The organism is Parasphingomonas caseinilytica (assembly GCF_036663755.1).
In the GTDB taxonomy this organism is placed as follows: domain Bacteria; phylum Pseudomonadota; class Alphaproteobacteria; order Sphingomonadales; family Sphingomonadaceae; genus Sphingomonas.
Genome location: NZ_JAXOJL010000010.1, coordinates 1 through 115,343, shown reverse-complemented (window position 1 = coordinate 115,343; position 115,343 = coordinate 1). Strand labels below are relative to the sequence as shown.

Sequence of the window (115,343 nt, the reverse complement as noted above, 5' to 3'; positions counted from 1 at the left end):
AGCCACACGCATTTCTCGGGCGCGGGGCATTCCGATCTCGGCGATTTCCTCGTCATGCCGGTGTCGGGCGATGCGGTGCCGATCGAACCGGGCGATCCCGCAAAGCCGGGATCGGGTTATCGCTCGCGCTTCTCGCATGATGGCGAGGTTGCGCGGCCGGGTTATTACGCCGTCACGCTGACCGATGCCGGCGTGCGGGCGGAGATGACCGCCGGCACGCGCGTGGGTGTTCATCGCTATGCGTTTGCGCCCGGCAAGGCGGCGCATCTCGTGATCGACCTGCGATCGTCGTTGTATAACTATCCCGGCAAGATCCTGTGGTCGTCGCTGCGCCTGCTGCCGGACGGGACGATCATCGGCGCGCGCGAAACGCGGGGCTGGGCACCCGATCGCAAGCTGTATTTCGCGATGCGCTTTTCGGCACCGCTCAGGACGCATGCCTTTCTCAGCACCGAGAAAGACGTGCCGTACAAGGGCTTTCAGGGGCCGGGGCGCGGCACCGATGATGTCGCCGAGCGCGCCGGGCGAGCGCTGGTCGCGCGGCTGGATTTCGGGGTGCTGGCCAAGCCGCTGGAGGTGAAGGTCGCGATCTCGTCGGTCGACGAGGCTGGCGCGCTCAACAATCTGGCGAGCGCGCCGGGCGATTTCGCTGCGGTCCGCGCGAAGACCAGGGCCGCTTGGGACAAGGCGCTCGGCGCGCTGACGATCGAAGCGTCTGCGGCCATGAAGACCAATGTGATGACCGCGCTGTATCACAGCCTGCTCGCGCCGTCGGTCGCTGGCGATGCCGACGGGCGCTATCGCGGGCCGGACAATCAGGTGCATGTGGCGAAGGATTACACCTTCCGCTCGACCTTCTCGCTCTGGGATACGTTCCGCGCCGAGCATCCGCTGCTGACCCTCGTGCAGCCGGCGAAGACGACCAGTGACATAGTCCGGTCGTTGATCGACAGCCAGCGCGACAGTCCGTTCGGTATCCTGCCGGTGTGGCAGTTTCAGGGGCGCGAAACCTGGACGATGATCGGCTACCATGCCGTGCCGGTGATCGCGGACGCCTATCTGAAGGGCGTTCGCGGCTTCGACGCCAATGCCGCTCTGGAGGCGATGGTCGCGAGCGCGACCTATGCGCCCTATGGCGGGTTGGGCGAGTATATGAAGCTCGGCTACGCCCCGATCGACAAGGAGCCGGAAGCCGCCTCAAAGACGGTCGAATATGCCTATGACGACTGGACCATCGCCCGCATGGCGCGCGCGATGGGGCGGCTGGATGTCGCCGCGACATTCGACAAGCGCGCGGGCAATTGGCGCAACACGTTGGATGCGAAGACCGGCTTCGTCCGCGCGCGCAAGAGCGACGGGTCGTTCCGCGTGCCGTTCGATCCGACCGCGATCAATTACGGATCGGATTATACGGAAGGGAACGCCTGGCAATATAGCTGGTTCGTGCCGCAGGATCAGGCCGCGCTGATCGCCGCGATGGGCGGCGATGCGGCGACCGTCGCCAAGCTGGACGCGATGTTCGATTACGACAATTCCAAGCTCGATTATTCCCATGCCGAGGATATCGCCGGGCTGATCGGGCAATACATCCATGGGAACGAGCCCAGCCATCACGTCGCGTATCTGTATAACTATGCCGGCGCGCCGTGGCGCACGCAGGCGCGGCTGACGCAGATCGTGGGCAGCCAATACAAGCCGACGCCGGATGGCCTCTCGGGCAATGACGATCTCGGGCAGATGTCGGCCTGGCTGGTGTTCACGTCGCTCGGTTTCTATCCGGTCACGCCGGGCAGCCTGGAATATGTCATCGGTCGGCCATTCGTATCGCGCGCGACGCTGGCACTGGCGGGCGGCAAGCGCTTCACGATCGTGGCGGACGGGCTGGACGATGCGCGCCCCTATGTCGGCAAGGTTGCGCTGAACGGAAAGCCGCTTACGCGCGGCTATATTCGGCATGCTGAGATCATGGCCGGTGGCGAATTGCACTTCACGATGCAGGCCGCGCCGAACAAGGATTGGGCGACGCAACCGGCCGACCGGCCTTATTCGATGAGCACCGCACGCCGATGACCGATCCGCTTCACGCAGAGGGTACCGATGCGGCGGGCGCGGTGCCGGGGAATGTGCGGCATCCGCCGTGGTTGCTGATCTCGATCGGCGCGCTCGGGCTTGCCGTGTTGCTGGTGGCGGGGATCGGAACGCTGATCGATCGCGGCGCGCAGTTCCGCTTCGATGCCGCGATCATGTTGTGGACGCGGCACGGCACGATGCACGGTGTGCCGATCGGTCCCCCCTGGGTGCGGGCGGCGATGGTCGATATCACCGCGCTGGGCGGCGTGACGGTGCTGACCCTAGTGACGATCATCGTGGCCGGATTCCTCGGTCTGAAGCGCTTGTGGCTCACGCTGATGCTGGTGCTGGCGGGGACGATCAGCGGGGCGATCGCGGTGGCGGTGGCCAAGGCGATCGTCGCGCGGCCACGGCCCGCTCTGGTCGATCATCTGGTGCAGGTGTCGTCCGCCAGCTTCCCGAGCGGCCATGCGACGAGCAGCGCGATCGTCTATCTCACGATCGCGGCGCTCGTGATGCAGATCGTGCGCGGGCGACCGTTGCGGATCTACATCCTGGGCACGGCGATCGTGCTGGTGACGCTGATCGGCTGCAGCCGAGTCTATCTCGGCGTGCACTGGCCGAGCGACGTGCTGACCGGCTGGGGCTTCGGGTCGCTCTGGGCGCTGATGTGGTGGGGGATCGGCGCATCGATCCGGTTGCGGCGTGCCGGGCGATCAGTCCGCGACGCCGGCGAGTAAGGCGCGCGCCGATTTCAGGTGCGGCGCGTCGACCATCTTGCCGTCGAGCGCGAGTGCGCCCGCTTTGGGATTCGCGGCGAACAAAGCGACCACCGCGCGGGCATGCGCGATCTCCGATTCGGACGGACTGAAGGCGGCGTTGATCACCGCGACCTGACTGGGGTGGATCGCCATCATGCCGGTGAAGCCGTCGCGCCGTCCACGCGCGGCATAAGCGGCGAGACCGTCGAGATCGCGGAAATCGGGATAGACGGTCTCGATCGCCGGCACGCCGGCGGCATGCGCGCCGAACAAAGTGAGCGAGCGGGCGAGCTGATACGGCGCGGTGTAGCTGCCGTCGGGCTCGCGCGAGGTGGTCGCGCCGATCGCGGCGGGCAGATCCTCCGCCCCCCAGGTAAGACCGGCGAGGCGCGGGGTGACGCCGCCATAGCTGCCCATCGCGAAGATCGCCGCCGCCGTCTCGCTGGCGATCGGCAGGATCATCGTGTCACCACTAAGCTTCGCATCCAGCGTGGCGAGCGAGGCGCCGCCTTCGGCCTTGGGCAGCATGATGCCGTCGGGCCGGGCGGGCAGCACCGCCGCGAGATCGTCGTCGCTCAGCCCCGAATCGAGCGGGTTGATCCGCACGAACAATGTCGCCCGCCGCTCGGTACGCAGGAATGCCGCAATCATCTCGCGCGCCGCCGGTTTCGCGGACGGCGCAACGGCATCTTCAAGATCGAGGATCAGCGCATCGGCACCGAGCGCCAGCCCCTTCTCCATCCGGTCGGGCCGATCGCCGGGAACGAACAAAAGCGATCTCAGGCGCGGCATCGGGGTCTCCGTTCATCTCGGGTGCAGGACAACCCTAGCTATGGCCGAGGCGCTCGGGAAGCGCGATGAGCTGTCTTGTGACTTTGTATCATATCATCTATCGCGCCGCACAACGAAACCAAAAGGGCCGTACATGATTCGCCATTCCCTGCTCGCCGGCACTGCCTTCCTCATCGCCCAGCCCGCCGTTGCGCAGACCGCCCCCACCGCCCCGTCGCCCGCCGAGATCATCGTCACCGCGCCGATCCGCCAGAGCGAAACCGACGTGTTGCAGGGCACATCGATCCTGACGGGCGAGGAACTGACCCGCGAACTTCGCCCGACGATCGGCGAGACGCTGGCGCGCCAGCCGGGTGTGTCGGCCTCGTCCTTCGGTCCCAACGCCTCGCGCCCGATCCTGCGCGGTTTCCAGGGCGAGCGGATTCGCGTCTTGACCGACGGGATCGGTTCGATCGACGTTTCGAACACCTCCGCCGACCATGCGGTGATCATCGATCCGCTGCTGGCCGAGCGGATCGAGGTGCTGCGCGGCCCATCCGCCTTGCTGTTCGGATCGTCGGCGGTGGGTGGCGTGGTCAATGTGGTCGACACGCGCATTCCGCGCAGCGTGCCGGAGAAGGGCTATCGCCTGAACGGCATCGCCAATTACGGCAGCGCCGCGAACGAGCGGTCGGGCGGTATGGCGGGCGATGTCGCGGTCGGCGAGCATCTCGTGCTGCACGCCGATGGATCGTATCTGAAGAGCGACGATCTGCGCATCGGCAAGGGGTATCTGCTGTCCGATACGGCGCGCGCCGCCGCTCTGTCGCAGGTCGGCCTGCCGCAGGATCCCAATGCCGAGCCGATCGACTTCGCCGCCTCGGCCGCGTTGCGCAAGAAACTGCCCAATTCCGCGTCGGAGACCTGGACGGCGGGTGCGGGCGCATCGATCATCACCGACGCCGGCAGTCTCGGCGTGTCGTACAGCCATTATGACAGCCTGTACGGTGTGCCGATCCGCTTCGCGACGGCGGTCGGGCAGGGGCAGGAAGCGCCGCGGCTCGACGTGGTGCAGAACCGGGTCGATCTGCGCGCCGAGATCAATACCGGTGGCGACTTCCTCGATAAGATCCGCCTCCGCGCGGGCCAGGCGAGCTATCGCCATTTCGAACTCGATCCGGATGGCGCGGTCGGCACCGCGTTTTTCAACAAGGGCCTCGAAGGACGGCTGGAGCTGGTGCAGAAGAATCGTGGCGGCTGGCAGGGGGCGAGCGGCGTGCAGTTCTTCAATCGCATCTTCGACGTGAAGGGCGACGAGGCGTTCCTGCCCAAGAACGAGACCAACCAGACCGGCCTGTTCACGCTGCAACAATATAGCAGCGGCGCATTCAAGGCCGAGGGCGGCTTGCGCTACGAATTCACCGATGCCGCCGCCCGCACGCCGGCCGACGATCTGCGCTTCTTCCGGGGCGAGCGCCATTTCCAGGCACTGTCGGGTTCGCTCGGCGGATCGTACGGCGTGACCGATGCGGTGCGCCTCGGCATCAACGTCTCGCGCACCGAGCGTGCGCCGTCGGCCGAGGAATTGTTCGCCAATGGCGGCCATGCCGGCACGCAGGCCTACGAACTCGGCAATCCGGACTTCAAGCTGGAGAAGAGCTGGGGCGTGGAGGGCACGATGCACGCGCATGGCGACGGCTTCAGCTTCGACGCTTCGGTCTATTACACGCGCTTCTCGAACTACATTTCGGAAAATCAGGTCGCGCAGGGCATTTGCGAGACGGCCGCCGCACCGTCGGGCCGCGATGTCGATCTGCCGTGCTTCCAGTATCAGCAGGCCGATGCGCGTTATTACGGTGCGGAGGCCGATGCCTCGATCCGGCTGGCGCGGATCGGCGGCTATACGATCAATGCCGATCTGCTGGGCGATTACGTGCGCGCCAATGTGATCGATCAGGGGCCGATCCCGCGCATCCCGCCCGCGCGCGTGCTCGGCGGGCTGGAAGCGCAGGGCGACAAGCTGCAGGGCCGAATCGAGGCGGAACATGTGTTCGACCAGAACCGCATCGCCACGTTCGAAACGCCGACCAAAGGCTATACGATGGTCAACGCCTCGATCGGTTTCTCGCCGTTAGGCAAGGCGAGCAAGACCAGCCTGCTGATCAGCGCGAACAATATCTTCGATGTCGAGGCGCGACGCTCGGCAAGCTTCCTGAAGGATTTCGCGCCGCTGGCGGGCCGGGATATCCGCGCGACGTTGCGCTTCGGGCTGTAAAACCTTCCCGTTGAACACGAGGGACCGGCGATCGCCCTGAAACATGTACGTTCACTGTTCCCCCGCGAAAGCGGGGGTCCAGGGCCACAAACCGTATCATTTGCGACCCTGGACTCCCGCTTTCGCGGGAGAACACGTTCGTAGATGGCCGATCGGTATAACTCCCGAACACATCCGGGGTCACGGTTTTAGCGGGAAAACCCTCTCGGAGCCGGCCGAAAAACCGAATGTCGATCAGCCCTGGGCTCCGCACACCTTAATTCTAGAATATCCGGCGATTTCAACACCGTCGCAGCTCCAAAGTCCGACACGATAAATTACAAAACCAATTAAAGTCCAATTTCGTCGTTCTGTCATATATTTCCGGTATCTGCCCGCCCATCGAATAAGCGGGGAAGACAGCGTGAATACGAACTTGTTGATGCGATCGGTGGCAAGCACCGTCGCTATTATCGGCTGCATGCATGTAAATCCTGTTCTTTCACAGGTGGTTGAGCAATCGACTGACGACACGCGTCGCGAATCCGACATCGTCGTCAACGGCAATCGCAAGCGGACCCCGATCGTCCTGGAGCGCGAGGCAACCGGCACGATCGACGTCGTGGCCACCGGCGACATTGCACTCCAATCGCAGACCAATATCGCCGATCTGGCCAAGCAATTGCCCGGCGTGTCGGTCAGCCGCGATCAGGGGCGCAACCAGAGCGCGACCGGCGAGGCGCAATATGTCGCGATCCGCGGCTTCGACACCAGCTACAATGCCTATACGCTGGATGGCATGCGGCTGCCTCAGACGGCGGGATCGTCGCGCGCCATTTCGCTCAACCTGTTCTCGCCCTTCGCGATCGGCGGGATCATTACCGACAAGACGCCGGGCGCGACCAAGGATGCCGATGCCATCGCCGGCATCGTCGATCTGCGCACGCCGACCGCGTTCGATTTCGCCGAGCCGCTGATCCGCGCCCGCGTGCTGACGCAAGCGGCCGATCTCGCGCTGAAGACCAACCAGGCGGCCTGGGGTGGCGCGGTCGGCTTGGATGCCGCGCGCCGGTTCGGATCGGACAAGCAGTTCGGCATCTATGTCGCGGGCTATTACGAGGAGCGCAGCAACGCCGCCGAATCCACGTCCACGCAGGGCGAGTACCGGACGACGAATGCCATCACCGCCCCCGCCACGGTCCGTACCGCGGCGGCAAGCGGTGCGCCGCTGTCGGCGGACGGCATTCAGTGGAATTTCTTCAACAACAGAATCAAGCGCTACGGTGGCAGCGCATCTTTCGACTATCGCACCGATGCGCTCGATCTGTACGCGCACACCAATTACGCGGTGCTCGAGAACACCAACACGATGAACCAGACCGGGTTGCGCAGCGAACTGACCAGCGGCCAGAGCAACCCGAATCCCTCGACCAATCCCGGTGGCAACCAATATAATTCGGCCGGGGTCTACACCCCCTACGGCATCAACCCGGCCAGCTACTTCCGCGTCGAGGACGTGCATCAGGATCTGTGGTCGAACCAGATCGGCATCAAGCTGTATAGCGGTGGATTCACCCTGTCGCTGGAGGGCGGCTATGCCGATGGCGCGTTCAATTCGCCGAACCGGATCGAGGCGGCGTTCCGTGGCGTCGCCTATAACGGCACCGCGACCAATACCGGGGTTGCGACCGAAGGGCTGAAGATCGATCTGTCCAATCCCTCCTCGCCGCGCCCGATCCTGTCGTCCGCCGCGACCGCCTATATTTCCAGCCTCGATCGCCCGACCCAGCTCTATGTCCAGAAGGGCTACGACTATCTGCGCGAGAAGAAGAAGACGGTGAAGGGCAGCGTCGGCTGGAACGGCGAGGGCGTTCTGGCCGGCTTCACGGTCGGCGGCCTGTACGAGGATTCCGATCGCCAGGGCCGCACGCTGACCGGCGATCCGACGCGCTACCGCTTCCTCACCCCGTTGCAGAGCGGCACGGTGCAGGGTGCGACGGTCGCCGCCTATCCGGGCGAGATCGTCAACAGCTTCCTCGATTATTACCCGCCCCGCGCGATCAAGCTGCTCGATCGTGCCGCGGTCGAGGCGCAGGCGGCGTTATATGTGCCGACCATCGCCGTTTCGCAGACGACGCTGAACCAGGGCCTGACCAGCGGCAACGAAACCCGCAAGGCAGCTTTCGCCAGCGCGGTCGTGAAGCTGGGCACCGTCGAGCTGGTGCCCGGCATCCGTTACGAGAAGAACCATTTCGATGGGCGCTTCTACCAGACGCAGGATGGCGGACGGACGTACAATTTCGTCTCGGCCGGGCGCGATTACGATCATGTCGATCCCAGCCTGCTCGCCACATGGCGGCCGACCGATCGCCTCGTCGTCCGCGCCGCTGCCCGATCGAGCTACAGTCGGCCGGCATTCGACCAATTGGCCGGGCCGACGACGATCAGCGCCGATGGTTTGACGATCACCCAGACCAACCCCAACCTCAAGCCGGTCGAGGCGTGGAGCTATGATCTGGGGCTGGAATATTACGCCGCTTCGGGGCGGTATTTCCAGGTCGCGGCCTATCACAAGGATCTCAAAAATATCATCGTGCCGACCGGCACGCGCAACGAACGCCTCACCGGTGCGGGCGTCACCACGATCCAGCCGGTCAATGGTCTGACCGGCAAGGCGACCGGCGTGGAAGCGTCGGGCCGCTTCATGCTCGGCGATCTGGTCGGTGGGGGATTCCTCGGCGGCTTCGGGCTCGACGGCAACGTCACGTACCAGAAGACGCAAGCCAATTACCGCATCTCCGCCACCGATCTGCGCCGCACCAGCCTGCCCCAGGCACCGGACCTGATCTACAACGCCTCGCTCGTCTATGACGCGAAGCCGATACGCGCGAGCCTGTGGTACAATCACACCGGCCGCCGCCTGGTGTCGGTGCAGGACAGCCAGCCGGACATCTATCTCCAGTCGGTCAGCGAACTGAATCTGGGCCTCGCCTGGGCGATCAACTCGCATCTCGAACTGGGCGCATCGTTGCGCAACCTGCTCGATACGCCGACCTATTGGGCGACCGTCGGCAAGGAAAAGACCTATATCTCGAACGACCGCAACGGCGGCTATATCGAGACCGGCCGGGTCTATCAGCTCAGCCTGACGATGACGATGTGACGCGAAGGGTGGGAGCGACCTGCATGTCGAGCATGAAGATGCGATTGGCATTGTGGGTCGCGCTCGTCCTTTCCGTTGCGCTGCCCGGCGCGGCGGCGGCGGAGTTGCCGCGGGCACCGGATGTGACGTTGCAGGGCGAATTGCACGGTGCGGACCGCGCGAGCGTCCGCGATCTGCCGTTCGACGTGCCGCCGGACACCGCGCAGGTGCATGTCGCGTTCGATTATGACGGCCGGGACCGGGGCGTGACGGTGACGCTGGGCGTGTGGGACACGACGCGCTTCCGGGGCTGGGGCGGCGGCGTGAAGCGCACCTTCTCGATCGCCGAAGGTTTCGCCACGCCGTCCTTCCTGCCCGGGCCGATCCCCGCCGGAAAATGGCGCATCGTGATGACCGTGCCGAGCATCCGCGACGGCGACGCGGCGGCCTGGCGCGCGCGCATCTGGTTGTCGAAGCGCACCGATCTCGGCGAAATCGCCTTCGCGACCGCCCCGCTAAACCCCGCCCCCGGCTGGTATCGCGGCGACCTGCACAGCCACAGCGGCCACAGCGACGCCCGCTGCCGCAGCCTCGCCGGCCGAGAAACCAGCTGCCCCATCGTCTTCACCCTACAGCAGGCAACAGCGCACGGGCTCGATTTTCTTGCGCTTACCGATCACAACGTCACCTCGCACTTCGCCGAACTGGGCGCGCTGCAACCCTATTTCGATACGCTGTTGCTGCTGCCCGGACGCGAGATCACCACGCGGTTCGGCCATGCCAATCTGGTGGGGCCGATGGGGCCGCTGGAAACCGAACTCTCCCGCCCCGGCGCGGAGACGATGAACGCGCTGCTCGCCAATGCCCATGCCACGGGCGGGTTCCTGACGATCAATCACCCCGCGCGCTCGACCGGCGAGGATTGCCTGGGTTGTGGCTGGAGCGCGCCGGATACCAATTATACGCAGGTCGATGCGATCGAGGCGGTCAATGGCGGCAGCACGCTGGAAATGCCGGGCGGGCGCGATGCTGCGATCCGGCGGCAGGTCGATTGGTGGCAGGCGCTGCTCGACAAAGGCTATCGTCTCGTGGGGATCGGCGGAAGCGACAATCACGACGCTTTGCAGGCGCGGGGGACTTCGCCGATCGGCCCGCAAGCGCCGGTCGGGCGTCCGGCGACCGTGGTCTATGCTGCGTCGCTGTCGCAGGGCGATGTGCTTGCCGGCCTGCGCAGCGGGCGCGTGTTCATCGACCTTGGCGAGGGGCGGGGCCGCGTGCTCGATATTACCGCGCGGATCGGGACGGGGCAGGCAGTTATGGGCGGGACACTGCCCAAGCCGACACAAAGGCGTGCGATCACCGGATCGGTCCATATCGTCGATGTGGCCGGCGGCACGGTGGACCTGATCGTCGACGGCAAGATCGTGCCGCTGCCGCATGCGGCGATCCTCGGCACGGACCGGCAGATCGCCTTCGCACTGCCGGATGCGCGGAAGGTGCGCTGGCTGCGCGCCGATGTGCGTACCGCCGATGGCCGGTTATGGCTGGTCGGCAATCCGATTTACATCCGATAGCGAGACCCGATCGATGACCAATACCCTGCGCCGAACGATCGCCGTCCTGGCCGCCGCTTTGTTGTTCCCGGGCGTTGCGATGGCCGAAGCGCAAGCGCCGCGCGTGATCCTGGTGGTGATCGACGGGGTACGCTGGCAGGAGCTTTTCCGCGGTGCCGATCCGGTGATCGCGGCGGACAAGGAGCGGACGAGCAAGGCCGAGGAGATCGCCCGTACGTTCGTCGCGCCAGCCGATCGCGCCACCGCGCTGACGCCGTTCCTGCACAGCCTGCCCGCCAAAGGCGGCATCCTGATCGGCGACAGGGATCATGGCGGCTGCATGCGCGTGGCCAATCCGTTCTGGTTTTCCTATCCCGGCTATAACGAATTGCTCACCGGGCGGGTCGATCCGCGCATCGCTTCCAACGATCCGGTGCCCAATGCCAACGTCACCGTGCTGGAATGGCTGAACCGTCGCCCGGATTTCGCCGGACGGGTCCGCGCGTTCGGCACGTGGAAGACATTCCACGCGATCTTCAACGACCAGCGCAGCGGCATTCCCGTCAATGCCGGGTTGGAGCCGCTCGGCGGCAGCGCGCCCGACGTGGCGCTGATCGACAAACTTCAAAACGACACGCCGCATCCGTGGAGCGAAGATGAGCGCTTCGACGCCTTCACCCATGCCTATGCGCTGCGTTCGCTGCGCGTGGATCAACCGCGCATGCTGTATGTCGGCTATGGCGAGCCGGACTCTCACGCCCATGCCGGCACGTATGACGAATATCTGCTGGCGATCCATCGCGCCGATCGCTTCGTGAAAGAGCTGTGGGACGCAGCGCAGGGCGACCCCGCCTGGGCGGGGCGTACGACGCTGATCGTCACCACAGATCACGGTCGCGGTGCCGGCACGACCTATCCCGATCGCTGGACCGATCACGGTAGCGGGCTGGATCGTAATGGGGTTGCCCATCCGAACCGGAAAGCGGCCGGATCGCAGGCTGTCTGGGCTGCGATCATCGGCCCCGCGCCGTTGCGCTACGTTCCGAAGGCGCCCTGCGCGACGGCCGGGCAGATCGCCGCGACCGTCGTCGGGGCGCTAGATCTCGACTGGCGCGATTTCGACCGCACGGCCCCGTCACCGCTGATCGAATGACTTCATTGATTCAGTGAAACCATGTCCGGGAAGGTCAGGGTAAAGCTCGCGCCGCCGGATGCGCCATTGGCGGCGGTCACCGCGACGCGCATGGCGTCGGCGAAGCCCTTGACGATGGCCAGCCCCATGCCGCTGCCGCCGTTGCGGTCGCTGCCCTCGCCGCGCGCAAACAGTTCGAACAGGTCCCGTCCGGTGTCCGGCAGGCCGGGGCCGTCGTCGCTTATGTCCAGCGTGACGGTATCGCCAGCGCGCGCGCCGATGATCGTGATCCGGCCGGCGGCGGCATGTTGCGCGGCGTTGTTGAGCAGGTTGACGAGGATGTGGTGCAACAGGGTGGGATCGGCCCGAACCAGGGGTAGGTCGGGCGGAACCTGAAGATCGATCTGCCGGTCGTGCAGCAGATCGCGCGAGGCATCGATCGCGCCATTCACCGCGTCGGTCAGGTCGATCGGTTCGAGCGAAAGTTGCACCGCGCCGCTATCGAGCCGGACCATTGCGACGAGATTGTCGAGGAAGCGCCGCAGCCGTTGCATCTCGCTGCGCGCGACGGGGATGGCGGGCGCGTCCGGATAGTCGGCGGCGAGCGTGTCGATCGCGCCCGAGGCGGCGGCGAGCGGCGTGCGCAGGTCGTGGCCGATCGAGGACAGCAATGCCGCGCGCAGCCGGTCGCGCTCCTTGAGCAGCGACAATTCCCGCATTTCGCCATCAAGCCGTAGCCGTTCCTGTGCCAGCGACGCCTGGCCGACCAGGGTAGAGAGCAACACCGCGCGATCCGCCGGCACCGGCTCGCCACCGTCGTTGCGCGAAACGCCGAGCAAGGCGAGGACGCCGAGCGACGTCTTGAGCGGATGGAATTGCCAGTCCGCGCCGTTCAGCGTCGTGGTGCCGTAGCCGGTGGTTTCGCCGCGCCGGAACGCCCATTCGGCAGCGGCAAGATCGATCGGGGTGAGCGCGGCCTCGGGCGGCGTGGCGGCGACGATCGTCGCGCTGCCATCGCGCTCGCCGAGCAGGACCGCGTTGACGTCGAGCAGGGCGGCGACCTCGGCGCAGATCGTTTCCGCCGTGCTTTGCGCATCCGAAACGCGGGTCAGCGACTGGGCGAACGCAGCCAGCGCGGCATTCTCGCGCGCGCCGCGCACCCCGATCGTGGCGCGCGACCGCATGTTTCCGGTCAGGCGGCTGATCAGCACCGCGACGCCGAGCAGGATGACGAAAGTCAGCACGCTCTGCGGATCGGCGATCGTCAAAGTGTGGATCGGCGGCAGGAAGAAGAAGTTGAACGCCAGCGCGGCGAGCACGCCGGCCAGCACACCGGGGCGCAGGCCGAACCGGCTCGCCGCGCCGATGACGGGCAACAGATAGATCAGATCGAGCGCGCCGGTGCCGATCAAAGGCTCCACGAAATACGCCAGGACCGTGGTCGCGGCGACCAGCAACGTCGCCCAGAGATAGGGTAATAGCGGATCGTCGAAACGCCGCCGCGTTCGCGGCACCTCGTCGCCCGATGGGATAACGTGGACGGCCAAACCGGTCGAGTCGCGCAGGATCGTGTCCACGACCGAGCCGTGGCGCATCTCGAACCACCAACTGCGGCGCGACTTCCCGATCACCAATTGCGTCGCACGCATCGTGGCGATCTGCGCCTGCAGCCCGGCGATGACGTTTTCGGCCGGTACGGTAACGATCGTCGCGCCGAGGCTGGCGGCGAGGCGGAGCGTGGCGGCGACGCGCGCTTTCTGTTCGGGAGAGAACGCTTCGGCACGCGCGGTTTCGATGAACACGGCCGTCCACGGCGCTTTCAGCGCATCGGCGAGGCGCTTGGCGGTGCGGACCAAGGCATCGACGCCGGGCAGATCACCGACCGCGACCAGCACGCGCTCTCCGGCGGCGAAGGTGCCGGTCGCGGCGCTGGCGTCGAGATGTTCGAGCATCTGGCGATCGACATTCTCGGCCGCGCGCCGGAGCGCCATTTCGCGCAGCGCAGAGAGGTTGGCCTTGGAGAAGAAGTGGCCCAGCGCGCGCGTCGCCTCGGCGGGGATATACACCTTGCCCTGTTGCAGCCGCTCGATCAGTTCGTCGGGCGGGATATCCACCACCTCGATCTCGGCATCCTCCAGCACGTGATCGGGCACGGTTTCGCGCACGCGGACGCGGGTGAAACTGGCGACGAGATCGTTGAGACTCTCGACATGCTGGATGTTGAGCGTGGTGTAGACGTCTATGCCGGCATCGCGCAGTTCGGCGATGTCCTGCCAACGCTTGGGATGGCGGCTGCCCGGTGCATTGGTATGGGCGAGTTCGTCGACCAGAGCGAGTTGCGGCGCGCGGGCGAGGACGGCATCGAGATCCATCTCGGTGAGCGGCTGGCCGCGATGGTCGATCCGGCGGCGCGGGATGAGGTCCAGCGGGGAGACGAGAGCCTCGGTCTCGGCGCGGCCATGCGTTTCGACGATCGCGAGGACGACGTCCAGGCCGGCGGCGGCGCGTGCGGCGCCTTCGCCAAGCATCTCGAACGTCTTGCCGACGCCGGGGGCGGCACCGAGGAAAATCTTCAGCTTGCCGCGCTGTTCGCGCTGCGCCGCTTTCAGGAGCGCGTCGGGGGAGGGCCGGGGGGTGTTCATGCGCTCCTCGCCACCCCCGTCACCCCGGACTCGATCCGGGGTCCAACGTGCCGCGTATCCACCGGCCGATTGGTTTGCGGCACGTTGGATCCCGGATCGAGTCCGGGATGACGGTGGGAGGCAGGGAGTGTAAAAATCACTCCTGCCGTATGGCGCGGGCCGGCGGCCAACACCACGCCGGACCCGCAATCTTTATGCGATCTTTACGCGAACGCACCGCATTCGCCCGCGCATCTTAACGCCGCTCCGCCCTAGATGCACCGCCGACCCCGGCGAACCTGCTGGGCGTGGAGGCATTCCATGACCGATATCCTGTGGCTCGGCGCGCTCGCCGGGCTGGTCGCGTTGACGCTCGCTTATGTTCGCTTGTGCGACGAAACCGGCAACGGGGCCTGACGCCATGAGCCTCAACCTCACGCTGGCCGCGATCACCGCCGCCGCTTTGCTCCTCTATCTCGTGGCCGTGCTTCTGCGGCCCGAGCGTTTCTGAATCGAGCCACGCCATGACGCTTCAGGGCTGGGGGCTGATCGCCCTTTTCATCATCATTCTATGGGCGCTGGCCAAGCCGGTGGGCATGTGGCTGTTCGCGCTGTACGAAGGGCGGCGCACGCCGCTGCACCTCGTGCTCGGGCCGGTCGAAACCGGCTTCTACAAGCTGGGCGGGATCGATCCGCAGGCCGAGCAGGGGTGGCGCCGATATGCGGTGCATATGCTGCTGTTCAATCTGGCGCTGTTGATCCTTACCTATTTCGTGCTGCGCTTCCAGAATCTGCTGCCGATGAACCCGCGCGGTTATGCCGGGATCTCGCCGGATGGCGCATGGAACGCGGCGATCAGCTTCACGACCAATACCAACTGGCAATGGTATTCGGGCGAGGCGGCGATGTCGAACTTCTCGCAGATGTTCGGCCTGACGATCCATATGTTTGCGTCCGCGGCCACCGGCATCGCGCTGGCGTTCGCGCTATTCCGCGGTTTCGCGCGACGCGAAGCGAAATCGATCGGCAATTTCTGGGCCGATATGACGCGCGTCACGCTCTACCTGCTGCTGCCGATCTCGATCGTCTATGCGGTGTATCTGATCGCCAGCGGCGTACCGCAGACCTTGGCGCAATCGGTCGATGTGACGACGCTGGAAGGCGCCAAGCAGACGATCGCGCTGGGCCCGGTCGCGTCGATGGAAGCGATCAAGATGCTCGGCACCAACGGTGGCGGCTTCTTCAACGCCAACAGCGCGCATCCGTTCGAAAACCCGACCGCGCTGACCAACCTCGTACAGATGCTGTCGATCTTCCTGATCGGCTTCGGCCTGACCTGGTGCTTCGGCAAGGCGGTCGGCAATACGAAGCAGGGCTGGGCGATCCTGGCGGCGATGACTTTGCTGTTTCTCGCTGGCACCTCGGTTGCCTATTGGCAGGAAGCGGCGGGCAACCCGGTGCTGCACCATATCGGCATTGCCGGCGGCAATATGGAGGGCAAGGAGGTGCGCTTCGGCATCGCCGCGTCCTCTCTGTTCTCGGTCGTCACCACGGCGGCCTCGTGCGGCGCGGTGAATGCGATGCACGACAGCTTCACGGCGCTGGGCGGCATGATCCCGCTGATCAACATGCAATTGGGCGAAGTGGTCGTCGGCGGCGTGGGCGCGGGCATCTATGGCTTCCTGCTGTTCGCGCTGCTCGCGGTGTTCGTCGCCGGGCTGATGGTCGGGCGGACGCCGGAATATGTTGGCAAGAAGATCGAAGGGCGCGAAGTGAAGTTCGCGGTGCTGGCGATCGCAGTGCTGCCGTTGATGATCCTTGGCGGCACGGCGCTGGCGGCGGTGCTGCCGGGCGGGCTGGCCGGGCCGCTGAACAAGGGGCCGCACGGCTTCTCCGAAATTCTCTATGCGCTGACCAGCGCGGTCGGGAATAACGGGTCGGCCTTTGCCGGGCTGACCGCGGGTACGCCGTTCTACAACGGGCTGCTCGGGGTGGCGATGTGGGTCGGGCGGTTCTTCGTGATCGTGCCGATGCTGGCCATCGCCGGTTCGCTCGCCGCGAAGAAGTACACGCCGCCGTCCTCGGGATCGTTCCCGACGACCGGACCCCTTTGGGTCGGCCTGCTGGTCGGGATCATCCTGATCCTCGGCGGCCTGACGTTCCTGCCCAGCCTCGCGCTTGGCCCCATCGCCGATCATCTCGCGATGATCAGCGGCACACTCTCCTGAGGACGACGGATATGTCCGCACCCACTTCCATCTTCACCATGAGCCTGATCGGGCCGGCGATCGGAGACAGCTTCAAGAAGCTCGATCCGCGCCAGTTGATCAAGAACCCGGTGATGTTCACCACCGCGATCGTTGCGACCCTGCTGACCGTGCTGCTGATCCTCGGCGGCGAGCCGCTCGGCGTCGGGTTCCAGATCCAGCTCATCGTCTGGCTGTGGCTGACGGTGCTGTTCGGCACCTTTGCCGAGGCACTGGCCGAGGGGCGGGGGCGAGCGCAGGCCGCGTCGCTGCGCGCGACCAAGGCGGATCTGAAGGCCAAGATGCTGATCGGCGTGGCCGATGCCTGGGAACTGGTTTCCGCCGCGCGGCTCAACAAGGGTGATGTGGTGCTGGTCGAGACCGGTGACCTCATTCCGGCGGATGGCGAAGTCATCGAGGGCGTGGCGAGCGTCAACGAAGCCGCGATCACCGGCGAGAGCGCACCGGTGATCCGCGAGGCGGGCGGTGATCGCTCCGCCGTGACGGCCGGCACGCGGGTGCTGTCCGACACAATCAAGGTCCGCGTAACGGCGGAGCCGGGGCAGGGCTTTCTCGATCGGATGATCGCGCTCGTCGAGGGCGCGGAGCGGCAGAAGACGCCGAACGAGATCGCGCTGACGATCCTGCTCGTCGGGCTGACGATCATCTTCCTGATCGCGGTCGGCACGATCCCCGCCTTCGCGCATTATGCCGGTGGCGCGGTGCCGGTGTCGATCCTCGCCGCTTTGCTCATCACGCTGATCCCGACGACGATCGCGGCCCTGCTGTCGGCGATCGGCATCGCGGGGATGGACCGGCTGGTGCGCTTCAACGTGCTGGCGAAATCGGGTCGCGCGGTCGAGGCGGCGGGCGATATCGACGTGTTGCTGCTCGACAAGACCGGCACGATCACGATCGGCGACCGTCAGGCGAGCGAATTCCGCGCCGTGGGCGGCGTGAGCGTCGAGACGCTGGCCGAGGCGGCATTGCTGGCGAGCTTCGCCGACGAGACGCCCGAGGGCCGCTCGATCGTGGTGCTGGCGCGCGAGAAATACGGGCAGCATCTCGATGCGTTGCCGGCCAGTGCCGAGATCATCGCCTTTACCGCGCAGACCCGTGTGTCGGGCGTGCGCGTCGGCGACAGCGTGATCCGCAAGGGTGCGGTGGATTCGATCCTGCGCGCCGATCCGGGCCTCGGCGAGACGCCGGCGGCGGTGGAGCTGCGCAAGATCACCGAGCAGATCGCGCGCGGCGGGATGACGCCGTTGGCGGTGTCGCGCGACGGGCGGTTGCTGGGTGCGATCGCACTGAAGGATGTGGTGAAGGCCGGGATCCGAGAACGCTTCGGGGAATTGCGCGCAATGGGCATCCGCACGGTGATGATCACCGGCGACAACCCGCTGACTGCCGCAGCAATCGCCGCCGAGGCTGGCGTGGACGATTTCCTGTCGGAAGCGACGCCGGAGGACAAGCTGGCGCTGATCCGCAAGGAACAACAAGGCGGGCGGCTGGTCGCGATGTGCGGCGACGGCACCAACGATGCGCCGGCGCTGGCGCAGGCGGATGTCGGCGTGGCGATGAACACCGGCACGCAGGCGGCGCGCGAGGCGGGCAACATGGTCGATCTCGATAGCGATCCGACCAAGCTGATCGAGGTCGTGGGGCTGGGCAAGCAATTGCTGATGACGCGTGGCGCGCTGACCACCTTTTCGGTCGCGAACGATGTGGCGAAATATTTCGCGATCATCCCGGCGATGTTTGTCGTGCTCTATCCGGGGCTGGGCGTGCTCAACGTAATGGGCCTCGCGACGCCGCAATCGGCGATCCTGAGTGCGATCATCTTCAACGCGCTGATCATCCCGCTGCTGGTGCCGCTGGCGCTGAAGGGTGTGGCGTATCGGCCGATGCCGGCCGGGCCGCTGCTGGCGCGCAACCTTGCCGTGTACGGTTTGGGCGGGCTGCTCGCGCCGTTCGTGGGGATCAAGCTGATCGATCTCGCCGTGACCGGGATCGGGCTGGCGTGAGGCCACCGGTTTTAAGAGGAATTCCAAGATGCTGACCGATTTCAAGACCGCCCTCCGCCCCGCACTCGCGCTGACGCTCGCGTTCGCCTTGCTGCTAGGCCTGGCTTACCCGCTCGCGCTAACCGGTATCGGGCAGGTGATCTTCCCCGCACAGGCGAATGGCAGCCTGATCGTACGCGATGGCAAGACGATCGGCTCCAGCCTGATCGGACAGGGTTTCGCGGGCGCACGCTATTTCCATGGCCGTCCGTCCGCCGCCGGCAGCGCGGGCTATGATGCCAGCGCCTCCTCCGGCTCCAATCTCGCCCCGACCTCGAAGGTGCTCGCCGACCGCGTCACCGCCGATGTCGCTGCGGCGCACAAGGCTTCACCGGGCATTTCGGTCCCCGCCGATCTGGTGACGACCTCCGCCTCGGGGCTCGACCCCCATATCAGCCCCGAGGCGGCTTTTTATCAAATCGCGCGCGTCGCCCGCGCCCGCGGTGTCGCGGCGGCCACGGTGACCGCTTTGGTCGAGCAGCAGACGGAGCGTCCGTTGCTAGGCCTGCTCGGCGAACCGCGCGTCAACGTGCTGGAACTCAACCTGGCGCTCGACCGGCTGGCGACGAAGCCGTAACGATGGCGGCGATGCCGCCTTCTCCCAAACTTCTCGTCGTCGAAGACGACACGCATATCCGCCGCCTGTTGCGCGTTGCGGCGGAGCGGGCGGGGTACCGGGTGGGCGAGGCGGCGACGGCGCGCGAGGGGCTGTCGCTGCTGGATATCGACAAGCCCGATCTGGTGCTGCTCGATCTCGGCCTGCCCGACCGCGACGGGATCGAGCTGATCCAGCTGTTCAAGGCGAAAGGGGCGACGGTCATCGTCGTATCCGCGCGTGCCGATACCGAAGAGAAGGTCGCCGCGCTGGATCTGGGCGCGGACGATTACCTGACCAAGCCATTCGACACAGAGGAACTGCTCGCCCGCATCCGCACCGCGCTGCGCCACCGCATCACCGATCAGGGCACACAAACGGTGATCGTCGCGGGCGATATCGCGATCGACCTCGACCAGCGCCGGGTGTCGCGCGGCGGGGTAGAGGTGCATCTGTCGCCGAAGGAATATGGCGTGATCGCGGAACTCGCGCGGCATCCGGGACGGATCGTCGGCCATGCGCAATTGCTGCGCGACGTGTGGGGCCCGGCGCAGGCGGACCGGCTGGAATATCTGCGCATCGTTATCCGCAATTTGCGCCAGAAACTGGAGGCAGACCCGTCGCGGCCGCAGCGCATCCAGAACGAACTGGGCGTCGGATACCGGCTGGCGGTGGACCGGTAAGGGGTCTGCCACGTCGAGGGCGCAGTGACTGATTCCGCTACGAGTACGGCGATCACGACAGTGCGGGAACGAACATCTCCTGCCGCCGTTTCATACCCCGACCCGGCAACTTAGCGTTCGCCGCAATCAGCACTTTGGATGTCTGGCTGGTCGTGAGACGAGTGTTCCATGCCCCTGCTGACCATTTCCCACATGACGACCTATACCTATCGCCAGCCGGTGCGCTTCGGCGAGCATCGCGTGATGGTGCGCCCGCGCGAGAGTTTCGATCAGCATCTGATCGCGGCGACGCTGACGATCGATCCCGATCCGGTCGAAATCCGTTGGCTGCAGGATGTGTTCGGCAATGCCGTGGCGATCGCGACGTTCGACAAGCCATCGAAACGTTTGGTGCTCAACAGCGAGGTACGCGTCGATCACCGGCCGACCGAATTGCAGCATGTCGACATCGAGGATTACGCCCGGCTCTATCCCTTCACCTATTCGTCGGAGGAGATGCCGGACCTGTTGCGCTCGATCGAGCGGCAGCATGTCGATCCGCAGCGTCAGATCGACAGCTGGGCGCGGCGTTTCGTGAAGAGCGGCGCGGAAACCGATACGCTCGGCATGCTCAGCGACATGACGGCGGCGATCAAGCGCGACTTCACCTATGTCGGGCGGCCCGAAAAAGGCACGCAGACGCCGATCGAGACGCTCGCCAAGCGCAAGGGCACATGCCGCGATTATGCGATGCTGATGATCGAGGCGGTACGCGCCCTGGGCTTCGCGGCGCGCTTCGTTTCGGGGTACGTCTACAGCCCGTCGCAGCATGACCGGCATCTGGGCGGTGGCAATACGCATGCCTGGGTGCGGGTGTATCTGCCCGGTTCGGGCTGGGTCGAGTTCGATCCGACCAATGGCATCGTCGGCAGCCGCGGGCTGATCCGCGTGGCGGTGGCGCGCGATATCTATCAGGCCGTTCCGATCTCCGGCACGTGGAGCGGATTTCCCGGCAGTTTTCTCGACATGCAGGTCTCGGTCGACATCGCCGTCGATCGCGGCGCGGAAGCACCAATCGATGCCCCCTTACTCAGAAAGTCCGTATGATGCTGATCCGCGCCGGGTACGAGATACGCTACGAAACCGACGTGCCCACGCCGCTGATGGCGATGCTCAGCGTGCATCCGTCGCGGCACAAGGATCTCGTCACCACGCACCGCATCGTCGCGTCGCCCGACGTGCCGATGTACGATTATCTCGATGCGTTCGGGAACGTCTGCACGCGCGTGACGGTGCCGGCCGGCGGACTGACCTTGTCGTGCGACTTCACGGTTGAGGATGACGGCCTGCCCGATCGCCTGTCGCCCGATGCCGTGCAGCACGCGGTGGAGGATCTGCCCGACGAGGTGCTCGTATACCTGCTCGGCAGCCGCTATTGCGAGACGGACCGGCTGTCCGACACCGCCTGGTCGCTGTTCGGGCATATCGCGCCGGGCTGGGCTCGGGTGCAGGCGATCGTCGCCTTCACGCATGAGCATATCGAGTTCGGCTATCACTTCGCGCGGCCGACCAAGACGGCATGGGATTCGTATCAGGAGCGACAGGGCGTGTGCCGTGATTACGCGCATCTGGCGGTGGCGTTGTGCCGCTGCATGAACATTCCGGCGCGCTATTGCACCGGCTATCTCGGCGATATCGGCATGCCGCCACCTTATGCAGCGGGCGATTTCTCGGCATGGTTCGACGTGTATCTGAGCGGCGAGTGGCATACGTTCGATGCGCGCCACAACATGCCGCGCATCGGCCGCATTCTGATGGCGCGGGGCCGCGACGCGACCGATACCGCGCTGACGACGACCTTCGGCCCGGCACAACTGGTCGGCTTCAACGTGATCACCGACGAGGTTACGGTCTGACGCGCCCTTGGGCGAACCGGTCCAGATCGTCGGCATGATTGAAATTCGCGATCTCTTCGCCGGCATCGAACGCGGTCGCCCCGATATCGATGGCCCAGCGGCGCACAGCTCGATCGCCGTCCTGCGCCAAGTGTCGGGCGAGATCATCGGCCAGGCTCGCTGGCCAATATCCGATGATTGGTGTCTGGCGGACGAAGCTGGCGCTGCCGCTATTCATTAGCCGATCGAGCAGTCCGGCCGGCAGCATCGGCGTGTCGCAGCCGATCGTCAGCACGGCGTCGAAATCCTGCGCCACAGCATGGCGCAGCGCACCGCATAGTCCGCCGAGCGGCCCAAGATCGGCACTCGGCCAATCTGGGATCGTCTCCATGTCCTCCGGCGCAACGTCACGCCCGCACACCACGATCTTCGAAACTATGTCCTGCAAGACATCGGCGGAATGCAAAATCAGCGGCCGGCCATCGAGCACGGCCAGCGCCTTGTCGCTGCCGAAGCGCGTCGCCCGCCCGCCGGCCAGGATCGCGCCGAGCAGCCTCACGATGGCACGGCCAGAATCGCATCGTTCCGCGCGAGCATGACGAGACGCAGTCCGCAGGATTTCGCACGAGCGATCGCAAGGTCGGTCGCGGCGGAGATCGTGACCAGCAACGGGCAGTCCGCCAGCGCGGCCTTTTCGACCAGCTCATAGGAACAGCGCGACGACAGCAACGCGAACCCGCCGTCCCAGCCACGATCCTCGCGCGCCATCGCGCCGATCAGCTTGTCGAACGCATTGTGCCGCCCGACATCCTCGCGCACCAGCAGCACCTCGCCTGTCGCCGAACAGAGCGCGGCGGCATGAACCGCGCCGGTTTCGCGATTGAGCGGCTGGCGCGCGCGCAGATCGCCCAGCGCGCGAAACAGCGCTGCATGGTCAGCCGCGCTTTGCGCAGTCACGGTAGGCAGCGGGCGAAGCGCCTGTTCGAGATTCTCAATCCCGCACAGGCCGCACGACGATTCCGATACCCGGTGCCGCACGCGGTCGAGCAGCCCGCCCGCACATTCCGGTGCCAGCGTCACGCGCAGGACATCGCCTTCGGGCCGCGCATGTGTCGCGATCTCCAGCACGGACGTGGCATCCGCGATCAGCCGCTCGCTGAGCGCAAATCCGATAGCGAAGTCCTCAAGGTCGGACGGCGTCGCCATCATCACGGCATAACCGATCCCGTTGAACTCGATCGCGATCGGCCGCTCGACCGCGATTGCGCGCGTGATCGCTTCGACGTCGCCGCCGTTCGCGCGGATGCGATCGAACAGGTGCGGCACGGATTCATCGCTCATGTCGCCGTCCTAAAGCAATTCCGGTCCGCGCCAACCGCTTGGCTTCGCCTATTTGCGCGACCTTTCTGCGTTACGATGCGTTATCGCGACCGAACCCTTCCGGCAGGATCCACCCGATGACCAAGCAGAAGTCCGACAAGCCCGAGATCACACCGTTCAAGGGCCCGGCGGGCGGCTGGGGATCGGTGCGGTCGCTGGCGGAAATCTTCCCGCGCGAACGGGTGCCGGCGGAAACGCTGCGTGAGATGGTGCGCCAGAACAAACCCGACGGCTTCCAGTGCGTTAGCTGCGCCTGGCCCAAGCCGAAGCATGTCCATCCGGTGGAATTCTGCGAAGAGGGCGCGAAGGCGACCGCGTGGGAATTGACCACGTATCGCACCACCCCCGAATTCTTCGCGCAGCACACGCTCACCGAATTGCGCACGTGGCGCGATTACGATCTCGAACAGAATGGCCGCCTGACACACCCGTTGCGTTACGATGCCGCGACCGACAAATATGTCGCCTGTTCGTGGGACGAGGCGTTCGACGAGATCGGCGCGACGCTGCGGCCGATGGCGCCCAAATCGGTGGTCTTCTATTCCTCCGGCCGCACCAGTCTGGAGGCGTCGTACATGTACGGGCTGATGGCGCGCATGTACGGCAATCAAAACCTGCCCGACAGTTCGAACATGTGCCACGAATCCACTTCGGTCGGCCTGAAGGCGGCGATCGGCGTGCCGGTCGGCACCACTCGGCTCGAGGATTTCGAGCATTGCGACATGATCCTGTTCTTCGGCCAGAATGTCGGATCGAACGCGCCGCGCATGTTGCACGATCTGCGCAGCGCGCGGAAACGCGGGGCGGAGATCGCGACGTTCAATCCTCTGAAGGAACGCGGGCTGGAGCGCTTCACCGATCCGCAGAACCCGTTCGAGATGGCGACGCTCAAAGAGACGAACATCTCCACGCAATATCATCAGGTGAAGGCGGGCGGAGACATTGCGGCGATGATGGGCATCGCTAAGTTCCTGGTCGAATGGCACGATGCCGCGATCGCCAAAGGCGAGCCGGCGGTACTCGATACCGCGTTCATCGAAGCGCACACCAACGGCTTCGAACCGTTCGTCGTGAGCGTGCGCGGAACGGCTTGGGACGATATCGAGCATGAGAGCGGCCTGCCCAAGGTTGCACTGGAGGAAACCGCGCGGGCTTATGCCAAGGCCAAGGCGGTGATGGCGATCTACGGCATGGGCCTGACCCAGCATGTGAAGGGCGTCGAGAATGTCCGCATGGTCGTCAACCTGCTGTTGCTGCGCGGTAATATCGGCAAGCCCGGCGCGGGGCCGACGCCGGTGCGCGGCCATTCCAACGTGCAGGGCCAGCGTACCGTCGGCATCACCGAGAAGACCGAGTTGGTGCCGGTGGAGCGGTTGGAAGCGCAATACGGCTTCACCGCACCGCGCGAAAAGGGGTTGGATACCGTCGAAAGCTGTCGCGGCGTGATCGACGGATCGGTGAAGGCGTTCATCGCGTTAGGCGGCAATTTCCTGCGCGCGGTGCCGGAAACCGGGCCGATGGAGGCGGCATGGCCGAACCTCGACTTGTCGGTGCAGATCGCGACCAAGCTCAATCGCAATCACCTTTTTCCCGGCAAGGTGACGTATCTGCTGCCGTGTCTCGGCCGGATCGAGACCGACGTGCAGACAAGTGGGCCGCAGATCGTGACGGTCGAGGATTCGAGCAGTTGCATCCATGCCTCGCGCGGCAAGGCGACTCCGGCGAGCGAACATCTGCTGTCCGAACCGGCGATCGTCGCGGGGCTTGCCAAGCGCATCCTGCCGCACAATCCGAAGGTCGATTGGGATTCGTGGGTGGCGGACTATGCCACGATCCGCGACGCGATCGAGGAGACCTATCCGCAGGTCTTTCCCGATTTCAACAACACCTTGTTCGAAGCCGGCGGCCATTGGAAAGGCAACAAGGCCAGCGAGCGCATCTGGCTGACGGAGAGTGGCAAGGCGGAATTCCTGACGCCGACCGGCCTGTCGGCGACCGGTTTTGCGGAGGCCGAAGGACGCTTCCGGTTGATGACGCTGCGCTCGAACGATCAGTTCAATACGACGATCTACGGCTATCACGATCGCTTTCGCGGCGTGAAGGGCACGCGCGACGTGCTGTTCATGCATGAAGCGGACATCGCCGCCGCCGGCATGACCGAGAATCAGATCGTCGCTTTGGAAAGCGACGCCGAGGACGGGGTCGTGCGCCGCCGCGATGGGCTGATCGTGACGCCCTACGACATTCCGCGTGGTTGCCTCGGGGCCTATTATCCCGAGTGCAACGTGCTGATGCCGGTCGAGCATCATGCCGAGCAGAGCCATGTGCCGGCGGCGAAGTCGGTGCCCGTGCGAATCGTTGCGACTTGAAACCGGCAATCGTCTGCCAGCGATAGCAATCCTCTCAACCGCAATTTTCACTGAGCCATATCAAGAGGTGGAACGATGCCATCGCTGTCCTGTTCAGGGCAGCGAGATCAGGAGAATTTTTCATGGCCGATACCCCGCGCAACCCCGGCAACGGCGGCGAGACCCATCAGCAAGCGGACGGCGACACCGCCGTCCTGACGACCAATCACGGCGTACCGATCAGCGACAATCAGAACAGCCTGAAGAGTGGCGCGCGCGGGCCGACGTTGCTCGAGGATTTCGTGCTGCGCGAGAAGATCTTCCACTTCGATCACGAGCGTATCCCGGAGCGGATCGTCCATGCGCGCGGCTCCGGCGCGCACGGCTATTTCGAGGCAACGGACGATATTTCTGATCTGTCCAAGGCCGCCGTGTTCACCAAGGGCGAGAAGACCGAAGTGTTCGTGCGCTTCTCAACCGTCGCCGGCGGGGCCGGGTCGGTCGATACGCCGCGCGACGTGCGCGGTTTCGCGGTGAAATTCTATTCGCGCGAGGGCAATTGGGATCTTGTCGGCAACAACATCCCGGTGTTCTTCATCCAGGATGCGATCAAATTCCCCGATCTCGTCCACGCGGTGAAGATGGAGGCGAATAGCGGCTATCCCCAGGCGGGCAGCGCACACGATACGTTCTGGGACTGGGCGTCGCTGATGCCGGAGACCACGCACATGCTGATGTGGGCGATGTCCGATCGGACGCTGCCGCGCAGCCTGCGGATGATGGAGGGCTTCGGCGTCCACACCTTCCAGCTGGTCAATGCCGAGGGCAAGGTCAGTTTCGTGAAGTTCCACTGGAAGCCGAAGCTCGGCCTGCAATCGACGATTTGGGACGAGGCGCTGAAGCTGCAGGCCGCCGACAACGATTATCATCGCCGCGATCTGTTCGAGGCGATCGACAGCGGCGCGTTTCCGGAATGGGAACTTGGCATCCAAGTGTTCGACCAGAAATTCGCCGATGCGCAACCGTACGACGTGCTCGACGCGACCAAGCTGATACCCGAGGACGATGTTCCGGTGCGGATCATCGGGCGGATGGTGCTCGACCGGAACGTCGATAATTTCTTCGCTGAAACCGAGCAGGTGGCGTTCCTGCCGACCAACGTGCCGCCGGGCATCGGTTTCTCGAACGATCCGCTGCTGCAGGGGCGGCTGTTCAGCTATCTCGACACGCAGAAGTCACGTCTGGGCACGACCAACTTTCACCAGATTCCGATCAACGCGCCGCGCTGCCCGTTCGGCAATTTCCAGCGCGACGGTATGATGCAGACGATGGTGCCCAAGGGCCGCGCGAATTACGAACCCAACAGCTTGGCCGAGCATGGTGAGGAAGCGGGGCCTCGCGAAACACCGAAGGGCTTCGCAACGGTCAACGCCGCGACCGGCGCGGATGAGACCGGCGACAAGTTGCGCGTGCGCGCCGAGACCTTTGCCGATCACTTCAGCCAGGCGCGCTTGTTCTACCGTTCGCAGACCGAGAACGAGCAGGCGCATATCGCCTCTTCGTTCGTGTTCGAACTGTCCAAGGTCGGGCAGCTCGATCAGGTGCCGCCGCGCATGGTGGCGAATCTGCGCAACGTGGATGAGGATCTGGCCAAGCGCGTCGCAGACGGCCTGGGCATCGAGCTGCCCAAAAAGGCGAAGGCGGCGAAGGAGCCGGTGGACATGGCACAGTCCGACGCGCTGTCGATCCACAAGAACATGAAGGAGACGCTGGAAGGCCGCGCGGTCGGCATCCTGATCGCGGACGGCACCGATGTCGGCGCGCTGAAGGCGGTGGTCGATGCGGTGACGACGGCCAAGGGCAAGGCGGTGATCGTCGCGCCCAAGGTCGGCGGCGCAAAGCTGTCCGACGGCAAGGTGCAGAAGGCCGATGGGCAACTTGCCGGCAGCCCGTCGCAGATATTCGATGCTGTGGCGATCATCCTGTCCGACGAGGGGTGCGCGGCGTTGCAGAAGGAAGGTGCGGCCGTGCAATGGGCGATGGACGCGTTCGGGCATCTCAAGGCGATCGGCGCGAGCCATGCCGCCAAGCCGCTGCTCGACAAGGCCGGGGTGGAGCCGGATGACGGCGTGACCGATCTCGGCCAGGCGTTCATCGGGGCTGCGGCGAAGCGATTCTACGCCCGCGAACCCGGCGTTAGGACGCTGGCATGAGCGGGCATTCGCGTTCCGCGACGCTCGATCCGTTTTCCTATTGGGAACGGATGTTCGCCAGCTGGCGGATGATGGCGGCCACGGGCGACCGCGCGGTGCAGACCGCGCAGGCGTCCGGCGCGGTCATCGCCTCGCGCGGCGAGACGATGCGCGAGGCGGTCAACGCACCATGGTCCGGCGATTATGCCGAATTGTCGCGCATGGTGCCGGAAAAGGTCGCGGCTTTTTCGTCGTCGGGCATGGTGATGATGCAGGCGTGCGTCGATGCCCAGGCGGCATGGTGGGATCAGGCGCAATCGCTGAGTACGATGATGCTACGCGGACGTCCAGCGACGCCGGTCGAGTTGATGGCGTTCGGTTCGACCGCTGCGGCGAGCGGGCTGAAGGCGATCGAGGCGGCGGCGCGAACAGGCCGCGATACTCTAGCGCCGATCCATAAGGCTGCGACTGGAAACGCGCGGCGGCTGAAGCGCAGGAGTTAAGGCGCGATCGAGCGATTTTGCCCGGGGAGGTCGGGAAATGGAAAGATCGGGGCGGTGCAGTGGCGCCGCCCCGATGTCGTTTCAGGCGGGTTCAACCGCAGTTTCAGCCCGTGCGTTGATCTTCGACTTGGCCATGGCGGTCAGCTTATCGTCGGTGGCATATTCCTCGTCGAGCGTTTCCTGCAGGATCGCGGCGATGTCGCTGCGGCCAAGCTGCTCGGCCCAGGTGACGAGTGTGCCGTAACGCGTGATCTCGTAATGCTCGACAGCCTGAGCTGAGGCGATCAACGCCGCGTCGAGCACCGCCGGATCGGCGATGTCACCGGCGACTTCGTTCGCTTCCTTGATGATCCCGTCGATCGCCGGGCAGGTAACCGCCTTGGGCTTTTCGCCGAGCAGGTCGAACACCTGCTCCAGCCGCCGGATCTGGCCTTCGGTTTCCTGGAGATGCGTCTGGAATCCGGCCTTCAGCCCGCCATCGGTGGCCTTTTCGACCATCTTCGGCAGCGCCTTGGTGATCTGGTTTTCGGCATAATAGACATCCTGCAACTGATGCAGGAACAGATCATCGAACGTCGCGATATCCTTGGTGAACAAGCCCATGTGACACTCCTCGGTTGAAGGTGCGCCCGACGCGAAATGGAGGCGCGTCGGGCGTAGGGCGTCAACCGGCAGCGAGGTCGGGAAGTTGCTAATGGGGGACGATTTAATAGGCTGATCTGGCTCAAGTTCGCGGCCCGAACCTTGATGAGATTAGTCTATCGGTCTCGATTTCGGAAAATGGTGCACCCGACTGGATTCGAACCAGTGGCCTCTGCCTTCGGAGGGCAGCGCTCTATCCAGCTGAGCTACGGGTGCCGATGCGGGGGCTTGCCTAGCAAAGGTGCGCGGTGGGCGCTAGCCGTTTAACGTTTGGGCGTCTTCACCAGCGTCACCGGCTGGAACTGGCCGAGACCGCAACTGGCGCCGCGGCTCACCGGCGGGTTTTCGATCACGGTGATTATGTCGACCGAGCAGAGCTGGCTGAGCGAGGTTTCGTAGGCGAAGGCTTCGCGGAAACCGAGGCCCGGGCAGGAGTTGGGCAGGGTGTTGCGATAGACCTTGCCGCCCGTCGTCTCGAAATCGATCACGCGGTCGCCGTGCACATGCGTGGCGCGGATGCGGGGGATCGATAGGCAGCTTTCGGGCTTGCCGGCGGGCACGGCCTCTGGGACCTGGCTGCGGTCGCGCGCCATGCCGGGGGCGGTGAGGGCGATCGCGGCGAGCACAAGAATGGATTTACGCATCTTCTCTCTCCTGACCCGTCCCCTTCGGCGCGGGCGTCTTGGGTTTGAACGCACAGAGATCGCCGACGATGCATCGCCAGCATTCCGGGCGCCTGGCCTTGCAGACATAGCGGCCATGCAGGATCAGCCAGTGATGCGCGTGCATACGGAAAGGCTGGGGCGTGGCCTTGTCCAGCTTCAGTTCCACCGCTAGCGGCGTCTTGCCGCGCGCCAGACCGGTGCGGTTGCCGACGCGAAAGATGTGCGTGTCGACCGCGAACGTCTCCTGCCCGAAGGCGACGTTGAGCACGACATTGGCGGTCTTGCGTCCGACGCCGGGCAGGCGCTCCAGCGCGTCGCGGTCGTTCGGCACCACGCTGCCGAAATCGTCGATCAGCATCTGCGACAGGGCGATGACGTTCTTCGCCTTGGTGTTGAACAGGCCTATCGTCTTGATGTGCTGTTTCAGGCCCGCTTCACCCAGGGCCAGCATCTTTTCCGGTGTATCGACCTCGGCGAACAAGGCGCGGGTGGCCTTGTTCACGCCCACGTCGGTCGACTGCGCGGACAAGGCGACGGCGACGACAAGTTGATACGGATTGCCGTATTCGAGTTCGGTTTCGGGGTGCGGATCGTGTTCGGCGAGGCGGCGATAGAATTCGAACGCCTCAGCTTTCTTCACAGCCCGAGCACCTGCCCCATCGTATAGCGCCCGGCCGGCTGGCCCGAGAGCCAGATCGCGGCGGTGATCGCACCCTTGGCGAAGATCGCGCGATCCTCCGCTCGGTGGCCGATCTCGATCCGCTCACCGGTGCCAGCGAAGATCACCTGATGATCGCCGGCGACCGATCCGCCACGTAGCGAGGCGAAGCCGATCGTGCCCTCGCTGCGCGCGCCGGTGAGCCCCGCGCGATCCGCGACGCGCGTCTCGGACAAGGTCGTGCCGCGTCCCGCCGCCGCCGCTTCGCCGAGCAGCAGCGCGGTGCCCGAAGGGGCATCGACCTTGTGGCGGTGGTGCATTTCGAGAATCTCGATGTCCCAGTCGGGCCCAAGCCGTTCCGCGGCTTCGCGGACCAGTTTGGCGAGCAGTGTGACGCCGAGTGAGACGTTGCCGGTCTGCAAAACGGCGATGTCCTGCGCGGCGGCGTCGATCAGGGCGTGGTGCGTCGGCGACAGGCCGGTGGTGCCGATCAGGATCGGGGTACGCGTGGTTCGCGCGGCGGCGAGCGTCGCTTCGAGCGCAGAGGGTGCGGAGAAATCGACCAGCACATCGGCGTCACGCGCGAGCAGCATCGCATCGCCACCCGCGTCGATCCCGCCGATCAGCGTACCGCCGAGATCGGGCACCACCGCCGCCAGCGCCTGACCCATGCGCCCTGCGCTGCCGATGATGCCGATCTTCGTCATGCCCGCCCTGCTGCCACACGGGGCGGGGGGCGAACAGCCCTTTATGGTCGCGAGTGGATGATTTCGACACGGTTGGCGCACGGCGCTGGGCCGGGTTAAAGTAGCGCATGAGGGACATTCGCAACATCGTCGTGCTGACCGGCGCAGGTATATCGGCGGAGAGCGGCATCGCGACGTTTCGTGGGCCGGGCGGCCTGTGGGAAGGGCACCGGGTCGAGGATGTGTGCACGCCCGAGGCATTGGCGGCCGACCGGGATTTGGTGCATCGTTTCTATGATGCGCGGCGGGCGGCGCTGGCGACGGTCGCGCCCAATGCGGCGCATGACGCGCTGGCGCGGCTCGATGCCGAATGGCCGGGCGAGTTGCTGATCGTGACTCAGAACGTGGACGATCTGCACGAACGCGCCGGGGCGCGGCGGATGTTGCACATGCATGGCGAGTTGAAATCGGCCTTGTGCGCGGCATGCGGAGAGCGCGAGGCGTGGGCGGACGATCTGCCGCCGGGATCGGTGTGCGGCGCGTGCGGGGCGGGGGCGCTGAGGCCGGACATCGTGTTCTTCGGCGAAATGCCGTACGACATGGAGCGGATCGAGGCGGCGCTGGCGACCTGCGATCTGTTCGTTTCGATCGGCACGTCGGGCGCGGTGTATCCGGCCGCCGGGTTCGTGCAGACGGCGCGCTATTACGGGGCGGAGACGCTGGAGTTGAACCTCGATCCTTCGGCCGGGAGCGTATTCTTTGCCGAGGCGCGGATGGGTGCGGCGGGGGTGTTGGTACCGCAATGGGTGGGGGAGGTTTTTGGGTTAGAGGCTCCCAAATCGGTTGCGCCACCCTTTCCCCGTTCGCCCTGAGCCTGTCGAAGGGCCGTTCTTTCTATCTGCCCGGCGACTAAGAAGAACGGTGCTTCGACAGGCTCAGCACGAACGGAAGGGGCGTCGCGCTCGAGTAAACGCCGGTCAATCCACCCAGTCCAGCCCCATTTCGCGGTACGAATCGCGATCCTCGTCCCAGCCGGGCTTGACCTTAACGTGCAGGTACAAATGCACCGGGCGGCCCATGATGTTCGAAAGTTCCGCCCGCGCGCGCGCGCCGATTTCCTTGATCCGCACGCCGCCCTTGCCCAGCACGATCGCGCGCTGCGTGGGGCGTTCGACCAGGATCTGCTGGTGGATCTCGACCGATCCGTCCTCGCGCTCCTTATACTGTTCGGTCTCGATCGCGCTGGCATAAGGCAGTTCGGCGTGGAGCTGCAGATAGAGCTGCTCGCGCGTCACTTCCGACGCCAGGCTGCGTTCGGTCGCGTCGGACACCTGATCCTCGGGATAATGCCACGGCCCCTCGGGCATCGCCTTGGCGAGATGCGCCTTCAGGTCGGCGAGGCCATCGCCGGTCGTCGCGCTGACGAAGAAGGTCTCGGCGAATTCCACCGCGGCGTTCAATTTCTCGGCATGGACCAGCAGCTTGGCCTTGTCGGCGAGATCGACCTTGTTGAGAATCAGGTATTTCGGCTCCGGCCGCCCGGCGATGCTCTCGGCGATATCGGTCACCTTCTTGCCGAGCCCGCCTTTGGCATCGACCACCAGCGCGAGGATATCGGCACCTTCCGCCCCGCCCCACGCGGCCTGCACCATCGCCCGATCGAGCCGACGCTTGGGTTCGAAGATGCCGGGCGTATCGACCAGCAGCAATTGCGTGTCGCCCTCAATCGCGACACCCATCAACCGCACGCGCGTAGTCTGCGCCTTGGGACTGACGATCGCGACCTTCTGCCCGACCAGCGCGTTGACGAGCGTGGACTTGCCGGCATTCGGCGCGCCGAGCACGGCGATGAGGCCGCAGGATTGGGTGGTATCAGTCATGATCGTCGGGTTGGCGCATGGAAAGCGTCTCGGCAAGAGGCACGTCCCTCTTCCCCGTTCGTCCTGAGCTTGTCGAAGGACTGCAATTTCTCTCGGCGGTGGAAAGAAGGGCGGTCCTTCGACAAGCTCAACATGGACGAATAAGAATGGTCCGCTTCACCCCAATTTCGCCAGCAGCGCTATCGCCGCTGCCTTCTCCGCCTCCTGCTTCGAACTGCCCTCCGCCGACGCATCGGCAAAGGTGCCCAACGCGACCTTCACCGTGAAGCGCGGCGCATGATCCGGTCCGGAGCGGTCGATCACCTCATAAGCCGGGGGCTTGCGCTTATGCGCCGCGGCCCATTCGAGAAGTTCGGACTTGGGATGCTGCGGTGCCTTGATCTGGCCGGTCGTGCGCGCCCCCCACGCGTTGCGGATCGCGGCGCGCGCCGGGGCCAGGCCGGCGTCGAGATACAGCGCGCCGATCAGCGCCTCCATCACGTCGCCCAGCACGTTGTCGCTGTCGCTGGCGCCCGCATCGCGCGCCTGTTTACCGAGCCGCAGATGCAGCGGTACACCGAGATCGCGCGCGACATCGGCGCAGGTCACGCCCGAGACGAGCATGTGCTGTCGTTTCGAGAGCGCCCCTTCCGCCTCGCCGGGGAACAATTCGCACAGCCATTCGGCCATCACCAAGCCGAGCACGCGATCGCCCAGAAACTCCAGCCGCTCGTAATTCTCCGCCGCCTGGCTGCCATGAGTCAGCGCGCGCTGATAGGCCGCAAGATCCGCCGGGCGGTGGCCGAGCGTCGTCTCGATCCAGTCGCTCAAGGCACCGTTCAAAAGCCTATCGTTCAAAAACCTTCCCCGATGCGGCTCCACCGGGCGGCGGAGAACCACGTCCAAGGCAGCAGCCACGAAGCGCTGCCATCGGTCGAGAAGAAGCCGACCACGGCCTTGCCTTGAATCCGGTCCATCGGCACATAGCCCATGCCGACGGGCTCGCCCGGCATCGCATCCGCCGGCGCGGGGAAGCGGCTGTCGGCGCTGTTGTCGCGATTGTCGCCCATCACGAACACCGATCCGGCGGGAACGGTATAGACGCCGGTATTGTCCGCTGGCGTATTGGCGGCATCCAGTACGTCGTAGCTGCGCCCGCCGGGCAGGGTTTCGCGGAAGCGCGAATAGCGGCAGATCTGCTTGTTCTCGACGACGCCGAGATGCGCGGCGTCGCACTTGCCGTTCACGTCGTCGCTGGCGGGATAATTGGGGCTGATCGGCAGGATGAAGTCGGCGATGCGCTCCTTGGGCACCGCCACGCCGTTCAGGATCAACTGGCCATTCCGCATCTGGATCGTATCGCCGGGCAGGCCGATGACCCGCTTGATCACGTCGACATCGTCGCCGGGAGGGCCACGGAACACCACCACGTCGCCGCGCGCCGGGTCGCGCGCCAAAATCCGCCCCGGAATCAGCGGCACGCCGAACGGCAGCGACCAGCGCGAATAGCCATAATTCCATTTCGAGATGAACAGATAATCGCCGATCAACAGGCGCGGCAGCATCGATTCGCTCGGGATGCTGAACGGCGAGAAGACGAAGCTGCGAAAGATCAGCACGATCAATGCGAGCTTCAGCAGAAACGTCAGCGTTTCGCGGGTTTCGGATTTCGGTTTGGCCGCGGCGGCGGGCACAGCGGTCTTCCCGGAGGTGGTGGTATCGGACATGGCGGCGGTTTGGGGGGATGCGCGGTGTGCGTCAAGCTGGCGGTTGAAACCGGCCTATACTAGGGCAATCTACGGTCCGACCCACAGAAGCGAGATGACGATGCCAAATGCCGACTGGAGCGCGATTCAGGCGCTGCCTGCCAAGACGTTGATCGAGCTGTTCGCCGAGGATGCGGGGCGGCTGGCGAAGCTGTCCGTCGACGTCGCGGGATTGCATTTCGACTGGTCGAAGACCCACCTGACCGAGGATGCGGTGACGGCGTTTGCGGCGCTGGCCAAGGCGCAGGGGTTGGCGGCGAAGCGCGAGGCGCTGTTCGGTGGCGAGATCGTCAACCTAACCGAAGGCCGCGCGGTCGAGCATACCGCCGAGCGGGGCGAGGGCAAGGCGGACAGCGTGGCCAAGGCGCGCGCGCTGCACGCCCGCATGCGCGGCCTGATCGACGCGATCGAGGGCGAGGCGCTGGGGCCGATCCGTCACATCCTGCATGTCGGCATCGGCGGATCGGCGCTGGGGCCGGACCTGCTGGTCAATGCGCTGGGCCGCGATGAGGATCGCTACGACGTGGCGATCGTCGCCAATGTCGATGGCGTGGCACTTGAGGATGCGTTCGCGCGCTTCGACCCCACCGCGACATTGCTGGTGATCGCATCAAAGACGTTCACCACCACCGAGACGATGCTGAATGCGCAGAGCGTGCTGCAATGGATGACCGAACACGGCGTGTCGGACGTCTACGGCAAGGTCGTGGCCCTCACCGCCGATCCGGACAAGGCGCTGGAATGGGGCGTGGACGAGACGCGCATCCTGCCGTTCGCGGAGAGCATCGGTGGGCGTTATTCGCTATGGTCGTCGATCGGGTTTCCGGCGGCGTTGGCATTGGGCTGGGATTGTTTCGAGGAACTGCTCGAAGGCGCGGCCGAGATGGACCGGCATTTCCGCCTGACCGCTTTGCACGAGAATGCCCCGACGCTCGCGGCGTTTGCCGACCTCTATTACACGCAGGTGCGGCACGCCGAGACGCGCGCGACCTTCGCCTATGATCAGCGGCTGAAACTGTTGCCGCCCTATCTCCAGCAGCTGGAAATGGAATCGAACGGCAAGAGCGTGACGGCCGAGGGTGAGCCACTTGGCCGCCCGAGTGCGGCGATCACCTGGGGCGGGGTGGGCACCGAGGCGCAGCATGCGGTGTTCCAGTTGCTCCACCAGGGCACGCACCTCGTGCCGGTCGAATTCGTCGCGGCGATCGAGCCGGGCGATACGCTGTCGGAGGAGCATCACCGCCAGTTGCTGATGAACGCCTTCGCGCAGGGTGCCGCGCTGATGAAGGGCAAGCATAACGACGATGGCGCGCGCAGCTATCCGGGCGATCGGCCGTCCTCGACGATTTTGCTCGACGATCTCGACGCGCGCTCGCTGGGCGCGCTGATCGCGTTCTACGAACACCGCGTGTTCGTGAACGGCGTGCTGCTGGGGATCAATTCGTTCGACCAGTTCGGCGTGGAACTGGGCAAGGAAATGGCCAAGGCGGCGGTGGAAGGCGGGCAGAGTTTCGACGCCTCGACCGACGACCTGATCAAGCGGGCGTTCGGCTGAACGTCGCCCACCGCATCCTGTTGTGCACCACCTATCCCCGTTCGCCCTGAGCCTGTCGAAGGGCCGTCCTTCTTCTCCACCGTCGAAAAAAGAACGGTGCTTCGACAGGCTCAGCACGAACGGTATTTCTTGAGGCATTGAGATGACTGACCCCCAATACGATTACGACCTCTTCGTCATCGGTGCAGGCTCCGGCGGCGTGCGCGCTGCGCGCGTAGCCGCCGCGCACGGCGCGAAGGTCGCCGTCGCCGAGGAATATCGCATCGGCGGCACCTGCGTGATCCGGGGCTGCGTGCCCAAGAAGCTGCTGATCTACGGCGCGCATTTCGCCGAGGATCTCAAGGATGCCAAGCGTTTCGGCTGGGACGTGCCCGACCAGTGCGATTTCGACTGGAAGGTGCTGCGCGACAATGTGCTGGAGGAGGTCGACCGGATCAGCGGCGCGTACACGACCACGCTGGAGAGCCATTACGTCGAGATGATCGCCGAACGCGCGACGATCACCGGGCCGCATGATGTGAAGCTGGCCGGCGGGCGCGAGGTGACGGCGAAGACGATCCTGATCGCCACCGGCGCGACGCCGTCGGTGCCGAAATGCCCGGGCCACGAACATGGCATCACCTCGAACGAGGCGTTCCATCTCGATGCCATTCCGAAGCGTATCCTGATCGCGGGTGCGGGCTATATCGCCAACGAATTCGCCGGCATCTTCTACCAGTTCGGCGCGCACGTGACTTTGATCAACCGCAGCGACGTGATCCTGCGCGGTTATGACGAATCGATCCGCGACCGACTGCTGCAGATTTCGATGATGAAGGGGATCGAATTCCGCTTCCACGCTGATTTCCAGGGCATCGAAAAGGGCGAGGACGGGTGCCTGACGGTCAAGATGTCCGGCCATGAGCCGGTGACGGTGGATTGCGTGATGTTCGCCACCGGGCGCGAGCCGAACACCGCCGGGCTGGGACTGGAAGCCGCTGGCGTCGAACTGGACGACAAGGGCGCGGTGAAGGTGGACGAGGACAATCGCTCGACCTGCCCGAGCATTTATGCGGTGGGCGACGTGACCAATCGCGTGCAGCTAACCCCGGTTGCGATCCGCGAGGGGCAGGCGTTCGCGGATAGCGTGTTCGGCGGCAAGCCGACGCGGGTCGATTACGAGAACATCCCCGCCGCCGTGTTCAGCCACCCGCCGATGGCCGGTGTCGGCATGACGGAGGCGCAGGCCAAGACCAAGCTCGGATCGTGCAAGGTCTACACCTCGGATTTCCGCCCGATGAAGAACGTGCTGGCCGGCCGCAACGAACGCGCGCTGTACAAGATGATCTGCGACTCCGACACGAACAAGGTGATCGGCCTGCACATGATCGGCCCCGACGCGCCGGAAATCCTGCAGGCCGCGGCGATCGCGGTAAAGGCCGGGCTGACCAAGGACGCCTTCGACCAGACAGTGGCGCTGCATCCCTCGATGGCCGAGGAACTCGTACTGATGCGGTGAGGCGCGGGCGTATCCTACACACCCGTCCGTCCTGAGCTTGTCGAAGGACTGCCCTTACTCTCGATGGTGAGAGCAAGGCATTGCTTCGACAGATTCAGCGCAGACGGGGGAAGGGCCACCGGCCTCCTGCTCAAGACAAGAAAAAGGCCGCCGTCCCGAATGGGGCGGCGGCCTTTTCTGTAACGATGGCAGGTGGTTTTAGAAGCCGACCTGCAGCGTTGCGGTAATCGAGCGCGGGGTGCCGATGACGGCGTTGCCGATCGAGTAGCGGTTGGGCAGGCCAACAAAGCCGCTCGAGCCGCTAAGGCCGCCGATATAGACCTTGTCGAACAGGTTGCTGACATTGACCTGGAGGAACGTCTTGTCGCTGTTGAGCAGCTTGCCGATGTTGAAGCGCAGGTCGAGATCGACGAGCACGTAGGACGAGATCCGCGCGCCGTAGATCTTGTTCTGCGATGCGTCGGGGCAGATGCCGCCGGTTGCAGTGGTCGATACCAGGCAGGTGTAGACCGGCAGGTTCTCGTCGTTGACGAAGCGGGCACCGGTATACTTCCCCTGAACGCCCAGATCGAACAGGCCGATCGTGCCTTGTGCACGGCCACCGAACATCCACTTCGGCGATCCGCCCTCGGCTTTGCCTGCGGTCTGGAAGAAGGTCGTGGCGTTGGTCGTCGGGATACGACCGGCTTCGACGTTGGTCTTGATCTCCGAGTGCAGATACGAACCGAACACGTAGAGCAGCAGCTCGCGCACGGGACGATATGCCAGCGAGGCATCGGCGCCGTATTTATTCACCGTACCCAGGTTGCGGAAGATGCTGGTATCGCTCTCAATATCATACACGGACACGGTGCGGTTCTGGAACTTGGTGAACCAGCCCGCGATCGACGCCTGGACCTTGCTGGTGTTGTAGCGCAGGCCGACATCGTAGCTGTCGGTCGTTTCGGGCTTAGGCGTCGCCTGGGGCGAGCCGACCGCATAGTAGAACGAGTTATATAGGTTGTCCGTGCTCGGCACCGACAGGCCCTTGGCATAGCTGGCGTAGATGCTGGCTTCGGACGTGAAGTTGTACGTCAAGCCACCGCTCGGCAAGACGCGGTTGTAGTTGAGCACGCGCTGCTGCGGCGGGGCGAAACCGACGACGCAGGCCGATGTCGTGACGGCACATGACGTGCCCGTCGTCGTCGGGCGTGTCACCGAACCCACGGTCGTCACGCCGGGCGCGAAGTACGTATAAGGGTTCGCCGCGGCATAAGCGGCCGTTCCGCTCGGCGTCACACAGCTTACGTTGCCGTTTGCCGACACGGTGAAGCAGTTCTGGTTCAGTTCGCGGCGGAAGAACGGGGCACGCACACCGATCTCGACGTTCAATGCGTTATCGAAGAACTTGCCGCGATACTGCGCCGAAACCTGGTTCAGGATCGCGTAGGAAAGGCGATCGCGCTTTTGCAGAACCGCGCCGCTGGCATCCGTGAGGCCGCCATTAACCGGGAAAACATCCATCGGCTCGCCGTTCGCCTGCAGCAGGCCGACTTCGCCGGTCTGGCGGTGACGACCATAATCGAGCGAGTAGGTCAGACGGATACGGTTGTTCTCGTCGAGTTCGTAGGCGAGGCCAGCGACCGCGCCATAACGCCGAGTGGCGGTCTGGCTTGGCGAGATCCCAAGAACCGTATCGAGCCGGTCGCCGTCACCGTTCAGATCGCGACCGACATAATAGCCGAAGCCGGCCGGCGCGGCGTTACCGGTGTTCGGACCGGAATTGATCACGCCGGTGAGCGTTTCGACGGCAGTGGTCTGCGACAGATTGGCCGTGCCTTCGAGCAGGTTTACCGTGCCGCCGCCATTGGCCTTCACGGTTTGATAGCTTGCGTCCAGCGTGAACACCAGCTTGTCGCTTAGCGTGAAGCGCGAACCTAAGCGGATGTTGCCGGTGTTAGACGGGTTGTAGCGACGGTCGAACTCCGCACCGCAGCTTGCGCCAGCGCTGGGCTGTGCCGGTGCTGCTGCAATGCCGTCGGCGACGCCCGGCCGGGCTACGCCGTTGACCAGGCACGGATAGTTGATCGAGTAGAAACGCTCGGCTGCAGTCAGCGGGGCGCGGTTTGCCGTGTTCGGACCTGGAATACGAGGAATGATGGTGGTCACGCCGCCAATCGTTACAGCTTGCGTCTGATCGCTACGCAGCGGAACCGAACCCAGGAAGTTGTTGCGGTTCTCGTTCCACTGGCCGGCGATCGAGATGAAATCGCCCTTGTCGCCCAGCGGCTTGTAGAGGCGCGCATTATACTGCTGCTTGCGCAGCTTGCCGTAATTGTTGAACGGATTGAACGCTTCGATCTTCGAACCCGAGAAGAAACCGCGCACGCCGGTATGAGCGATATCGCCGGTGTCGACCATGCCAAAGATGCGCAGGATGTCGCGGTTTCGCGGATCACCTTCACCCGCATATTGGCCGTAAGTGCCGCTCATCATCACGCCGAAATTCTGCGAAGGAACGCGCGTACGGATGTTGACGGTGCCGCCGACCGCCGATGCCGTCGGGCTGTCGACGTCGGTCGTGCCGAGGTTGACGGTCACCGATTCGAGCGTCTCGGGATCCTGCTGCTGGTTCGAGAAGATTGCGTAGTTGCCGGTGTCGTTCAGCGGAATGCCGTCCAGCGTCTGCGAAATGCGCGTGCTGTCGAAGCCGCGGATCGTGAACGTGCCGCCGGCCGCGCCGGTCGCATCGTTGTTCTGGAAGCTGACGCCCGGGACCAGGTTGATGATGTCGTTGACCGTCTGGCCGGGGCGCTGGCGCGAGATCAATTCCGACGTGATGGTCGAACGCGACTTCGGAACGTCGGGAAGCTGGACGCCACCAATACCCTTGGTGGTCCGTGCCGTAACCACGACTTCTTCGCCGCCATTATCGAAATCCGTCGAGCCAGTCGACTGGGCATATGCCGCGCCCGGAATGATCAGCGCAGCAAATGCAACGCCTGCAAAAAATTTCGTCCGCATCATATTTCCCCTTGGCAGGCTCGTGGCCCGATACGTCCGGCGTCCCACGCCACCGGATGCGCCATTGCGCGCTGTTCATGACGGATAAATGACAGCGCCGGACTTGTGTAGGGGGGTGAGTCAGTGTTTCATGTTGCGTTGCAAAAAAGCATCACCTGAATAATCCGTTAATTTCTAGCGCGCGGCGGAGACGATCGCGGTCCAGCCCGCCTCGTCGATCACCTCGATGCCGAGGTCCTTGGCTTTCTTTTCCTTCGATCCCGCGCCGGGGCCGGCGACGACCAGATCGGTCTTGGCCGATACCGATCCCGACACGCGGGCCCCCAGCGATTCGGCCTGAGCCTTGGCCTCGTCGCGGCTCAGCGTTTCGAGGCTGCCGGTGAAGACCACCGTCTTGCCCTTGACCGGCGAGTCGCGCGTTTCGACGATGAAGTCCGGCGGCGTCACTTCGGCGAGCAGATCGTCCCAGACGGTCTGGTTATGCGGCTCGTGAAAGAAATCGGCCAGCGCGTGGCCGACTGCGGCGCCGATATTCTCGACCCCGATATGGTCGGCGATCGCCTTGTCGAGGCGATTGCCGTGCTTCTGGTCGCTTTCGCCGAGCGCCATTGGAGTCGCATCGCGCAGTGCGATGATTTCTTCGGCGAGCAGGCGGACGCCGGACAGCGTCACGTAACGCTTGAGCAGATCGCGCGCGCTGATCGCGCCGACATGGCGGATGCCGAGCCCGAACAGCAATCGCGCGGCATCGGGCGCGCGCTTCGCCTCGATCGCGGCGCGCAGCGAATCGACCGACGTTTCTTTCCAGCCCTTCATGGTGAGCAGCTCGTCGCGATGCGTTCCGAGCCGGAAGATATCCGCCGGTTCGGCAATCCAGCCGAGATCGAGGAACAGGTTCAGCCGTTCTTCGCCCAGAGACCCGATGTCGAGCGCGGCGCGGCTGACGAAATGCTTCAGCCGTTCGAGCCGTTGCGCCGGGCAGATCAGTCCGCCGGTGCAGCGCACATCGACCTCGCCGTCCGCCGCGACGGCCTCGGATCCGCAGCGCGGGCAATGATCGGGGAAGATCCAGTCCGGAGCTTCGCGCTCCGGCGTCAAATTCTCGACGATCTGCGGGATGACGTCCCCGGCGCGCTGCAGGCGAACGCGGTCGCCCGGGCGCACGCCCAGCCGGGCGATCTCGTCCGCATTATGCAAGGTCGCATTGCGCACCACGACGCCGCCGACCGTCACCGGTTCCAGTTTCGCGACCGGGGTCAGCTTTCCGGTGCGGCCGACCTGAATCTCGATGTCGTTGAGCGTGGTTTCGGCGCGTTCTGCGGGGAATTTGTGCGCGATCGCCCACCGCGGTGCCTTCGCCACCGCGCCCAGCCGCGCCTGCCAGTCGAGCCGATCGACCTTGTAGACCACGCCGTCGATATCGAACGGCAGGTCCGCGCGCGCAGCCTCGATCGCGCGATATACGTCGAGCGCGGCTTCGGCGGTTTCGACGCGGGCGAAACCGTCGGCGACGGGGATGTGCCAGCCGCGGATCGCCGCCACCATTTCCGCCTGCGTTTCGCCCGGCACCGCGCTCGCCTCGCCCCAGCCATGGGCGAGGAAGCGTAACGGGCGCGATTCGGTGACGGCGGCATCCTTCTGGCGCAGCGACCCGGCGGCGGCGTTGCGCGGGTTGGCGAACTGGCGCGCGTCCTTGCCAGTGTCCTCGGCCTCGGCGAGCAGGCGGGCGTTGAGATCGGCGAAATCGGCCTTGGCCATATACACTTCGCCGCGCACCTCGAACACGTCCGGAGCGCCGTCGGGCAAGGTCTGCGGGATGTCGCCGATCGTGCGGACGTTGGCGGTGACGTCCTCACCGACCTGCCCGTCGCCGCGCGTGAGGGCCTGGACCAAGATGCCGCCTTCGTAGCGCAGCGAGCAGGACAGGCCGTCGATCTTCGGTTCGGCGGTAAGCGCGACCTGTTCGCTTTCGGGGAGCTTCAGGTAGCGGCGGACGCGCGCGACGAACTCGACCACCTCCTCATCGCTGAAGGCATTATCGAGACTCATCATCGCCCGGGCATGCGGCACCTTGGCGAGATGCGCGGCGGGCGCGGCACCCACCTTTACGCTGGGCGAATCGGTGCGGATCAGATGCGGGAAAGCGCGCTCGATCGCGGCGTTGCGGCGGGTGAGCGCGTCATAGGCGGCGTCGGAAATCTCCGGCGCGTCGTTGGTGTGATACAGCGTGTTGTGGCGCGCGATCTCGGCGGCGAGGGTCGCCAGCTCGGCGGCGGCGGAATCGTCTGTATCGGGAAGGGAGGTGTCGGACAGTGGCGCGGTCATCGGGCCGGGCTAAACCCGGCGCGGCCGCGATACAACCGTCTCACTCTCCACCGTTCGTGCTGAGCTTGTCGAAGCACGTGCCCCGAACGCGCCCTTCGACAGGCTCAGGACGAACGGGAGAACCTAGGGGATCGCTGAGCTAATCCTCTTCGCCTGCCATCGCCTTGGCTTCTTCGTTGACGGAGCGGCGCTCGGCGGTCTTTTCGGCGCGGGTCGCCATTTCGTCCCAAGCCTTGGCGGCGCGGGCCCAGCGATCGCGGACATTGTCCAGCACGGCGGAATCGGCGTCGGCTTCCGCTTGGCGGGCACGATCGCGATAGAACATGGCGGTGGTATTCATGAACGCTCTCCGTACTGGAATGAGAGCGCGGGCGACGGAGGATTCCGCCGCCCGCGCAGATCATTCACGCGGAAGCGAGGTTGACCGCAGACATCTTGCCGCGACGGTCCTGCTCCAGCTCGTAGGAAACGCGCTGTTCCTTATCGAGCGTACGCATGCCGGCTGCTTCGACGGCGCTGATGTGAACGAAGGCGTCGTTGCCGCCATCTTCGGGCGCAATGAAGCCATAGCCCTTGTCAGCGTTGAAAAACTTTACGGTGCCGATCGGCATAGGTATTTCCTTGGGTAGACGGAGCCGGAAAGAAAGACCGAGAGCGCCGCCCGGCTCCAGCCGGTGCGCCTCGAAACGGATCGTGCGATGCACGACACGGATGGGATGAAAGAGGGTCGGCGAGGGGGCTGAGAATGGCTCCGGGGCTTACAACAAGCGGGAGCGCGTGGGTCTCTCAGCCGTGCGATGCTTGGGGGCAATCTCGCGCGATGGACTCGGTGTAGCAGATCGCCCAGCGATTGTCGCGATGTTTACGCGTGCGCCATAATCCCGCCGCATCGCTGCATGATGATCCGTGCGGTCTGCGGGAGAAAGCGCGCGATGACGGCGGTTCTGATGCTCGTGCTGCAAGCCTTGCCCGTCGCCGTATCGGACCCTCCGGCGGGTGCGACGACGGTGATGATCCCGCAGCGAAGGCGCGCACCGTGCGAAACCTCGCCCGCGCCGGATGAGGTCGTCGTCTGCGGCAAGGCCCATGACGATCGGTTTCGCCTCAAGCCGATCCCCCGACCTGCCGGCATGAAGGCTCCTGTCGATGGGCCGGGCGTGGATTTCGATATCGGTAATGTGCATGGCAATCTGTATGCGATTCAGGTGGGGCGGCCGGACGGCCTGCCCGACAAGCGCATCATGGTGACGCTGACCATGCCTTTTTAGGATAAATCGTACGTTGCCGGGCATTTCGGACGGCGTCCTTTATAACTTCCCCGGCGAAGGCCGGGGCCCAGTCGTGAAACATGAAGTGTTGGGCGCTGCGCAACGTAATATCGACCTTCGCGACTGGGCCCCGGCCTTCGCCGGGGAAGCGGTGCTTCGTGATCGCGCGGACGGTGGAGCCTCAAGCCGTCTCCAGCAAGCGCACCGCCTGCGCGCGCGCTTCGTCCGTCACGGTCGCGCCGGACAGCATGCGCGCGATTTCTTCGCGCCGTTCGGCCTCGTCCAGGCCGCGCACGCCGGTGCGGGTGACGGTGCCGTCATGGCTCTTGGCGATCAGCAGGTGATGCGCCCCGCGCGCCGCGACCTGCGGGCTGTGCGTCACCACCAGCAATTGGGTGCGATCGGCCAGCCGGGCCAACCGTTCGCCGATCGCGCTGGCCACCGCGCCGCCGACGCCGCGATCGATCTCGTCAAAGATCATCGTCGCCGCGCCGCCCTCCTCGGCCAGCGCCACCTTCAGCGCCAGGATGAAGCGCGACAGTTCGCCGCCCGACGCGATCTTGGTTAGCGGGGCGAACGGCGCGCCGGGGTTGGTCGAGATCTCGAATTCCACCCGGTCCTTGCCCGCCGCACCCCAAGAGTCTTCGGCCAGCGGCACGAGTGCGGTGCGGAACCGTGCGGCATCCAGCTTGAGCGGCGCGAGTTCGCCCTTCACCGCCGCGTCGAGCCGGATTGCCGCGTCGCTACGCTGCGCGGTCAGCGCATCCGCCTCCACCGCATAGGCCTTCGCCGCCGCCGCCAAAGCGCGTTCCAGCCTGGCGAGGCCAGCGCCGCCGCTGTCGAGCCGTTCAAGCCGATCCGATAATTCCTGCGTCAGTCGAGCGAGATCGTCCGGCTGCACGCGGTGCTTGCGGGCCAGCGCGCGCAGATCGAACAGGCGAGTCTCGTCCGCCTCCAGTTGCGCCGGATCGAACGCCAGGGCCGCGGCGGCCTCATCGACCTTGTCCTGCACCTCCGCGCTTTCGATGATCGCGCGGTCGATCGCCGCCAGTGCCTCGCCCAGCGCCTCGTGATCCTCGCCGACCCGTTCCAGCACGCGTGCCGCCTGGCGCAATTTGGCGAGGCCTCCGTCCGATCCCTCGAGCAGATCGGCGATCGCGCGCAGATCGTCGGCGATCTTCTCGCCACGCTGCATGCCGGCGCGCCGCGTGGCGAGGATTTCCTCCTCGCCTTCTTCGGGCGCGAAACCGGTCAGTTCGCCGACGGCATGTTCGAGCCATTCGCGGTCGCGCGCCTCGGTTTCCAGTTCGCCCTGTGCGGTCGCCAGCGCCTCGGCCGCCGCGCGCCACGCGCGATAGGCGGTCGCGGCGGGGCCGGTATCGACGCCGGCGAAACTGTCGAGCAGCGCGCGATGGCCGCGCGCGTTCAGCAGCCCGCGATCGTCGTGCTGGCCGTGTATCTCGACCAGCTGCGCGCCCAGTTCGCGCAACAACCCGGCCGACGCAGGCTGGTCGTTGACGAAGGCGCGGCTGCCGCCATCGGCCTTGACGATGCGGCGGACGATCAATGGCTCGCCCGGATCCATCTCAAGGCCGTTCTCGGCGAGCAAGGCGGCGGCTGAGGCGGGGGCATCGAAGCTGGCCGTCACCACGGCCTGCGCGGTGCCGTGCCGTACCAGCGCGCTATCGCCGCGCGCGCCGAGCGCGAGGCCCAGCGCATCGAGCAGGATCGACTTGCCCGCGCCGGTCTCGCCGGTCAGCACGCCGAGGCCGCCGGAAAAATCCAGGTCGAGGGCCTCGATCAGGACGACGTCCCGGATGGAAAGCGCGGTCAGCATATCGGGCCGGCCCTTACCGCATTTCCGCGTGTTCTGGAATTGTTCTTTATGAAGCGCTTACGTGCCGTTGGGATTACCCGGTGTCGGCGATGCGGAGCGATCGTCCTTTGGCGCGATCGCCGCGCTGCCGGGGCGGGTCGGCGTGCTGGGTGCGGTTTGCACCGGCACGATCGGCTGGCCTTGCGGGACCGCCGCCAGTGCGATCGCCGGATGCTCCTGCACCAGCTTGAAGGCGCGCCCGTACCATTCCGAGCCGGGATAGTTCGCGCCCAGCACCGCAGCGGACTTCTTCGCCTCGTCCGGCACGCCGAGCGCCAGATAGGTTTCGGTCAGCCGCATCAGCGCCTCGGGCGTATGCGTCGTGGTCTGGAATTCGTCCACCACCTTGCGGAAACGCATCGTCGCGGCGAGCCAAAGCCCGCGCTTCTCGTAGAAGCGCCCGATCTCCATCTCCTTGCCGGCCAGGTGATCGCGCACGAGATCGATCTTCAGCCGCGCGTCGGAGGCATAACGCGTATTGGGATAGCGCCGCGTCAGTTCGCCCAGCGCGTCGAGTGCCTGCTGCGTGATCTTCTGGTCGCGCGTCACGTCGCTGATCTGCTCGTAATAGCCAAGCGCGATCAGGTAATAAGCGTAAGGCGCGTCGCGGTTGCCGGGATGGACCTGCAGGAAGCGCTGCGCCGACTGGATCGAATTGGTGTAATCGCGGCCGAGATAATTGGCATAGGCGCTCATCAACTGCGCGCGGCGCGCCCATACGGAATAGGGATGCTGGCGCTCGACCTCGTCGAACAATGCCGCCGCTTCCTTGTAGCGTCCCTGATCGAGCCGGTGCTTGGCCGCGCCGTACAACGTGCCGACGTCGCGCGCGACATAGGGCAGATCGTTCTTTCCGGTTTTGCGCGCGCAACCCGCGGTGGTGGATAAAGCGAGTGCGACGATGGCAAGCGCGATCGGGCGGGACAGGGAGGTACGCATGGCCTGACGCCATAGCCCAGCCGCGCCGCCACGAACAATGTTTTTTCCGCAGGTTTCCGCTTGTCTGCGCCGGAGCGAGTGCCCACTCTGTGCGTTGCAGCGCAATATGCCGATCAAGAGGAAACCCAAGCCATGACCGCGACCTTGCTCACCACGCGCCGGGTGGAAAAGCCGTGGGGCCGCCACACACTGTGGCCCGGTTTTCCCGACCCCGCAGCCGATGCCCCGCCGATCGGCGAAATCTGGTTTCAGACGTTCGGACCCGAACAGCCGGACCTGCTGATCAAATATCTGTTCCCCGGCGAAAAGCTGTCGGTGCAGGTCCATCCGAACGACGAACAGGCGCACGAACGCGGCCTGCCGCGCGGCAAGGACGAATGCTGGGTGGTGCTGGCCGCCGAACCGGGTGCGACGATCGCGATCGGTACGCTGGCACCGATGAGCAAGGATGAGTTGCGTGCGTCCTCGCTCGACGGGTCGATCGAACACAAGCTCGACTGGAAGCCGGTCAAGGCCGGGGACTTCTATTACGCGCCGAGCGACACGATCCATGCGATCGGCGGCGGCATCACCGTGATCGAGATCCAGCAGAATTCGGACACGACCTATCGCCTGTACGATTATGGTAGCGACCGCGAACTGCATCTCGACGACGGCGTCGCGGTGGCCGATCCCACCCCTTATGTCGCGCCCGCCGCGCCGGGGCGCGTGGCGGACGATCGTATCCTGCTGGTCGAGGGGCCGAAATTCGTCCTCGAACGATGGCCGGGTGGCGAGCGCACGATCACTTTGCCGGAGGGCAAGCCCGGCTGGTTCGTACCGGCGGTGGGCGAGGGCGTGGTCGATGGCGTGGCGTGGAAGGCGGGCGAATGCCTGTTGATCGAGGGTACGGCGCATATCAGTGCCTCGGTCGGCAGCGACCTGCTGTTCGCCTATCCGGGCGACACGCGGATTTGATGGCGCTTGCTTGTTGTTGTTGATCGCTTCCCCGGCGAAGGCCGGGGCCCAGTCGATAAACGGAAGTAATCGGGCATTGCGGATCGTAACCTCAACCTTCGCTGCTGGGCCCTGGCCTTCGCCGGGGAGGCGTAAACCTTGCTGAGACAATCGCTAGAAACATAAAATTACAGCCGAATTTGCCGCGACCTTAACTTTCGCCGGTCTATTCACCGCACGTCATGCTGCGCGTCCTGACCCTCTCCACGCTGTTCCCCGACGCTACGCGCCCGAATTTCGGCGTGTTTGTCGGGCGGCAGACCCTGGGGCTTGCCGCGCATCCGGATGTCGATCTGCGAGTCGTGGCACCGATCGGTATGCCGCCGTCTCCGTTCGCGCGCCTGCCGCATTACGCCTCGCGCGCGGCTTTGCCCGAACGCGAGACGTGGTACGGCGTGGAGATCTGGCGTCCGCGCTTCACGATCCTGCCCGGCACCGGCGGGCGCTTCCATGTCGGTTCACTCGTCCGTCGGCTGAAACCGCTGCTGGCCGACATCCGGCGCGATTTTGCCTTCGACGTGATCGATGCCGAATTCTTCTTCCCCGATGGCCCGGCGGCGATCGCGCTCGGGCAGCATTTCGGGGTGCCGGTGTCGATCAAGGCGCGCGGTGCCGATATTCATCATTGGGGCCGGACGACCGGCACCGCCGCGCAAGTGCGGCGCGCGGGGCGGCAGGCGGACGGGCTGCTCGCCGTATCGCATGCGATGCGCGACGACATGATCGCGCTCGGAATGCACGCCGATGCGATCCGCGTGCATCACACCGGCGTCGATCTCGATCGCTTCGCGCTCGCGGATCGTGCGGCGGCCAAGGCGGCGCTCGGCATCGCCGGGCCGTTGGTGGTGTCGCTCGGCGCGTTGATTCCGCGCAAGGGGCATGAGGTGGTGATCCGCGCGGTCGCCGCGTTGCCTGGCGTGACGTTACTGATCGCGGGGGAAGGGCCGGACCGCCCGATACTGGAGGCGGAGATCGCGGCGCACGGGGTGGACGAGCGCCTCCGCCTGCTCGGCGCGGTGCCGCATGGCGAATTGCAGACCCTTCTCGCCGCCGCCGACGTCATGGCCCTGTGTTCGGAGTCGGAGGGGCTGGCCAATGCCTGGGTCGAATCGCTCGCCTGCGGCACGCCGATCGTCGTCACGGCGGCGGGCGGCGCGGCGGAGATCGTCGACCGGCCCTGTATCGGGCGGATCGTGCCGCGCGACGTGATGGCGTTTGCGGGGGCGATCGCCGAGCTGATCGCGGATCCGCCACCCCGCGCCGAAACGCGGGCGGCGGCGGAGCGCTTCACCTGGGAGGCGAACAGCGCCGGGTTGTACGATCATCTGGCGGCTTTGGTGACAGGGCGGGCCTGACGGCCGATTTTTCTTCCTCGTCATCCCCGCGAAGGCGGGGATCCCGCTGCCTTGCCCCGCACTTGGAAGAAGAAGCGGGATCCTCGCCTTCGCGAGGATGACGGCAATGTGTTTGTTCGAACCCGAACGAATTCAACCGATCGGGTACAACGCCGCCGCAATCCAGCGCCCCTCGCCACGCAGCACGGCCCACGCCCGCGCCACGGCGCGGCTGTCCATCGCCTCGATCCCGAATCCCTTCGCCTCGATCGCGCGCATCAGCGCCGGGGCCGGCCGCACGAGGCTCGCCCCGGTGCCGAGCAGCAGGAATTCCGGCGGCGGATCGAGCGCGAGCAGCGGGGCGAGATCGGCCTCGGTCAACTCGGCCAGCGGTGGCGGCGACCAGCCGTCGGCGCGCACCGGCGTGATCAGCAGCGCGTGATACACGCCTTCGTCGACCTTGAACCCGCCGCTCGAAAAGCCGGCGATGATCGGGCCGTCGGTCTGCGGCTTGTCCATCTTCATCCCGGCCGAACCCTTAAACGCAGGTGGGTGAAAGGATCACCCGCCGCGCGGGCCGACGCGCTCGGCATTGCTGGCCGCCACCGGCGCGTCCGCCGCATTCGGATCGGCGCGCAGACCCAGCGTGATGAGCAGCGACGACGACACGTAGATCGACGAATAGGTGCCGACGAAGATGCCGAGGATCATCGCCGAGGTGAAGCCACGCAGCACATGCCCGCCGAACAGCAGCAATGCGCCAAGCGCCAGCAGGATCGTCAACGACGTCATCACGGTGCGCGGCAGCGTCTCGTTGACCGAGAGATCGACGATGCCGGCCATGTCCATCTTGCGATAGCGGCGCATATTCTCGCGGATACGGTCGTCGATCACGATCTTGTCGTTGATCGAATAACCGATGATCGTCAGCACGGCGGCGACGATGTTCAGGTCGAACTCGTACCGCGTCAGCGCGAAGAAACCGAGCGTCATCAACAGATCGTGGACGATCGCGACGACGGTCGAGACGCCGAACTGCCATTCGAAGCGCAGCACCGCGAACAGGCCGATGCCGACCACGGCCAGCGCCACGGCCAGCATGCCGCGCCAGATCAGTTCGTTCGACACCTTGCCGGACACCGCATCCTGCTTGGAGAATTTCGCGTCCGGGAAGTCCTTGTTCACCGCGGCCTGCACCTGCTGAACGGTGCGGGCGACCGCGCCTTCGTCCATGCTGTCGGGTGGCGGCAATTTGATCGAGATTGTCTTGCCGTCGCTACCCACCGTCTGCAAGCGCACTTCGCCCAGCTTCAGCGCATCGACCGAGGTGCGCAATTTGTCGAGCGATGGTGGGGTTTCGAACTTTTCCTCGATCATCAGGCCGCCGACGAAATCGACGCCCAGGTTCAGCCCGCGCGTGAACACCAGCGCCAGCGCCGCGAGCGACAGGATCAGGGTCAGCCCGAACGCCCATTTCCGCAAGGAAACGAACGGCAGGTTGGTGTTGTCGGGTACGAGTTTCAGCAGGCGCATGGGATTTCGCCGATCAAATGTTGATGTCGGTGGGGCGGTTCTTGCGCAACCACAAGGCGACCATCATCCGGGTGAAGACGACGGCGGTGAACACCGAGGTGCAGATACCGATCAGCAGCACGACCGCGAAGCCCTTCACCGGGCCGGAACCCAGCAGCAGCATGATCACGCCCGAAATCGCATGCGTCACGTTCGCCTCGAAGATCGTCCGGCTCGCTTCCTTGTAGCCGAGTTCGACCGCCTGCACGACCTTGCGGCCACGGCGGCGCTCCTCGCGGATGCGTTCGTTGATCAGCACGTTGGCGTCCACCGCGGTGCCGATCGTCAGCACGAAACCGGCGATGCCCGGCAGCGTCAGCGTGCCGTTCAGCACCGCCAGCACGCCGACGATGATGATCACGTTGATGACCACGGCGATGTTCGCATAGACGCCGAAGCGCCCGTAGGTGACGAGCATGAAGATGATCACGGCGACGACCGCGATGACCGAGGCGAGGATGCCGGCATGGACCGAATCCGCGCCGAGATCCGGACCGACGGTGCGTTCCTCGATCACCTTCAGCGCGACCGGCAGCTTGCCCGAACTGAGCGAGATGGCGAGGTTGTTGGCCGAGGCAATGGTGAAGCTGCCCTCGATATAGCCCGCCCCACCCAGGATCGCGGTGTTGATGCGCGGCGCGGAGATCACCTGTCCGTCGACCACCACGGCGAAGCGCTTGCCGATATTCTCCTGCGTGATGCGGGCGAAGATCTTGCCGCCGGCGCTGTCGAACGCGAAGTTGACGATCGGCTGATTGTCTTCCTGCTTGAATCCCTGGCTCGCGCTGACCAATTGATCGCCGGTCAGGATCGCGCGGCGCTTGACCAGGATCTTACCCTGCGGCCCGCCATCGGTATAGTTCAGCAACTGGCTGCCGACGGGGACGGCGTTGGTGGTCGGATCTACCCGCGTCTCGTCGACCATCTTGAATTCCAGCTTGGCGGTCTTGCCCAGCAATTCCTTCAGCGCGGTCGGATCGTTCAGGCCCGGCACCTGCACGACGATACGGTCGGCACCCTGGCCGATGATCGTCGGTTCGCGCGTGCCGAGCTTGTCGATGCGCGTGCGTACGACGTCTGTCGCGGTGCTCATCGCTGCCTTGACGGCCTGGTCGAAGCCGGCCTTGGTCGGCGTCATCACGACGCGCGCCGAATCGACGACGCTCAGATCCCAGTCGCGCTGCCCGGTCATGCCCGCGCCGGCGGTCAGCTTGTTCAGCCGTTCGCGCGCTGCATCCAGCTGCGTCACGTCGCGCAGCAGGAAGCTCAATTTCGTGCCGTCGCTGGCGATGTCGCCGATCTGGATCGCCGGCGCGCTCTTCATAGCATCGGCGATGTTGTTGCGCATGTTGTCCAGCCGCGTGCGCGCCAGTTCGGTCGTGTCGGCTTCCAGCAGCAGGTACGAACCGCCGGCCAGATCGAGACCGAAATTGATCGTCGGATGGGGGAATTTGCCCCATTTGCTGGTGACGGTTTCGGGCAGGAAGCTGGGCACGGCGAGCAGCATCAGCGCAGCCAGCAGGCCCAGGATCGACAGCACTTTCCAACGCGGGAAATCGAGCATGATGCGGTCAGTCGTTCGCGGGCTTGGCGGTGCCGGCACCGGTCACGTCGCTCAGCGTCGCCTTGACGACCTTCACCTTCACGGTCGGTGCGATCTCGATCTCGACGAACCGCTCCTCCACCTTGGTCACCTTGCCCAGGATGCCGCCGGCGGTGACGACCGAGTCGCCCTTCTTCACCGCGTCGATCGCTGCGGCCTGCGCCTTAACGCGCTTCTGCTGCGGACGGATCATCAGGAAATAGAACACGACGAACACGAGCAGCAACGGCGCGATGCTCGCGAACATGCCGAGGGCACCGCCATTGGCGGCCGCGCCGGTCGCGGTCTGGGCATAGGCTTGGGGGATCAACATGCGTGTACCTGAATGGACGGGCCAAAGACAAAGGCGCGGGGCTGAGACACCCCACGCGACAAGCGCCGCGCGCTATCATCATCGCCCCGGTGGCGCAACAATCGCGTGTTCGCGGGGCGGCGGCCGTGCGACTCCGCTTGCATACGCACGAACCTCCGCATAAACGCACCCCCTCGGTCGGGGCGTAGCGCAGCCTGGTAGCGCATCACACTGGGGGTGTGAGGGTCGCAGGTTCGAATCCTGTCGCTCCGACCAAGATTTTCTAACATTAGCATGCGCTTACGCAGTCGTTGGCAGTTGCTCGCCCAAGTGAGCATTCGATTCATAAGCAGATCGTAAGCTGCGGGTTCCTATCACTTGTTCAACGATGCGACAGGCGTGCTAATGACCGCACGATTTGGCGCTAGCCATTATAACGAACAAACTCTCGCGGCCATTGATATTGAGTCTGGGCTCACTATTTCTATCTAAATAAGTGAAATGGAGAGTTTGTCATGAAGAACGGTCTGTACGCTGTCGCATTTGCGGTGGGCGGGAGCATGGGTAATGGCGTAATCACACTTCAGGACGGACGCGCTTCAGGCGGGGATAGCGGATTTGCCTTTGTAGGCAATATCGATCAGAGCGGTGAAGACGTCACTGGCTCTTTCCACGTCTTCCAACATTCTGTTGGCATGGAAAACGTCTTTGCGGGTCTGACGGATTTTGTTTTAGATGTACAAGGACGCGAAACCGCTAACAGTTCGGCTTCCTTGCATGGCACTACATCATCAGCCCCCGGAGCTCAGTTGCAGGTTTCGATGCGCTTTTTACAGGAAGTTTAATTCACAAAGGGCGGCACATCTAGCGAGCATGTGCTTGTGCCCATGTGCCGTCCGTTTCCCAGCCGCGCAGGATGGCGACCAGATCGAAAATGTCACTCTTTCTCCATGCTGCTGTTGTCCCAAGTGGGCTGGAACATGACCGCCACGAAGTTATGCGAGGCCGCAGATCACGGGGTGATGTCTCATCATAGGGGCAACCCAAGTCCGTTCCAACGTCGGTTAGTGCTTACCGCGCCATCTCTTCACCCGCGAAAGCCGGTCATAAAGACATACGCTACAGCAACCTCCGTTCGCCTTGAGCTTGTCGAAAGGCTGCCTTTCTTCGTGCCGAAATATGTGCCCAGCGAAGAGAAGGGCAGTGCTTCGACAAGCTCAGCACGAACGGTAGTTGAAAGCACAACTGGAGTTTGTGGAAAGCGGGTCTAAGCCCCAACCCGCGCCACCAGCTTCTCGAACGCCTCCACCACCACCGGGATCAGCGCATCGGGCATGTTGTGCCCCATGCCCGGCACCTCCACCAAAGTCGCGCCGGGGATCGTCTTCGCGGTGTCGCGGCCGGCGGCGATTGGCACCAGCGGGTCGTCCGTGCCGTGCAGCACCAGAGTCGGCGCGGTGATCTTGGCCAATGCCGCGCGCCGGTCGCCGCTGGCGACGATCGCAGCCATCTGCCGCGCGAAGCCCGCCGGGCTCATCGACCGGGTCACGTCGCGCGTCACGTTGGCGCGCACCACGGCGTCGTCCACCGGATAGCCCGGGCTGCCGATCGTCTGTTCCGCGCGCACTCCGAAGGAGATGATCGCATCGATATCCGTCGTCTTCGGTCGCTTGGTCAGCACCGCCATCGCCTCGCGATTGGCCGATGGCAGTGCGGGATTGCCGGTCGAGGACATGATCGACATCAGCGACAGCGTGCGCGCCGGATAAGCGGCGGCGAACATCTGCGCGATCATCCCGCCCATCGACGCGCCGATGATATGCGCGCGGTCTATCCCCAGCGCATCGAGCAGCCCGGCCGCATCCGCCGCCATGTCTCCAAGCAGATACGGCACGCGCGGGCGATAGCGGAAGAAGCGCGCGACCAGCAACCCGGCGATGCTGGGCGTGCCCGCCGCGTCCAGTTTCTGGGACAGGCCGATATCGCGATTGTCGTAACGGATCACGCGGTATCCCCGCGCCACCAGCGCCTCGACGAACGGCATCGGCCAGCGCGTCAATTGCGCGCCCAACCCCATGATCAGCAGCACCGCCGGCGCGGCATCGTCGCCATAGCTTTCATATTCGAGTTCGATGCCGTTTGCCTTGGCCTTCACGCGCGCACTCCCTGCCACCGACTTGCCGTCACCCCGGGCTTGATCCGGAGCCCCGCTTCTTTTCTTCAACGATTGAAAGGAGAAGCGGGGCTCCGGGTCAAGCCCGGGGTGACGATGTTGCAAATCGATCTTTCCTACAGAAAACCAGATAGGTTATTATGTTCAAGCCGTCTCATAAGGATTCGGTTAGAGCGGGATTAACACCATGAGCATCATCGCAGGTATCATCGGCCCGATCGCCGGGCTGATCGACAAGATCATCCCCGATCCCAAGGCGCGCGACGCGGCCAAGCTGGAATTGCTGAAACTCCAGGGCAGCCAGGAAATGGAGCAGGTCCGCACGCAACTCTCGGCGATCGTCGCCGAGGCGCAATCGACCGATCCTTGGACCAGCCGCGCCCGCCCGAGCTTCCTGTACGTCATGTATGCGCTGTTGCTGTGGGCGATCCCGATGGGGCTGATCGCTGCCGTGCAGCCGGAGATGGCGAAGCATATCGCCAGCGGGATGAACGCCTATCTCGCCGGCATCCCGGAGCCGCTCTACGCACTCTTCGGCACCGGTTACCTCGGCTACACCGTCGCACGCAGCTGGGGTAAGGCGAAGGGCGTCGATAGATAGCGATAGTGTGACCCTAGTGTGACCTTAAGGGTAGCTCCGGCCGGGATGTGACGCCCGTGCCGGGGTGCCGAGGGGGGCGGGAGATTGAACCGCTCCGATCTCTCACCCATATGCCGGCCATGAGCGATAACATGACGTGGCACGGCACGACGATTCTCTCCGTGCGCCGGAACGGCAAGGTGGTCGTCGCGGGCGACGGCCAGGTGTCGATGGGACAGACGGTGATGAAGCCCAACGCGCGCAAGGTGCGGCGTCTGGGTGACGGCAGCGTGATCGGCGGGTTCGCCGGCGCGACCGCCGATGCGTTCACTTTGTTTGAGCGGCTGGAGCGCAAGCTGGAAACGCATCACGGCCAGTTGCTGCGCGCCGCGGTCGAACTCGCCAAGGACTGGCGGACGGACAAATATCTCCGAAATCTGGAGGCGATGATGATCGTCGCCGACAAGCATGTCACGCTGATCCTCACCGGCAACGGCGACGTGCTGGAACCGGAGAACGGCGTCGCGGCGATCGGATCGGGCGGCAATTACGCGCTGTCCGCCGCCCGCGCCTTGGTCGATTACGAACAGGATGCCGAGACGATCTGCCGCAAGGCGATGGCGATCGCGGCGGAGGTCTGCGTGTACACCAACGACCGGCTGACGATCGAAACGCTGGACGCGGTGTCCTAACCACAACCGTCACCCCAGCGAAGGCTGGGGTCTCATTGAGGCGCGCTCGACGCCAGCCCCACAAAGATCCCAGCCTCCGCTGGGATGACGATTTTTGAGAAGCGATGACATGAACGACGCACTCACCCCTAAAGCTATCGTCCGCGCGCTCGACGAACATATCATCGGCCAGACCGACGCCAAGAAGGCCGTCGCCGTCGCGCTGCGCAACCGCTGGCGTCGCCAGCGCCTCGGCGCGGACCTGCGCGACGAGGTATCCCCGAAGAACATCCTGATGATCGGGCCTACGGGGTGCGGCAAGACCGAGATCAGCCGGCGTCTGGCGAAGCTCGCCGACGCGCCGTTCATCAAGGTCGAGGCGACCAAGTTCACCGAGGTCGGCTATGTCGGCCGCGACGTGGAACAGATCGCGCGCGATCTGGTCGAGGAAGCGGTGCGGCTCGAAAAGGAACGCCGCCGCATCGCGGTCAAGGACAAGGCCGAGGAAGCGGCACTGATCCGCCTGCTAGATGCGCTGACCGGCAAGGGCGCGAGCGAGGCGACCCGCGCTGCCTTCACGCAGCGCATGCGCGACGGCCATCTCGACCAGACCGAGATCGAGATCGAACTGGAAGCCGCGCCGACCACGCCGTTCGAAATTCCCGGCGGCGCACCGCAGATGATCAATCTGAGCGAGATGATGGGCAAGGCGTTCGGCGGCCCGCAGCTCAAGCGCCGCAAGCTCACCGTCCCCGCCGCATGGGAGAAACTGGTCGAGGAGGAAGCCGACAAGCGCCTCGACCAGGAAGAGGTCGGCCGCGCCGCTTTGGCCGATGCGGAGGCGAACGGCATCGTCTTCCTCGACGAGATCGACAAGATCGCGATGTCCGAACATCGCGGTGGCGGATCGGTCAGCCGCGAAGGCGTGCAGCGCGATCTGCTGCCGCTGATCGAGGGCACCACGGTCGCGACCAAATACGGGCCGATGAAGACCGACCATATCCTGTTCATCGCATCCGGCGCGTTCCACGTCGCCAAGCCCAGCGATCTGCTGCCCGAACTGCAGGGCCGCCTGCCGATCCGCGTCGAACTGAAGGCGCTGACCGAGGCGGATTTCGTCGCGATCCTCAGCGACACCAAAGCCTCGCTGCCCGCGCAATACAAGGCGCTGATCGGCACCGAGGGCGTGACGGTGAACTTCACCGAAGACGGCATCGCGGCGGTGGCGCGCATCGCCGCGGAAGTGAATGGCGAGATCGAGAATATCGGCGCGCGCCGCCTGCAGACGGTGATGGAAAAGCTGCTTGAGGAGGTGAGCTTCGATGCCGAGGATCGCGGTGGTGAGACCGTGACGGTGGATGCGGCCTATGTGGAAAGCCAGCTGGCGAGCATCGCGCGGAATACCGACCTGTCGCGGTTTGTTTTGTAGTCACCCCACCCCCACGCACTCCCGTCATCCTGAACTCGTTTCAGGATCCATCGTGCCGCACGCCCTGCGCTCGAGCTTCTAGCCGCGGACCAAGCCGCTTGATGGATCCTGAAACAAGTTCAGGATGACGGGAGTGCGTGGGGTGCAGGATGCCACTTCCCCACGCCCGCGGCCCGCGCTAGCTTCCCGCCAAAATCACCGGGGGAATTATCCGTGAAGTACCTGATCGCCGCCAGCCTGATCGCCGCCGTCGCCATACCGGCCGTCGCGCAAGAAACGCCCAAGCCCCCGGTTGCGGCGAAGAAACCGTTCCTCGTCAAATCCCCCAACGGCGCGCGTGAAGACGATTATTACTGGCTGCGCGACGACACCCGCAAGAACCCGGAGATGCTCGCTAATCTGAAGGCTGAGAATGCCTATGCCGACGCGGTCCTCGCCCCGACCAAGCTGTTGCAGGACCGGCTCTACAAGGAAGTCGTCGGCCGCATCAAACAGGACGACAGCTCGGTCCCGTACCTTAAACGCGGCTATTATTATTACACGCGCTTCGAAACCGGCGCGGACTATCCTGTCACTGCGCGCCGCAAGGGCGCGATGAGTGCGCCCGAGGAGATCATGCTCGATCAGCCGAAGATGGCGGCGGGCAAGGGCTTCTTCGCCATCGGCAGCACCGCCGTCAGCCCGAACAACGCATTGCTCGCCTTCGCCGAGGATACGGTCGGCCGCCGGCAATACATCCTCCGGGTGAAGGACATCGCGACCGGCAAGCTGCTCGCGGACGAAATTCCCAATGTCGAACCCGGCGCGGTCTGGGCCGACGACAACAAGACGATCCTGTATGTCGAAAAGGATCCCGTCACCCTGCTCAGCAAGCGCGTGAAGGCGCACGTCCTCGGCACGCCGGCCTCTGCCGATACGCTTGTCTATGAGGAGAAGGACGACAGCTTCTACATGGGCCTCGGCCGCACCACGGACGATAAGTACATCTGCATCGGCGTGCAGAGCACGGTCAGCGCCGAACAACGCTGTGCCCCCGCCGCCGCACCCGCGACGTTCAAGATCGTCGCCCCGCGCGAACGCGACGTGCTCTACGACGCCGACCACCTCGGCGGCCGCTGGATCTTCAAGACCAACTGGAAAGCGCCGAACTATCGCCTGATGACGGTCGCCGATGCCAAGGCGAACGGCACGCGCACGGCGTGGAGCGATCTGGTACCGGTGAAGCCCGACGTGTTCATCGAAGGCTTCAAGCCGTTCGACGGTTTCCTCGCGATCGAGGAGCGCTCCGGCGGCAACAAGCGGCTGCGCACGCTGACCAACGCGGGCAAAAGCAGCTTCGTATCCTCGGACGAACCCGCTTATGCGATGGGCCTGTCGGTCAACGAGGAACCGGCGACGCCTTGGCTTCGCTACACCTACGGCTCGCTGACCACGCCGACGACGACGTACGAGGTCAACACGAAGACCGGTGAGCGCCGTACATTGAAGGTCCAGCCGGTGCCCGGCTACGACGCGACGCAGTATGTGACGGAGCGGGTTTGGGTACCGGCGCGCGACGGCACGAAGGTACCGGTCAGCATCGTCTACAAGAAGGGCTTCAAAAAGGACGGCAGCGCGGCGATGCTGCAATATGGCTATGGCAGCTACGGCGCGTCGATGGATCCGGCCTTCTCGGCGCAGACCGTCAGCCTGCTCGATCGCGGCATGGTCTATGCGCTGGCGCACATTCGCGGCGGGCAGGAAATGGGCCGCAAATGGTATGACGACGGCCATCTGTTCAACAAGAAGAACAGCTTCAACGATTTCATCGACGTCACCCGCTGGCTGGTCGCCAACAAATATGCCGCGAAGGATCGTGTGGCGGCGCTGGGCGGCAGTGCTGGCGGCCTGTTGATGGGCGGCATCGCGAACATGGCACCGAAGGATTACAAGGTGATCATCGCGCAGGTGCCGTTCGTCGATGTCGTGACGACGATGCTCGACGCGAGCATTCCGCTGACCACCAATGAATATGACGAATGGGGCAATCCCGGCACCAGCAAGGCGTCGTACGATTATATGCTGAGCTACTCGCCCTACGACAATGTCAGTGCGCAGGCCTATCCGGCGCTGTTCGTCGGCACGGGACTGTGGGATTCGCAGGTGCAATATTACGAGCCGGCCAAATGGGTGGCAAAACTGCGCGGCGTGAAGACTGACACCAATCCGCTGGTCTTCCGCACAAACATGGAGGCCGGACATGGCGGCAAGTCCGGCAGGTTCCAGCGCTACAAGGACGGCGCGGAATATACGGCTTTCATGCTGACGCAATTGGGGGTGGAGAAGTAAGCGCTGCCCACGGATCAGCGCTTCGGCTTGTCCCAGGGCGTGAAGCTGCCCAATCGGCACGGCGCGCCGGGAATCGACCCCGGCGTGACCGGCGTGAAACGGTCGTTACGGCACAGCTCGCCGCCGAACATCTCCACGACCGGCACGGCGTTGAAGCGCAGGCCCGTACAGGGTTCGGTCAATGTATTGACCCACAACCGCCCGTTGCCCCGGCGATAGATCAACGTCTGCGTACCGACGACCTGCGGGCCGTCGGCCAGCCGCGGGTCGATACACTTCACCGGAGCTCCGGCGACGCGCCCGGCCAGCGCGCGGGTGAGATCGGTCTTGTCGTTCCGGCTGTCGGCGGTCGCGGCGCCGGTGGCGATCAGCAAGGGGAGGACGAGCAGGAGACGCATGAAAGAATCCGATCCGCTATCGATGAAGCTTGAACGCGTTCAGCCGGCAAAACTATCCTTGCCGGCACGCCGCGCGGCCAGTTGTTCGGCCGAAGCGGCGCGCAGGAACGGGTTGGTCGCCAGTTCCGCCGCGATCGACGTCGGCACGGTCGGCTCGCCCGCTGCGCGTTGCGCCGTCACTTCGGCCAGTCGCGCAGCCGTGGCGGCGTTCTCCGGTTCGGCCGTGACGGCGTACCGGGCATTGGCGGCGGTATATTCGTGGGCGCAGTAGACGATCGTCTCCGGCGGCAGTTGCGCCAGCCGCTGCATGTTGGCGAACATCTGCGTCGCATCGCCCTCGAACAGCCGGCCACAGCCCATCGCGAACAGCGTATCGCCGGTGAAGATCAGCGCGTCCCCGGGCAGATGGAACACGATATGCCCGGCGGTGTGGCCCGGCGTCTCGATCACCGCCGCAACATGATCGCCCAGCTTCACCGTATCGCCCTCTGCCAGCAGCACGTCCAGCGTCGGGATGCGCGCCGCCTCCGCCGCCGGGCCGCTGACGATCGCTCCGTGCGCCGCCTTGATCTCGGCATTGCCGGCGGTGTGATCGGGGTGCCAATGCGTGTTCCAGATCTGCCCGATCGTCCAGCCGCGCTGCTCCGCCTCGGCCAGCACCGGTGCTGCCTCGGACGGATCGACCACCATCGTCTCGCCCGACACCGCATCATGGACTAGCCAGATATAATTGTCGCTCAGCGCCGGAATGCGCACGATTTCCAAGTCGGTCATGATCGAGTTCCTTGCAGTGCTGCTTCGCCGAGGCGGCGGGTGATGATCTCGGCGGGTTCGGCGCGGGCGAGCGCCACGCTCTGTCCGGCCCAGAGCGGCGAATAATCGCCACGACCGTCCGCCTCGGCCCGGGCACGCAAGGGCGCGAGCGCGGCGCTGGCATAGGGGAAAGGTGGCGCGGTATCGCTGACCGCGCCGAGCGTCTCGATCAGCCGGTTGCGCAATCCGCGCGCCAAGCCGCCCGAGAACAGGTTGGTGAAGACGCTGTCGTCCGCACTCGCCTCCGTCAGCCGAGCGCGGTGGGCGGCGCTGGTCGTGGTTTCGGGGGCGAGGAGATAGGCGGTGCCGACCTGCACGGCCGAGGCCCCGAGCGCCATTGCCGCCGCCACGCCGCGCGCATCGCCGATCCCGCCGGCGGCGATCACCGGCACATTCACGGCATCGACGATTGCCGGAATAAGCGAAAACAGGCCAACGGGCTGATGGCCGACGAGGAAATGACCGGCATGGCCGCCCGCCTCGAACCCCTGCGCGACGATCGCGTCGCACCCGCGCGCGGCGAGCGCCTGCGCCTCGTCCACGTTGGTCGCATTCCCTAACACTTTGGCACCCGTCGCCTTGACGCGGTCGAGCAACGCATCGTTGGGCAGGCCGAAATGAAAACTGACGATCTCCGGCCGTACCGCCCCCACCGCATCCGCCATCGCCGCATCGAACGGACGGCGCAGCGGCGAAGCATCGATCGGAGGGGCGATCCCTTCGATCGCATAGAATGGCGCCAAGACGTTCCGCCACGCAATTTCGTCCGGCGCGGGACCGAGCGTGTGACAGAAGAAATTGAAGTTCAGCGGCCCATGCGCTTTCGCACGGATCGCCTCGGCTTCCGCCACTACCGTCGCCGCATCCAGCGTCGCGCAAGCCAGCGATCCGACGCCACCGGCGCGGATCGCCACGATGGCCAGCGCGGCACCTCCGAACCCGGCCATCGGGGCCTGCACGATCGGCAGCCGCGCGCCCGTCAGTTCGAGGAACGCGGCGACCGTCATTTCACCATTCGCCAGCGTTCGGCATTGATGCCCAAGGCTCGGCTGGGTCGAGCACCCCGTCCTGCAGGATTTCGATCGAGATGTTGTCCGGGCTGCGCACGAACGCCATGTGGCCGTCGCGTGGCGGGCGGTTGATCGTCACGCCGCCGTCCATCAGCCGCTGGCACGTCTCGTAGATGTTCTCGACCCGATAGGCGAGGTGCCCGAAATTGCGCCCGCCGGTATAGACTTCCGCCGCGCCGTCTTCCGGCGGCCAATTGTAAGTCAGTTCGACCTCGGCCTGGGCGCGCTCGCCGGGTGCGTTCATGTCTTCCGGCGTGGCGAGGAAGATCAGGGTGAAGCGGCCCTTCTCGCTCTCCATGCGCCGCACTTCTTTAAGGCCGAGCAGTTCGAAGAAGCGGATCGTCGCGTCCGGATCGGTCACGCGGATCATGGTGTGGAGGTATTTCATCAGGGCAGGCTCCGGTTGCGTCGTCCTGATCCAGATAGGGCGCGCCACCGCCGGCCGCCAGCTTTTAGGGCGTGGACGGGGCGGTAAACTGCGCCAGCGCCGTGCGCGCGCTTCTGCCCGCCGGCGCATCGGGCGCGATCGCCACGGCGCGCTTCCACGCCGTCTTCGCGCCCGCTTCGTCGCCGTCCAGCGCGGCGATATTGCCCGCCTCCAATTGTACCGAGGCATCGTCGCCGGACCGGCGCAGCGCCTCGGCGATGTCCTTTCTGGCGCGAGGCAGATCGTCCATCCGTCGCGCCAGTGTTGCCGACAACAGCCAGGCGAGCGGATCGGCCGAGGCGGTTTCCATCGCGAGATCGAGATCGCCGCGCGCTGCCTCCAGTTCCTTGCTCGCCACTTGAGCGCGCGCATGATCGAGATAGACCTCGCCCAGTTCGAGCCCGGTCAACGAGCCCGCGGCGAGTGCGGCATCCAGCGCGGCGCGCGCCTTGGTCGCGTCCTGCGCCGCCAGCCAGGCATTGCCGGCCTGTGCCCAATAGGCGGCGGCGCGACTGTCCTTGGCCAGTTCCGCCGCGCGCGCCGCGGCTTCGAATTCGGTCGCCGCCGCGTTCAGCTGGTTGGCATTGGCATAGGATACGCCGAGGCATTGCCGTGCCAGCACGCCGCCGCCCGACAGCCGCCAACGCGATCCTTCCTCGATCCCCGCTGCCGGATCTTTCGTCGCCAGATCCATGCAATGTGCGTAACGATCGGTCGGCGGGGGCGGGCCGGCTTGCGCGGGGCTGGTCTGGGCGGTGGCGAGGAGCAGCAAGGGCAGGATCATAAGCGGGCTATCACATCCTCGACCGCACGGACGATCGCCGCGATATCCGCATCGCGCGACAGGCGGTGATCGCCGTCCTTGACCAACACTGTCTGCACATCGGCTGAACGCAGCAACTCGGCCAGGCGCGCGGTGCGCGTCCATGGCACGTCGCGGTCGAGCTGCCCCTGGATCAGCCGCACCGGCACGTCGATCGCGATCTGCCCGAACATCAGCCGGTTGGCCTCGCCCGAAGTCCAGAAAGCGTTGGTGTAGAGTGTCGGCTCCGGTCCGTAGGGTGACGCACGCGTGACGCGGCCTTCGCCGAGGATCTTCAATTTCTCGTCGGTGGTGAAACCCCAGTCGGTGAAATCCGGCGCGGGCGCCACACCGACCAGTCCGGCGACCAGATCGGGCCGGTCGCGCGCGACCAGCAGCATCAGCCACCCGCCGAGCGACGATCCCACCAGCACCGCCGGGCCTTTGGCGAGCCGTTCGAGCATCGTCACGATGTCGTCGCGCCAACCGGTGAGCGTCTGGTCCTCGAACCTGCCCTCGCTCTGCCCGCAGCCGCCATAATCGAAGCGCAGGAAGGCGCGGCCGTTCTGCTTGGCCCAGGCTTCCAGCGCGAGCGCCTTGGTCCCGGTCATGTCGCTGGCATAGCCGGGCAGGAAGACGATCGTCGGGCCGGTGCCTTCGGTAAGGTGGTAGGCGAGGGCGGGGCGGGGTGCGGGGGCGTCGGTCATGGCGGCGCATCTAGGCGTGCCGGGGCAGGATTTACAGCCCCGGCACGTTCGGATGCGCGTCGAACTACCGTCCGTCGGCAAAGTCCTTCAGTGCGGCGGCGAAGGCGGCGGGCTGGTCGAGCATCACGAAATGCGCGGCATCGCCGATATCGACGAAGCGGATATTCGGCACCTTGGCATAGACGCCGCGATAGAGCGCCTCGGCGTGCGGCTTGGCCGTGGCGCTGGGCCAGGGATAGACGATGGTCAGCGGCGTGGTGAGCGTCGCCATGTCCGGGCGCAGATCGGTGGTCAGATCCTCGTACAGCGCCAGACCGCTGACGCGCGGGTCGGTCGCCAGGAATCAGGCCTTCGCCTTGGCGCGCGACTCCGGCTTGAGCGCCAGGCCGTTCGCGGTGCCCTCCGCCGCCGCTGCGTTCGCGGGCTTGCCGTAGCTGGCCGCCATCGCGTCGCGCATCGCCTTGGCCTGCGGCTCCATCATCGCCACGGTCGCGCCGGGCACAAAGATTTCGCCGACATAGGGCAGGCTGTCGACGATCATCGCCGCCGCAACATGATCGGGATGCGCGTGTGCGAATTTCAGCGTGACCAGCCCGCCCATCGAATGGCCGACCAGTTTGGCGTTCCTGATCTTGTTCCTGACGATGAAGCCGTCGAGATCGGCGACGATCCCGTCAAGCAGGCCGGGTTCGAGATTCTTGCCCGGCGCGTCACCGCCGAAGCCGTTGACCTGCACCAGATAGACGCGGTGCGTCTTCGCCAGTGCTGGCGCAACCCCATCCCAGACGGCGCGTGGCGAGGACAGTCCGGGGATCAGGACGATCGCCGGGCCCTTGCCCATCGTGGTGATCGAGATGTGGTCGAGCTGCGTCGCCGCAGGATCGGTTTTGGTGGCAGGTGCCGCCGCCTGCGCATGGCCCGCTCCGGGATGCAGGACGACCAGCAACGTTATTGCGGTAGCGGCGATGCGGGCTTTCAGGTGCGAGATCATTGGTCTGGTCCTTTCGATGGGCTGGTGAAGATGGCTTCGATCGGCAGGTCGAACAGTTCGGCAATGCGGAAGGCGAGGGGGAGCGAAGGATCGTAACGCCCGGTCTCGATCGCGTTGACGCTCTGGCGGGAGACCTCCAGCCGCTCGGCGAGATCGCCCTGGCTCCAGTCGCGTTCGGCGCGCAACACTTTCAGGCGGTTCTTCATGCGTGTTCCGCCCGTTCGGCCAGCGCGTTGTAGCAGCCGCCGATGGCAAGCCCGCCGAACCACAACACCGCGACATAATATGTGTCGATATGTGGCACGAGTTTGAAGCTCTCCAAAAAGCCCCAGATCGTCGCTGCGCTGAATGCTAGGCCGCTGGCGATCAGCGCCTGGCGCGCCGTCTTCATGCGGACATATTCGTCTTGCTCCTCGACCAGATAGCGCCCGATCGCGATGAAGATGCCGACGATCGGCAGTGCGGGCAGGATCGCCGCGACATAGGCCAGCGGCCCGGCGATCAGGTGATGCTGGAAGGCGTAAACTGCGCCAATCAACAGGATGGAATAAACCAGGCTGAGCATCACCACGGTCTTGTTGTAGCGCCACATTGCACGGCTCTGTTTCTGCCTCATGCGTAAAGCTCCCTTTCGAATCAGTAATGTCAGCTTTACATATTTACTGATTTTAATGTCAAGCGTGCTTGGCATAAAGGCGTGTTTGGTTGACAAATCACGGTCTGCCCCGCTCCCGGTTGCTCTCGCTAACGTACGCCGCGGCGCCTATATACGCGTCATGAAAATCCTGATCCCGGCGCTGTGCCTGCTCCTTGCCGCTTGCTCGCAGAGCGTAGGGATAGGCAATGACGACGATGCGCTGCTCAATGTCGGCGGCGAGCCGATGATGCCCGGGACGCGGCCGGTGCGGATCGGGGAGGGCGGGCCGGCCTTTGCCGCCTGTCCCAATGTCGCGCGTGTGGTGAACATCTCGGCCGAGGGCGAGACGTATCTGCCGGTGCGCGCCGCGCCGTTCCTGGAGGCGAGCGAGATGTTGCGCCTGCCCAACGATGCCCGCCTGCTGGTCTGTACCCGATCGATCGATCAGCGCTGGCAGGGCGTGGTGGTGCCCCCGGCGAGCGCGCCGGAGACAGATTGCGGCGTCGGCGCGCCGGTCGCGTCGCCGCGAGCCTATGCCGGACCGTGCGTCAGCGGCTGGGTGGCGAGCGCGTTCGTGCGGGCGGTGGCGAACTGAGGGCCGGTCGACGCGCGGCTAGCGCGCAAACGCCTCCAGCGACTGGAACAGCGACGGCACTTCCGCATCCCAGCTGTGGCGCGGGCCGATCGTCATGCCGCCGTCGATGGTGATGTGCGTGCCGGTGACGAAGCTGGCATCTTTACTTGCGAGATAGGCGACTGCGGCGGCGATGTCCTCCGCGCGACCGGCGCGCTGCAGCGGCTGGGCCTTGGCGGCGATATGGTTGATCGCGCCATTGGCTTGGGCACGCTTGTCGCCCTCGATACCCAGGGCCGAGGTGAAGATGTTGGTGGTGATGAAGCCGGGGCACACCGCGTTGACCCGGATATCGTAGCGCGACAGGTCGGCCGCGGCCATCTTGGTCAAATGCAGCACGCCGGCCTTGGCGACCGAATAAGCGGTGGGCGCGGCACCGGTCTGCAACGCTGCGATCGAGGCGGTGTTGACGATCGCACCCCCGGCACCACGTGCGATCATCAGCGGGGCGGCATAGCGGATGCCCAATGCGACCGAGCGCAGCAGTAGCGCTTGGGTGCGATCCCAATCGTCCGGGCTGATCTGGTCGATCGGATCGCGCGATCCGCCGGCACCGGCATTGTTGAACACGACGTCAAGGCCGCCGGTCGCGTCCGCCGCGTGCATGATTGCCTCGATGTCTCCCGCCTGCATCACATCGGTGCGCAGGAAATGGATCTTGCCGTTCGACATATTGGCGATCTCGCGCCCTCCGGCCTCGTCGATATCGCCGATCCAGACCTGGGCGCCTTCCTCCGCGAGCCGTAGTGCGGTGGCCTTGCCGATGCCCGAGGCACCTCCGGTTACCACGGCGTTCTTGCCGGTGAAGCGCATTTCATTCTCCCGCGGGGATTATCGGATATGTGGTTTTGCACAGCATAGTATGGGGTTTCGCGCGGTCAACGCGCGGTTTTGGAATTTCGGGTAGGTTGCAGGCTTGCCGTGGCCAGCCCCTCGGACTAACCGTCGGATTAAGCTTGTTGCGTTGGTTGCCGGATCGAGCCCGGTATGACGGAGAGAGAGGAAACCATGGCACTCGACCCTGAAACCTTCGATGCGCTGATCGATATGGTGCGCCGTTTCGTCGCCGAACGGCTGCGACCGCTGGAAGGCGCGGTCGAGGAGGCGGACGCGATTCCGGCCGAGATCGTGCAGGAAATGCGCGACATGGGCCTGTTCGGGCTGTCGATCGCCGAGGAATATGGCGGCCTGGGCCTGACCATGTCGGAAGAGGCGCGCGTCGCGATCGAACTCGGGCGGACGACGCCGGCATTCCGATCGACCTTCGGCACCAATGTCGGGATCGGATCGCAAGGCCTCGTCATGGCGGGCAATGCCGAGCAGAAGGCCGCGTGGCTGCCCAAGATCGCCAGTGGCGAGATCATCACCAGCTTCGCGCTGACCGAGCCGGACGTGGGTAGCGATTCGGGCGCGGTGAAGACGCGCGCTACGTTCGACGGGCAGGCGTACCGGCTGAGCGGGACCAAGCGTTACATCACCAATGCCGACAAGGCCGACCTGTTCACCGTGATGGCGCGGACGAGCGAGGAGCCGGGCGCGCGCGGTGTTTCGGCGTTTCTGGTGCCGCGTGATCTGGCCGGCGTGTCGATCGGCGAGCCGGAGAAGAAGATGGGGCAGAAGGGTGCCAAGGTCGCCGACGTCAATTTCGACGATGTGATCGTGCCGGCGGAGAACCGGCTGGGCGCAGAGGGCGAGGGGTTCAAGATCGCAATGCGCGTCCTGGATCGCGGGCGGCTGCATATCAGCGCGGTGTGCGTCGGCGTGGCGGAACGGCTGATCGCCGATTGCGTGGCCTACGCGACCGAGCGCAAGCAGTTCGGCAAGCCGATTTCCGAGCATCAGCTGATTCAGGGCATGATCGCGGATTCCAAGACCGAGGCGTTGGTGGCGCGCGCGATGGTGCTGGAGACGGCGGCGGCGAAGGATGCCGGCCAGGACGTGGTGATGGAAAGCGCGGCGGCGAAGTATTTCGCGTCCGAAATGGTCGGCAGGGTTGCGGATCGCGCCGTGCAGATTTTCGGCGGGGCGGGCTATATCGCCGATTACGGGATCGAACGGCTCTATCGCGATGTGCGCTTGTTCCGCATTTACGAGGGCACGAGCCAGATCCAGCAGATCATTATTGCGCGCGAGACGATCAAGCGCGGCGGTTGAAATCAGGAGAGAATGCAGATGGACACGACCAACCTCTTTCGCCTCGACGGGCGCACCGCGCTCGTCACCGGCGGCTCGCGCGGTATTGGCAAGATGATCGCAGCGGGATTTATTGCGCAGGGGGCGACGGTGTATATCTCTGCGCGCAAGGCCGATGTGTGCTTCGAAACGGCCAGGGAACTGGGCGAGAAGTGCATCGCGCTGCCGCAGGACGTATCGACCGTCGCCGGCTGCAAGGCGCTGGCCGCGCAACTGGCCGAACATACCGATAGCCTGGACATCCTGGTCAACAATGCTGGCGCGGCGTGGGGCGAGCCGTTCGAGGACTTCCCGGAAAAAGGCTGGGACAAGGTGATGGACCTGAACGTCAAATCGCCTTTCTTCCTGACCCAGGCGCTGCACGCGGCGCTGAAGGCGGCGGCGCGGCCGGACAAGCCGTCCAAGGTGATCAACATCACGTCGATCGACGGTCAGCGGCTGAACCCGTGGGAGACGTACAGCTACCACGCGTCGAAATCGGCGCTGATCTACCTCACCAAGCGGATGGCCGCGCGGCTGGTGCAGGATTCGATCAACGTCACCTCGATCGCGCCGGGCGCGTTCGCCAGCGAGATGAACAAGGCGGCGCGCGATCACGGATCGGAGATCGCCAAGGGCATTCCGGCGAAGCGTATCGGTGTCGATGAAGATATGGCGGGAACGGCGATCTATCTGGCGAGCCGCGCGGGAGATTATGTGATTGGCGATACGATCACGGTCGATGGCGGGCTGGTGCACGCCGCGCTGGGTACATCGATCGACGCGTAATCAGGTGGTAGGATCCTGCGGGTGGTGCGGCACGAGGATCAGCGTGTCGCCTTCCACCCGCCAGGATTTGAGCCGCGACAGGAAGTTCATGCCGACAACGCTCATGTCGCCGAACGCGGGTGACACGACGACCGGCACGTCGCGTGCGACGACGTTGCCGACATGCAGTTCGGGGATCGTGGCGGTGCGGGCGCGAATCGATCCATTGGCGGTCTGCAGCATGACGGGTACGGACGGGTTCTCCGTTCTGAGGCCGGCGGCAGCGGCGGCGCGCTCCGACAAAGCGGTAATCGTCGCGCCGCTGTCGATCAGCATGCGCTGGCTGCGGTCGCCGATGCGCACATCGACCCAGAAATGCCCGTCCGCCGCCATCGGCACGCGCAACTCGCCGCCGACCGCCTGTTGCGCGCGCGTGTCGCGGCCGAACAGGTCGCCCAAGCGGGCAAGGCGCGGATCGTAGCGCGCGCGCTCCTTGATCACCGGGATCAGGATTGCCAGTGCAACCCCGGCGAGCGCGAGGGTGAGCAGATTGCCGAACACGCGGAACCGCCGCGCCGCGATCAGCACCATAACGCCGGCGGCGATGACAACGTAGAACGGCACGTTGCCGTCGAACAGGTTGGCGAGCAGATCGTTCACAAGGGGGAACATAGTATCGACCGGGGCTTCGTCCATAGCGGTGCTGCCAGACCGGTCTTGCCCAGCGCGAAAATAACGCTATGACGCGGCTCCCCACGGGGGCGATTAGCTCAGTTGGTAGAGCGTCTCGTTTACACCGAGAATGTCGGCGGTTCGAGCCCGTCATCGCCCACCATCCCCTTATTTCAGCCAGTTCCAGCTGATCTCATTCGCTTGTATTTCTCAAAGATTTGCGCCGATATACTGTTTCAGAGCGTCTCACGGCGCGTCATCCCATCCCCGTGCGGCCGGGGGCACTATGGGGGCACTCAATCTGGAAATGGGGGCATCGTGGCATTGAGCGATAGGGCGGTGTTTAACGCCAAGGCCAAGGAAAAGGCTTATAAACTGGCTGACTCGGGGGGCCTTTATCTCTTCGTTACGCCAAAGGGCTTCAAGTCGTGGCGGCTTAAATACCGTTTTGCCGACAAAGAGAAGCGGCTGGTCTTCGGCGCCTATCCTGGCGTGACACTTTTACAAGCCCGGGATGCGAGGGATCACGCGCGGCGTCTCCTCCGCGAGAACCGAGATCCAGCGGTTGAGGCCCGCAAGAGTAAGATACTGGCACACGCGGCCGCTGGCATGACCTTCGAAATTGTCGCGCGGCGGTGGCACGAGGATCAGCGCTCGCGGTGGTCGCCCCTGCAAAGCACAAAGGTCCGTCAGGCTTTCGAACGCGACGTGTATCCTCAGATCGGAAAGCTGCCGCTGATCGCCATTGATCCACCAATCGTCCTCGCCATGCTGCGGAAGGTGGAGAAGCGGGGTGCGATCGATACAGCGAAGCGGATACGCCAGCACGTATCCGCGGTCTTCGGTTAGGATGCGTTGACGTAGATCGGAAACCGTGGTCCCCAATCTCCATTGGTCGCCTTCGGGCGGACGCGTGGAACTCGCCATCGATGTGCACGCCCACCGGCTCGGCAAGCCCGTGGGAAAGGGTGGAGTGGACCATTGGGCGGCATTGTGCCCCCTGCGGCCGACCTGGGGGTCGTAACCGGCGGGACGAGAGCCACGATCTTTATATAGCCAGGAGGACCCGCCTCCGTTCCCTTCAAACCCGCAAATAAGCCGCGCGCTGCGCGGCCGGGAGGCTCTGTGGCTGACAAAGATTTTGACGATTTCGATCTGGACGGGATCGACAGTGATGCAAAAGGCTATCGACGGCCAGAGCGGCCGTCGCAGAGGGGCCAGGCACGCAAGCTAGCTCCGCTGATTGACCGTGTTCTCGCAGCCAATCAGGCCATAACAACTTCGGCGATAATGGGCATCCTCGAGCGGAACCTCCGCTCCGGCTGCCTACCGAACTCCGCTACGTTCAAGCGTGTGCAGGATCCGCCGCTAACACCTTCGCTGCAACAGCGTATGGTTGAGCTGCGTGCCGCTTATCCGCATTGGCGCGCTGCCGATGGCGAGCGCGCACATTTCGGCAGCTGGATGGAAATGCGCTGGGGGCCGGACACGCGCTACAGCCTAGATGACCTGTCGGCGATGGCGGACGAGGCGCTGATCGAGGCACTGCGAAACGACATGGACCGGCGTGAGGGCCTGCTCGACGCCTGGCGCCAACTGGTGATCGCGCAGCCCAAGCGGGGCTTTGACCTGCTCGAACGGCTCGGTCGCTCGGCTGATCCGGGGCCGGCCGATGCTTGGGAATATGGGCTACGGGGTCTGCGCGATGCGGACAATGCGGGGCCGATCACCGACCGTATGGTCAAGCTGCTGACCGAAGTGCCCGAAGCGCTGTTCTCGAAAAGCGATGTCGTTCGCGGAGCCGCCGACCTACTCGAAGCCAAAAGCCGATCCCTGCGCGACGGACCCGAGCCGGACGGGTTCTGGGCCCTGTTCGATCGCGCGGTCATGGCCACGGGAACTGAGCCGCTTGATGAAGAGCATCGTGAGGAACACAACCAGCATGACTGGGTGAGCGAAGCGATCAACCGCTCGCTCGGCCGCATCGCCACTGCCTTCGTAAACGCGCTGTTCGCCAGACGCCCGGGGGTCGGCGTGGGTCTCCCCAACGACCTGATGCAACGAGCTACCGACCTGATGTCGCCTGACAAGCCGAGCCATCGGCTTGCCCGAACAATCGGCGCGAGCCGCATCTCCTACCTCTACGCGATCGATCCCGATTGGACGACGAAGACCTTGCTTCCCTCCTTCGGCTGGAAGGACGAGGAAGAGTCGATCGCGATGTGGCAGGGTTACGCTTGGCAGGCACGCATCGATCCACAGCTCTGGGGGGCGCTGAAGGCCGATTTCCTACCGCTTTTCCGACCTGATCGGCTGGCGCGCATCGGTAGTTGGGGCCGCAATATCGCACAATCCCTTATGCTGGTGGGAGTCGCGTTCGGCGCCGACGAGCTCAAGCGCGACGAGGTGCGCGACGCTATTCGGTCGATGCCGCAGGAGATGCGCGAGGACGCGGCGTCTTGGATCGCCGGCTATATGGAAGCGGGCGACGCCGATAATGACGATGAGGAGGAAGAACCGATCGAGGGCTCCCCCGACCTGCGCTGGACGAAACGTATCTGGCCCTGGCTCAAGAGAGTCTGGCCAACCGAAGCGAGCTTACGCTCGGCTCGGGTCGCCGAGCAATTCGCGCTTGCTGCTATCGCGACCGATACGGTGTTCCCCGAGGCGGTCGGCAATATTGCCAGCTACGCCGTTCCGACCAACGGCTATCGGCTAATCCACCAGCTCAACGACTCGAACCACCCAGACGATCATCCCGAGGCCACGCTAAAACTGCTCGACGCATTCGTCGCGCGGGATCAGCTGGTGCTGTTCGAGGACGATCTGCACCAAATAGTCCAACGCCTCGGCGCGACCCAGTTGATCCAGGAGGATAATCGTTATCGCAGCTGGGCAACACATGTCGCGCAACGGCAACATTAGGCCGCACTCGTTTGCCGAACCTTCCGGTTCGATGAGAGATTGCACTCGCCTAGAATAGCCGCGAAGTGCGGCTGTTGTGGCGGCTATAGCCAGTTGGGGTCCCTAAGGCTGCCATTCGGCTCACGGCCCAACCTCGGTCAATCGACATGGCATCTGCGCAGCCCCGCAACGTCTGTTTTTGTCGAAAGCCGTCATTCGCGGAACGCGTGGGGAACGACGGCTTCGTCCCAATTTTCCCCATTCCCACGGCGCTCCAGGTTGCTCGTGGACCGATGAATGAATGTCGGAAGTTGGGAAGATGAAAAGGTGCCGGGAACGGCGACTTATGGGTCAGCTCAGCCGGAACGATGAGCCACGCCCGATCAGGCACCCGCTCAACCATGCCGGTCAGGCTCGTGTCTGAGAGCGTGTCCCCAATCCGGCATCCAGAGGCAGGTCCCAGCGCCTCGATAGTTCTATTTTAATTGGCCGCGTCGCTATGCATTCCCAAGGCCATGACGACTTGATCTATGTTAGCGGGACCGTTCCTTTGCCAGGCCATTGAGCGCAAATGATTTGATCGCTTGCGTAAGCCGCTCCGTCGTCATCCCGGCGGCGGTGGGCGCCCATTTTGCCAGCCAAACCAGCGTGCCGACAAGTAACTGTACGGCGAGTTCCGTTTCGCAAGGGAGGATCGAGCCGTCGATGATGCCATCCTTGATGAATGTTTCGAGATGTGTGGTCAGGCGGCCGACCCATGCTGCTATCTCGGCGCGCTGTCGGGGTTCAAGATATGTGTAATCGCCAAGATAGATCTGCGCTCCGTGGCGGTCCGCATCTTTGATCATGCCGAACAGAAAACGCTCGAGCCGCTCGATTCCACTGCCACCCGCGACATCGGTTTCCGTCAATAACCGCTCGAACGTTTCTAGCGACCGGCAATGGCAGGCAAACGCGAGCGCCTGTTTATTCGGAAAATAATAATAGAGCGTCGCATCGCGCAGATCGAGCGCCGCGGCAATTTCGGTCATCGTGGCAAGTGTGTAGCTTTTATCATTAATAATCTCGGTCGCCACGCGAATGATGTCACGCCGCTTTCGCTCGGATTTCTGCGAACGCGAGATTGGCCGTCTCGAACTCGGTTCGATGTCACAGGCAGCAGCAATGCTCGCAGGGGCAGGCTTCGACATAACGACCATGTGCCCGCTCGCCGCTGTCGAACGCAATACCCACCACAATATTTCTATCTTGAACTAGATTTTCAAGCGTGACATAGAATGGCCCGCAATCTCCGGCTATCGACACGGGGCATGCACGGGAGAAGATCATATGCGCATCGTCTACAGCACCGGCCTTTCGCTTCTGGCACTCGTGACGAGCATGCCGGCCCTAGCCCAGTCTACCACGCCATCGCCAACGACGACCGCGCCGGCCGGCGATGCCGCGGCACCCGCTACCGACGATCGCCAGGGAGACATTATTGTCACGGCCTCCAAGCGCGCCGCCACGCTGCAGGACACGCCGATCGCGGTGTCGGTGACCAGTGCCGCGACGATAGAGCAGGCACAGGTCCGCGATCTGGTCGATTTGCAATCGCTCGTCCCTTCGCTCCGCGTCAGCCAGAACCAGAACAGTGCGGCGACGACCTTCACGATCCGCGGCTTCGGCAACGGTGCGAACAATCCCGGCATTGAACCTTCGGTCGGCGTGTTCATCGACGGCGTGTATCGCTCGCGCTCCGCCGCCCAGATCAGCGATCTGCCCAATATCGAGCGCGTCGAGGTGTTGCGTGGCCCGCAATCGACGTTGTTCGGTAAGAATGCCTCGGCCGGCGTGATCAGTGTCGTAACGCAGAAGCCGCAATTCGACTTCGGCGGCTCGGCGTCGGCGACGTACGGCAATTACAACACCGTCGTGCTCAAGGCCGATGTCACCGGGCCGATCAGCGATACGCTCGCCTTCAGCCTGGGCGGTAACTACAATCGCCGCGACGGTTTCTACCGCGTCGCCAACCAGGGCAATACCGCCATCAACAATCGCAATCGTTACGATGTGCGGGCGCAGTTGCTGTTCCAGCCCTCGAGCGATCTGTCGGTGCGCCTGATCGGCGATTACAGCAAGATCAACGAACGGTGCTGCGACGCTCCGAACGTGCTGGCCGGTCCGACCGCGGCGATCCTGACCGCAGTGATCGGCGCGCCGTCCGTCGTGGCGAACGCACCCTATGCAACGACGATCAATCTCAATCGCCTGCCCGAGAACCGCATCCAGAATTACGGTGGATCGGCGCAGATCGATTACGATTTCGGCAATCTCGCGCTCACCTCGATTACCGCCTACCGCAAGGTCAAGACGCACACATCGGACGACAGCGACTTTACCGCGGCGGAGATCATCTCGCAGGTCGGCAATACCAGGATCGGCACGTTCACGCAGGAAGTCCGTCTCGCATCGGACTTCAACGGCCCGGTCAATTTCCTGGTCGGCGGCTTCTATTTCGATGAGAAGATCGACTTCAACAACGACGTCATTCTCGGACGCGACGCGCGGCCTTACCTCAACATCCTGAGCCAGGGCGGCCTCAACACCGTCGAATCGATCACCGGCGGTGCCGCCGCGGTCGGGCGGACCTTCTTCCAGGCCGGGCAGGGGACGAGCGACAATTTCAAGTTCAAGAACCGCGCCTACTCCGCGTTCGGAACGGTCGATTTCAAACCAACCGACCGGCTGACGCTGACCGCGGGGTTCAACTATACAAAGGATCGCAAGGACGTTTCGTCGGCCGTCGTCACGACCGAGCCGTTTTCGGCGATCGATCTCGTCGCGCTCGGGGTGCGTTTGGGCGTGCCGGCACCATTGGCCAACACTGCGGCAAACCCATTGCTGCCGTTGCGTGCGCTGCAATTCCTGCCGCCGTTCCTCAACTTCCCCAATGCGGTGGAAAGCGGCAAGACGCGCGACGGCGACTTTTCCTACACGCTGCGCGCAGCCTATAAGCTCAATCGCGAACTGAATTTCTACGCGACCTATGCGACCGGCTTCAAGGCAAGCTCGTTCAATCTGTCGCGCGATTCGCGTCCGTCCCCGGCCGACTTCATTCCCGGCTCGCCGGTATCGTCGCCGGCGACCTCGCCGATCCGCGCGGCCGGGCTGGCGAGCAACAATCTGACCACCGGCTCGCGTTTTGCCGGGCCGGAAAATGCCGAGAATTTCGAAATCGGCATCAAGGGCAGCTTCCCGCGCGTGTCGTTCAATTTCGCGGCGTTCCGTCAGTCGATCAAGGGTTTTCAGGGCAACGTGTTCACCGGCACCGGGTTCGTCCTGTCCAATGCCGGCAAGCAGACCACGCAGGGCTTCGAACTGGAAGGCACGGTAACGCCGGTCGATCCGCTGACCCTGTCCCTTGCCGTCACCTATCTCGATGCGAAATTCGACTCGTTCGTCAATTCGGCGGTCGGCGATATCTCGGGTCAAAAGGTCGCCGGCGTGTCTCCGCTGTCCACGTCGGCGGGCGCCGCTTACACGCGCAAGTTCGACAACGGGATGAAGTTCATCCTGCGTGGCGACTATCAATTCCAGAGTGATACGCAGGTTGCGCAAGGGTTGCCGGGCTTCGTCACCACGACGAATGGCGTGTCGAACTTCGCGAACGCGCTGGCGATCGGCCGGCGCTTCAAGCGTGAGGTCAACGAGTTCAACGCCGCGGCGACGCTCCAGTTGAACAACGGGCTGGAAGTGTCGGTCTACGGTCGCAACCTGTCTAACAATCGCTACCTCACCGCGATCTTCGACGGCGTCGCGCAGGCCGGCAGCGTGTTCGGGTATCGCAACCAGCCGCGCACCTACGGTGCCTCGGTGCGCTACAAGTTCTGAGCCTCCCTCTGGCAGGTGCGGCCGCGAACCCGCACCTGCCGCTTTTTCGAGGTTTCTACGCTCCCTCCAGCCTGCGGCGTTCGACACCGATGAATCCGACCCTGCCGCACCAATCAAGTTCGCCGATCGAGCGGCCATCCACGGCGACTAAGTTCGCCTACGGCTTCGGTTCGGTCTCGAGCGGCCTGACCGAAACCGGGTTCAATTATTTCCTGCTGATTTTCTATTCGCAGGTGATCGGCATCGATGCGCGGCTCGTCGGACTGGCGATCACCGTATCGCTGATGATCGACGCGTTCGTCGATCCGATCGCCGGATACTGGTCGGATAATCTGCGCTCGCGCTGGGGCCGGCGGCACCCGTTCATGTACGCAGCGGCAGTGCCGGTCGCGGTTTCCTACCTGCTGTTATGGCATCCGCCGCTGGGCTGGAGCGCGCACCAGACCTTCTGGTATCTGCTTGTGCTGAGCGTCGCGATCCGCATCTTCATGACCTTCTACGAGACGCCGAGCAACGCACTCGCGCCCGAGCTGGCGGCGGATTATGACGAGCGCTCGTCGATCCTCAGCTGGCGGCTGTTCTTCGGCTGGAGCGGCGGCAACGTCATGACCGTATTGATGTTCGCGGTGATCTTCCCCGCTGCGGCGACGCGTCTCATCCACAACGGCCAGTTCAACCGCGATGCCTATGCGACGTACGGCCTGCTGAGTGCCGGGCTGATCTTTCTGGCGATCGTCATCTCCGCGCTCGGCACGCACAACCGGATCGCGAGTTTCAGCGCACCTCCGCCCAAGCGTCGCATGACGATCCGGACGATCTTTGCCGAAATGTATCAGACGCTGGCCGACCGTTCGTTCGTCGCCTTGTTCGCCGCCGCCATGCTGGGCGCGATCGCCACCGGGCTCGCGGCTTCGCTGACCTTCTATTTCACGACGTATTTCTGGGGGTTCGATTCGGGCCAGATCGGCATCATCGTGGTCGGGGTGTTCGCATCGGCGTTGCTGGGGGCGGGCATCGCGCCGATCGCCTCGCGCCGCATGGGCAAGAAACGTGGCGCGATGATCATCGGGCTGGTCGCCGTGCTGGGCGCCCCGCTGCCGATCGTGCTGCGCCTGTTCGACCTGTTGCCGCCTAACGGCGATCCGGCGGTGTTCTGGTTCGTCTTCGCGACCAATACGCTCGATACCGCATTGATCATCTGCTTCCAGATCCTGACAGCGGCGATGATCGCCGATCTCGTCGATCAGTCCGAACTGCGCACTGGACGCCGTTCCGAAGGGCTGTTCTTCGCGGCGGTCACGTTCGTGAAGAAGTCCGTACTTGGCTTGGGCCTGATCGCCGCGTCGTTGATCCTGACGCTGGCCGATTTTCCCGTGGGCGCGCGACAGGGTCAGGTGCCGGCGGACACGCTGTGGCGGCTGGGGGCCTATTACGTGCCGACGATTCTCGCGCTGTGGCTCGGCATGATCGCGGTGTTGAATTCGTATCGTCTCGAGCGCGGCGACCACGAGGACAATCTCCGCAAACTCGCTGCGCGCAAGGCGCAAACCTCATGACCGATCGACAGGATGACACGATGACTTCGACCCTCGACCTTGCCGCTCTGCAAAAGCGTTATGCCCAGGAGCGCGACCGGCGGCTCGTGCAGGATGCCGGGGACCGCCAGTATCGCGACGTCGAACAAGGGTTCGCGCATCTGCTTGACGATCCTTACGGCGTTGCGCCGCCGCGCGCTGCGGTGGCGGACGAGGTGGACGTCTTCATCGTCGGTGGTGGTTTCGGCGGACTGCTGACGGCGGCTCGGCTGCGCGAGGCAGGCGTCGGGCGTATCCGCATCGCCGATGCGGGATCCGACTTTGGCGGTACATGGTATTGGAATCGCTATCCGGGTGCGGCCTGCGACATCGAATCCTACATCTATTTTCCGCTGCTCGAAGAAACGGGCTACATGCCGGTCGAGCGCTATTCCAAGGCGGCGGAGATCCGCGCGCACTGTCAGCGCATCGCCAAGCATTACGACCTGTACCGCGACGCGCTGTTCTCGACGCAGGTCAAGGGCTTGGCGTGGGACGGCGCGACCGCGCGCTGGACGGTGACGACGGACCGGGGCGATGCGGTGCGCGCCCGCTTCGTCGTGCTGACGACCGGGCCGCTCAATCGCCCCAAGCTGCCCGACATTCCCGGTATCGACGACTTTGCTGGGCATGTCTTTCACACCAGCCGCTGGGATTACGATTATACCGGCGGCTCAGCGACCGAACCGATGACGAAGCTTGCCAACAAGCGCATCGGCATCATCGGCACCGGCGCGACGTCGGTGCAGTGTGTGCCGCCATTGGCACGCGATGCGGAGCATCTGACCGTGTTCCAGCGCACCCCCTCCGCAATCGACGCGCGCGACAACAGCGCGACCGATCCGGCCTGGTGGGCGTCGCTACCGCCGGGCTGGCAGCAACAGCGGATGGAGAATTTCTCGGCGCAGTTCGTGGCGGGCCTGCCGGCGGATGATCTGGTGCGCGACGGCTGGACCGTGATGGCGCGGGCGATGCGCGACAAGGTCGCCCAACGTGGTCCGGGCGCGGACTATGCCGCGCTCCACGATCTGGCCGATTTCGAGAAGATGCAGATGACGCGCGACCGCGTCGACACGATCGTATCGGACAGCGCGACCGCCGAGGCGCTCAAGCCGTGGTACAGCGTCTATTGCAAGCGGCCCTGTTTCTCGGACCAATATCTGCAGGCGTTCAACAACCCCAACGTGACATTGGTCGAAACCGGTCGCGCCGGGGTCGAGCGGATCACGTCGAACGGCGCGATCGTCGGCGGCAAGGAATATCCGCTCGATTGCCTGATCTTCGCCACCGGTTTCGACACGACGTCGAGCTATGCCAAGCGTTCGGGCGGGATGAGCATCACCGGCGTCGCCGGGCGCACGCTGAACGACAAATGGGGCGGGGGGTTGTCGACGCTGCACGGCATGCACACGCGCGATTTTCCCAATATGTTCGTCATCAGCCAAGCGCAGGCGGGCATGTCGCCGAATTTCCCGCACATGATCAGCGAACAGGCCGCGCACATCGCGCATATCGTCTCGGCGTGCGAGGCCCGTGGCATTGAAACGGTCGAACCACATGAAGACGCCGAAAACGACTGGGTGTCGTCAATCGTCGCCGGGGTCATCGCCAGGCGGCACATCCTCGAGAATTGCACGCCCGGCTATTACAATAACGAAGGGCGCGCCTCGGCCAGTGGTGCCAAGAGCGGGACGTTCGCCGCCGGCCCGCTCGCCTTTGCCGGCCTGCTGCGCGACTGGCGCGAACAGGGTGATTTCGCCGGGTTGGAAACCAACGGATCGCACGCACGCGAAGGGAATGCCGCATGACGCAGCCACGGAAATCGATTTTCATTACTGGCGCGGCGTCCGGCATGGGCCGCGCCACGGCGTTGCGCTTCGCTAAAGGTGGCTGGTTCGTCGGTGCGTCCGATGTCGATGCCGTGGGGCTCGACAGCCTCGCCGGTGAGATTGGGGCCGAGCACTGCCTTACCGGCGTGCTGGATGTCACCGACCGCGCGGCATTCGAGGCCGCGATCGCGCGCTTCGGCGAGGCGACCGGCGGCACGCTCGATCTGTTGTTCAACAATGCCGGCATCGCGCGCGGCGGAATGTTCGACGAGCAATCGTGGGACGAAATGATGCAGGTCATCAACGTCAATCTGATCGGCGTGATGATCGGCATCCGTGCCGGCCTGCCGTTGCTCAGAAACACGCCGGGATCGTTGTGCCTCGTCAACGCCTCGTCGTCGGCGATCTGGGGATCGTCCGGGATCGGGGTCTATTCGGCGACCAAGCATGCGGTGCGCGGGTTGATCGAAGCACTGTCGATCGAGTTCAAACGTTTCGGCGTGCGCGCGGCGGATCTGCTGCCGGGGCTGATCGACACGCCGTTATTGTCGGAACAGATGCGCGCGATGGCGCCGGCGGATGGCCCGTGGCGGCTGGTGACGCCGGGCGAGGTCGCTGAGACCGTGTGGACCGCCTACACGACCGACCGACTGCATTGGTACGTGCCGGAGGAATTGCGCGAATTTCATGCGCAGGTCGTCGCCAACCCGGAAGCCGTGCGCGAGGAGCGCACCGAACTGCTCCGCCAGATGATGGCGGGTTGAGGACATGACCATGCCCGACACCGAAGACGCCGCCGTCATCGCCGCACTCCGCAGCGCCTTCAACATACAGCGCCGCGCCTTTGCCGCCGACCGCAATCCGACGCTCACGGCCCGGCAGGAACGGCTTGGTGCGCTGATCGGTATGATGGCCGCCAATCGCGCACGGATCGCCGACGCGGTCGCGCAGGATTTCGGCGCGCATCCGCGAGGGGCGTCCGACCTGATCGAAGTTGCAGGCGTTATTGGCCGCGCGGCGCACGTGATCGAGCATCTCGAAGCATGGATGCAGCCATCTCCGCGCGAGGTCGATACGGCGGTCTACGGCACCGCGAGCGCGCATATCGCGTATCAGCCTAAGGGCGTGATCGGTAACATGGTGCCATGGAACTTCCCGTTTGACCTTTCGGTCGGGCCGATGGTGGACATGCTGGCGGCGGGAAACCGCGTGATCGTCAAGCCATCGGAATATGCCCCGGCCTCTGCCGCACTGCTCGCGGAGATGATTGCCGCATGCTTCGATCCCGACCTCGTCACGGTCGTGGTCGGCGAAATCGATCTGGCGCGCGCGTTCGCCGCGACGCCGTGGGATCATCTGCTGTACACCGGCAGCCCCGATGTGGGGCGGCAGGTCATGGCGGCCGCTGCGGCGAACCTGACGCCGGTCACGTTGGAACTGGGCGGAAAGTGCCCCGCGATCCTAACGCCCGGCTCCGTGACGCCGCGCAACGTGGAGTCGGTAATCGGCACCAAGATGGTCAAGAATGGCCAGATGTGTGTGTCGGTTGATTACGCGCTGGTGCCGCGGGCGGAACTCGAGACCTTCATCGTTCGGGCCGGCGCCTTCATGCGCGGCGCGGCGCCCGGTTATGCCAAGGGAGACGAATGCACTGGCATCATCTCGGATCGACATCTCGCCCGCCTGGAGACGATACTGGATGAGGCCGCGACACGGCATACTCGGATCGTAACGCTGGAGGACAATCCGGCAATAAATCGCGCGCGGCGCTGCATGCCGCTGTCGCTGATGATCGATCCCGCGCCCGATACGCAGGTCATGCAACAGGAAATTTTTGGGCCGCTACTACCGGTCATCCCCTACGACACGCTCGACGAAGCAATCGCTTTGGTCAACGCGGGTGACCGGCCGCTCGGGCTTTACGTGTTCGGGGACGAGGCGCTGACGACGCGAGTTCTGGACGAGACACATTCGGGCGGGGCGGCAGTCAACACTTGCGCCGTACAAAGCGCGTTGCCGTCTATGGGCTTTGGCGGTTCTGGTATGAGCGGCATGGGGCGTCATCACGGCATCGAGGGGTTTCGGGAATTTTCCAATCCGCGCGGTGTGGTCGTGCGCGGGGAGGGGGATCTTATCGATGCGTTCTACGCCCCCTATGGGAAAGCGGTTGCCGTCGTAGATGCGGCGCTAATGCCATGTTGATTGTTGCCGCCTGAAAACGCGTTGCTACTCCTGCTCTTTAACGCCCTTGCATCTGCCCCGGCATACTCGACCGATCGTTAAACGCTCCGAAAATGGGATCCCATTCATTCACGGTCATGTTGTCGATGAGACCATGCTCCGCAAACGGGTCGGTGGCGATAAGCGCGTCCAAGGCAGGCCGGTCGGCCGCGTTCATGATCAGCATGGCAGGTCTGACGGTTCGGTCGCTGAATGGCCCTGAAGCAAGCAACGCTTCAGTTTTGAGTTGAGCCTGCAGCCAATCGATGTGCGGCATCAAATACTCTTTCCAGCCGTCCTCGTCCGGATGCTCATAGGTAATGACATATATCGGCATGACCCATCTTTCCCCATGTCATTTGGTGTTGCAGCTGTAAGGCGCGAAAAACCGCATCTGCTGATGCACCTTTAAACCAATCATACGATCTGCGTCCCCGAAAACCGGCACTAAGTGGCGTACTCGCGTTTTTTGGCCTGCGCGCTTGTCGGGAACGGGATGTTTCCGCCGACTGTAGCACAAGAATACAGCAGTTATGCGCAAAGGGCAGCTTTGCACATGAACGAGCGGCCGGTTTTCGGTGTCCGAACGTTCCGTCTGAACGTCCGACTATGGGTCAGTTTAACAAAGCCGCCGCCCTCCGTTTCATGACGAGGCTTCGATCGACAAATCAATTACTGACGAGATAGTACCTAGCAGTAAGTCTTCCGGGGTTGACGAGGCTTATCCGATACCGCGTGGTGAATATCGGCTGCCAACGGCAAGCGGTTTTCGGCGCTGTTACGATTTGTCCGCAAACCTTGGTCGGCGTCGTATCGGCGACGCTGACCTGCAAGAGTCTCCCGGATTGCGGTACGACCACTACGACCGCCGCCTCCCCACCGAAAAACACCTGTTCTATCTCGATCTTGCCACCGCCTTCGAGCTGGCCCCCGCGATACGCCGGTCCGAGAGCCCGCCCGCGCATAGGCACGACTACGTCACTCGCTCCGCGGGCCAGGCCCTGCCGGTGCCAGCGCTCCGCTATATCGTCATGCCCCGCGACGGGATGGGCAGCGAGGCGATCAAGCCGTTGGGCGGCGGACACCAAAGCATCGTTATCCGCCCGTGCGGACGCAGCGTCGCCTGCGGCGAGAGCATCCGCCACGCGATCGATCGGCTTGTCGTCGGTTGATGACAAGCCCAAGGCCTGCAGAGCGGCGATCGCAGCCAACATTGAGTGTGTCGCAGGCGTCACAACTGCTTCTCCTTCTCCACGATGAACGCAGCACCGGGGCCCGCATCCTCGCATCTGATCGAGAGACCGTGCCGCCCCGCGATCGCCGTAGCCAGCGTCAAGCCAAGGCCGTGTCCATTAGCGATCCCGTCGTGTGCCCGCTGGAAACGATCGAAAATTCGCGTTCGCAACGCTTCGGCAACGCCCGGGCCGTTGTCCTGCACCACGATGATCGGTCCCGGCTGGACCTTCAGCACGATGCCGCCGCCGGACGGCACGTACTTGAAGGCATTATCTAGGAGGTTCGACAGCAATCTCGTGATCTGCATCGCATCCCCCGCCATCGACACGCCAGGCGTGATCACTGCCCGCAGATCGAGTTTGTGGTCCTCAGCGCTATCGGCATACAGTTCGACGACGTGCGTGGCGATTTCGGACAGGTCGAAGCGCTCGAACCCGGTACGGTCGCCCCGCCGGGCATTATTTGCGGCGATATCCAACAGCGAGTTCAGCATGTTGCTAATGGCACGTGTCTCGGTGCGCGCCTCGACTAGTAACGCGGCCTGTACCGGGTCGACGCTCCGATCGATCAGTTTGAGCAGACGGTTCTCCACGTGCATCAACGGCGTGCGGATTTCGTGTGCGACCTGGTCGGTTACCTCGCGTTGGGCTGCGATCAGCGTAGCCAGGCGACCGCACAGGCGGTCTGCATGTCGCGCGAGCAAGCCGAATTCGTCATCTGTCGTGATGCCCGGAATGTGATGCTTGAGTTCACCCTCTTCGATCGCGACGAACGCGGCGTTTATCTGTTCTACCCGGCGGCGCAACCGTTTAGTCGACACCCACGCGGTCAGGAAAGCCGCCGCGAGGATGGCGGCTGCCGCGATTATAAAAGCGGTTTGCAGTCGCTTAAGCAGCACTGTGCGGCTGCCAAATTCGCGAGCTGCGACCAGTCGCAGATCGGGCGCCAATAGTGTCGATCGTGCAAAGACCGGGGTATTCCCATCGAGGAGCACGAAGCCACGCTGGCTGTTTTCCGCCGACAGTATCGGCCAGCGCGACATGTTGCCGACGATCCTCCGGCCGGCCGCGTCGGTCAGCAAGTAGTAGATACGATCCGGACCATCCTGCATAAAGGTAAGCCGATCGCGTATGCGGGTCATGAGTTCACCTTGCCCGCCGGACACATAGATGTCCGCCAACGCCGCGATCTCGGTGTCCACCGACCGGGCGAGTTCGGCGTCACTCGCCGCTGTGACGACTTGCGACGTGACCAGGAACAGGAGCAATGCGGCTCCGAGCGCCAGCCCCGAGATGGCAATTGCGAACCGACTGAAAAGCGATGACGCTTTCGGCAAGGCCGCCATCAAGCCGCGACGAGCCTGTACCCGGCTCCCCAGATCGTCTCGAGTACCGGCGAGTCGAAACCATCTTCGAGCTTCCGCCGCAATCGCCCTACGCTGACATCGATCACGTTTGTCTGGGGATCAAAGCTCATGTTCCAAACGTCACGCAGCAGCATTTCGCGCGTCACCACTTCGCCCGCATTCTCGATGAGGTAGCGAAATAGCAGAAACTCCTTCGGGCTGAGCGCGATGAATTTGCCATGCCGATGCGCAGTGCGCGCCTTCACATGACATTCCAGATCGCCGAACAGGATAACGGCGCCATGCGTCTGCCCGGTCGCGCGGCGGTGCAGGGCTCGTATCCGGGCGACGAGTTCGGCCGGTTCGAAAGGCTTGGCCATATAGTCATCGACGCCCGCCTCGAGCCCGTCGATCCGGTTCTCCGCGCGGCCGAGCGCCGACAGCATAAGCACTGGAGCAGCCACGCCTGTGGCGCGCAAACGAGACACGATATCGAGACCATTCATGTCGGGGAGCATGCGATCGAGCAGGATCACGTCGAACGGTTGTGCCGCGGCGCGAGCGAGACCTTCCTGACCGCTGGCGGTCCAGGTGATGTGATCACCATGACCTTCCATGAGCGTCTTGATGCCCTGCGCGAGCCGCGCGTCGTCTTCGACGTACAGGATGTTGAGCCCAGCCATGATCCCTCCTGTCGGCAGATTTACAGAGGGCACGTTATCGCACCTGCACGCTCGGGATGCATGAAAAAACCTGTTAGGTGTCGGCGTGAAGGAATGCGGGACGCCGCCCGTGGTACGGACGGCGCCCCCGGTCGAGGATCTGGCCGGGTCGCTTAGCGGAGATCCTCAACCGATACCCAGCCCGTGTTGCCGTACTTGTCCGCAGCCTCGACGAAGAGGCCGGACTTCTTTCCGGTGGGCATGACTTCCGAACTCGCCCGCAGTGCACGAACAGGCGCGCCAGCCTTTTTTGCTTGGGGCCAAAGGTTCGTATCGGTGGCGATAATGTAGGGCGGGGCAGTGGCGGCGACGGGCATCGTTCCACCGGCGGCGATTACCGGGGTCGCCCGGAGTGCACCTGCCTGCGCAACGAGGCTGTTGAACGCCTCCAGAAACGCGGCGGACAGCATCTTGCCGTTGCCGGATGTTGCATATTGCCCCATCGCGCCCTGGCTCGCCGCGACCCAATCGGACGCGCCTATGATATTGACGGTCGACTTCCGGCTTTCGCCCACGCTGGAAATTAAAGTCTGACCATTGGCCGGGCTGACGATCCGCAAGCCGGCGGAAATGGTCTTCTTCTTGCCGCCGAAACCGCTGAAGGCGCTGAACAGCGCACCGCCCATCGGCACCCGTCCGATCAACTGGCTGGCTGCACCGGACCTGACAAGGCCTTGCGCAACCACGCTTTTTGCAGCGTCCATCGTCTTGTCGATCTCTTCCTTCGACCCTGCGACCGCGCTGATCAGGAAATCAGCGGGCTTGCCGGCCGCAGGGTCGTGGAGCGTGAAGCAGCCGGATTGCTGGATCATCGCAGCGAGCATCGGTCGTGGGCTCGAAAGGTCGAACTGTGTCCAGCCCTGCGTATCGCCATCTGTAATTGCGACCGAACCGTGGGGACTTGCGCACTTGGCGAGCGTCGCCGCGGTTTCGGCAGGGGCCGCCGAAGACGGCGAGGCCGGCACGAGCAATGCCGCCGTCACGGCAAATGCCGTCAAACCCTCGAGGACATCGCCTTTCAGCACCTTCGAAATCGCCATCGCCCGAACCCCCATCCTAGCCTGCACGAACGACCCGTGGGCTGGATGCTTGATCGGCGACGCGGGGCTTCCACTCCAGTGACAAGCCCTGTTAGGATTGTGAGAAAGTCCGTTAGCGGGTGACCAATACGAAGGCCGCCCAGGCTGCGGGGTGCGATGCGCCCGCAAGGCGTGTGTCTCTCAACAGGCGTAGCTGCGCCTTCTGCAACGCTTCCGCTTCGCTAAGTCCAATGCGCATGCCGCGCACCATATCGACCGACAGCCGTGCTGCGGTATCGTCCCGCAGCGGCCAATGCGAAATGAGCAACGATCGTGCGCCGGCGAAAAGGAAGGCGTTGGCAAGGCCAGTATAAGGTGCAGACGTGCGGCCGTTACCTCCTGCGCTGTTGCACGCCGACAGGATGACGAGATCGCTATCGAGCTTCATGGTGAGGATCTCGCTGGCGGTCAGCAAGCCGTCGTCCTCAAAATCGCCGGAAGCGTCTCGCTTGCCGGGCGTCAGCACCAGTCCCGGTTCGGTCGTCGATCCGATCTCGCCCGCCAAAAGACCATGCGTGGCAAAGGCGATGACAGACTGCCCGCGCCAGTCGATCTTTCGCAGCCGCGCCTCAGTAGCGTCTTCGCCTGTCAGCAACAGCGAGCGCTGGGGTGCGATGACCGCTGCCATCTGCCGAAGTTCCGACTCCGCGTTCGGCAATGCCGGAAGGGACAAGATCGCCGCCCGGTCGACGATACCGCCGCGATAGATTGCCGTCATGGCCGGTGCTGCGTTTTTGGCTCCCCCTAGCGATGGCGCGCCGATCCCGACGAACGTCTTGCGATCCCGGTCTCGTCCTGGATCTGCCTCTAGCGAGGCAAGCGACATCGGCGTTTCGACCGCATAGTCGCGCAAGAGCCAGTGGACTCCAGCGAGTTTCGCGCCAGTCGCCGAGACGCCGGCATCCTCACGGACCAGCATAGCAAGCGAGAGGGTGGCCAGCGCATCGCTCGCGATGACGTGCAGCGTGCCACCTTGTCGCAAGCCGCTGCGGACCTTCGGCGTAAATAATGCTTGGTGGAGATTGAAGGCTGCCGCGACGTTGAACGCCGCCGCCGGATCGATTAGGCCATCATCGACCGACCTTCGGATCGAAGCGACCATCGCGCGCAGCTTACCCCGACCGAGCGCGATCCTGTCGGCGAGGGCGCTGTCCGACGTTATCGCGAACGTCAACAAGCTGTATCGCGACGGCATGGCGATCAGGATGCTGTCGTCGCGCGAAAGACGCTTTTGCACCGTATCGAGATCGACCGTCACGGGATTTCGGCTGCTGCGATATTCGGGTATTTTTCGCGCCAGTTCGGCGTCGCCTGCGACCATTCGCGCCTCCAGCCGGATGATTTCGGCCTGAACGCTGAGTGAGGAGGTTGCGTTGCCGCGCGCGACTAGCGCGTTGTAGCTGCGCCGGAGCAACCGCGACTGGCGGGCATCCTCCTGCACTTGCCGGATCAATGCCGCGAGCCGCGGATCCCGTGCCGCGCGCTTGCGCAGGGTAACCTGCTGCGCGGTACGAGCGTTGAGACCCCAAGTCGCAAGCTGATAATATTCGAGTGCGAGATCGACTCGTCCGAGATCGATTGCAGCCCCGGATGCTACCGATAGATCGTTATAGTAGGTAAAGGCGTCTTCGTTCAGCTCCGCCATCGGCGCGTACCGGGTCATCCGAATTTTGAGGCGAGCGACGGATGCTTGCAGCAGGGCAAGCCCCTTGACCCCGTCGCCCGACGCGATCTCTGCTGCGGCGACATGGATATCGGACTGGGCATTGCGGCCGTCGGCATCGGGCATGCTGGCGCCGGCAAGATCCGCGGCCCGGCTCAGCAGAGGCAGGGCAACAGTGATATTGCCAGCCGCTGCCTGGGTTTCGCCATAGCGATCCAGGATCGCGGAGGCGTCGATCCCGCTGGCACCAGGTTGCGCCAGAACAAGGTCATAAGCTCTTTTGGCCAACGCTACGGCGCGGGTTTCGTCTCCCAATTCGCTGGCATAAGTCGATGCGGCAGCGAGGCTTTGCGCTTCGGCGAGAGTTTTGCCGCCGGCTTGCCCTTCCGCCGCCGCGACCGTCAGCGAGATCGCCTCGCTCAGCCGGCCGCTTTGATAAAGAAGCAGGCCCAAATTCTGCATCACTTGTAATGTCAGCGGGTTGCGTGGTCCGGCGGACTTGCCGAGAACATCGAGACCGCTGCGAAAGTGCGGCTCGGCCTCGTCGAGACGGCCGGACAGCATCAGCGCCTTACCCAATGTCGCCTCGGCGAAGCCATAATAGGCATTGTCAGCGGGCAGCACGTCGCGCGCGATCTTCACCGCCTTCTGCGCCAAAGGGATGGCAACCTCCGCCCGTCCGCCTTTGACAGCGATGTTGGCCGCAGTACCTGCGGTGATCGCAACCGTGGCGTCTCGCTGACCTGCGGCTTCGAACAATTCCACAGCGCGTAGCGCGAAGGGGGCACCTTCATAGGCCCGGCCTGCGTCCATCAGCGCCGTGGCGTAGTTGATGGACGCCGATGCCGTCCGTGCGGGATCCGGTGCCTTGAGCCTGCCCAGGATATCGAGCGCCCGCTTCTGAAGATCCAGGTTGCGCTCGGCCCTCCCGGTCGCCTCGAACATCAATCCCAGATTGGACAAGGTATCAGCCATCACGGCACTGTTCTCTGCCCCGGCGGCTCGCAGGCGCACTTCGATTGCCTCCAGCGAGACAACCGCATCGGCGGGGCGCTGTTCGTAATAGTATGTGTCGGCGATCTTATTAACGATCTCGGCCTGTATGACGACTGGAAGCTGCGCCCTGACCGCGTCCCCCAGCACCAGCTCCCACGCCGCTCGTCCAGCCTTCGGATCCTTGACGAGATCGATCGCTTCCGCGCGACTGCGCAATGTTTGCTTCGAGATCGGTGCCGCAAGAGACGCCTGAGCAGGCGTCGGGTTCGCAGCCAAGCCCAGCGCGATCGACGCGAACACGATGATCATGGTTGCCCCCCAACACGCATTTTTTTAGCCAATCGTCAGCAAGGCGGGGAAAAGGATGCGAACTTTTCCCACTGATTGTCTGTATCACTCCCTTATTCGATGCCACGCGCCAAGTCATAATCCCAGCCGTGCAGGCATAATCGTCCTGCTCGTGGATCCCCAGGCCGTCTTGTCGCGGAACATCGCGAGCGCTGAAGGCCGCCGACCTTTGGGTCGGCGGCGCCTCGTGCTTCGGGATGAAGTGGTTCAGGCAACCGCAAGTCTGGACCGACGTTGCTTGCGCGCTGCCGCTCCCATCATGCCGAAACCGATCAGCATCATGCCCCATGTGCCGGGTTCGGGTACTGCGGCCGCGGGCGGGGTGACCGCACCGAAACCGTCGAGATAGACATAGCCCTCATGGCCCGACGGAAGGCAGTCCGCGCCGAGCACCGACAGAACAAAATCGTGGCCCATGAGCGAAGAGTCGATCGCGAGCTGCTCGATCTGCCAGGAGGCGGTGTAAAACAGGTTGGTGTTGGTATCGTAGGAGAAGCGCGGGTCCACGCCCGTGCCGCTGCTCGCGGCGTTGTACTGGCGCCGTATGACCTCAAGCCCGGTGTTGAGATCGGTGAGCGTGATGAGCATCGTCGCGGCCTGGGATGCGTCATGCGCGCCTTCCAGCACCGACTTCCAGGCGAAGAAGATGTTGGCATCCGTATAATTGTTCACCCGCTGCGAGATGACCGAGGCGAACCCCCCGGATGTCGTATCCTCGACACGGTATCCGTAGCTGCCACTATAGACGGTCGATCCCAGCAAGGCGCCAAGATGGGGATCAACATAGCTCGAGGTGATGACGGCGGACCGCGTGCTGGGGCCGGTGATCAGGCCGGGGGTCAACTGCGTATTGTTGTACGACGTTCTGCTGCCCCCCGTCGCCGTCCAGCCGCTCGCTGTCCCGTTCTCGAATCCGCCGTTGAGAAACCCTGCTGCACTCGCTTCTGCGCTAGACAGCACGCCCAACGCGGCAGTGAGCAGTAATCTCGAAAACATCCCGTTCATAGATTTTCCCCTGATTTTTTCATGGTTGGTCAGGACAGCGTCCCGATTTTCCGACGATTGATACCGTCAGAAGCCAATCCTTAAGTATCTGTTCAGGATGCCTTGGAAAGCGACAGAGTCGGATAGTAAGATGACAAATTCTGTTAGACGAAGGCGACCATGAACATGTCGCTCGTTCACTCACCTGATAGCGGTTCTTCATCGTCAGATGAATGTCTTACACTCTTAAGTAAGACGATCTCCGCGCCAGATATAAAAGTCGAGGTGGCAGGCGAGCCTGATACCGTCCGCGTATTCTATGTGCTCGCCGGATAGTCCCAAGCACCTCGGTTGGTTGGCCAGCTTACATGAACGAGCGTCTGCATCCGGGGAGTGGGCGAGTACTCCTTAGCGTCGGACTGTGGGTCCTGAAGTCGTTGCGCCCCGGTACATTGGTCCGGATTTTTCAGCTCGCCGAGGGCAATTGCTGAGACAATTGAAGTTAGCGAGTTCGTTTCGAAGACGCCGACCATCAATAATGCAATTCGCTACTGAGTATTTTCGCCATACGTATGATCGGAGGCGCGGGGCCATCGAACAACAAATAATCTGCTTTGAATTCGCCGATCGAGGCGAGTTGGTTCCAATCAGGGATGGTGACCGTCTTGTCTCGCACCGTGACGCCAGACTGCATGCGCAGACTTTTTAATGTGCGATTGGTATGAACCGCGGTCAGGCCGGTGGCATCACCTAAACCCAATTGCGTGATAGGAAAGGCAAACGAATTCCGGTTACCTCGATCGCACCGCTCATAGCGGATCGCCATTTCGCACAATAAATGTGCTACGCGCGTCGCGGAACTTCTCCGCCCGACGTTGACGACCCATTCCGAAAAGATCGATCCATCCGCAATGCAGTCGCGCCAAAGGGCTTCGGCAATGCCGGGATGCAACGCGGCAATGCGCCGGATTTCAACGTGCGGCACCCGGTAAAGCGTTGTTCCCGTCAGAGCCGATAATCCCCAGGCAGACTTCGGGCTGACGACTGACGACAGGTCGGCCAAATCACCAGGGATGTAGAGACAGGTTATTTGTCTAGCTCCATCGCGCCGCTGCCCAAACCGACCAACCAAACCGTCCATAACAAGGCAGCAATGATCTACTGGCTGACCGAGCTGGACAAAGTCCCTATGCGAGACGATCTGTTGGACCTCGCCCTTCAAACCATGAATCGCATCTTCTTCGTCGCTGGTCAGAACCGAGCGCGAAGTGAGGCGACGCACGAACAATTCTATTGCGGCAGCCGCTGGTGAACCCATGTTTGATACTCCGGCCGAAAAGGCGGGAGCGCGCAGGTCTCACAGCCACCAGCGCCCGATAGATCGTGCCGGTGATGAACTCGTCTAACACAGTGATGCAGGTTATCCTAAGGCTGGTCCTTTTGTTCAGGCATCACTGGACGAGGCGGTCCCGCTGGCCTCTCCCTTCGCCCTCGTAACTTCTCACAGTTATGGACCGCTTTTGCCCATCACGCGTTCGCAACCAGGTTCTCGTCCGTTAGACGCGGGCCCGACGGCAGCAGATATATGAGAGGCAAGCATGACGTCTCTGGTTCGATGGTGGATTAACAGTTGGCCGGTATGACGCATGAGTTCTGACAAGTCCCTTGATACCCGCGAGAATCGACGGCTGGCGGCGTTGGCACGCTACCGGGTGATGGATACTGCACGAGAAAGTGGATTTGACGAGCTTGCCGAGCTCGCATCCGAAATCTGTGGAACGCCGATCGCGGTGGTGAACCTCATCGAAACGGGGCGGCAGTGGTTCAAGGCAGAAGTCGGGCTCGGCGTCGACTCGACACCTCTGGAGACATCGTTCTGTGGCACGGCGCTTCTCGAAGAAGATTTCCTGTTGGTCCCCGACGCAACGCAGGATGAGAGGTTCGCTTGCAACCCGCTCGTCACGGGCGAGCCGGGTCTGCGCTTTTATGCCGGTGCCTTGTTGAAGTCGCCTGAAGGTCTTCCGATCGGCACGCTATGCGTGCTCGACTACGAACCGCGCTCACTGAGCGACCAACAGCAGCGTGCAATTCGTATTCTCGCGCGGCAGGTCATCGCTCAGCTCGAATTGCGCCTGGCGGTGCTGGAGCGCGAGGAAGCTAACATCGAGCTGGAGCGTCGTGTAGCGGAACGCGCGGCTGAGCTTGTCGTGGCGCAGGTCGAGCGGGACCGGTTGTGGGAAGCATCGCCTGACCTCATGCTGGTCATCGATTTCGATGGCGTGTTTCGCCGGGTGAATCCTGCCTGGACGAAGGTTTTGGGGTATGCACCCGAGGAGCTGATCGGTCATCACGTCAACGACTTCGTGTCGCCCGACGATCAGGCCGCTACGGTTGACGCCTACGAACTTGCTGCTGACGGCTACTCGCCGAAGATCGAAAATCGATACCGCCACCGAGATGGATCAGTTCGCTGGATTTCATGGACCGCGGCACCCGCGGGCGACATGACATACGCAACCGGTCGCGACATAACCGTCGAGAAGGAACGACAGGCCGACCTCGAAGCCGCACAGGAAGCTCTGCGGCAAAGCCAGAAGCTGGAGGCGATCGGCCAGCTTACCGGGGGCGTCGCCCATGACTTCAACAACCTGCTGACCGTCATTCGTGGCTCGGTCGATCTTCTCCGTCGCCCCGACCTGACGGAGCTGAAGCGTACCCGGTATATCGATGCAATCGGCGATACGGCCGACCGCGCAGCAAAGCTAACTGGCCAACTGCTCGCCTTTGCGCGCCGACAGGCGCTGAGCGCGGACCTGTTCGACGCTGGCGTGTCGCTGGAGGAGGTGGCGGCCATGCTCAAGACGATGACCGGCTCGCGCATCGACTTATCGCTACAGCTGCCCGCCGAGCCATTCTTCATCGTCGCGGATCGCAGCCAGTTCGACACCACGATCGTAAACCTCGGCATCAATGCCCGTGATGCGATGAACGGTGAGGGACGGCTGGTCATTTCAACCGGGCCAGTCTCCGGCATTCCCCCAATCCGCGGGCATGCCGCTATCACCGGGGATTTCGTTGCAGTCACGGTTTCCGACACCGGTACGGGGATCGCGTCCGACCAGCTCGACCGCATTTTCGAGCCTTTCTTCACGACGAAGGCCGTGGGGCAGGGCACGGGGCTGGGCCTGAGCCAGGTCATCGGCTTCGCGAAGCAATCGGGCGGCGATATCAGGGTCGATAGCGTCGTTGGTGAGGGAACGACGTTCACGCTCTATCTCCCACGCGCCTATCCGGACAACGCGGCGCGGCCCGAAGAGGTAACCGAGCAGGAGCGGATTGATGGAACAGGGGTGTGCGTTCTCGTTGTAGAGGACAATCAGGATGTCGGCAGGTTCGCGACCGCCGCGCTGGCTGAACTGGGCTATGAAAGCGAGTTGGCGGGCGACGCTCACTCGGCTCTGGCAAAGCTGGAAACAGATGCCGTCCGCTTCAATATCGTGTTTTCCGATGTCGTTATGCCCGGCATGAGCGGCATCGAACTCGGTCAAGAGATCCGCCGCCTGTATCCGGACATGCCCGTCATTCTGACCAGCGGCTACAGCCATATTCTGGCGCAGAAGGGTCGCCACGGCTTCGAGCTCTTGCACAAGCCATACACCGTTGAGCAGCTATCACGGGTTCTTCGTAAGGCCGTCGCGTGGCAGGCAGCAGCACGTTTGCCTAAAGTGCCAGGCGGCTCCGCTTGATGCGTAACGTGACGATCAGACCGCCCTCCGACCAGTCGTATTGAATCGAGCCGGCGAGCTGGCCTGTCACGCTCCGCTTGACTAGCTGGCTCCCAAATCCGACTGCTCCGTCCGGTGCCTCCACCGCAGGACCGCCGCGCTCCAACCAAGTCAAGACGATGTAATCGACCTCGGCCGTGCTGGTGATGTCGAGTGTACCCGTAGGATCGGACAGAGACCCGTATTTCATTGAATTGGTCGCAAGTTCGTGAATGACCAAAGCGATCGCCGTAGCGGCGGTCTCCCCTACGCCGTTGCGCTCGACCGCAACGCGTATGCGTCCTTTGAAAGCGCCAAGATCATCATATGGCGCAAGCAAAATCGACAATAGGTCGCCGAGCAATGTGGCTTCGCCTTGACCCGAGGACAAGGGGCGAACCAAGTCGTGGGCGCGCCCTAAGGCGGTTAGTCGACCGATCAGTTCGTTTGCCATCTCCTCTGTGTTGGTGGCCGCCCGCGAGGTAATGGTCGTGAGCCCCGAAGCGATGGCAAGAAGATTCTTAACGCGGTGGCTCATCTCGCCGGCGAGAAGTTCGTTTCCTTCCTCGGCTTGCTTGCGCCCGGTGACGTCGAGGAAAATGCCAAACATCGTGCGGCCGACGATGCCGACGTCTTCGCCTTGGCCGCGCGCGGCGATCCAGCGAACCTCGTCACCAATCAGGATTCGAAAATCGGTTTCATAAGCTCCGAGGACGGCGCGTGTCGCCGCAAACGCCGATCGAACGCGGTCGCGGTCGGCCGGGTGGATATGGGACGACAACTCTTCAAATGTGACTTTGTCGCTCCACGGCATGCCCCACAGCTCGAAGCCGCGCGCATCCATGGTGAGCAGATCAGTATCGACGTTCCATGCCCAAAGGGCCACACCCGCCGCTTTTACAGCGAGGTGAAGGTGTTCAGGCTGCCACTTATGGGCTGTTGGCAGTTCGGTCGTCACACGGCCCCCATTTAAAACTTCGCCCGCGTAACCGCTACACAACGATCCGATCCTCGGTAAATTGGCTTCGGCGCATCACTCGTATCCATCTGACGAGCTAACTAATCAATGGCCTGATTTCTTGGGACCAGGTCAGGACCCGTCCGGCAATTCCATATCGGCACCATATGCTCGATGAACAAATGTCTGAAATTGGGAAAGCGCACGCGGCCCGCGAATGTCCGGAACTGGGTCATAGGTGCCGGGCCAATTTGCATAGCAGGATGCCCATCCCAAGCTTTTGGCCAACGATTATCGCTCGCGGATCTCTTCACGCGGCATCGGTATGCCGCCCTGCGGTTTAGTCGCTACGCCAAGCACGACAGCAGGCAAGCTTGCAATATATTGCGCAATATGTTGTACAGCCCCCCGAAGTTTGGGAATTGAACAATATGCGCTATCGAACGGCACTGCTACCGACCCTGCTATTGAGCCTGCCGCTCAGTTATCCAACGGCGGCGTTCGCGGATGCTCCTGGCATTTCCCGGATTGAAAAGACCGCGATCGTCGGAGCGCTGACCAGCACGCTTGAGGCGAATTATGCGTTTCCCGAGATAACTCGAAAAATCGTGCCGGCTCTTCAGGATCATCTGACAAAGGGCGATTATGACTCGATAAAGACGAAGGAGGCGCTTGCCCAGCGCCTGACCGAGGACCTGATTAAGGTCAGTGGCGACCTTCACTTCTTCGTCGGTGTCGACGCGAAATGGGTTGCCGACTTTCGCGCGCCGGCGATACCGGCCCGTAAGGCCGAGCTACGGAAAGAGGAACTGGAAAAGCTTGAGGAGAACAATTTCGGCTTCGACGAAGTCGGCCGCCTTAGCGGCAACATCGGCTACCTCCGCTTCAGCTACTTTGCCAACCCGGAACTTGCCTATGATACCGCCGCTGCAGCGATTCGATTGATCCAGAACAGCGATGCCGTGATTATTGATCTGCGTTACAATAATGGCGGATATCTGGAGATGGCGCAGTTTTTGGCGAGCTATTTCTTCTCCAGCGAAAAGGACCAGCTCCTCTTCGATTACAATTACAACGAAGACGGCAAGCGGATAGAACGTGGGCAATGGGTGCTGCCCGGCCTGCCCGGCAAGCGCATGGTTGGCACGCCCGTCTACATCCTGACCGGCTCGACATCCTTTTCCGCCGCCGAATGGCTCTCTTACACGATGAAGAAGCTCGGACGGGCGACTCTAATCGGCGAGCGGACCGCTGGCGGCGCGCATCCGGTGGCGCGCAAACCGGTCAACGATGACATTTTCGTGCAAGTGCCGATCGGCCAGATCCGGGATCCGGTGGACCACGGCGATTTCGAAGGCATCGGGGTGCAGCCCGACATCGAAAGCCCTTCTATCGATGCGTTGCGGCTAGCGCACAAATTGGCGCTGGAAAACCTGGCGAAGGCCGGCACCGCGAAACGAGCGGAGTACGCTTGGCTTCTCCCGACGTTGACGGCCACTGCCCACCAGCCCGACGCAAGTGGCGAGGCGTTGCGAAAAGTTGTCGGGAAATTTGAGGGGCGTGAGATTACGCTCGATAAGGGCACACTCTTCTACGTTTGGCGGAAGCGTTTCCGTGCCGCCCTGCAGCCGCTGGGACCAAATTTATTCGCGGTGGAGGGTGTGTCGGATTTCCGATACCGGCTGAACTACCGACGCGGAAAGGCGATATCGCTGGAGCGTGTAAACAAGGACGGCACCATCCAGACGTACAAACGCCTTGGTTGAGCGGAGGACCAATCCAGCAGCGATCGACGATATCGCGTTTCTCGGTCGGGCGGTCGAGAGGCTCAGCGTTCTGATCGCCGACCAGTCGAAAGCGGTTTTCGACGATCTGGGGATCGTCATTCCGGTGCGCTCGTGCTCCCTCATGACCATGCTCGCGAGTCTGGGCGCGGCATCGGCATCGGACCTCGCAAGGGAACTCGGCCATTCGCATCAACTGGTCGTGCAAAAAATTCCCAAGCTCGTTAGCCTCGGGCTGATTTGGCATCGCGATGATGAAGACGATGCACGCCGGCGAATATTCCAGTTGACGGAAAAGGGGGTGGCGCAGCTTGCTCGGTTCGACCGTTGCTGTGAGCTCCTTCGCGCCGCCTATGAAAAACTGTTTGCGGAAATCGGCGACGTGAAGAATCTGGTCGATCGAACGGTCGGCGCCCTTGATACGACGCCGCTCAGCGAACGTGTAACTTCAGGTCCGACCGGTTAAACGAACGTTAGATGCTGAGATTGCCAAACAACAAGTCGAGTGTCGTGTTGTTGGTCATGCAGCACCGAATCCACGAGATAACAAGAAACCGCCAGCCCGAAGGCCAGCGGCTTCCCGTTCGTCTGGAGACGAACTTTTATACGTAAGCGACGGTCGTCTTGACCTTGCGGCTGCGCGAGGCGGCACCAATCATGCCGAAGCCGAGGATCATCAGACCCCAAGTAGCAGGCTCCGGCACCGCGGCCTGGACTGCTGCTCCGCTCACGATCGTGAATGGTGAACGGCCCTGATATTCAGGCTGGTTGCCTTGGGTAGGCGCAAACAACGAAAGGGCTACGCTGCCGCCGGCGGAAAGCGAACTCGCAAAGGTAAGATATAGCGCCTGCGGACCCAAATTGATTGCAAAATGCTCTGGATTATAGAAATTCGTCGAGCAGTTAGTGCAAGTGACGGGTGTCGAACCAGCATTCCCAGTCAGGCCAATGTTGGAAGATGTGACCGAATTGCTCGAGGTGTCCCAAACGAAGCTACCGGTGATATTAGCAGTGTCGCCATTACCCGAATAGGAGGCATTTGAGAAATTGTAATTGATCGCGGTAGCATTGGCAGCCGTCGCGGTCAGGCCGGAAACTGCAACGGCGGCAGCGAGCAGGAGGTTGGTTATCTTCATCGTCATATCCTCTGTTGAAAGCCCATCCCCAGGCGTCGTTGTGATGTTAGCAATCACTGTGCCAACGGCACTTAGGCGCGGGTAACGATGGTAAACGGCCGCTCTCGCTGAGGTTTGCGTAATAAATTCTTACACTTTATTAACCACTTAGCGCGCTTTTCTGGCGGGTTTGAAACGACAGGTCCGCAAACGGTCATCAGATCAGCAACGTCATGCCGCTGAAGAGCAACAACTTCGTAAACGCGCCAGTCAGCCAGCGGTCGTGATCCTCAGGATTTAGGATCGCAAACATCACTTTCGGGTTGATAGGCGCGACCAGCCTTTCGGATAGCACGTCACTATCGCGAAACCGGTACCCTCCTTAGTGTGTTGCCAAAATCCAGTCACCGCGAACATCGGCCGGGCCGTTACCTGAAACCATATCTCGTCCTTCAGCGTCGGCTCGCCGCCGCCCAGATCGTTCCTATCGGGCGCCCATTTGCAGAACTCGGTGAGCGGGATCAGGCCGCACTATCTGGGCTTCGACGCCAGCGCCTTCCATTGCGGCAACGTCAGGTTATGCACGTTTGTCATCGCCCGCGGCGCGGCTCCGCCTAGGACGTCTAACGCAGTCACCTCCCGACCGCGCGCGTCGTCCTGCTGGCGGATGACATAGGTCCGGCCTTTCAAACGCAGCTCGACGGGATCGAAGCGGTTGTCGCGTAACTTATCGGTCAGCCAGCGTGTGGAGCAGACCCTAGTCCAGGCCGAATGGCCCGACAAAATACGGGTGCGCGAGTACGCGCCCGGCATTGCGGGCGCCTGCGATATGATCGTTGACCAGCCGATCCCCGACAACGGTTCGGTATAAAGCGATCGTCGCCTCGACCCTGCCGAAGCGGGCACCATCAGCCGCGGCGCGGGTGTAGAAATCCCAGTCATTGCAATTGTGGAAGCTCGGGTCGAACCCACCGACGGCCATCACCGTGCGCCGGCGCACGATCGACCAACTCGGCCCGATCACCCCGCCGCCCGCCAACGCAGCGCGAATGTCGCCGCCGCTCCATGCGCATTCCGGCAGCATCGGTGGGCTATCACCTTCGACACGTGCGAATTGCCCGACGATGATATCGAGATGCACTGCGTCGGTGGTGCCGAGCAAAGCGCGCGCGGCGCCCGGCAGCCATATGTCGTCGCTGTCGAGGAACGCGACCCAAGGCGCCTCGCACAACGCCACCCCGGCGTTGCGGGCATGGGACGCGCCGCCGTTCCGCGGCAGGATCATCGCCTCGACCGAGGCATGCGCGGCGGCAAGCGCGCGGATCACCGCCGCGCTGTCGTCGCTCGAGCCGTCATCGACCACGACGATCCGTCGCGGCGCGGGGTCCTGCGCGAGCATGCTCGACACTGCGTCGGCGACGACATGCGCGCGGTTGTAGCATGGAATGACGACGTCGTAGGCGGGCAGATCGAACGGAAAGGGGACGTGCATCGGCGCTTTCGAAAGGAGGGAGATCAGCGCGAACCCAGGCCGATCTTCGCGCCGACATAGAGGTAACGGCCGACCGGCGATACGGGCACGTTGGTATCGAAGCCGATGTCCGGCTTCTGATCCGTCAGATTGGTGACGCCGCCATAGAAGGCGAAATCCTTGCCCACCGCGATCTGCGCCTGCACGTCGTGCTGCCAGAGTGCCATGAACCGGAAGTAGCGTGGATCGACGAAGCTCGGATTGTCGTCGGTCGCGAAGCGGGAGAAGCGGCGCACGCCATCCTGCCAGCGCAGATTGTAGGCGATCGTCAGCGCGTCGATCGTCCAGGTCGGCGAGAAGGTAACGGTGTATTTCGGGCGGAACGGGCGATCAGCGTTGCTCTCGACTGCCGCACCCGGGGTGGCGACCTGTTCCAGCCGATGAAGATATCCGCCGATCAGGCGCAGGTCGAACGCGCCGAGCTTGCCGGCCGGTATGCGGTAGCTCGCGTTGAGCTCCAGGCCCGAGGTCCTGAACTCGGCCACGTTCTCCGGCTGGATCGTGTACCCGTTGATATAGCCGGTGCCTTGCCTGCGGCTGACCGTGGCGCAGAAAGGATTGCCGATCGTCGGCTGGTCGACGCACAGAGCGGCGATCGTGGAGGGCGACGCCTGACTGATCGCATCGCTCAGGCGGATGTCGTACCAGTCCAGCCCGATCTGCAACCTGGGCAGGAAGCGCGGGCGCAGCACCAGGCCGGCGGTCCAAGTGCGCGCGGCTTCCGGGCGGAGGTTGGGATTGCCCTGCTGCGCGCCGGGAATGTTGACCGCGGCATCCGGATTGTTGGCGGCGGTGAAGGTCGCTGGATTGCCGCCCGCGGCGGCGACGATCGCGCGGCAATTGGCGTCGCGGAACTGCGTGCCCTGACTGCGGTTGCTCAGATAGCAGGGGTCGTCGATGAAATCGACATAGCCGGTGCGCGGGCGAAAGATCTCGGCGATGTTCGGCGCACGGACCGAGCGGCCGTAGGAACCGCGAAAGCTGATATCCTCGACCGGAGCCCAGACCCCGTTGAACTGATAGGTCCAGGTGCTGCCGATCGTCGAATATCTGGAATAGCGGCCAGCGGCACCGACCGAGAGGATGTGCGCGAACGGCCGATCCTTCAACAGGGGCAGGTTCAGTTCGCCGAACGCCTCAACGACGTCGAACTTGCCGCTGGACGGTGTGGGCACGACCGTTTCATCGTAGATCCCGGCATCGGGATTGTAGAATATGCCGTCGATCAACTGCTGGCCGGGGCGGAAACGGCTCGATTCACGGCGATATTCGCCGCCGACCGCGAACTGCACAGGGCCGCCCGGCAACTTGAACAGCGCGCCGAAATCGCCGGACAACGATGCGTTGACGACATGCTGCTCGATCCGCGCGTCACTGACGGGATCGGCGAGGAAATATGCGAACGCCGCTGGATCGGCCGTGTTGCCGCCGAACGTGTTCAGCGGCAGGCACCCTGCGGCGCGCGCCGATGCCGAGCGGCACACGATCCTGCCGGTTGCCGGATCGCGCACGGCGTCGAGCGCCTGGGAGAAGCGGTCGGGCAACCGATCATTGAGCTTGGTCGCCCGCACGTCGGTGCGGCCATAGGTGTACGACACGTCGTAGCTGGCATGATCGCCGAGCTTGCCCGTGGCGTCGATCACCCCCCGCCACGTGCGACGACGATCATCCTCCCCGCGACGGGGAAAGTCGAAATTGTTGCGGCTGATATAGACCGCGCCGTCGCCGTTAGCCTGCGCCGCACGCAGGATGCTCTGCGGAATGTACGGGTTGTCGAGCGCGATGGTGGCCGGATACGTGCCGCTGTAACCGCTGAACGTGCGCGCGCGGGACTGAACGAACTTGGCTTCGATGCTCAGCTTGAACGCGTCTGAAGCATCGAAACGGGTCAACAGATTGATCGCATGTCGGCGCGTTCGCGGCAGGATATCGCCGATATAGCCGGCAACCGGCGTGTCGTCGCCGCCCAGCGTGAAGCCGTCGTTCACCAGTTGCCGACCGGGCGTATAGATCGCCCCGTCGCCCCGGAATATCTGGTTGCCGATATAGACGATGCCCTGGTTCGAGCTTTGCGGATATCGGATGTCCGCCACCGGACCCTGCTGGTAACTGCCGGTGCGCGCCGGATCGTAATTATCGAGATTGACGAAGTTGAGCCGGTTGGCGGAGCGCAGATAATCGCGGTCGTCGTTCGCCAGTGGTTGTTCGGCGTTATATTCGTACGCCAACGTCACATTGGCGCGGCCATCGGCGAAATTGCGGCCGGCAACGATCGAGGCGAAACGCTGGGCGGCGTCGCCACGACTGGAGATGCCGAACTGGCTGCGCGCCGACAGGCCTTCGAAATCGCGTTTGAGGATGAAATTGACAACGCCCGACACGCCGTCGGCACCGTAAACAGCCGAAGCCGCACCTGTCAGCACATCGACACGCGAGATCAGGTCGGTGGGGATTGCGTTGATGTCGACCGCGGCGGTTTCCGACTGGCTGGCGACGTGGCGACGGCCATTGACCAGGACCAGCGTGCGATTGGTGCCGAGCCCGCGCAGGTCGAGCAGATTGAGCCCCGCCTGGCCGATCGACGCCTCATTCTGCGCATTGCCGGCGGACCTCGTGCTATCGACCGAGTTGGTCAGCGCCGGCACGCGTTGCAGGAAGCTGGTGATGTTGGTCGTGCCGGACTGCTGGAGAGTGTCCGCGCTGAGCGACACAATCGGGTTCGGCGAGGCGTAATCGAGGCGGACGATGCGCGATCCGGTGACGACGATGACGGCGTCTGGCGCGTCGTCGGAAGCAGGTTGTTCCGAAGAAACGGTCTGAGCGATCGCAGATGTCGTAATGAACAAAGCGGCGGCGCTCGCCAACATGGCGGCGCGGGTCGAAAACGGCATCCTGTATTCCCTTACGGCGCACTCCTGAAATGACGCCTTGTGATTTAGCGTGGACCGGTCGGAAGGCTTAAGCAATTGCACCGTCAACTAAACACCGGCGAAATTCGACCGATCTTGATCGAGATCAGTAAGAATAAAGTCGCAGTTCGGCTTGGCGCTGGCGCGACGCGACAAGGACTGTCACACACGATGGATGAGGGGCGGCGACATTTCGGAACGATGGCGTCCGTCGCGCCGGAGCTTGATGGGATGCGGTGCCGCCGCTCTGCTCGCCGCGTGCGCCGGCCGGCGCGACCCGACGGCGTTGACGGTATGGGCGATGAGCTATGAGGGCGATTACGCCCCGCATCTGATGCCCGCCTTCACCGCGAAGACCGGCATTCCGGTCGAGGTGCAGACCCTGCCATGGACCGCGGCGCACGAGAAATTGCTAACCGCGCAGGCCGGTGGCTCCTTGCCGGACGTGCTGATGCTCCCCAATGGCTGGGTCGGCGAATTCGCGCTGATCGGCGGGTTGGCCCGCGTGCCAGACGCATCGTTCGTGAGCGATCAATATCCCGGCGTGCTGGAAACGGTGCGGCACGCCGGCATGGACTATGCGGTGCCGTGGTCGGTCGCGCCGCAGGTGCAGTTCTTCCGCCGCGATTTGCTGGACCGCGCCGGCTACGCGACGCCGCCGACCAACTGGGAGGATTGGCGCGCCATGGGGCACCGGCTGAAACGGCAGCGGCCGGGCGAGTTCGCCTTTCTGATGCTGCTCAACTGGTGGGACGCGCTGTTCACGTTCGCCGGGCAGATCGGCACGCCGCCATTGCGTGAACGCGATACGCGGGGCAATTTCGACACGCCCGAATTCCGCCGCGCGCTCGGTTTCTATAAATCGATCTTCGACGAGGGGCTGGCGCCGCGCGTGCTGTCGACCGAGATACAGGATCCGCTCGCGGCGTTCGCCCAGGGATATTTCGCGATCTACCCGAGCGGCCCGACGCTGTTGCTCGATCTCCATCGCCGACGCAGCGAGATCGCGCCGGAGCTGTGGGGCACGGCCAGGATGCCGGGGCCGAACGGGCCCGCGGCAGCGTCGGGGGTGAGTTCGAGCCTGGCGGTGTCGGCGTCGTCGCGGCGATCGGCCGATGCCTGGAGGCTCGTCGAACACATGACCTCGGCCGTCAGCGAATTGCGCTTCCAAAGCCTGATCGGAAATCTGCCGGCGCGGCGCAGCGCCTGGGAAAGTCCCAAACTCGCTACGCCGGTGCTGAAGCCGTTCGCGGACCAGATGCTGCAGCCCGCCTACGGGCCGAACATCGTCGAATGGGAACGGATCCGGACCGAGGTGCAACTCGTCGCCGAACGCGTGGTGCGCGGGCTGATGACGATCGCGGAGGGGACGCGCCAGATGGACGTGCGCATCGACGTGCTGCTCGCCAAGCGCCGCAGCCTGGTCCAGGCGGGCAAGCTCGTATGACGCGGCAATCCCGGACAGCCTGGCTGTTCACGCTGCCCGTGCTGGCGGTGATCCTTCTGGTGTTCGTCGTGCCGACGATGCTCGCACTGGTGCTGAGCGTGACCGATTACAGCCTGTATGCGCTGGCCGATTGGTCCAACCTGACCTTCGTCGGGCTCGGCAACTTCGTCGATCTCGCGCGCAATCCCTTGTTCTGGCGGTCGCTGTGGAACACGGCCCTGTTCGCGATCCTGGGGGTGCCGGCCGCGATCGGTGCGTCGCTGTTCGCCGCCCTGCTGCTCAATTCGGCCACGGTACGGTGGAAACCGTTCTGGCGCGTCGTGCTGTTCGCGCCCTATGTCACGAGCATCGTCGCCACCGCCGTGGTGTGGCGCTTCCTGCTCAACACGCGGTTCGGAGTGATCAATTATGCGCTCGGGCTGATCGGCGTCGCGCCGGTCGATTGGCTGGGCGATCCCCGCGCGTCGATCCCCGCGATCCTGATTTTCGTGACGTGGAAGATCTTCGGCTACAACATGGTCGTCTTCATCGCCGCACTTTCGGCGGTACCGCACGATCTGATGGAAGCGGCGCGGCTCGACGGGGCGGGGTTCTGGACGCGGTTCCGCCACGTCACGCTGCCCGCGATCGGGCCGACCTTGCTGCTGTCGGCGGTGATGAGCGTCGCGGGTTTCCTGCAGATCTTCGCCGAGCCGTATGTGATGACCCTGGGCGGCCCGGCGCAAAGCACCGTCACGATCATGTATTTCATGTTCGACGAAGGGTTCAAATGGTGGAACTTGGGGCAGGCCTCGACCGTGGCGTTCGTCCTGTTTCTGATGATCCTGATGCTGACATTGGTGCAGACGAGAATCGGCAGGCGCTACGAATGGCTGTGAAAAAGCTTCGCGCCGTCCTGCTCAACGCCGCGGTCGCGCTGCTTGCGGTGGTGACGATCGCGCCGCTGGCGTGGATGGTGACGGTGTCGTTCATGCCGCGCGGCGAATCGAATGCTTTCCCGCCGCCATTCTGGCCGAGCCGGTGGAGCATCGAGAATTATTACGAACTGCTGGTGCGGCGGCAGTTCGATGGCGCCTGGTTCGACTATCGGATCGTGCCTGCGATCGGCAATTCGCTGTTCGTCGCCGCGGTGTCGACCGTGCTCGGACTGCTGCTGACCGCACCGGCGGGATACGCCTTCGCGAAGCTGAAGTTTCGCGGGCGCGAACGGTTGGTGAAGGTGCTGATCGCATCCTTGGTCGTGCCGGGGCAGGTGGCGATGCTGCCCCTGTTCCTGATCTTCAAGGAATTGGGGCTGGTCAATTCCTATGCCGGCGTGATCCTGCCGGGTCTGGCGGGAATCTTTGCGATCCTGTTCGTGCGGCAAGCGACGCTGGGCATTCCGGACGAGCTGATCGATGCGGCGCGACTGGACGGCGCAAGCGAGCTGCGCATCTTTCGCGCGATCGTCCTGCCATTGTTAGCACCGGTGACGGTGACGCTGGCGCTGTTTATATTCCTCGGAAGCTGGAACGACTTTCTGTGGCCCTTGATCGTGCTGGCGGACCAGCATCTCTACACGCTGCCTGTCGCGATCGCGGGCATCGCGCGCGAACATGCGGCGGACGGCGAATTGATGATGGCGGGCGCGGTGGTGACGACGATGCCCGTGCTGCTGCTGTTCCTCGCCCTACAGCGTTACTACATAACCGGACTGCTGGGGGGCGGCATCAAGGGTTGAGGGAAAGGCCCGGCCGTCCGTGCCGAATAGCTGCGTTTCGCCCGGCGCGACGGCGAAGCGCAGTTCCTCACCCAGCACCACGGCGCGATCGCCGGGCAATTGCGCGACGATCGTGCCGGCGGCACCGCGCGCACCCAGATGTGCGAACGACAATGGCCCGAGACGTTCGAACAATTCGACCGCGCCGCCGAACGGCCCCTCCGCATCGATCCGCAGATGTTCGGGCCGGATCCCCAGCGTGACCGCGGTGCCGATCGCCGTGGCCGGCACGTCGATCGCCACCTGCAGCATCGTGTCGTCGGCCAGGCGCACCGTCGTTCCGGTCGGGCTGCTCGTCGTCACCGTCGCCGCCAGGAAGTTCATGCCGGGCGACCCGATCGCTGTCGCTACCGCCAGGCTCGCCGGTCGGCGATACAGATCCATCGGCGCGCCGACCTGCTCGATCCTGCCGTTCGACATCACGACGATGCGGTTGGCCAGCGTCATCGCTTCGAGCTGATCGTGCGTCACGTAGATCATGGTCGTGCCGAGCTGCTGGTGGAGGCGCGCCAGTTCGTGCCGCATCTTCACGCGCAATGCCGTGTCGAGGTTGGACAGTGGCTCGTCGAGCAACAGAACCTGCGGCTGCCGGGCGATCGCGCGAGCGATCGAGACGCGTTGGCGTTGCCCGCCCGATAGCGCGCGCGGCCGACGGTCCAGCAGATCGGACAGGTCCATCGTCCGCGCGACCGCATCGACGCGCTCGGCGATCGCCGTCTTGCGCCATTTGGCAACTTTCAGCGGAAAAGCGATGTTTTCGGCGACCGTGAGATGGGGATAGAGCGCGTAGGACTGGAAGACCATCGCCAGGCCGCGATCCGCCGGGGCGGCGTCGGTGACGTCGCGATCACCCACGAAAATCCGCCCGCCGTCCGGTTCTTCGAGGCCCGCGATCAGCCGCAACAGGGTGGATTTGCCACAGCCGGACGGGCCGACGATGACGAGGAATTCGCCGTCGTCGATCGTCAGGTCGGTCGGTTCAAGCACGCGAGAGCTGCCGAAATGTTTGCTGACGCCCGCAAGCCGTACTGCCGACACTGGATACGAGACCTTTCGATTGGCGGGCACGATAGGGAAGATATCGGCCAAAGTAGAGGTAATTAAACGATATCGTCTTGCTTCATGCTTGTCGGCCGGGCCATGCGGATGATCGCGTTTCGAGAGCAAGGCGGATGATCTGATGTCGAATCCGACGGACCAGGCGCGAGAGCTCACGATCGCCCTGTTGGCGACGCGCGCTTCGAGCGCCTCGGTTTGTCCAAGCGAAGTGGCGAGAGCATTGGCGGCGTCGGCTGGCGGGGACTGGCGCGGCGCCATGCCGGTCGTCCACGCGGCAGTGGACCAACTGGTCCGCGAAGGCGTAATCCGCCTCAGCTGGAAAGCAATCCCCCTGTCGCAGCGTGTCGAACCCTATCGGATCATGCGAGGAGAATGATCTCCCCGTTGGCGCAAATCCTGGGGCGCAAAGCTTCGAACGTCGTTTCGCATTTTCCGGCGCGGGTGGAGACGCCCGGAGATGAGGACAGAAAGCTGCGCCGAGCCCTGCCCCGAAAGCGCGCTTCAGTGGGGTGGGGATGATACTCTCGATTTGGAGTGCTCCTCGAACATGAACAAATGTCCGATTAGGGAACGCGGCCATGCGGTGCCGAACGTCTGCTTCTGGGTCCTCGATCCTACAAAGTTGCCAGTTTGCTAGCCGCGTGCAGCTTTTACGTCATAGGCGTTGCAGCCCGTGCCAGCATCTCAGACACACGTGTGGCAAGCTCATCAATTGCAAACGGCTTCGTGATCATCGCCATGTTGGTTCCAAGGAATCCTGCTCGGATAGCGGCATTCTCAGCATAGCCGGTGATAAAGAGAACCGGCAAGTCGGGACGGTGCTGGCGCGCGATCTCTGCAAGCTGGCGCCCGTTCATACCGGGCAGGCCGACATCGGAGATCATCAAATCGATAGGCTGATCTGAAGCCAGGAATGGGATCGCGGCATCCGCCTCCTTGGCCTCGATCGTATTATACGCCAACTCCTCCAGCACTTCGCGGACAAGCAGCCTGACTGAAGGATCGTCCTCGACAAGCAGCACATTCTGCCCCTGACCCTGAGGCACCGGAGCCACACCAGTCTTTTCTTCCTCGGCCACGGCTTCACCCGCAACGAGGTATATGGAAACTGTAGTCCCAACGCCTTGCTGGCTATGAACCCGAACCTGACCGCCGGACTGCCGGGCAAAGCCGTAGACCATCGAGAGACCAAGTCCCGTACCTTGGCCAATCGGTTTTGTCGTGAAGAACGGATCGAATACTTTTTCAAGCACCTCGGGTGCCATGCCAACGCCAGTATCCGACACCGACACTACGACGTAACGACCTGGCTTCACATCTGGCCGAGATGCAGCGTAGCTATCATCAAGATCGACGATCCTGGTCTCGATCGTGAGCTGTCCCCCCTCGGGCATGGCGTCACGCGCGTTAATCGCAAGATTCAAGATCGCGTTTTCGAGCTGGTTGGCATCTGCGATGGCGGAAGGCACATCGTCCGCTGTCACGATCCTGAGGGCGATATTTTCGCGGATTGTACGTCGCAGCAAATCCTCAAGGGACACCAGAAGATGGCCAGTATCGATCGGCTTGGAATCCAGCGATTGGCGCCGTGAAAAAGCCAGCAGGCGCGCGGTCAGCCCGGCAGCGCGCTGGGCGGACGTGGATGCGGCGTCCATAAACCGATCAAGATCATCGAGCCGCCCACTGGCGATACGCCGTTTGATAATATCGAGTGCACCGATGACGCCGGTCAACATATTGTTGAAGTCGTGCGCGATGCCACCAGTAAGCTGACCAACAGCCTCCATCTTTTGACTTTGTCGAAGCGCTGTTTCAGCCTGCACTCGACTTTCCATCTCGGTCGTCAGCGCAATCGTGCGCTCGCTTACCCGCGCCTCCAGCAACTCTTCCGCTTCCTTGCGCTCGGTAATATCCTGCACGAAAATGTAGAAGCCATCTACGTTACCTTGCGCATCTCGACGCGGCAGATAGCGGATTTCAGCCTCGCGCCGTCGCCCGTCCCGGTGCGGCCATGGCACTTGGAGCTGAACCGCCTCACCGGCAAGCGCGGCGCTGATACTGGATTCACGAATCGCGAAATTTTCCGCTCCCAAAACCTCTCGGACATCGCGCCCGATCACGTCCTCCGGTGTTACATAGAACCAGTCTTCATAGGCACGGTTCGCAAATCGATAGCGGTAGTCACTGCCAAGGAAGCCGATCAGGACCGGCAAGGAGTCTGCGACGAGACGAAGCTCCGCTCCGCTAGCCGCCAGCGCTTCACGCCCTTTTTCCAGCTCGTGTAACTGGTCCCTCATATCAAATTGCTTTTGGCGCGCCCGCATTGCCGATGCTGTCGCGCTGGTCAACGATGCGGAGCCAATCGGCCGTTCCAGGACGATCGCGTTACTTACAACGCCCGCCAGCTTCGCTCTTACAGCTTCGTCGCGTCGCGTCGGGGCGCTATGACGCGCAGCCAGAATGATAAACGGTACATCCGACCAGGCGGGCTGTGCCGCAAGAGCCGCCCGCAATGGCGCGATGTCACCTTTCAGCACCTCGTCTGTCAGAAGGACGGCGCCGACCTCGTCATCGATCGCCGCAGCCAGTCCCTCGACATCCTTACAGACGATCGCGTGATACCCTTGTGGTTCAAGGACGCCCCTCAAACTCTCGGCATCCCGCCCGAACGGGGCAATGACAAGTACTTTGTGGCCTTCGGCGGCAGTGCGGTGCCCCACCTTAGCGGTCTTCCATCAGCGGCGCGCGCTCACCGGTGTATTCGGGGGTGCCGGTAAGAACCCCCTTGAATGCCGTTAGCGGTTCACCGACACGAACCCCGTGCGCGTCGATCCGGAATTCCCGGATCGCGTCCTCATGGGGGCCGGCCCGGTTTTTGATAATTGAGATCGCTTTGCGGATACGACCATCAGCCTCAAAGAACCGCAGCATCATAACCGCGTCGGCGATGTAGGAAATGTTGAGGTTGGACGCCATCGTGCCCAGCAGACCCTGCTGCGGGTTGATGAGCAGAGTCAGCACCCCCTGCTGGTTCAGGTAAGAAAGCAACTCATGCATCTGGAGGATAAGCTGCTGTTCTTGCGGCATGGCAGAAAGATAGCCGTTGAGGCTGTCGATAATGATCATCCGCGCCCCACGATCCTGGACGTCGCGCCGGACGCGCGTGGCGAATTCGCCTGGCGATTGCTCGGCGGGATCAATCTGGTGAATGACCAGACAGCCGGCATCGATGTGCTTCTGAATATCGAGACCAAATGCCTTGGCTCGAGCCTCCAAAGTTCCGATACGCTCGTCGAACTCGTAGATCGTCGCGCATTCACCGCGTTCACAGGCGGCATGCGCATATTGCAGCGCAATCGTCGTCTTTCCAGTGCCGGCCGGGCCGGTGATCAGCGTGCAGGTTCCCCGCAGCGGCCCCCCGTTGATGAGCGAGTCCAGCTCTGCCACGCCGCTCGGAACCGGCTCTCCTACGTAAGAGGTGTGATGGTCGGCAGCGATGAGCCGCGGGTAGATATCAAGGCCGCCCTTTCGGATGTTCATATCGTGGTAGCCCGCGACGAAATCGACGCCTCGGAGCTTTTGAACCTGAAGGCGACGGCGAGCCGCGCCAAAATCGAGCGTCAGACGGTCTAACGTGATGACGCCGTGGCACAGGCTATGAAGATGACTGCTTGTGCCATCAGCGGCGCCGCTCATGTCGTCGACGAGAATCACCGTAACGTCGCGGCTCGCGAAATACTGCTTAAGGGCCAAAACCTGGCGTCGATAGCGCAGCGTATCCTGAGCCAGCAGCCGCAGCTCGGAGAGGCTGTCGAAAACGACGCGTGATGGATTTACGCGGTCAACCTCAGCCTGAATGAGCTTTACTGTTTCACTCAGTTCAATTTCCCAAGGGTGCAACACCGATTGCTCTTGGCCTTCGCCAAAAACGTCGCCCATGGCGCTGAGTTCTAAAATCGTGAAATCGTCGATATCCCAGCCATGTGAGGTAGCTACAACGGCAAGCTCCCGCTTGGTCTCCGACAGCGTTATGTAGAGCGTTTTCTCGCCCAGTAGAACTCCACAGCGAAGAAATTGCAGCGAAAGCGTCGTCTTGCCCGAACCCGGTATGCCCTCAAGAAGGTAGAGTTGGTTCGCCGGCAAACCGCCGTGCATGATCGCATCGAGACCGTCGTTTCCGGTCGTAATCTGCTTTGCTGCAGTCATCATCTCTTAGGCCTGTCCATTCGTGGGATTGGCAAGCCGGAAGAGGGTCGCCGCTATGTGATTATATGGGCATGATCGGCATCAAATAAAGGACGTTATCGTAGAACGTTAGACATAAACGAGCGGCAGGTTTCGGAGCGACGGAAACGGTGCGCCAACGGCTGTTTGTGGGTCAATCTGACACGGTGGGATGCGCGTCGTTGATCTCGACAACGTAGCCGTCAGGATCACGCACAAAAATCTGTCGGACGCGATCCGGTCGGATCTGGACCGCATGGTGGCCGTCCATGTCCGTCCACCCGATGTGGAGTGCGTTCAGTCGCATGACCATTGCGTCCAGATCTGCGCAGGTCAGTGCGTAATGATCCCAACGGTTGTGTGGGGCGCCTGGCTTGCCGTGGGCGACGATATGCAGCATCCGGCCGCCGCCAAGCACGAACCAGCGCGCGGCGTCGCGCGGAAACGGTGCCGGAACCTCGCGCAGGCCAAGTACCCGTGCGTAAAAGGCGGCGGACCGTCCGAGGTCCGCTGCCTGGATGCCAACGTGATCAAGCGATAGTGCCGGTGCCGTCGCTACGAGCTGAGCGCGGACGGGTGCGCCGGGCACTGCAAGCAATAGGGCAGCGGCAAAGACGTGACGCATCGGTCTCTCCTCAGGCTCGGCCGAACAGATAGCGGGTCCCAACGATCGAGCGGATCACCTTTCCTGGCATCGCCGCTTGCGCTGCCGCGATGAAAGTTTCGCCTGAGCAGTGACCGGGGATGACGATATCGGGGTTGAGCGCTTGCATCAGCGCAACGGTCTCCCGCGCCTGCGCGGCCGTCTGCGGCGGTACAAGATGGAAACCGCCCACGATCGCGTGTACCCGGTCTACGCCGGACACTTCCTGCGCCTGCCGTACAGTGTTGATGATCCCGCGATGGCTGCACGAGCCGATCACGACCAATCCTCGGCCGGCGAGATGGTACGCCGTGCCGAGTTCGTGGACGGCATCGTCGACGAGAAAACGTGCGTCACGCTTGATCGGATCGAGCAGGGCGCGGTCGCAGCCCTGACCGGGCAACATGCCGGTCGGGACCCGCGGCCGCTCAGTCGAGACGAACGGGATACGACCCGTGGTAAAGCCCTGGCCCGCTACGATCCTTGGATCTCCCGAAATAACCGGGACCACGCCCGCGCGGAGCAGCGCCGCACGGTCGATCGCGCCAAACGGCGGTCCATCTGGGTCGGGACCGCGGACGCGTGCGCAGAACGCCTCCTCACCGCCCACAAATAGCGGTGTGCCGCGTCGTAAGCGACCTGCCGTGAGCAGGCCGTCGAGGCCACCGAAATGATCGTAGTGGCCGTCGCTCAGCACCATCGCATCGACAGTCGCGGCGTCGATACCGAGCAGCGCCATGTTGCCTAGCAGCGCCTCAGGCGTGTAGCCGAAGTCTATGAGCGTAGTGCGCGCCGCAGCTCCGATGCTTGAACGCACGAGCAAGGAATAGCCCCACTGACCAGCGAACGCCTGATGATAGTCACGCGTTATCGGGGGCGGCAACACCTTGATGATCGGTGTGTCGATCGGTGTGCCAAAGACCGCCGTGGTGCTGTCGATCAGGACGGTTAGTTCGAGTTTATCGACAGTGGGTATTGTGAACGTTGCGGCCTTGATGGGGCGCGGCCACGCCACCGTCGACGCTGCTGCAACTATCAGCAATTTCCTGCGGTCGATTTGCACGGCGCGTCTCCTCCCATCGCCGGCAGTGAACGCCTAAATGTCATCACGATCAAGCTGTGACAGCGTTCGCGCGGAGGCTCGCAATGCGCAACGCTTCTTCGATCCGCTTAGCTTCGCGCCTTACAAGGGCTACGCCGATGCGTAAGCAGGTCCCCTGAACCAACGTCCAGAAACGGCCGGCGGTAAACATCGCTGGAACGACGGGACTGGGTCGAAGTTGCGCCGGCTGACCAACGCCGAATGGTCCTTTGGCGAGCGCAAGAGCGATGGGTCAGATGGCATCCGTTTCGACGTTTGCCGGCGTCGGTTGCAGGAACGGTTTAGCAAGGCCGTGATACAAGCGCTCCTTGCAAATCATCGCGCTAACGACGTCGGCGATCAGTGCGGTGGCGAACAAGGGGATGATCATACCCCGGCTGGCGGTTGTCTCGCTAATGATAATGACGGCGGTCAACGGCGCGCGGACGACGCCCACGAAGTACGCGATCATGCCGAGCAGCACCACTGCGCCTGCTGGATCATCTGGAAATGCGGCTGTCAGCAGATTGCCAAAGCCTGCACCGACCGCGAGCGACGGTGCGAACACGCCGCCCGGCGCGCCGCTGAGCGTCGCCATCAACGCTGACACGAACTTGGCGAGGCCGAACCACAAGGGTTCATAATGCCCCTCGACCAGCTGCCGAGTCGCTTCGAACCCGGTGCCCCAGGTCGCGCCGTTGGAAACGAGGCCGAGGATCGCGACCACCGCGCCGCACAGACATGCGATCATTACAGGACGTCGCTTGGCGCGCACCAGCCGGCCGCGCGTTGGTGTCGCGACCGCGAGTACGATGCGCGTGAACAGGCCGCCGGCCAGGCCGCCGAGGACCCCGGCGGCGGGGGCGACGACGAGCACCGATCCGAGCGCGAGCGTTTGTCGCATCGTACCAAAATAGACATAATCGCCGGCAATCCCGAGGCTGACCATCCCGGCGATCATCACCGCGACCATCACCAACACCGCGACCTTCTGCTCATAGGCAGAGGCAAGCTCCTCGATCGCGAACGCGACTCCAGCAAGCGGCGTGTTGAAGGCGGCGGCGACGCCGGCCGCGCCGCCTGCGATCAAGACGCCAGCGGTGACGGGCACGCGCAACAGGCGGTGGCAGGCGACCATGATCGCCGCGCTAAGCTGGACGGTGGGCCCTTCGCGACCGACCGCACCGCCTGCGCCGAGTATCGCCAGCGTCATTGCGATCTTGGCGGCGGCCGTCCGTAGCGAGACGAGCGGCCCGCCGCTCTTGCCGCCAGGATCGCGCGACGCAGCGATCACCTGCGGAATGCCAGAGCCGCGCGCCTCGGGTGCCCAGCGCGCGGTTACGTAGGCGACGAGACCGAACGTTACGGGTGTCAGCAGAAGCGGCGCGTACGGCCAGGACGCTACTAGCCGCCCGAACAGCATCTGCGAAACATCGCCGAGCTTGGCGAAGACGAGTGCGGCGAGCCCCAGCAGCACCGCGCCGGCACCGGTCGCGAAGCGCCGGTTGAAGAGCGCGACGGCTCCGTGCGCCTTGTTCGTTCGTCCCTCAACCAGCTTCTGCAGCCAGGCGCGGTATGTCGAGAAAGCTGGCATCGTGCCCTTCGTGCGCCTGCTGTTTGCGTCAGCGGGCCGTAACCGTATGGCGCGGCAAATGCCAACTCGGGCCGAAGAACGCTTCCTAATGTGCATCAGCAGGTGGTTCCGCCCCGCCGAGCCACTGACAAGCGGGGCGTCCGCGCGTTCTACGGCCGATCGTGGTGATCTAGTGGTAGCGTCTCGCTGCAGTCCGAAATGCCTCCGCCTCGCTCTTTCAAATAGCCTGACCCGAAAACTTGACGAGCGGCGGCTTTCGGGGTGCTGGCAGGGCGGCGTGAACGTCGAGTTATGGGTCGTCGAAGCTGCGGACCAGCCAGTCTGCAACGCGCCCAACTCTGTTCTTTCGAGGCCACATTTTCTAGCCTCACAAGCTGACGCTAGTATCGCCAAAACGAGGTTCATCTGGCGCTTGGTCGGGTGCCGCACAAAATGGCGCCGGCCACAGGCCGACGCCTTTCTGGACCACCACTGACCGTCGATCAGGCGAAGGCGATTTCGGCCCTGCGACGGCGGATTGCCGCGCCGGTCAGCCCGAAGCCGACGATTATCATACCCCAGGTCGCGGGCTCAGGGACGGCGCCGCTACTAGGGTCAGGACCCATTGATGTAAGCGTCGCGATCTGATTCAGGCTCTGCGAGGAGACTGGGCATGAGCGACCTATATTGGCTGACGGACGAGCAGATGGCGCGGCTGGAGCCGTA

The 115,343-nt window shown here is 63.7% G+C and carries 97 protein-coding genes, 3 tRNA genes and 1 pseudogene (1 of these 101 running past the window's edge); 47 read left to right on the top strand and 54 right to left on the bottom strand.

Annotated elements, in window-relative coordinates; translation table 11 throughout:
* Positions 1–2,070, top strand: partial view of a GH92 family glycosyl hydrolase gene (locus tag U1738_RS18225; protein WP_332790520.1) — the 3' portion only. It extends 252 nt beyond the left edge of the window; only the last 2,070 of its 2,322 coding nucleotides appear in the window; its start codon lies off the left edge, out of view; it ends in the stop codon at positions 2,068–2,070.
* Positions 2,067–2,810, top strand: coding sequence for a phosphatase PAP2 family protein (locus tag U1738_RS18220; protein WP_332790454.1), 744 nt, complete (start codon positions 2,067–2,069; stop codon positions 2,808–2,810). The genes U1738_RS18225 and U1738_RS18220 overlap by 4 nt, the downstream gene beginning before the upstream one ends.
* Here U1738_RS18220 and U1738_RS18215 read toward each other — a convergent pair.
* A complete protein-coding gene (locus U1738_RS18215) occupies positions 2,787–3,623 on the bottom strand; it encodes an HpcH/HpaI aldolase/citrate lyase family protein (RefSeq protein ID WP_332790453.1) in 837 nt (278 codons plus the stop codon). The two genes, U1738_RS18220 and U1738_RS18215, sit on opposite strands and share 24 nt — an antisense overlap.
* Positions 3,624–3,756: 133 nt before the next feature.
* Here U1738_RS18215 and U1738_RS18210 point away from each other — a divergent pair, with 133 nt between their 5' ends.
* From U1738_RS18210 to U1738_RS18195, 4 genes are all read left to right on the top strand, one after another.
* Positions 3,757–5,877 (top strand): TonB-dependent receptor, encoded by a 2,121-nt coding sequence (locus tag U1738_RS18210; protein ID WP_332790452.1) that lies wholly within the window; start codon positions 3,757–3,759, stop codon positions 5,875–5,877.
* Between the two features lie 403 nt (positions 5,878–6,280).
* Positions 6,281–9,019, top strand: coding sequence for a TonB-dependent receptor (locus tag U1738_RS18205; RefSeq protein WP_332790451.1), 2,739 nt, complete (start codon positions 6,281–6,283; stop codon positions 9,017–9,019).
* A gap of 23 nt (positions 9,020–9,042) precedes the next feature.
* A complete protein-coding gene (locus U1738_RS18200; RefSeq protein ID WP_332790450.1) occupies positions 9,043–10,572 on the top strand; it encodes a CehA/McbA family metallohydrolase in 1,530 nt (509 codons plus the stop codon).
* A gap of 13 nt (positions 10,573–10,585) precedes the next feature.
* Positions 10,586–11,704 (top strand): alkaline phosphatase family protein, encoded by a 1,119-nt coding sequence (locus U1738_RS18195; RefSeq protein WP_332790449.1) that lies wholly within the window; start codon positions 10,586–10,588, stop codon positions 11,702–11,704.
* A gap of 2 nt (positions 11,705–11,706) precedes the next feature.
* Here U1738_RS18195 and U1738_RS18190 read toward each other — a convergent pair whose 3' ends face one another.
* The gene (locus U1738_RS18190; RefSeq protein WP_332790448.1) at positions 11,707–14,325 is read right to left on the bottom strand and encodes a DUF4118 domain-containing protein; all 2,619 of its coding nucleotides are present in this window, start codon (positions 14,323–14,325) and stop codon (positions 11,707–11,709) included.
* A gap of 400 nt (positions 14,326–14,725) precedes the next feature.
* Here U1738_RS18190 and kdpF point away from each other — a divergent pair, with 400 nt between their 5' ends.
* From kdpF to U1738_RS18155, 7 genes are all read left to right on the top strand, one after another.
* On the top strand, positions 14,726–14,815 hold the full coding sequence (gene kdpF / locus U1738_RS18185) for a K(+)-transporting ATPase subunit F (RefSeq protein ID WP_332790447.1): 90 nt from the start codon (positions 14,726–14,728) through the stop codon (positions 14,813–14,815).
* Positions 14,816–14,828: 13 nt separating this feature from the next.
* Positions 14,829–16,532, top strand: coding sequence for a potassium-transporting ATPase subunit KdpA (gene kdpA, locus U1738_RS18180; RefSeq protein ID WP_332790446.1), 1,704 nt, complete (start codon positions 14,829–14,831; stop codon positions 16,530–16,532).
* 11 nt (positions 16,533–16,543) lie between these two features.
* On the top strand, positions 16,544–18,574 hold the full coding sequence (gene kdpB, locus U1738_RS18175; RefSeq protein WP_332790445.1) for a potassium-transporting ATPase subunit KdpB: 2,031 nt from the start codon (positions 16,544–16,546) through the stop codon (positions 18,572–18,574).
* A gap of 28 nt (positions 18,575–18,602) precedes the next feature.
* Positions 18,603–19,190, top strand: coding sequence for a potassium-transporting ATPase subunit KdpC (kdpC, locus tag U1738_RS18170; protein WP_332790444.1), 588 nt, complete (start codon positions 18,603–18,605; stop codon positions 19,188–19,190).
* A gap of 11 nt (positions 19,191–19,201) precedes the next feature.
* Complete coding sequence (locus U1738_RS18165) at positions 19,202–19,891, top strand: response regulator (RefSeq protein ID WP_332790443.1); 690 nt, start codon at positions 19,202–19,204, stop codon at positions 19,889–19,891.
* A 168-nt stretch (positions 19,892–20,059) separates the two neighbouring features.
* Positions 20,060–20,977, top strand: coding sequence for a transglutaminase family protein (locus U1738_RS18160; protein ID WP_332790442.1), 918 nt, complete (start codon positions 20,060–20,062; stop codon positions 20,975–20,977).
* Positions 20,977–21,786 carry a transglutaminase-like domain-containing protein gene (locus tag U1738_RS18155; protein ID WP_332790519.1) on the top strand — a complete coding sequence of 270 codons (810 nt, stop codon included), beginning with the start codon at positions 20,977–20,979 and terminating at the stop codon, positions 21,784–21,786. Before U1738_RS18160 ends, U1738_RS18155 begins: the two co-directional genes overlap by 1 nt.
* Here U1738_RS18155 and U1738_RS18150 read toward each other — a convergent pair.
* Positions 21,776–22,324: a molybdenum cofactor guanylyltransferase gene (locus tag U1738_RS18150; RefSeq protein WP_332790441.1), complete on the bottom strand. Its 549-nt coding sequence runs from the start codon at positions 22,322–22,324 to the stop codon at positions 21,776–21,778. The two genes, U1738_RS18155 and U1738_RS18150, sit on opposite strands and share 11 nt — an antisense overlap.
* A complete protein-coding gene (gene fdhD, locus U1738_RS18145; protein ID WP_332790440.1) occupies positions 22,321–23,106 on the bottom strand; it encodes a formate dehydrogenase accessory sulfurtransferase FdhD in 786 nt (261 codons plus the stop codon). The genes U1738_RS18150 and fdhD overlap by 4 nt, the downstream gene beginning before the upstream one ends.
* A gap of 116 nt (positions 23,107–23,222) precedes the next feature.
* On the opposite strand from fdhD, the gene U1738_RS18140 reads away from it, so the two are divergent.
* The 3 genes from U1738_RS18140 (at position 23,223) to U1738_RS18130 (ending at position 28,188) form a co-directional block, all read left to right on the top strand.
* A complete protein-coding gene (locus U1738_RS18140) occupies positions 23,223–25,514 on the top strand; it encodes an FdhF/YdeP family oxidoreductase (protein WP_332790439.1) in 2,292 nt (763 codons plus the stop codon).
* A gap of 122 nt (positions 25,515–25,636) precedes the next feature.
* Positions 25,637–27,706, top strand: coding sequence for a catalase (locus tag U1738_RS18135; protein ID WP_332790438.1), 2,070 nt, complete (start codon positions 25,637–25,639; stop codon positions 27,704–27,706).
* The gene (locus tag U1738_RS18130) at positions 27,703–28,188 is read left to right on the top strand and encodes a hypothetical protein (protein ID WP_332790437.1); all 486 of its coding nucleotides are present in this window, start codon (positions 27,703–27,705) and stop codon (positions 28,186–28,188) included. The genes U1738_RS18135 and U1738_RS18130 overlap by 4 nt, the downstream gene beginning before the upstream one ends.
* An 81-nt stretch (positions 28,189–28,269) precedes the next feature.
* On the opposite strand, the gene U1738_RS18125 is transcribed toward U1738_RS18130, so the two are convergent.
* The 5 genes from U1738_RS18125 to dapB all read right to left on the bottom strand — a co-directional run bounded on the left by U1738_RS18125 (position 28,270) and on the right by dapB (position 30,860).
* Positions 28,270–28,791, bottom strand: coding sequence for a YciE/YciF ferroxidase family protein (locus tag U1738_RS18125; protein ID WP_332790436.1), 522 nt, complete (start codon positions 28,789–28,791; stop codon positions 28,270–28,272).
* A 178-nt stretch (positions 28,792–28,969) separates the two neighbouring features.
* A tRNA-Arg gene (locus tag U1738_RS18120) sits at positions 28,970–29,046 on the bottom strand.
* 47 nt (positions 29,047–29,093) lie between these two features.
* Positions 29,094–29,474: a hypothetical protein gene (locus tag U1738_RS18115; protein WP_332790435.1), complete on the bottom strand. Its 381-nt coding sequence runs from the start codon at positions 29,472–29,474 to the stop codon at positions 29,094–29,096.
* Positions 29,467–30,135, bottom strand: coding sequence for an endonuclease III (gene nth / locus U1738_RS18110; protein ID WP_332790434.1), 669 nt, complete (start codon positions 30,133–30,135; stop codon positions 29,467–29,469). Before nth ends, U1738_RS18115 begins: the two co-directional genes overlap by 8 nt.
* Positions 30,132–30,860 carry a 4-hydroxy-tetrahydrodipicolinate reductase gene (gene dapB, locus U1738_RS18105; protein ID WP_332790433.1) on the bottom strand — a complete coding sequence of 243 codons (729 nt, stop codon included), beginning with the start codon at positions 30,858–30,860 and terminating at the stop codon, positions 30,132–30,134. Before dapB ends, nth begins: the two co-directional genes overlap by 4 nt.
* 107 nt (positions 30,861–30,967) lie before the next feature.
* Between dapB and U1738_RS18100 the strand changes: the two genes are divergently transcribed.
* On the top strand, positions 30,968–31,711 hold the full coding sequence (locus tag U1738_RS18100; RefSeq protein ID WP_332790432.1) for an NAD-dependent deacylase: 744 nt from the start codon (positions 30,968–30,970) through the stop codon (positions 31,709–31,711).
* A 105-nt stretch (positions 31,712–31,816) separates the two neighbouring features.
* Here the strand turns inward: U1738_RS18100 and era are convergent, their stop codons facing one another.
* The 3 genes from era to lepB form a co-directional block, all read right to left on the bottom strand.
* Entirely contained in the window at positions 31,817–32,719 is a 903-nt protein-coding gene (gene era, locus U1738_RS18095; RefSeq protein ID WP_332790431.1) for a GTPase Era, read from the bottom strand.
* 156 nt (positions 32,720–32,875) lie between these two features.
* Positions 32,876–33,556 carry a ribonuclease III gene (rnc, locus tag U1738_RS18090; protein ID WP_443027048.1) on the bottom strand — a complete coding sequence of 227 codons (681 nt, stop codon included), beginning with the start codon at positions 33,554–33,556 and terminating at the stop codon, positions 32,876–32,878.
* Positions 33,553–34,425 (bottom strand): signal peptidase I, encoded by an 873-nt coding sequence (gene lepB / locus U1738_RS18085; RefSeq protein WP_332790430.1) that lies wholly within the window; start codon positions 34,423–34,425, stop codon positions 33,553–33,555. The genes rnc and lepB overlap by 4 nt, the downstream gene beginning before the upstream one ends.
* A 94-nt stretch (positions 34,426–34,519) precedes the next feature.
* Between lepB and pgi the strand changes: the two genes are divergently transcribed.
* Together pgi and gor are read left to right on the top strand one after the other, a co-directional pair.
* Positions 34,520–36,019 (top strand): glucose-6-phosphate isomerase, encoded by a 1,500-nt coding sequence (gene pgi, locus U1738_RS18080; protein ID WP_443027047.1) that lies wholly within the window; start codon positions 34,520–34,522, stop codon positions 36,017–36,019.
* 142 nt (positions 36,020–36,161) lie between these two features.
* Entirely contained in the window at positions 36,162–37,517 is a 1,356-nt protein-coding gene (gor, locus tag U1738_RS18075; protein ID WP_332790429.1) for a glutathione-disulfide reductase, read from the top strand.
* A 198-nt stretch (positions 37,518–37,715) separates the two neighbouring features.
* Here gor and U1738_RS18070 read toward each other — a convergent pair whose 3' ends face one another.
* From U1738_RS18070 to U1738_RS18055, 4 genes are all read right to left on the bottom strand, one after another.
* Positions 37,716–40,520 carry a TonB-dependent receptor gene (locus tag U1738_RS18070; protein WP_332790428.1) on the bottom strand — a complete coding sequence of 935 codons (2,805 nt, stop codon included), beginning with the start codon at positions 40,518–40,520 and terminating at the stop codon, positions 37,716–37,718.
* Positions 40,521–40,694: 174 nt separating this feature from the next.
* Positions 40,695–42,845: an NAD-dependent DNA ligase LigA gene (ligA, locus tag U1738_RS18065; protein ID WP_332790427.1), complete on the bottom strand. Its 2,151-nt coding sequence runs from the start codon at positions 42,843–42,845 to the stop codon at positions 40,695–40,697.
* A 139-nt stretch (positions 42,846–42,984) separates the two neighbouring features.
* Entirely contained in the window at positions 42,985–43,185 is a 201-nt protein-coding gene (locus U1738_RS18060; protein ID WP_332790426.1) for a hypothetical protein, read from the bottom strand.
* Positions 43,186–43,249: 64 nt separating this feature from the next.
* Complete coding sequence (locus tag U1738_RS18055; RefSeq protein WP_055775402.1) at positions 43,250–43,456, bottom strand: cold-shock protein; 207 nt, start codon at positions 43,454–43,456, stop codon at positions 43,250–43,252.
* Between the two features lie 321 nt (positions 43,457–43,777).
* Between U1738_RS18055 and U1738_RS18050 the strand changes: the two genes are divergently transcribed.
* Positions 43,778–44,113, top strand: a complete 336-nt coding sequence (locus tag U1738_RS18050) for a hypothetical protein (RefSeq protein WP_332790425.1) — start codon at positions 43,778–43,780, stop codon at positions 44,111–44,113.
* Between the two features lie 181 nt (positions 44,114–44,294).
* Here U1738_RS18050 and recN read toward each other — a convergent pair whose 3' ends face one another.
* Together recN and U1738_RS18040 are read right to left on the bottom strand one after the other, a co-directional pair.
* Positions 44,295–45,950, bottom strand: coding sequence for a DNA repair protein RecN (recN, locus tag U1738_RS18045; RefSeq protein ID WP_332790424.1), 1,656 nt, complete (start codon positions 45,948–45,950; stop codon positions 44,295–44,297).
* Positions 45,951–46,007: 57 nt separating this feature from the next.
* Complete coding sequence (locus tag U1738_RS18040) at positions 46,008–46,928, bottom strand: outer membrane protein assembly factor BamD (protein ID WP_332790423.1); 921 nt, start codon at positions 46,926–46,928, stop codon at positions 46,008–46,010.
* A 132-nt stretch (positions 46,929–47,060) separates the two neighbouring features.
* Between U1738_RS18040 and U1738_RS18035 the strand changes: the two genes are divergently transcribed.
* Both U1738_RS18035 and U1738_RS18030 read left to right on the top strand, forming a co-directional pair.
* Entirely contained in the window at positions 47,061–47,885 is an 825-nt protein-coding gene (locus tag U1738_RS18035; RefSeq protein WP_332790422.1) for a class I mannose-6-phosphate isomerase, read from the top strand.
* A 221-nt stretch (positions 47,886–48,106) separates the two neighbouring features.
* Complete coding sequence (locus tag U1738_RS18030; protein WP_332790421.1) at positions 48,107–49,279, top strand: glycosyltransferase; 1,173 nt, start codon at positions 48,107–48,109, stop codon at positions 49,277–49,279.
* Between the two features lie 132 nt (positions 49,280–49,411).
* Here the strand turns inward: U1738_RS18030 and U1738_RS18025 are convergent, their stop codons facing one another.
* The 4 genes from U1738_RS18025 to yajC are packed head-to-tail and all read right to left on the bottom strand — an operon-like array spanning position 49,412 to position 52,746.
* On the bottom strand, positions 49,412–49,783 hold the full coding sequence (locus U1738_RS18025; protein WP_332790420.1) for an Mth938-like domain-containing protein: 372 nt from the start codon (positions 49,781–49,783) through the stop codon (positions 49,412–49,414).
* 36 nt (positions 49,784–49,819) lie between these two features.
* Entirely contained in the window at positions 49,820–50,791 is a 972-nt protein-coding gene (gene secF / locus U1738_RS18020) for a protein translocase subunit SecF (protein ID WP_332790419.1), read from the bottom strand.
* A 13-nt stretch (positions 50,792–50,804) separates the two neighbouring features.
* Positions 50,805–52,394 (bottom strand): protein translocase subunit SecD, encoded by a 1,590-nt coding sequence (gene secD, locus U1738_RS18015; RefSeq protein ID WP_332790418.1) that lies wholly within the window; start codon positions 52,392–52,394, stop codon positions 50,805–50,807.
* A gap of 7 nt (positions 52,395–52,401) precedes the next feature.
* Complete coding sequence (gene yajC, locus U1738_RS18010; protein WP_055775425.1) at positions 52,402–52,746, bottom strand: preprotein translocase subunit YajC; 345 nt, start codon at positions 52,744–52,746, stop codon at positions 52,402–52,404.
* 178 nt (positions 52,747–52,924) lie between these two features.
* Between yajC and U1738_RS18005 the strand changes: the two genes are divergently transcribed.
* Positions 52,925–53,001: transfer RNA gene (locus U1738_RS18005), tRNA-Pro, on the top strand.
* 239 nt (positions 53,002–53,240) lie between these two features.
* On the top strand, positions 53,241–53,570 hold the full coding sequence (locus tag U1738_RS18000) for a GrlR family regulatory protein (RefSeq protein WP_332790417.1): 330 nt from the start codon (positions 53,241–53,243) through the stop codon (positions 53,568–53,570).
* Between the two features lie 422 nt (positions 53,571–53,992).
* On the opposite strand, the gene U1738_RS17995 is transcribed toward U1738_RS18000, so the two are convergent.
* The gene (locus U1738_RS17995) at positions 53,993–54,880 is read right to left on the bottom strand and encodes an alpha/beta fold hydrolase (RefSeq protein ID WP_332790416.1); all 888 of its coding nucleotides are present in this window, start codon (positions 54,878–54,880) and stop codon (positions 53,993–53,995) included.
* A 205-nt stretch (positions 54,881–55,085) separates the two neighbouring features.
* Between U1738_RS17995 and U1738_RS17990 the strand changes: the two genes are divergently transcribed.
* From U1738_RS17990 to U1738_RS17975, 4 genes are all read left to right on the top strand, one after another.
* Positions 55,086–55,499, top strand: coding sequence for a holin family protein (locus U1738_RS17990; protein ID WP_332790415.1), 414 nt, complete (start codon positions 55,086–55,088; stop codon positions 55,497–55,499).
* A gap of 119 nt (positions 55,500–55,618) precedes the next feature.
* A complete protein-coding gene (gene hslV / locus U1738_RS17985; RefSeq protein ID WP_332790414.1) occupies positions 55,619–56,170 on the top strand; it encodes an ATP-dependent protease subunit HslV in 552 nt (183 codons plus the stop codon).
* A 109-nt stretch (positions 56,171–56,279) separates the two neighbouring features.
* A complete protein-coding gene (hslU, locus tag U1738_RS17980; RefSeq protein WP_332790413.1) occupies positions 56,280–57,578 on the top strand; it encodes an ATP-dependent protease ATPase subunit HslU in 1,299 nt (432 codons plus the stop codon).
* 213 nt (positions 57,579–57,791) lie between these two features.
* Positions 57,792–59,906, top strand: coding sequence for a S9 family peptidase (locus U1738_RS17975; RefSeq protein ID WP_332790412.1), 2,115 nt, complete (start codon positions 57,792–57,794; stop codon positions 59,904–59,906).
* Positions 59,907–59,920: 14 nt separating this feature from the next.
* Here U1738_RS17975 and U1738_RS17970 read toward each other — a convergent pair whose 3' ends face one another.
* The 10 genes from U1738_RS17970 to U1738_RS17925 form a co-directional block, all read right to left on the bottom strand.
* Entirely contained in the window at positions 59,921–60,304 is a 384-nt protein-coding gene (locus U1738_RS17970) for a DUF6491 family protein (RefSeq protein ID WP_332790411.1), read from the bottom strand.
* A 39-nt stretch (positions 60,305–60,343) separates the two neighbouring features.
* Positions 60,344–61,078 carry a hydroxyacylglutathione hydrolase gene (gene gloB, locus U1738_RS17965; RefSeq protein ID WP_332790410.1) on the bottom strand — a complete coding sequence of 245 codons (735 nt, stop codon included), beginning with the start codon at positions 61,076–61,078 and terminating at the stop codon, positions 60,344–60,346.
* The gene (locus U1738_RS17960) at positions 61,075–62,124 is read right to left on the bottom strand and encodes an NAD(P)H-dependent flavin oxidoreductase (protein WP_332790409.1); all 1,050 of its coding nucleotides are present in this window, start codon (positions 62,122–62,124) and stop codon (positions 61,075–61,077) included. The genes gloB and U1738_RS17960 overlap by 4 nt, the downstream gene beginning before the upstream one ends.
* A gap of 1 nt (position 62,125) precedes the next feature.
* Positions 62,126–62,578 (bottom strand): VOC family protein, encoded by a 453-nt coding sequence (locus U1738_RS17955; RefSeq protein ID WP_332790516.1) that lies wholly within the window; start codon positions 62,576–62,578, stop codon positions 62,126–62,128.
* Positions 62,579–62,639: 61 nt separating this feature from the next.
* Positions 62,640–63,398 carry a tetratricopeptide repeat protein gene (locus U1738_RS17950; RefSeq protein ID WP_332790408.1) on the bottom strand — a complete coding sequence of 253 codons (759 nt, stop codon included), beginning with the start codon at positions 63,396–63,398 and terminating at the stop codon, positions 62,640–62,642.
* A complete protein-coding gene (locus tag U1738_RS17945) occupies positions 63,395–64,123 on the bottom strand; it encodes an alpha/beta hydrolase (protein WP_332790407.1) in 729 nt (242 codons plus the stop codon). Before U1738_RS17945 ends, U1738_RS17950 begins: the two co-directional genes overlap by 4 nt.
* 64 nt (positions 64,124–64,187) lie before the next feature.
* Positions 64,188–64,394 carry an alpha/beta fold hydrolase gene (locus U1738_RS17940; RefSeq protein WP_332790406.1) on the bottom strand — a complete coding sequence of 69 codons (207 nt, stop codon included), beginning with the start codon at positions 64,392–64,394 and terminating at the stop codon, positions 64,188–64,190.
* Positions 64,395–64,466: 72 nt separating this feature from the next.
* Positions 64,467–65,114 (bottom strand): alpha/beta fold hydrolase, encoded by a 648-nt coding sequence (locus U1738_RS17935; RefSeq protein WP_332790405.1) that lies wholly within the window; start codon positions 65,112–65,114, stop codon positions 64,467–64,469.
* A complete protein-coding gene (locus tag U1738_RS17930) occupies positions 65,111–65,320 on the bottom strand; it encodes a helix-turn-helix transcriptional regulator (RefSeq protein ID WP_332790404.1) in 210 nt (69 codons plus the stop codon). Before U1738_RS17930 ends, U1738_RS17935 begins: the two co-directional genes overlap by 4 nt.
* Positions 65,317–65,730: a hypothetical protein gene (locus U1738_RS17925; protein WP_332790403.1), complete on the bottom strand. Its 414-nt coding sequence runs from the start codon at positions 65,728–65,730 to the stop codon at positions 65,317–65,319. The genes U1738_RS17930 and U1738_RS17925 overlap by 4 nt, the downstream gene beginning before the upstream one ends.
* Positions 65,731–65,890: 160 nt before the next feature.
* Between U1738_RS17925 and U1738_RS17920 the strand changes: the two genes are divergently transcribed.
* Positions 65,891–66,346 (top strand): hypothetical protein, encoded by a 456-nt coding sequence (locus U1738_RS17920; protein WP_332790402.1) that lies wholly within the window; start codon positions 65,891–65,893, stop codon positions 66,344–66,346.
* A gap of 18 nt (positions 66,347–66,364) precedes the next feature.
* Here the strand turns inward: U1738_RS17920 and U1738_RS17915 are convergent, their stop codons facing one another.
* A complete protein-coding gene (locus U1738_RS17915; RefSeq protein ID WP_332790401.1) occupies positions 66,365–67,198 on the bottom strand; it encodes an SDR family NAD(P)-dependent oxidoreductase in 834 nt (277 codons plus the stop codon).
* 195 nt (positions 67,199–67,393) lie between these two features.
* Between U1738_RS17915 and U1738_RS17910 the strand changes: the two genes are divergently transcribed.
* Together U1738_RS17910 and U1738_RS17905 are read left to right on the top strand one after the other, a co-directional pair.
* On the top strand, positions 67,394–68,539 hold the full coding sequence (locus tag U1738_RS17910; protein WP_332790400.1) for an acyl-CoA dehydrogenase family protein: 1,146 nt from the start codon (positions 67,394–67,396) through the stop codon (positions 68,537–68,539).
* 18 nt (positions 68,540–68,557) lie between these two features.
* The gene (locus tag U1738_RS17905) at positions 68,558–69,346 is read left to right on the top strand and encodes an SDR family oxidoreductase (protein WP_332790399.1); all 789 of its coding nucleotides are present in this window, start codon (positions 68,558–68,560) and stop codon (positions 69,344–69,346) included.
* On the opposite strand, the gene U1738_RS17900 is transcribed toward U1738_RS17905, so the two are convergent.
* Positions 69,347–69,985 (bottom strand): retropepsin-like aspartic protease family protein, encoded by a 639-nt coding sequence (locus U1738_RS17900; RefSeq protein ID WP_332790398.1) that lies wholly within the window; start codon positions 69,983–69,985, stop codon positions 69,347–69,349. It lies immediately after the preceding gene.
* A gap of 99 nt (positions 69,986–70,084) precedes the next feature.
* Between U1738_RS17900 and U1738_RS17895 the strand changes: the two genes are divergently transcribed.
* From U1738_RS17895 to U1738_RS17885, 3 genes are all read left to right on the top strand, one after another.
* A tRNA-Val gene (locus U1738_RS17895) sits at positions 70,085–70,160 on the top strand.
* Between the two features lie 155 nt (positions 70,161–70,315).
* Positions 70,316–70,846 carry a tyrosine-type recombinase/integrase gene (locus tag U1738_RS17890; RefSeq protein ID WP_332790397.1) on the top strand — a complete coding sequence of 177 codons (531 nt, stop codon included), beginning with the start codon at positions 70,316–70,318 and terminating at the stop codon, positions 70,844–70,846.
* A gap of 276 nt (positions 70,847–71,122) precedes the next feature.
* Positions 71,123–72,922 carry a hypothetical protein gene (locus tag U1738_RS17885; protein WP_332790396.1) on the top strand — a complete coding sequence of 600 codons (1,800 nt, stop codon included), beginning with the start codon at positions 71,123–71,125 and terminating at the stop codon, positions 72,920–72,922.
* Between the two features lie 512 nt (positions 72,923–73,434).
* On the opposite strand, the gene U1738_RS17880 is transcribed toward U1738_RS17885, so the two are convergent.
* Positions 73,435–74,091: a TetR/AcrR family transcriptional regulator gene (locus U1738_RS17880; RefSeq protein ID WP_332790395.1), complete on the bottom strand. Its 657-nt coding sequence runs from the start codon at positions 74,089–74,091 to the stop codon at positions 73,435–73,437.
* Between the two features lie 139 nt (positions 74,092–74,230).
* Between U1738_RS17880 and U1738_RS17875 the strand changes: the two genes are divergently transcribed.
* The 5 genes from U1738_RS17875 (at position 74,231) to U1738_RS17855 (ending at position 82,379) form a co-directional block, all read left to right on the top strand.
* Positions 74,231–76,774, top strand: a complete 2,544-nt coding sequence (locus tag U1738_RS17875) for a TonB-dependent receptor (protein WP_332790394.1) — start codon at positions 74,231–74,233, stop codon at positions 76,772–76,774.
* An 89-nt stretch (positions 76,775–76,863) separates the two neighbouring features.
* Positions 76,864–78,330, top strand: a complete 1,467-nt coding sequence (locus U1738_RS17870) for an MFS transporter (RefSeq protein WP_332790393.1) — start codon at positions 76,864–76,866, stop codon at positions 78,328–78,330.
* Between the two features lie 20 nt (positions 78,331–78,350).
* On the top strand, positions 78,351–80,156 hold the full coding sequence (locus tag U1738_RS17865; RefSeq protein WP_332790392.1) for a flavin-containing monooxygenase: 1,806 nt from the start codon (positions 78,351–78,353) through the stop codon (positions 80,154–80,156).
* Positions 80,153–80,941 carry an SDR family oxidoreductase gene (locus U1738_RS17860; protein WP_332790391.1) on the top strand — a complete coding sequence of 263 codons (789 nt, stop codon included), beginning with the start codon at positions 80,153–80,155 and terminating at the stop codon, positions 80,939–80,941. Before U1738_RS17865 ends, U1738_RS17860 begins: the two co-directional genes overlap by 4 nt.
* Positions 80,942–80,951: 10 nt before the next feature.
* Complete coding sequence (locus U1738_RS17855) at positions 80,952–82,379, top strand: aldehyde dehydrogenase family protein (protein ID WP_332790390.1); 1,428 nt, start codon at positions 80,952–80,954, stop codon at positions 82,377–82,379.
* Positions 82,380–82,416: 37 nt separating this feature from the next.
* On the opposite strand, the gene U1738_RS17850 is transcribed toward U1738_RS17855, so the two are convergent.
* The gene (locus tag U1738_RS17850; protein ID WP_332790389.1) at positions 82,417–82,734 is read right to left on the bottom strand and encodes a YciI family protein; all 318 of its coding nucleotides are present in this window, start codon (positions 82,732–82,734) and stop codon (positions 82,417–82,419) included.
* Between the two features lie 508 nt (positions 82,735–83,242).
* Between U1738_RS17850 and U1738_RS17845 the strand changes: the two genes are divergently transcribed.
* Positions 83,243–83,569 (top strand): hypothetical protein, encoded by a 327-nt coding sequence (locus U1738_RS17845; RefSeq protein WP_332790388.1) that lies wholly within the window; start codon positions 83,243–83,245, stop codon positions 83,567–83,569.
* A 59-nt stretch (positions 83,570–83,628) separates the two neighbouring features.
* Here U1738_RS17845 and U1738_RS17840 read toward each other — a convergent pair whose 3' ends face one another.
* The 6 genes from U1738_RS17840 to U1738_RS17815 all read right to left on the bottom strand — a co-directional run bounded on the left by U1738_RS17840 (position 83,629) and on the right by U1738_RS17815 (position 92,088).
* The gene (locus U1738_RS17840) at positions 83,629–84,978 is read right to left on the bottom strand and encodes a sensor histidine kinase (protein ID WP_332790387.1); all 1,350 of its coding nucleotides are present in this window, start codon (positions 84,976–84,978) and stop codon (positions 83,629–83,631) included.
* Positions 84,978–85,661, bottom strand: coding sequence for a response regulator transcription factor (locus U1738_RS17835; protein ID WP_332790386.1), 684 nt, complete (start codon positions 85,659–85,661; stop codon positions 84,978–84,980). The genes U1738_RS17840 and U1738_RS17835 overlap by 1 nt, the downstream gene beginning before the upstream one ends.
* A gap of 152 nt (positions 85,662–85,813) precedes the next feature.
* The gene (locus U1738_RS17830) at positions 85,814–86,740 is read right to left on the bottom strand and encodes an SH3 domain-containing protein (protein WP_332790385.1); all 927 of its coding nucleotides are present in this window, start codon (positions 86,738–86,740) and stop codon (positions 85,814–85,816) included.
* 112 nt (positions 86,741–86,852) lie between these two features.
* A complete protein-coding gene (locus tag U1738_RS17825; RefSeq protein WP_332790384.1) occupies positions 86,853–89,747 on the bottom strand; it encodes a CHAT domain-containing tetratricopeptide repeat protein in 2,895 nt (964 codons plus the stop codon).
* A 246-nt stretch (positions 89,748–89,993) separates the two neighbouring features.
* Complete coding sequence (locus U1738_RS17820; RefSeq protein ID WP_332790383.1) at positions 89,994–90,791, bottom strand: PEPxxWA-CTERM sorting domain-containing protein; 798 nt, start codon at positions 90,789–90,791, stop codon at positions 89,994–89,996.
* Between the two features lie 511 nt (positions 90,792–91,302).
* Positions 91,303–92,088 (bottom strand): Crp/Fnr family transcriptional regulator, encoded by a 786-nt coding sequence (locus U1738_RS17815; protein WP_332790382.1) that lies wholly within the window; start codon positions 92,086–92,088, stop codon positions 91,303–91,305.
* A 328-nt stretch (positions 92,089–92,416) separates the two neighbouring features.
* On the opposite strand from U1738_RS17815, the gene U1738_RS17810 reads away from it, so the two are divergent.
* Positions 92,417–94,516: a PAS domain S-box protein gene (locus U1738_RS17810; protein WP_332790381.1), complete on the top strand. Its 2,100-nt coding sequence runs from the start codon at positions 92,417–92,419 to the stop codon at positions 94,514–94,516.
* Here the strand turns inward: U1738_RS17810 and U1738_RS17805 are convergent.
* The gene (locus U1738_RS17805; RefSeq protein ID WP_332790380.1) at positions 94,491–95,492 is read right to left on the bottom strand and encodes a sensor histidine kinase; all 1,002 of its coding nucleotides are present in this window, start codon (positions 95,490–95,492) and stop codon (positions 94,491–94,493) included. The two genes, U1738_RS17810 and U1738_RS17805, sit on opposite strands and share 26 nt — an antisense overlap.
* Positions 95,493–95,866: 374 nt before the next feature.
* On the opposite strand from U1738_RS17805, the gene U1738_RS17800 reads away from it, so the two are divergent.
* Both U1738_RS17800 and U1738_RS17795 read left to right on the top strand, forming a co-directional pair.
* Positions 95,867–97,258: a S41 family peptidase gene (locus U1738_RS17800; RefSeq protein WP_332790379.1), complete on the top strand. Its 1,392-nt coding sequence runs from the start codon at positions 95,867–95,869 to the stop codon at positions 97,256–97,258.
* A gap of 142 nt (positions 97,259–97,400) precedes the next feature.
* Positions 97,401–97,742 carry a MarR family transcriptional regulator gene (locus U1738_RS17795; protein WP_332790378.1) on the top strand — a complete coding sequence of 114 codons (342 nt, stop codon included), beginning with the start codon at positions 97,401–97,403 and terminating at the stop codon, positions 97,740–97,742.
* A gap of 136 nt (positions 97,743–97,878) precedes the next feature.
* On the opposite strand, the gene U1738_RS17790 is transcribed toward U1738_RS17795, so the two are convergent.
* The 3 genes from U1738_RS17790 to U1738_RS17780 all read right to left on the bottom strand — a co-directional run bounded on the left by U1738_RS17790 (position 97,879) and on the right by U1738_RS17780 (position 102,813).
* Complete coding sequence (locus U1738_RS17790) at positions 97,879–98,412, bottom strand: PEPxxWA-CTERM sorting domain-containing protein (protein WP_332790377.1); 534 nt, start codon at positions 98,410–98,412, stop codon at positions 97,879–97,881.
* 736 nt (positions 98,413–99,148) lie between these two features.
* A complete protein-coding gene (locus U1738_RS17785; protein WP_332790376.1) occupies positions 99,149–99,883 on the bottom strand; it encodes a glycosyltransferase family 2 protein in 735 nt (244 codons plus the stop codon).
* A gap of 23 nt (positions 99,884–99,906) precedes the next feature.
* The gene (locus U1738_RS17780; RefSeq protein WP_332790375.1) at positions 99,907–102,813 is read right to left on the bottom strand and encodes a TonB-dependent receptor plug domain-containing protein; all 2,907 of its coding nucleotides are present in this window, start codon (positions 102,811–102,813) and stop codon (positions 99,907–99,909) included.
* Positions 102,814–103,057: 244 nt separating this feature from the next.
* Here U1738_RS17780 and U1738_RS17775 point away from each other — a divergent pair, with 244 nt between their 5' ends.
* Genes U1738_RS17775 through U1738_RS17765 form a run of 3 tightly spaced genes read left to right on the top strand, consistent with a single transcriptional unit; the run spans position 103,058 to position 105,998 of the window.
* Positions 103,058–104,278 carry an extracellular solute-binding protein gene (locus U1738_RS17775; RefSeq protein ID WP_332790374.1) on the top strand — a complete coding sequence of 407 codons (1,221 nt, stop codon included), beginning with the start codon at positions 103,058–103,060 and terminating at the stop codon, positions 104,276–104,278.
* Entirely contained in the window at positions 104,275–105,156 is an 882-nt protein-coding gene (locus U1738_RS17770; protein WP_332790373.1) for a carbohydrate ABC transporter permease, read from the top strand. Before U1738_RS17775 ends, U1738_RS17770 begins: the two co-directional genes overlap by 4 nt.
* On the top strand, positions 105,147–105,998 hold the full coding sequence (locus U1738_RS17765) for a carbohydrate ABC transporter permease (RefSeq protein WP_332790372.1): 852 nt from the start codon (positions 105,147–105,149) through the stop codon (positions 105,996–105,998). Before U1738_RS17770 ends, U1738_RS17765 begins: the two co-directional genes overlap by 10 nt.
* Here the strand turns inward: U1738_RS17765 and U1738_RS17760 are convergent.
* Positions 105,948–107,024, bottom strand: a complete 1,077-nt coding sequence (locus tag U1738_RS17760; RefSeq protein ID WP_332790371.1) for an ABC transporter ATP-binding protein — start codon at positions 107,022–107,024, stop codon at positions 105,948–105,950. The genes U1738_RS17765 and U1738_RS17760 overlap by 51 nt on opposite strands.
* 193 nt (positions 107,025–107,217) lie before the next feature.
* Between U1738_RS17760 and U1738_RS17755 the strand changes: the two genes are divergently transcribed.
* Positions 107,218–107,472, top strand: a complete 255-nt coding sequence (locus U1738_RS17755) for a DUF3253 domain-containing protein (protein WP_332790370.1) — start codon at positions 107,218–107,220, stop codon at positions 107,470–107,472.
* A 274-nt stretch (positions 107,473–107,746) separates the two neighbouring features.
* Here U1738_RS17755 and U1738_RS17750 read toward each other — a convergent pair whose 3' ends face one another.
* From U1738_RS17750 to U1738_RS17725, 6 genes and pseudogenes are all read right to left on the bottom strand, one after another.
* A complete protein-coding gene (locus tag U1738_RS17750) occupies positions 107,747–109,744 on the bottom strand; it encodes a hybrid sensor histidine kinase/response regulator (RefSeq protein WP_332790369.1) in 1,998 nt (665 codons plus the stop codon).
* Positions 109,745–109,817: 73 nt separating this feature from the next.
* Positions 109,818–111,302: an ATPase domain-containing protein gene (locus U1738_RS17745; RefSeq protein WP_332790368.1), complete on the bottom strand. Its 1,485-nt coding sequence runs from the start codon at positions 111,300–111,302 to the stop codon at positions 109,818–109,820.
* Positions 111,303–111,474: 172 nt separating this feature from the next.
* Positions 111,475–111,945: a VOC family protein gene (locus U1738_RS17740; protein ID WP_332790367.1), complete on the bottom strand. Its 471-nt coding sequence runs from the start codon at positions 111,943–111,945 to the stop codon at positions 111,475–111,477.
* Between the two features lie 10 nt (positions 111,946–111,955).
* Positions 111,956–113,026 (bottom strand): MBL fold metallo-hydrolase, encoded by a 1,071-nt coding sequence (locus U1738_RS17735; protein WP_332790366.1) that lies wholly within the window; start codon positions 113,024–113,026, stop codon positions 111,956–111,958.
* Positions 113,027–113,297: 271 nt separating this feature from the next.
* On the bottom strand, positions 113,298–114,638 hold the full coding sequence (locus tag U1738_RS17730) for a chloride channel protein (protein WP_332790365.1): 1,341 nt from the start codon (positions 114,636–114,638) through the stop codon (positions 113,298–113,300).
* Between the two features lie 482 nt (positions 114,639–115,120).
* Positions 115,121–115,222 (bottom strand): annotated as a pseudogene (locus tag U1738_RS17725) (PEPxxWA-CTERM sorting domain-containing protein); the annotation flags it as partial.
* Positions 115,223–115,343 lie beyond the last annotated feature (121 nt).

Excerpts from the sequence above, each read along its gene's own strand:
- U1738_RS18220 (WP_332790454.1), top strand. The coding sequence starts at position 2,067 with ATGACCGATCCGCTTCACGCAGAGGGTACCGATGCGGCGGGCGCGGTG.
- U1738_RS18215 (WP_332790453.1), bottom strand. The coding sequence starts at position 3,623 with ATGCCGCGCCTGAGATCGCTTTTGTTCGTTCCCGGCGATCGGCCCGAC.
- U1738_RS18210 (WP_332790452.1), top strand. The coding sequence starts at position 3,757 with ATGATTCGCCATTCCCTGCTCGCCGGCACTGCCTTCCTCATCGCCCAG.
- U1738_RS18200 (WP_332790450.1), top strand. The coding sequence starts at position 9,043 with ATGTCGAGCATGAAGATGCGATTGGCATTGTGGGTCGCGCTCGTCCTT.
- U1738_RS18195 (WP_332790449.1), top strand. The coding sequence starts at position 10,586 with ATGACCAATACCCTGCGCCGAACGATCGCCGTCCTGGCCGCCGCTTTG.
- U1738_RS18190 (WP_332790448.1), bottom strand. The coding sequence starts at position 14,325 with ATGAACACCCCCCGGCCCTCCCCCGACGCGCTCCTGAAAGCGGCGCAG.
- kdpF (WP_332790447.1), top strand. The coding sequence starts at position 14,726 with ATGAGCCTCAACCTCACGCTGGCCGCGATCACCGCCGCCGCTTTGCTC.
- kdpA (WP_332790446.1), top strand. The coding sequence starts at position 14,829 with ATGACGCTTCAGGGCTGGGGGCTGATCGCCCTTTTCATCATCATTCTA.
- kdpB (WP_332790445.1), top strand. The coding sequence starts at position 16,544 with ATGTCCGCACCCACTTCCATCTTCACCATGAGCCTGATCGGGCCGGCG.
- kdpC (WP_332790444.1), top strand. The coding sequence starts at position 18,603 with ATGCTGACCGATTTCAAGACCGCCCTCCGCCCCGCACTCGCGCTGACG.
- U1738_RS18165 (WP_332790443.1), top strand. The coding sequence starts at position 19,202 with ATGCCGCCTTCTCCCAAACTTCTCGTCGTCGAAGACGACACGCATATC.
- U1738_RS18160 (WP_332790442.1), top strand. The coding sequence starts at position 20,060 with ATGCCCCTGCTGACCATTTCCCACATGACGACCTATACCTATCGCCAG.
- U1738_RS18155 (WP_332790519.1), top strand. The coding sequence starts at position 20,977 with ATGCTGATCCGCGCCGGGTACGAGATACGCTACGAAACCGACGTGCCC.
- fdhD (WP_332790440.1), bottom strand. The coding sequence starts at position 23,106 with ATGAGCGATGAATCCGTGCCGCACCTGTTCGATCGCATCCGCGCGAAC.
- U1738_RS18140 (WP_332790439.1), top strand. The coding sequence starts at position 23,223 with ATGACCAAGCAGAAGTCCGACAAGCCCGAGATCACACCGTTCAAGGGC.
- U1738_RS18135 (WP_332790438.1), top strand. The coding sequence starts at position 25,637 with ATGGCCGATACCCCGCGCAACCCCGGCAACGGCGGCGAGACCCATCAG.
- U1738_RS18130 (WP_332790437.1), top strand. The coding sequence starts at position 27,703 with ATGAGCGGGCATTCGCGTTCCGCGACGCTCGATCCGTTTTCCTATTGG.
- U1738_RS18125 (WP_332790436.1), bottom strand. The coding sequence starts at position 28,791 with ATGGGCTTGTTCACCAAGGATATCGCGACGTTCGATGATCTGTTCCTG.
- U1738_RS18115 (WP_332790435.1), bottom strand. The coding sequence starts at position 29,474 with ATGCGTAAATCCATTCTTGTGCTCGCCGCGATCGCCCTCACCGCCCCC.
- dapB (WP_332790433.1), bottom strand. The coding sequence starts at position 30,860 with ATGACGAAGATCGGCATCATCGGCAGCGCAGGGCGCATGGGTCAGGCG.
- U1738_RS18100 (WP_332790432.1), top strand. The coding sequence starts at position 30,968 with ATGAGGGACATTCGCAACATCGTCGTGCTGACCGGCGCAGGTATATCG.
- era (WP_332790431.1), bottom strand. The coding sequence starts at position 32,719 with ATGACTGATACCACCCAATCCTGCGGCCTCATCGCCGTGCTCGGCGCG.
- lepB (WP_332790430.1), bottom strand. The coding sequence starts at position 34,425 with ATGTCCGATACCACCACCTCCGGGAAGACCGCTGTGCCCGCCGCCGCG.
- pgi (WP_443027047.1), top strand. The coding sequence starts at position 34,520 with ATGACGATGCCAAATGCCGACTGGAGCGCGATTCAGGCGCTGCCTGCC.
- gor (WP_332790429.1), top strand. The coding sequence starts at position 36,162 with ATGACTGACCCCCAATACGATTACGACCTCTTCGTCATCGGTGCAGGC.
- U1738_RS18070 (WP_332790428.1), bottom strand. The coding sequence starts at position 40,520 with ATGCGGACGAAATTTTTTGCAGGCGTTGCATTTGCTGCGCTGATCATT.
- ligA (WP_332790427.1), bottom strand. The coding sequence starts at position 42,845 with ATGACCGCGCCACTGTCCGACACCTCCCTTCCCGATACAGACGATTCC.
- U1738_RS18060 (WP_332790426.1), bottom strand. The coding sequence starts at position 43,185 with ATGAATACCACCGCCATGTTCTATCGCGATCGTGCCCGCCAAGCGGAA.
- U1738_RS18055 (WP_055775402.1), bottom strand. The coding sequence starts at position 43,456 with ATGCCGATCGGCACCGTAAAGTTTTTCAACGCTGACAAGGGCTATGGC.
- U1738_RS18050 (WP_332790425.1), top strand. The coding sequence starts at position 43,778 with ATGACGGCGGTTCTGATGCTCGTGCTGCAAGCCTTGCCCGTCGCCGTA.
- recN (WP_332790424.1), bottom strand. The coding sequence starts at position 45,950 with ATGCTGACCGCGCTTTCCATCCGGGACGTCGTCCTGATCGAGGCCCTC.
- U1738_RS18040 (WP_332790423.1), bottom strand. The coding sequence starts at position 46,928 with ATGCGTACCTCCCTGTCCCGCCCGATCGCGCTTGCCATCGTCGCACTC.
- U1738_RS18035 (WP_332790422.1), top strand. The coding sequence starts at position 47,061 with ATGACCGCGACCTTGCTCACCACGCGCCGGGTGGAAAAGCCGTGGGGC.
- U1738_RS18030 (WP_332790421.1), top strand. The coding sequence starts at position 48,107 with ATGCTGCGCGTCCTGACCCTCTCCACGCTGTTCCCCGACGCTACGCGC.
- U1738_RS18025 (WP_332790420.1), bottom strand. The coding sequence starts at position 49,783 with ATGAAGATGGACAAGCCGCAGACCGACGGCCCGATCATCGCCGGCTTT.
- secF (WP_332790419.1), bottom strand. The coding sequence starts at position 50,791 with ATGCGCCTGCTGAAACTCGTACCCGACAACACCAACCTGCCGTTCGTT.
- secD (WP_332790418.1), bottom strand. The coding sequence starts at position 52,394 with ATGCTCGATTTCCCGCGTTGGAAAGTGCTGTCGATCCTGGGCCTGCTG.
- yajC (WP_055775425.1), bottom strand. The coding sequence starts at position 52,746 with ATGTTGATCCCCCAAGCCTATGCCCAGACCGCGACCGGCGCGGCCGCC.
- U1738_RS18000 (WP_332790417.1), top strand. The coding sequence starts at position 53,241 with ATGAAGAACGGTCTGTACGCTGTCGCATTTGCGGTGGGCGGGAGCATG.
- U1738_RS17990 (WP_332790415.1), top strand. The coding sequence starts at position 55,086 with ATGAGCATCATCGCAGGTATCATCGGCCCGATCGCCGGGCTGATCGAC.
- hslV (WP_332790414.1), top strand. The coding sequence starts at position 55,619 with ATGAGCGATAACATGACGTGGCACGGCACGACGATTCTCTCCGTGCGC.
- hslU (WP_332790413.1), top strand. The coding sequence starts at position 56,280 with ATGAACGACGCACTCACCCCTAAAGCTATCGTCCGCGCGCTCGACGAA.
- U1738_RS17970 (WP_332790411.1), bottom strand. The coding sequence starts at position 60,304 with ATGCGTCTCCTGCTCGTCCTCCCCTTGCTGATCGCCACCGGCGCCGCG.
- gloB (WP_332790410.1), bottom strand. The coding sequence starts at position 61,078 with ATGACCGACTTGGAAATCGTGCGCATTCCGGCGCTGAGCGACAATTAT.
- U1738_RS17960 (WP_332790409.1), bottom strand. The coding sequence starts at position 62,124 with ATGACGGTCGCCGCGTTCCTCGAACTGACGGGCGCGCGGCTGCCGATC.
- U1738_RS17950 (WP_332790408.1), bottom strand. The coding sequence starts at position 63,398 with ATGATCCTGCCCTTGCTGCTCCTCGCCACCGCCCAGACCAGCCCCGCG.
- U1738_RS17945 (WP_332790407.1), bottom strand. The coding sequence starts at position 64,123 with ATGACCGACGCCCCCGCACCCCGCCCCGCCCTCGCCTACCACCTTACC.
- U1738_RS17940 (WP_332790406.1), bottom strand. The coding sequence starts at position 64,394 with ATGGCGACGCTCACCACGCCGCTGACCATCGTCTATCCCTGGCCCAGC.
- U1738_RS17935 (WP_332790405.1), bottom strand. The coding sequence starts at position 65,114 with ATGATCTCGCACCTGAAAGCCCGCATCGCCGCTACCGCAATAACGTTG.
- U1738_RS17930 (WP_332790404.1), bottom strand. The coding sequence starts at position 65,320 with ATGAAGAACCGCCTGAAAGTGTTGCGCGCCGAACGCGACTGGAGCCAG.
- U1738_RS17925 (WP_332790403.1), bottom strand. The coding sequence starts at position 65,730 with ATGAGGCAGAAACAGAGCCGTGCAATGTGGCGCTACAACAAGACCGTG.
- U1738_RS17920 (WP_332790402.1), top strand. The coding sequence starts at position 65,891 with ATGAAAATCCTGATCCCGGCGCTGTGCCTGCTCCTTGCCGCTTGCTCG.
- U1738_RS17915 (WP_332790401.1), bottom strand. The coding sequence starts at position 67,198 with ATGCGCTTCACCGGCAAGAACGCCGTGGTAACCGGAGGTGCCTCGGGC.
- U1738_RS17910 (WP_332790400.1), top strand. The coding sequence starts at position 67,394 with ATGGCACTCGACCCTGAAACCTTCGATGCGCTGATCGATATGGTGCGC.
- U1738_RS17905 (WP_332790399.1), top strand. The coding sequence starts at position 68,558 with ATGGACACGACCAACCTCTTTCGCCTCGACGGGCGCACCGCGCTCGTC.
- U1738_RS17880 (WP_332790395.1), bottom strand. The coding sequence starts at position 74,091 with ATGTCGAAGCCTGCCCCTGCGAGCATTGCTGCTGCCTGTGACATCGAA.
- U1738_RS17875 (WP_332790394.1), top strand. The coding sequence starts at position 74,231 with ATGCGCATCGTCTACAGCACCGGCCTTTCGCTTCTGGCACTCGTGACG.
- U1738_RS17870 (WP_332790393.1), top strand. The coding sequence starts at position 76,864 with ATGAATCCGACCCTGCCGCACCAATCAAGTTCGCCGATCGAGCGGCCA.
- U1738_RS17865 (WP_332790392.1), top strand. The coding sequence starts at position 78,351 with ATGACTTCGACCCTCGACCTTGCCGCTCTGCAAAAGCGTTATGCCCAG.
- U1738_RS17860 (WP_332790391.1), top strand. The coding sequence starts at position 80,153 with ATGACGCAGCCACGGAAATCGATTTTCATTACTGGCGCGGCGTCCGGC.
- U1738_RS17855 (WP_332790390.1), top strand. The coding sequence starts at position 80,952 with ATGCCCGACACCGAAGACGCCGCCGTCATCGCCGCACTCCGCAGCGCC.
- U1738_RS17850 (WP_332790389.1), bottom strand. The coding sequence starts at position 82,734 with ATGCCGATATATGTCATTACCTATGAGCATCCGGACGAGGACGGCTGG.
- U1738_RS17840 (WP_332790387.1), bottom strand. The coding sequence starts at position 84,978 with ATGGCGGCCTTGCCGAAAGCGTCATCGCTTTTCAGTCGGTTCGCAATT.
- U1738_RS17835 (WP_332790386.1), bottom strand. The coding sequence starts at position 85,661 with ATGGCTGGGCTCAACATCCTGTACGTCGAAGACGACGCGCGGCTCGCG.
- U1738_RS17830 (WP_332790385.1), bottom strand. The coding sequence starts at position 86,740 with ATGGCGATTTCGAAGGTGCTGAAAGGCGATGTCCTCGAGGGTTTGACG.
- U1738_RS17825 (WP_332790384.1), bottom strand. The coding sequence starts at position 89,747 with ATGATCATCGTGTTCGCGTCGATCGCGCTGGGCTTGGCTGCGAACCCG.
- U1738_RS17820 (WP_332790383.1), bottom strand. The coding sequence starts at position 90,791 with ATGAACGGGATGTTTTCGAGATTACTGCTCACTGCCGCGTTGGGCGTG.
- U1738_RS17815 (WP_332790382.1), bottom strand. The coding sequence starts at position 92,088 with ATGGGTTCACCAGCGGCTGCCGCAATAGAATTGTTCGTGCGTCGCCTC.
- U1738_RS17810 (WP_332790381.1), top strand. The coding sequence starts at position 92,417 with ATGAGTTCTGACAAGTCCCTTGATACCCGCGAGAATCGACGGCTGGCG.
- U1738_RS17795 (WP_332790378.1), top strand. The coding sequence starts at position 97,401 with ATGACCATGCTCGCGAGTCTGGGCGCGGCATCGGCATCGGACCTCGCA.
- U1738_RS17790 (WP_332790377.1), bottom strand. The coding sequence starts at position 98,412 with ATGAAGATAACCAACCTCCTGCTCGCTGCCGCCGTTGCAGTTTCCGGC.
- U1738_RS17785 (WP_332790376.1), bottom strand. The coding sequence starts at position 99,883 with ATGCACGTCCCCTTTCCGTTCGATCTGCCCGCCTACGACGTCGTCATT.
- U1738_RS17780 (WP_332790375.1), bottom strand. The coding sequence starts at position 102,813 with ATGCCGTTTTCGACCCGCGCCGCCATGTTGGCGAGCGCCGCCGCTTTG.
- U1738_RS17775 (WP_332790374.1), top strand. The coding sequence starts at position 103,058 with ATGGGATGCGGTGCCGCCGCTCTGCTCGCCGCGTGCGCCGGCCGGCGC.
- U1738_RS17770 (WP_332790373.1), top strand. The coding sequence starts at position 104,275 with ATGACGCGGCAATCCCGGACAGCCTGGCTGTTCACGCTGCCCGTGCTG.
- U1738_RS17765 (WP_332790372.1), top strand. The coding sequence starts at position 105,147 with ATGGCTGTGAAAAAGCTTCGCGCCGTCCTGCTCAACGCCGCGGTCGCG.
- U1738_RS17755 (WP_332790370.1), top strand. The coding sequence starts at position 107,218 with ATGTCGAATCCGACGGACCAGGCGCGAGAGCTCACGATCGCCCTGTTG.
- U1738_RS17745 (WP_332790368.1), bottom strand. The coding sequence starts at position 111,302 with ATGACTGCAGCAAAGCAGATTACGACCGGAAACGACGGTCTCGATGCG.
- U1738_RS17740 (WP_332790367.1), bottom strand. The coding sequence starts at position 111,945 with ATGCGTCACGTCTTTGCCGCTGCCCTATTGCTTGCAGTGCCCGGCGCA.
- U1738_RS17730 (WP_332790365.1), bottom strand. The coding sequence starts at position 114,638 with ATGCCAGCTTTCTCGACATACCGCGCCTGGCTGCAGAAGCTGGTTGAG.